This is a genomic window from Leucobacter sp. CX169, from assembly GCF_017161405.1.
In the GTDB taxonomy this organism is placed as follows: Bacteria; Actinomycetota; Actinomycetes; order Actinomycetales; family Microbacteriaceae; genus Cx-87.
In genome coordinates this window covers 2,580,335-2,695,677 of record NZ_CP071051.1, presented here as the reverse complement: position 1 = coordinate 2,695,677, position 115,343 = coordinate 2,580,335, and the positions used below count along the sequence as shown (strand labels likewise).

The 115,343-nt window shown below is 65.6% G+C and carries 99 protein-coding genes, 1 tRNA gene and 1 pseudogene (2 of these 101 running past the window's edge); 64 read left to right on the top strand and 37 right to left on the bottom strand.

Features of this window, described 5'->3' with window-relative positions:
* The 3 genes from gltB to JW030_RS12295 form a co-directional block, all read right to left on the bottom strand.
* Positions 1–4,545, bottom strand: the 5' portion of a protein-coding gene (gltB, locus tag JW030_RS12305; RefSeq protein WP_188045543.1) for a glutamate synthase large subunit. Its footprint begins 81 nt before the window's first position; 4,545 of the gene's 4,626 nt are visible here — the first part of the coding sequence; it begins with the start codon at positions 4,543–4,545; the stop codon falls past the left edge of the window.
* 346 nt (positions 4,546–4,891) lie between these two features.
* On the bottom strand, positions 4,892–5,557 hold the full coding sequence (locus JW030_RS12300) for a TrkA family potassium uptake protein (RefSeq protein WP_188045544.1): 666 nt from the start codon (positions 5,555–5,557) through the stop codon (positions 4,892–4,894).
* On the bottom strand, positions 5,550–6,932 hold the full coding sequence (locus JW030_RS12295) for a TrkH family potassium uptake protein (protein ID WP_223159897.1): 1,383 nt from the start codon (positions 6,930–6,932) through the stop codon (positions 5,550–5,552). Before JW030_RS12295 ends, JW030_RS12300 begins: the two co-directional genes overlap by 8 nt.
* Before the next feature lie 167 nt (positions 6,933–7,099).
* Here JW030_RS12295 and JW030_RS12290 point away from each other — a divergent pair, with 167 nt between their 5' ends.
* From JW030_RS12290 to JW030_RS12275, 4 genes are all read left to right on the top strand, one after another.
* Positions 7,100–7,573 (top strand): helix-turn-helix transcriptional regulator, encoded by a 474-nt coding sequence (locus JW030_RS12290; RefSeq protein WP_188045545.1) that lies wholly within the window; start codon positions 7,100–7,102, stop codon positions 7,571–7,573.
* A 123-nt stretch (positions 7,574–7,696) separates the two neighbouring features.
* Positions 7,697–7,795 carry a 30S ribosomal protein bS22 gene (locus JW030_RS12285; protein WP_003792170.1) on the top strand — a complete coding sequence of 33 codons (99 nt, stop codon included), beginning with the start codon at positions 7,697–7,699 and terminating at the stop codon, positions 7,793–7,795.
* A gap of 131 nt (positions 7,796–7,926) precedes the next feature.
* Positions 7,927–8,223, top strand: coding sequence for a glutaredoxin family protein (locus JW030_RS12280; protein ID WP_188045546.1), 297 nt, complete (start codon positions 7,927–7,929; stop codon positions 8,221–8,223).
* Complete coding sequence (locus JW030_RS12275) at positions 8,190–8,492, top strand: Dabb family protein (protein WP_188045547.1); 303 nt, start codon at positions 8,190–8,192, stop codon at positions 8,490–8,492. The genes JW030_RS12280 and JW030_RS12275 overlap by 34 nt, the downstream gene beginning before the upstream one ends.
* Here the strand turns inward: JW030_RS12275 and JW030_RS12270 are convergent.
* A complete protein-coding gene (locus tag JW030_RS12270; protein ID WP_188045548.1) occupies positions 8,482–9,060 on the bottom strand; it encodes a helix-turn-helix domain-containing protein in 579 nt (192 codons plus the stop codon). The two genes, JW030_RS12275 and JW030_RS12270, sit on opposite strands and share 11 nt — an antisense overlap.
* A gap of 68 nt (positions 9,061–9,128) precedes the next feature.
* Between JW030_RS12270 and JW030_RS12265 the strand changes: the two genes are divergently transcribed.
* The gene (locus tag JW030_RS12265) at positions 9,129–10,799 is read left to right on the top strand and encodes a bifunctional NAD(P)/FAD-dependent oxidoreductase/class I SAM-dependent methyltransferase (protein WP_188045549.1); all 1,671 of its coding nucleotides are present in this window, start codon (positions 9,129–9,131) and stop codon (positions 10,797–10,799) included.
* Between the two features lie 82 nt (positions 10,800–10,881).
* Here JW030_RS12265 and aspS read toward each other — a convergent pair whose 3' ends face one another.
* Complete coding sequence (aspS, locus tag JW030_RS12260; RefSeq protein ID WP_188045550.1) at positions 10,882–12,225, bottom strand: aspartate--tRNA(Asn) ligase; 1,344 nt, start codon at positions 12,223–12,225, stop codon at positions 10,882–10,884.
* Between the two features lie 322 nt (positions 12,226–12,547).
* Here aspS and JW030_RS12255 point away from each other — a divergent pair, with 322 nt between their 5' ends.
* Genes JW030_RS12255 through JW030_RS12240 form a run of 4 tightly spaced genes read left to right on the top strand, consistent with a single transcriptional unit; the run spans position 12,548 to position 16,218 of the window.
* Complete coding sequence (locus JW030_RS12255) at positions 12,548–13,192, top strand: histidine phosphatase family protein (protein ID WP_188045551.1); 645 nt, start codon at positions 12,548–12,550, stop codon at positions 13,190–13,192.
* Positions 13,189–13,812, top strand: a complete 624-nt coding sequence (locus tag JW030_RS12250) for a TlpA disulfide reductase family protein (RefSeq protein ID WP_188045552.1) — start codon at positions 13,189–13,191, stop codon at positions 13,810–13,812. Before JW030_RS12255 ends, JW030_RS12250 begins: the two co-directional genes overlap by 4 nt.
* Before the next feature lie 5 nt (positions 13,813–13,817).
* The gene (locus JW030_RS12245) at positions 13,818–14,582 is read left to right on the top strand and encodes a cytochrome c biogenesis CcdA family protein (RefSeq protein WP_370567029.1); all 765 of its coding nucleotides are present in this window, start codon (positions 13,818–13,820) and stop codon (positions 14,580–14,582) included.
* Positions 14,566–16,218, top strand: a complete 1,653-nt coding sequence (locus JW030_RS12240; protein ID WP_188045553.1) for a cytochrome c biogenesis protein ResB — start codon at positions 14,566–14,568, stop codon at positions 16,216–16,218. The genes JW030_RS12245 and JW030_RS12240 overlap by 17 nt, the downstream gene beginning before the upstream one ends.
* Positions 16,219–16,266: 48 nt before the next feature.
* Here the strand turns inward: JW030_RS12240 and JW030_RS12235 are convergent, their stop codons facing one another.
* Positions 16,267–16,908 carry a nucleoside triphosphate pyrophosphatase gene (locus tag JW030_RS12235; protein WP_188045679.1) on the bottom strand — a complete coding sequence of 214 codons (642 nt, stop codon included), beginning with the start codon at positions 16,906–16,908 and terminating at the stop codon, positions 16,267–16,269.
* Between the two features lie 89 nt (positions 16,909–16,997).
* On the opposite strand from JW030_RS12235, the gene JW030_RS12230 reads away from it, so the two are divergent.
* Positions 16,998–18,278 carry a class I SAM-dependent RNA methyltransferase gene (locus tag JW030_RS12230; protein WP_188045554.1) on the top strand — a complete coding sequence of 427 codons (1,281 nt, stop codon included), beginning with the start codon at positions 16,998–17,000 and terminating at the stop codon, positions 18,276–18,278.
* 201 nt (positions 18,279–18,479) lie between these two features.
* Here the strand turns inward: JW030_RS12230 and JW030_RS12225 are convergent, their stop codons facing one another.
* Positions 18,480–20,165: a PucR family transcriptional regulator gene (locus JW030_RS12225; RefSeq protein WP_188045555.1), complete on the bottom strand. Its 1,686-nt coding sequence runs from the start codon at positions 20,163–20,165 to the stop codon at positions 18,480–18,482.
* Positions 20,166–20,402: 237 nt separating this feature from the next.
* On the opposite strand from JW030_RS12225, the gene JW030_RS12220 reads away from it, so the two are divergent.
* From JW030_RS12220 to JW030_RS12210, 3 genes are all read left to right on the top strand, one after another.
* Positions 20,403–21,887, top strand: a complete 1,485-nt coding sequence (locus JW030_RS12220; RefSeq protein WP_188045556.1) for a CoA-acylating methylmalonate-semialdehyde dehydrogenase — start codon at positions 20,403–20,405, stop codon at positions 21,885–21,887.
* Between the two features lie 83 nt (positions 21,888–21,970).
* Positions 21,971–23,368: an aspartate aminotransferase family protein gene (locus JW030_RS12215; RefSeq protein WP_188045557.1), complete on the top strand. Its 1,398-nt coding sequence runs from the start codon at positions 21,971–21,973 to the stop codon at positions 23,366–23,368.
* Between the two features lie 175 nt (positions 23,369–23,543).
* Complete coding sequence (locus JW030_RS12210; RefSeq protein WP_188045558.1) at positions 23,544–23,969, top strand: GNAT family acetyltransferase; 426 nt, start codon at positions 23,544–23,546, stop codon at positions 23,967–23,969.
* 64 nt (positions 23,970–24,033) lie between these two features.
* Here the strand turns inward: JW030_RS12210 and JW030_RS12205 are convergent, their stop codons facing one another.
* The 5 genes from JW030_RS12205 to JW030_RS12185 all read right to left on the bottom strand — a co-directional run bounded on the left by JW030_RS12205 (position 24,034) and on the right by JW030_RS12185 (position 27,533).
* On the bottom strand, positions 24,034–25,260 hold the full coding sequence (locus JW030_RS12205; protein WP_188045559.1) for a C2 family cysteine protease: 1,227 nt from the start codon (positions 25,258–25,260) through the stop codon (positions 24,034–24,036).
* Positions 25,257–25,586 carry a hypothetical protein gene (locus tag JW030_RS12200; RefSeq protein ID WP_188045560.1) on the bottom strand — a complete coding sequence of 110 codons (330 nt, stop codon included), beginning with the start codon at positions 25,584–25,586 and terminating at the stop codon, positions 25,257–25,259. The genes JW030_RS12205 and JW030_RS12200 overlap by 4 nt, the downstream gene beginning before the upstream one ends.
* Positions 25,583–25,873 (bottom strand): hypothetical protein, encoded by a 291-nt coding sequence (locus tag JW030_RS12195; RefSeq protein ID WP_188045561.1) that lies wholly within the window; start codon positions 25,871–25,873, stop codon positions 25,583–25,585. Before JW030_RS12195 ends, JW030_RS12200 begins: the two co-directional genes overlap by 4 nt.
* Positions 25,870–26,166: a hypothetical protein gene (locus JW030_RS12190; protein WP_188045562.1), complete on the bottom strand. Its 297-nt coding sequence runs from the start codon at positions 26,164–26,166 to the stop codon at positions 25,870–25,872. The genes JW030_RS12195 and JW030_RS12190 overlap by 4 nt, the downstream gene beginning before the upstream one ends.
* A gap of 164 nt (positions 26,167–26,330) precedes the next feature.
* A complete protein-coding gene (locus tag JW030_RS12185; protein WP_188045563.1) occupies positions 26,331–27,533 on the bottom strand; it encodes a pyridoxal phosphate-dependent aminotransferase in 1,203 nt (400 codons plus the stop codon).
* 273 nt (positions 27,534–27,806) lie between these two features.
* Between JW030_RS12185 and JW030_RS12180 the strand changes: the two genes are divergently transcribed.
* The 14 genes from JW030_RS12180 to JW030_RS12115 all read left to right on the top strand — a co-directional run bounded on the left by JW030_RS12180 (position 27,807) and on the right by JW030_RS12115 (position 48,055).
* Positions 27,807–27,882, top strand: a tRNA-Trp gene (locus JW030_RS12180).
* A gap of 49 nt (positions 27,883–27,931) precedes the next feature.
* Positions 27,932–28,207, top strand: coding sequence for a preprotein translocase subunit SecE (gene secE, locus JW030_RS12175; RefSeq protein ID WP_241095458.1), 276 nt, complete (start codon positions 27,932–27,934; stop codon positions 28,205–28,207).
* Between the two features lie 70 nt (positions 28,208–28,277).
* A complete protein-coding gene (nusG, locus tag JW030_RS12170; protein ID WP_188045565.1) occupies positions 28,278–29,126 on the top strand; it encodes a transcription termination/antitermination protein NusG in 849 nt (282 codons plus the stop codon).
* A 102-nt stretch (positions 29,127–29,228) separates the two neighbouring features.
* Complete coding sequence (locus JW030_RS12165) at positions 29,229–30,941, top strand: long-chain-fatty-acid--CoA ligase (RefSeq protein ID WP_188045680.1); 1,713 nt, start codon at positions 29,229–29,231, stop codon at positions 30,939–30,941.
* 182 nt (positions 30,942–31,123) lie between these two features.
* Positions 31,124–31,552, top strand: coding sequence for a 50S ribosomal protein L11 (gene rplK / locus JW030_RS12160; protein WP_188045566.1), 429 nt, complete (start codon positions 31,124–31,126; stop codon positions 31,550–31,552).
* Positions 31,553–31,571: 19 nt separating this feature from the next.
* The gene (rplA, locus tag JW030_RS12155) at positions 31,572–32,261 is read left to right on the top strand and encodes a 50S ribosomal protein L1 (RefSeq protein WP_188045567.1); all 690 of its coding nucleotides are present in this window, start codon (positions 31,572–31,574) and stop codon (positions 32,259–32,261) included.
* A 194-nt stretch (positions 32,262–32,455) separates the two neighbouring features.
* Positions 32,456–33,985, top strand: a complete 1,530-nt coding sequence (locus JW030_RS12150) for a DUF5684 domain-containing protein (RefSeq protein ID WP_188045568.1) — start codon at positions 32,456–32,458, stop codon at positions 33,983–33,985.
* A gap of 92 nt (positions 33,986–34,077) precedes the next feature.
* On the top strand, positions 34,078–35,220 hold the full coding sequence (locus tag JW030_RS12145) for a serine/threonine-protein kinase (protein ID WP_188045569.1): 1,143 nt from the start codon (positions 34,078–34,080) through the stop codon (positions 35,218–35,220).
* A complete protein-coding gene (locus tag JW030_RS12140) occupies positions 35,217–41,279 on the top strand; it encodes an Ig-like domain-containing protein (protein WP_188045570.1) in 6,063 nt (2,020 codons plus the stop codon). The genes JW030_RS12145 and JW030_RS12140 overlap by 4 nt, the downstream gene beginning before the upstream one ends.
* Positions 41,280–41,333: 54 nt before the next feature.
* Positions 41,334–42,350 carry a MoxR family ATPase gene (locus JW030_RS12135; RefSeq protein ID WP_188045571.1) on the top strand — a complete coding sequence of 339 codons (1,017 nt, stop codon included), beginning with the start codon at positions 41,334–41,336 and terminating at the stop codon, positions 42,348–42,350.
* Positions 42,347–43,705 (top strand): DUF58 domain-containing protein, encoded by a 1,359-nt coding sequence (locus tag JW030_RS12130; RefSeq protein ID WP_188045572.1) that lies wholly within the window; start codon positions 42,347–42,349, stop codon positions 43,703–43,705. The genes JW030_RS12135 and JW030_RS12130 overlap by 4 nt, the downstream gene beginning before the upstream one ends.
* Positions 43,702–46,221 carry a transglutaminase domain-containing protein gene (locus tag JW030_RS12125; RefSeq protein ID WP_188045573.1) on the top strand — a complete coding sequence of 840 codons (2,520 nt, stop codon included), beginning with the start codon at positions 43,702–43,704 and terminating at the stop codon, positions 46,219–46,221. The genes JW030_RS12130 and JW030_RS12125 overlap by 4 nt, the downstream gene beginning before the upstream one ends.
* On the top strand, positions 46,221–47,033 hold the full coding sequence (locus tag JW030_RS12120) for a PP2C family serine/threonine-protein phosphatase (protein ID WP_188045574.1): 813 nt from the start codon (positions 46,221–46,223) through the stop codon (positions 47,031–47,033). The genes JW030_RS12125 and JW030_RS12120 overlap by 1 nt, the downstream gene beginning before the upstream one ends.
* Positions 47,030–48,055 (top strand): hypothetical protein, encoded by a 1,026-nt coding sequence (locus JW030_RS12115; RefSeq protein WP_188045575.1) that lies wholly within the window; start codon positions 47,030–47,032, stop codon positions 48,053–48,055. Before JW030_RS12120 ends, JW030_RS12115 begins: the two co-directional genes overlap by 4 nt.
* 206 nt (positions 48,056–48,261) lie before the next feature.
* Here the strand turns inward: JW030_RS12115 and JW030_RS12110 are convergent, their stop codons facing one another.
* From JW030_RS12110 to eccD, 3 genes are read right to left on the bottom strand one after another with little or no spacing between them, the layout of a single operon-like run.
* Complete coding sequence (locus JW030_RS12110; protein ID WP_188045576.1) at positions 48,262–49,551, bottom strand: S8 family serine peptidase; 1,290 nt, start codon at positions 49,549–49,551, stop codon at positions 48,262–48,264.
* The gene (eccB, locus tag JW030_RS12105; RefSeq protein WP_188045577.1) at positions 49,548–50,888 is read right to left on the bottom strand and encodes a type VII secretion protein EccB; all 1,341 of its coding nucleotides are present in this window, start codon (positions 50,886–50,888) and stop codon (positions 49,548–49,550) included. The genes JW030_RS12110 and eccB overlap by 4 nt, the downstream gene beginning before the upstream one ends.
* Before the next feature lie 3 nt (positions 50,889–50,891).
* A complete protein-coding gene (eccD, locus tag JW030_RS12100; protein ID WP_188045578.1) occupies positions 50,892–52,229 on the bottom strand; it encodes a type VII secretion integral membrane protein EccD in 1,338 nt (445 codons plus the stop codon).
* A 219-nt stretch (positions 52,230–52,448) separates the two neighbouring features.
* Between eccD and JW030_RS12095 the strand changes: the two genes are divergently transcribed.
* From JW030_RS12095 to JW030_RS12075, 5 genes are all read left to right on the top strand, one after another.
* Positions 52,449–52,763 carry a WXG100 family type VII secretion target gene (locus tag JW030_RS12095; RefSeq protein WP_188045579.1) on the top strand — a complete coding sequence of 105 codons (315 nt, stop codon included), beginning with the start codon at positions 52,449–52,451 and terminating at the stop codon, positions 52,761–52,763.
* Positions 52,764–52,806: 43 nt separating this feature from the next.
* On the top strand, positions 52,807–53,097 hold the full coding sequence (locus JW030_RS12090; protein ID WP_241095457.1) for a WXG100 family type VII secretion target: 291 nt from the start codon (positions 52,807–52,809) through the stop codon (positions 53,095–53,097).
* A 109-nt stretch (positions 53,098–53,206) separates the two neighbouring features.
* Entirely contained in the window at positions 53,207–54,550 is a 1,344-nt protein-coding gene (locus JW030_RS12085) for a hypothetical protein (RefSeq protein WP_188045580.1), read from the top strand.
* The gene (locus JW030_RS12080) at positions 54,547–55,950 is read left to right on the top strand and encodes an FHA domain-containing protein (protein WP_188045581.1); all 1,404 of its coding nucleotides are present in this window, start codon (positions 54,547–54,549) and stop codon (positions 55,948–55,950) included. Before JW030_RS12085 ends, JW030_RS12080 begins: the two co-directional genes overlap by 4 nt.
* 43 nt (positions 55,951–55,993) lie before the next feature.
* Entirely contained in the window at positions 55,994–57,379 is a 1,386-nt protein-coding gene (locus JW030_RS12075) for a S8/S53 family peptidase (RefSeq protein ID WP_188045582.1), read from the top strand.
* 129 nt (positions 57,380–57,508) lie between these two features.
* Here the strand turns inward: JW030_RS12075 and JW030_RS12070 are convergent, their stop codons facing one another.
* The gene (locus JW030_RS12070; protein ID WP_206348572.1) at positions 57,509–57,661 is read right to left on the bottom strand and encodes a hypothetical protein; all 153 of its coding nucleotides are present in this window, start codon (positions 57,659–57,661) and stop codon (positions 57,509–57,511) included.
* A 168-nt stretch (positions 57,662–57,829) separates the two neighbouring features.
* On the opposite strand from JW030_RS12070, the gene JW030_RS12065 reads away from it, so the two are divergent.
* From JW030_RS12065 to JW030_RS12055, 3 genes are all read left to right on the top strand, one after another.
* Positions 57,830–58,180 carry a hypothetical protein gene (locus JW030_RS12065; protein WP_188045583.1) on the top strand — a complete coding sequence of 117 codons (351 nt, stop codon included), beginning with the start codon at positions 57,830–57,832 and terminating at the stop codon, positions 58,178–58,180.
* 26 nt (positions 58,181–58,206) lie between these two features.
* Positions 58,207–59,631, top strand: coding sequence for a S8 family serine peptidase (locus tag JW030_RS12060; RefSeq protein WP_188045584.1), 1,425 nt, complete (start codon positions 58,207–58,209; stop codon positions 59,629–59,631).
* Between the two features lie 639 nt (positions 59,632–60,270).
* A complete protein-coding gene (locus JW030_RS12055; RefSeq protein WP_206348571.1) occupies positions 60,271–60,951 on the top strand; it encodes a hypothetical protein in 681 nt (226 codons plus the stop codon).
* Between the two features lie 171 nt (positions 60,952–61,122).
* On the opposite strand, the gene JW030_RS12050 is transcribed toward JW030_RS12055, so the two are convergent.
* The 8 genes from JW030_RS12050 to JW030_RS12015 all read right to left on the bottom strand — a co-directional run bounded on the left by JW030_RS12050 (position 61,123) and on the right by JW030_RS12015 (position 66,719).
* Positions 61,123–61,617: a hypothetical protein gene (locus tag JW030_RS12050; RefSeq protein ID WP_188045586.1), complete on the bottom strand. Its 495-nt coding sequence runs from the start codon at positions 61,615–61,617 to the stop codon at positions 61,123–61,125.
* A 119-nt stretch (positions 61,618–61,736) separates the two neighbouring features.
* A complete protein-coding gene (locus JW030_RS12045) occupies positions 61,737–62,030 on the bottom strand; it encodes a WXG100 family type VII secretion target (RefSeq protein WP_188045587.1) in 294 nt (97 codons plus the stop codon).
* Positions 62,031–62,039: 9 nt separating this feature from the next.
* A complete protein-coding gene (locus JW030_RS12040; RefSeq protein ID WP_188045588.1) occupies positions 62,040–62,444 on the bottom strand; it encodes a YbaB/EbfC family nucleoid-associated protein in 405 nt (134 codons plus the stop codon).
* A gap of 21 nt (positions 62,445–62,465) precedes the next feature.
* Positions 62,466–62,999 (bottom strand): hypothetical protein, encoded by a 534-nt coding sequence (locus tag JW030_RS12035; RefSeq protein ID WP_188045589.1) that lies wholly within the window; start codon positions 62,997–62,999, stop codon positions 62,466–62,468.
* Positions 62,965–64,506, bottom strand: coding sequence for a hypothetical protein (locus JW030_RS12030; protein ID WP_188045590.1), 1,542 nt, complete (start codon positions 64,504–64,506; stop codon positions 62,965–62,967). Before JW030_RS12030 ends, JW030_RS12035 begins: the two co-directional genes overlap by 35 nt.
* Positions 64,503–64,832, bottom strand: coding sequence for a hypothetical protein (locus JW030_RS12025; RefSeq protein ID WP_188045591.1), 330 nt, complete (start codon positions 64,830–64,832; stop codon positions 64,503–64,505). The genes JW030_RS12030 and JW030_RS12025 overlap by 4 nt, the downstream gene beginning before the upstream one ends.
* A gap of 76 nt (positions 64,833–64,908) precedes the next feature.
* Entirely contained in the window at positions 64,909–65,382 is a 474-nt protein-coding gene (locus JW030_RS12020) for a hypothetical protein (protein WP_188045592.1), read from the bottom strand.
* Positions 65,379–66,719 carry a hypothetical protein gene (locus JW030_RS12015; protein WP_188045593.1) on the bottom strand — a complete coding sequence of 447 codons (1,341 nt, stop codon included), beginning with the start codon at positions 66,717–66,719 and terminating at the stop codon, positions 65,379–65,381. The genes JW030_RS12020 and JW030_RS12015 overlap by 4 nt, the downstream gene beginning before the upstream one ends.
* Before the next feature lie 259 nt (positions 66,720–66,978).
* Here JW030_RS12015 and JW030_RS12010 point away from each other — a divergent pair, with 259 nt between their 5' ends.
* From JW030_RS12010 to JW030_RS11980, 7 genes are all read left to right on the top strand, one after another.
* Complete coding sequence (locus tag JW030_RS12010; RefSeq protein WP_206348570.1) at positions 66,979–67,467, top strand: hypothetical protein; 489 nt, start codon at positions 66,979–66,981, stop codon at positions 67,465–67,467.
* Positions 67,468–67,862: 395 nt separating this feature from the next.
* Positions 67,863–68,384, top strand: coding sequence for a hypothetical protein (locus JW030_RS12005; RefSeq protein ID WP_188045595.1), 522 nt, complete (start codon positions 67,863–67,865; stop codon positions 68,382–68,384).
* Positions 68,385–68,514: 130 nt separating this feature from the next.
* The gene (locus tag JW030_RS12000; RefSeq protein ID WP_188045596.1) at positions 68,515–68,967 is read left to right on the top strand and encodes a hypothetical protein; all 453 of its coding nucleotides are present in this window, start codon (positions 68,515–68,517) and stop codon (positions 68,965–68,967) included.
* A complete protein-coding gene (locus tag JW030_RS11995) occupies positions 68,955–69,497 on the top strand; it encodes a hypothetical protein (RefSeq protein WP_206348569.1) in 543 nt (180 codons plus the stop codon). The genes JW030_RS12000 and JW030_RS11995 overlap by 13 nt, the downstream gene beginning before the upstream one ends.
* A gap of 105 nt (positions 69,498–69,602) precedes the next feature.
* Complete coding sequence (gene eccCa / locus JW030_RS11990) at positions 69,603–73,586, top strand: type VII secretion protein EccCa (protein ID WP_188045598.1); 3,984 nt, start codon at positions 69,603–69,605, stop codon at positions 73,584–73,586.
* 96 nt (positions 73,587–73,682) lie between these two features.
* Positions 73,683–74,321, top strand: a complete 639-nt coding sequence (locus JW030_RS11985; RefSeq protein ID WP_188045599.1) for a hypothetical protein — start codon at positions 73,683–73,685, stop codon at positions 74,319–74,321.
* 3 nt (positions 74,322–74,324) lie between these two features.
* Positions 74,325–75,959 (top strand): flotillin family protein, encoded by a 1,635-nt coding sequence (locus JW030_RS11980; protein WP_188045600.1) that lies wholly within the window; start codon positions 74,325–74,327, stop codon positions 75,957–75,959.
* Between the two features lie 276 nt (positions 75,960–76,235).
* Here the strand turns inward: JW030_RS11980 and JW030_RS11975 are convergent, their stop codons facing one another.
* Together JW030_RS11975 and JW030_RS11970 are read right to left on the bottom strand one after the other, a co-directional pair.
* Positions 76,236–76,760: a MarR family winged helix-turn-helix transcriptional regulator gene (locus JW030_RS11975; RefSeq protein ID WP_188045601.1), complete on the bottom strand. Its 525-nt coding sequence runs from the start codon at positions 76,758–76,760 to the stop codon at positions 76,236–76,238.
* On the bottom strand, positions 76,753–78,471 hold the full coding sequence (locus JW030_RS11970) for a DHA2 family efflux MFS transporter permease subunit (protein ID WP_188045602.1): 1,719 nt from the start codon (positions 78,469–78,471) through the stop codon (positions 76,753–76,755). Before JW030_RS11970 ends, JW030_RS11975 begins: the two co-directional genes overlap by 8 nt.
* Positions 78,472–78,615: 144 nt before the next feature.
* Between JW030_RS11970 and JW030_RS11965 the strand changes: the two genes are divergently transcribed.
* The 5 genes from JW030_RS11965 to JW030_RS11945 all read left to right on the top strand — a co-directional run bounded on the left by JW030_RS11965 (position 78,616) and on the right by JW030_RS11945 (position 83,114).
* A complete protein-coding gene (locus JW030_RS11965; protein WP_256434431.1) occupies positions 78,616–79,749 on the top strand; it encodes a 5-(carboxyamino)imidazole ribonucleotide synthase in 1,134 nt (377 codons plus the stop codon).
* A 120-nt stretch (positions 79,750–79,869) separates the two neighbouring features.
* Positions 79,870–81,381, top strand: a complete 1,512-nt coding sequence (locus JW030_RS11960; protein ID WP_188045604.1) for an APC family permease — start codon at positions 79,870–79,872, stop codon at positions 81,379–81,381.
* Between the two features lie 251 nt (positions 81,382–81,632).
* A complete protein-coding gene (locus JW030_RS11955) occupies positions 81,633–82,076 on the top strand; it encodes a DUF1801 domain-containing protein (protein WP_188045605.1) in 444 nt (147 codons plus the stop codon).
* Positions 82,077–82,119: 43 nt separating this feature from the next.
* The gene (gene purE / locus JW030_RS11950) at positions 82,120–82,641 is read left to right on the top strand and encodes a 5-(carboxyamino)imidazole ribonucleotide mutase (protein ID WP_188045606.1); all 522 of its coding nucleotides are present in this window, start codon (positions 82,120–82,122) and stop codon (positions 82,639–82,641) included.
* Between the two features lie 11 nt (positions 82,642–82,652).
* Positions 82,653–83,114 (top strand): HNH endonuclease, encoded by a 462-nt coding sequence (locus tag JW030_RS11945; protein WP_188045607.1) that lies wholly within the window; start codon positions 82,653–82,655, stop codon positions 83,112–83,114.
* Here the strand turns inward: JW030_RS11945 and JW030_RS11940 are convergent.
* Positions 83,013–84,101, bottom strand: a complete 1,089-nt coding sequence (locus tag JW030_RS11940) for a glycosyltransferase (protein WP_188045608.1) — start codon at positions 84,099–84,101, stop codon at positions 83,013–83,015. The genes JW030_RS11945 and JW030_RS11940 overlap by 102 nt on opposite strands.
* 176 nt (positions 84,102–84,277) lie before the next feature.
* Here JW030_RS11940 and galE point away from each other — a divergent pair, with 176 nt between their 5' ends.
* From galE to JW030_RS11920, 4 genes are all read left to right on the top strand, one after another.
* Positions 84,278–85,291 (top strand): UDP-glucose 4-epimerase GalE, encoded by a 1,014-nt coding sequence (galE, locus tag JW030_RS11935; protein ID WP_188045609.1) that lies wholly within the window; start codon positions 84,278–84,280, stop codon positions 85,289–85,291.
* Entirely contained in the window at positions 85,288–86,679 is a 1,392-nt protein-coding gene (locus JW030_RS11930; RefSeq protein ID WP_241095456.1) for an LCP family protein, read from the top strand. Before galE ends, JW030_RS11930 begins: the two co-directional genes overlap by 4 nt.
* Positions 86,680–87,380: 701 nt before the next feature.
* The gene (locus JW030_RS11925; protein ID WP_188045611.1) at positions 87,381–87,698 is read left to right on the top strand and encodes a hypothetical protein; all 318 of its coding nucleotides are present in this window, start codon (positions 87,381–87,383) and stop codon (positions 87,696–87,698) included.
* 4 nt (positions 87,699–87,702) lie between these two features.
* Positions 87,703–88,365 carry a hypothetical protein gene (locus JW030_RS11920; protein ID WP_188045612.1) on the top strand — a complete coding sequence of 221 codons (663 nt, stop codon included), beginning with the start codon at positions 87,703–87,705 and terminating at the stop codon, positions 88,363–88,365.
* A 69-nt stretch (positions 88,366–88,434) separates the two neighbouring features.
* On the opposite strand, the gene JW030_RS11915 is transcribed toward JW030_RS11920, so the two are convergent.
* The 3 genes from JW030_RS11915 to JW030_RS11905 all read right to left on the bottom strand — a co-directional run bounded on the left by JW030_RS11915 (position 88,435) and on the right by JW030_RS11905 (position 91,824).
* Complete coding sequence (locus tag JW030_RS11915; protein ID WP_188045613.1) at positions 88,435–89,829, bottom strand: bifunctional dTDP-4-dehydrorhamnose 3,5-epimerase family protein/NAD(P)-dependent oxidoreductase; 1,395 nt, start codon at positions 89,827–89,829, stop codon at positions 88,435–88,437.
* 2 nt (positions 89,830–89,831) lie between these two features.
* The gene (gene rfbB, locus JW030_RS11910) at positions 89,832–90,833 is read right to left on the bottom strand and encodes a dTDP-glucose 4,6-dehydratase (protein WP_241095455.1); all 1,002 of its coding nucleotides are present in this window, start codon (positions 90,831–90,833) and stop codon (positions 89,832–89,834) included.
* Between the two features lie 97 nt (positions 90,834–90,930).
* A complete protein-coding gene (locus tag JW030_RS11905) occupies positions 90,931–91,824 on the bottom strand; it encodes a glycosyltransferase (RefSeq protein ID WP_188045615.1) in 894 nt (297 codons plus the stop codon).
* A gap of 94 nt (positions 91,825–91,918) precedes the next feature.
* Between JW030_RS11905 and rfbA the strand changes: the two genes are divergently transcribed.
* The 6 genes from rfbA to JW030_RS11875 all read left to right on the top strand — a co-directional run bounded on the left by rfbA (position 91,919) and on the right by JW030_RS11875 (position 98,132).
* Complete coding sequence (rfbA, locus tag JW030_RS11900; protein ID WP_188045616.1) at positions 91,919–92,776, top strand: glucose-1-phosphate thymidylyltransferase RfbA; 858 nt, start codon at positions 91,919–91,921, stop codon at positions 92,774–92,776.
* Between the two features lie 92 nt (positions 92,777–92,868).
* A complete protein-coding gene (locus tag JW030_RS11895) occupies positions 92,869–94,089 on the top strand; it encodes a glycosyltransferase family 1 protein (RefSeq protein ID WP_188045617.1) in 1,221 nt (406 codons plus the stop codon).
* Entirely contained in the window at positions 94,082–95,014 is a 933-nt protein-coding gene (locus tag JW030_RS11890; RefSeq protein WP_188045618.1) for an NAD-dependent epimerase/dehydratase family protein, read from the top strand. Before JW030_RS11895 ends, JW030_RS11890 begins: the two co-directional genes overlap by 8 nt.
* On the top strand, positions 95,005–96,048 hold the full coding sequence (locus JW030_RS11885; protein WP_188045619.1) for a glycosyltransferase family A protein: 1,044 nt from the start codon (positions 95,005–95,007) through the stop codon (positions 96,046–96,048). Before JW030_RS11890 ends, JW030_RS11885 begins: the two co-directional genes overlap by 10 nt.
* Complete coding sequence (locus JW030_RS11880) at positions 96,041–96,940, top strand: ABC transporter permease (protein WP_188045620.1); 900 nt, start codon at positions 96,041–96,043, stop codon at positions 96,938–96,940. Before JW030_RS11885 ends, JW030_RS11880 begins: the two co-directional genes overlap by 8 nt.
* Positions 96,941–96,944: 4 nt before the next feature.
* Complete coding sequence (locus JW030_RS11875; RefSeq protein WP_188045621.1) at positions 96,945–98,132, top strand: polysaccharide ABC transporter ATP-binding protein; 1,188 nt, start codon at positions 96,945–96,947, stop codon at positions 98,130–98,132.
* Between the two features lie 525 nt (positions 98,133–98,657).
* Here JW030_RS11875 and JW030_RS11870 read toward each other — a convergent pair.
* On the bottom strand, positions 98,658–100,205 hold the full coding sequence (locus tag JW030_RS11870; RefSeq protein ID WP_241095633.1) for a DUF2142 domain-containing protein: 1,548 nt from the start codon (positions 100,203–100,205) through the stop codon (positions 98,658–98,660).
* Positions 100,206–100,860: 655 nt separating this feature from the next.
* Here JW030_RS11870 and JW030_RS11865 point away from each other — a divergent pair.
* On the top strand, positions 100,861–103,116 hold the full coding sequence (locus JW030_RS11865; protein ID WP_206348568.1) for an LGFP repeat-containing protein: 2,256 nt from the start codon (positions 100,861–100,863) through the stop codon (positions 103,114–103,116).
* Between the two features lie 83 nt (positions 103,117–103,199).
* Here JW030_RS11865 and JW030_RS11860 read toward each other — a convergent pair.
* Positions 103,200–104,316, bottom strand: a pseudogene (locus JW030_RS11860) (IS3 family transposase).
* Here JW030_RS11860 and JW030_RS13610 point away from each other — a divergent pair.
* Complete coding sequence (locus JW030_RS13610) at positions 104,257–104,388, top strand: hypothetical protein (RefSeq protein ID WP_256434448.1); 132 nt, start codon at positions 104,257–104,259, stop codon at positions 104,386–104,388. The pseudogene JW030_RS11860 and the gene JW030_RS13610 sit on opposite strands and share 60 nt — an antisense overlap.
* Before the next feature lie 218 nt (positions 104,389–104,606).
* Here the strand turns inward: JW030_RS13610 and JW030_RS11855 are convergent, their stop codons facing one another.
* From JW030_RS11855 to JW030_RS11845, 3 genes are read right to left on the bottom strand one after another with little or no spacing between them, the layout of a single operon-like run.
* Positions 104,607–105,359 carry a DapH/DapD/GlmU-related protein gene (locus JW030_RS11855; protein ID WP_188045625.1) on the bottom strand — a complete coding sequence of 251 codons (753 nt, stop codon included), beginning with the start codon at positions 105,357–105,359 and terminating at the stop codon, positions 104,607–104,609.
* Positions 105,356–105,715, bottom strand: coding sequence for a DUF2304 domain-containing protein (locus tag JW030_RS11850; RefSeq protein WP_188045626.1), 360 nt, complete (start codon positions 105,713–105,715; stop codon positions 105,356–105,358). Before JW030_RS11850 ends, JW030_RS11855 begins: the two co-directional genes overlap by 4 nt.
* 7 nt (positions 105,716–105,722) lie before the next feature.
* Positions 105,723–106,427 carry a glycosyltransferase family 2 protein gene (locus JW030_RS11845; RefSeq protein ID WP_188045627.1) on the bottom strand — a complete coding sequence of 235 codons (705 nt, stop codon included), beginning with the start codon at positions 106,425–106,427 and terminating at the stop codon, positions 105,723–105,725.
* A gap of 177 nt (positions 106,428–106,604) precedes the next feature.
* Here JW030_RS11845 and JW030_RS11840 point away from each other — a divergent pair, with 177 nt between their 5' ends.
* From JW030_RS11840 to JW030_RS11825, 4 genes are all read left to right on the top strand, one after another.
* Positions 106,605–108,113: a DUF2142 domain-containing protein gene (locus JW030_RS11840; RefSeq protein WP_188045628.1), complete on the top strand. Its 1,509-nt coding sequence runs from the start codon at positions 106,605–106,607 to the stop codon at positions 108,111–108,113.
* Positions 108,110–109,087 (top strand): glycosyltransferase family 2 protein, encoded by a 978-nt coding sequence (locus JW030_RS11835; protein ID WP_188045629.1) that lies wholly within the window; start codon positions 108,110–108,112, stop codon positions 109,085–109,087. Before JW030_RS11840 ends, JW030_RS11835 begins: the two co-directional genes overlap by 4 nt.
* 92 nt (positions 109,088–109,179) lie before the next feature.
* Complete coding sequence (locus JW030_RS11830) at positions 109,180–110,289, top strand: DegT/DnrJ/EryC1/StrS aminotransferase family protein (protein WP_188045630.1); 1,110 nt, start codon at positions 109,180–109,182, stop codon at positions 110,287–110,289.
* Positions 110,290–110,324: 35 nt separating this feature from the next.
* Positions 110,325–112,121: an ABC transporter ATP-binding protein gene (locus tag JW030_RS11825; protein ID WP_188045631.1), complete on the top strand. Its 1,797-nt coding sequence runs from the start codon at positions 110,325–110,327 to the stop codon at positions 112,119–112,121.
* A 10-nt stretch (positions 112,122–112,131) separates the two neighbouring features.
* Here JW030_RS11825 and JW030_RS11820 read toward each other — a convergent pair whose 3' ends face one another.
* On the bottom strand, positions 112,132–113,217 hold the full coding sequence (locus JW030_RS11820) for a glycosyltransferase (protein ID WP_188045632.1): 1,086 nt from the start codon (positions 113,215–113,217) through the stop codon (positions 112,132–112,134).
* Positions 113,218–113,302: 85 nt separating this feature from the next.
* On the opposite strand from JW030_RS11820, the gene JW030_RS11815 reads away from it, so the two are divergent.
* Positions 113,303–114,433 (top strand): acyltransferase, encoded by a 1,131-nt coding sequence (locus JW030_RS11815; protein WP_241095453.1) that lies wholly within the window; start codon positions 113,303–113,305, stop codon positions 114,431–114,433.
* Here the strand turns inward: JW030_RS11815 and JW030_RS11810 are convergent.
* Positions 114,430–115,343, bottom strand: the 3' portion of a protein-coding gene (locus JW030_RS11810) for a hypothetical protein (protein ID WP_188045633.1). Its footprint extends 307 nt past the window's final position; only the last 914 of its 1,221 coding nucleotides appear in the window; its start codon lies beyond the right edge, outside the window; it ends in the stop codon at positions 114,430–114,432. The two genes, JW030_RS11815 and JW030_RS11810, sit on opposite strands and share 4 nt — an antisense overlap.

The window sequence follows — 115,343 nt, the reverse complement described above, 5'->3', positions numbered from 1 at the left end:
AATCTCGAGCACCCGAGAGAAGTCGCGCGGGATCAGGCGGGTGAAGCGGGCGAACACCCGCTCCGGGTCACGATCGATCGCGCCGAGCAGGTCCTCCGCCACGGCGGAGCCGGTCTGCTCGAGGTGCCGCTTCAACAGCGCTCGGATCTTCTCGCGGACGGCCAGTAGCGCGGGGGTGACGGGGGCGGACCCGCCGCCGAGCGGCTGCATGAGCAGCGCACCTGAGGCGAGCTCGGCCGCGTTCAGCGACGAGAGTGTGAGGTCGAGCACGACAGCCTCCCCGCCCGACATGCCGGCGCCGATGTTGCGCCCGGTGGGGCCGAGGATGAGGGCGAAGCCGCCCGTGAAGTACTCGAGCGCGTGGTCGCCGGTGCCCTCGACGACCGCGGTGGCGCCCGACCCGCGAACGAGGAACCGTTCGCCGACGACGCCGGCGATCCAGAACGAACCGCCCGTCGCCCCGTATCCGATGACGTTGCCGGCGATCACGTTGCCGGCCGCCCGGTGCCCCGATTGCGGGCTGGGCAGGATCGAGATCTCGCCGCCCGAGAGCCCCTTGCCGACGTAGTCGTTCGCGTCGCCGAAGAGCCGGAGGTGGATGCCCGCGGGCAGAAAGGCCCCGAGCGACTGCCCGGCCGACCCGGTGAGGGTGATGTCGATCGTCTCAGCGGGCAGACCTGCCGCGCCGAAGCGCTTCGTCACCTCGTGCCCGAGCATTGTGCCGACGGCGCGGTCGGTGTTGCGAATCGGGAGGTGGATGACCGCCGGTTCGCGGCGCTCGAGGGCATCCCGCGCCATTCCGAGCAGCTGCTGGTCGAAGTGCTCGGCGACCTCGTGCTCTTGCGCGCGGCCGAAGCGACGCGGCTCGCCCTCCGGGAACTCCGGTCCGCGCAGGATCGGCGTGAGGTCGAGCCCGTCAGCCTTCCAGTGCGAGATCGCGTCGTTCACGTCGAGCGCGTCGGTGTCGCCGACCGCCTCGTCGAGGGTGCGGTAGCCGAGCTCGGCGAGCAGTTCGCGCACCTCCTCGGCGAGGAACGTGAAGAAGTTGACGATGTGGTCGGCCTGGCCGGTGAACCGCGCCCGCAGGTCGGGGTTTTGTGTCGCGACGCCCACGGGGCAGGTGTCGAGGTGGCACACCCGCATCATGATGCAACCCGCCACCACGAGCGGGGCCGTCGCAAAGCCGAACTCCTCGGCGCCCAAAAGGGCCGCGATCATGACGTCACGCCCGGTCTTGAGCTGGCCGTCGACCTGCAGGACGACCCGCTCGCGCAGGCCGTTCAGCATGAGGGTCTGCTGCGCCTCCGCGAGGCCGAGCTCCCACGGGGATCCTGCGTGCTTGAGAGAGTTCATGGGGCTCGCGCCAGTACCGCCGTCGTGGCCCGAGATCAGCACGACGTCCGAGAGCGCTTTGGCGACGCCGGCGGCGACCGGCCCGACCCCGCTCTGGGAGACGAGCTTGGTGCTGATCCTGGCCCCAGGGTTTGCGCGCTTGAGGTCGAAAATCAGCTGCTTCAGGTCCTCGATCGAGTAGATGTCGTGGTGCGGCGGGGGCGAGATCAGCCCGACGCCCGGAGTGGCGTGCCGGGTCTCGGCGATCCAGGGGTACATCTTCCCCGGCGGCAGTTGGCCGCCCTCGCCGGGCTTGGCACCCTGGGCGAGCTTGATCTGGATCTCGTCCGCGTGGGTGAGGTACATGCTCGTGACGCCGAAGCGCCCCGAGGCGACCTGCTTGATCGCGCTGCGGCGCTCGGGATCGAGCAGGCGGTCCTCGCTCTCCCCGCCCTCGCCGGTGTTGGACTTGCCGCCCAGGCGGTTCATCGCGATCGCGATGGTCTGGTGCGCCTCCTGCGAGATGGAGCCGTAACTCATCGCGCCGGTAGCGAAGCGCCGCACGATGGCCGAGACGGGCTCGACCTGATCGAGCGGCACGGGCGGCCTGGTCGGCGCGAACTTGAGCAGGCCGCGCAGCGTCATGAGGCGCTCCTGCTGCTCGTTCACGCGCGCGGTGTACGCGCCGAAGATGTCGCGGCGGCCCGTGCGGGTGGCGTGCTGCAGCTTGTAGATCGTCTCGGGGTCGAAGAGGTGCTCCTCCTCGCCCCTGCGCCAGCGATATTCGCCGCCGGTGGTGAGTCGCCGGTGCGCGAGCGCCGCGACGTCGTCGGGGTAGGCGGCGCGGTGCCGTGCGGCGACCTCGCGCGCGATCACGTCGAGCCCGACGCCGCCGAGGCGCGAGGCGGTCCCGGTGAAGTAGCGGTCGACGACCTCGGGCGCGAGCCCCACGGCCTCGAACGTCTGTGCGCCGCAGTAGGACGCGACGATGGAGATGCCCATCTTGCTCATCACTTTGAGCATGCCCTTGCCCAGCGCCTTGATGAGGCGGGCGACGGCCTCGGCCTCGGTCACCCCGGTGATCGAGCCGTCGCGCACGAGCAGCTCGACGGTCTCCATCGCGAGGTAGGGGTTGACCGCGGCGGCGCCGTAGCCGATGAGGGCGGCGACGTGGTGTACCTCGCGCACGTCGCCGGCCTCGGCGATGAGGGCGACGCGCATGCGCTGCCCCGAGCGGATGAGGTGGTGGTGCACGGCCGAGACGGCGAGCAGGGACGGCACCGGGGCGAGGTCCTTGTTCGAGTCGCGGTCGGACAGGATGAGGAACTCGGCTCCCTGCTCGATCGCCGCGCTGGCCTCGCGGCACATCGCATCGAGCCGGTCCGAGAGCCCCTTCGCGTCGGAATCGACCGGGTACAGGCCCCGGATCGTGACCGATCGTTCCTGCAGCGGGTCTTCGCCGAAGTGCTGGACGCGGGCGAGGGAGTCGTTGTCGATGACCGGGAAGTCGAGGATGACCTGGCGGGCGTGGTCGGCGGACTGGGTGAGCAGGTTATTCTGCGGCCCCATGCCGGCGCGGAGGCTCGTCACCAGCTCTTCGCGCAGCGCGTCGAGCGGCGGGTTCGTGACCTGCGCGAACTGCTGCACGAAATAGTCGAAGATCAGGCGTGGGCGGTCCGAGAGCACCGCGATCGGGGTGTCGGTGCCCATCGCCGCGAGCGGCTCGAAGCCCTCGCGGGCCATCGGCGTGAGCAGCAGGCGCAGCTCCTCCTCCGTGTACCCGAAGGTGCGCTGGCGACGGGTGATCGACGCGGGCGGGTGCACGAGGTGCTCGCGCTCGGGCAGATCCGACAGCCGGATCCTGCCCTCTTCCAGCCAAGTGCCCCACGGGGCGGCCAGCGCGAGTTCCTGCTTGACCGTGTCGTCATCGCGCACCTCGCCGGTCGCGAGCGTGACCGCGAGCATGCGGCCGGGCTTGAGGCGCCCGCGCTGCACGACGCGTTCGGGCGCGAAATCGAGCACACCCGTCTCGCTCGCGATGACGAGCAGGCCGTCGTCGGTCACCTGGAAGCGTCCGGGGCGCAGGCCGTTGCGGTCGAGCAAGGCGACGAGTTCCTTGCCGTCGGTGGCGATCATGGCGGCGGGGCCGTCCCACGGCTCCATCAGCAGCGAGTGATACTCGAGGAAGTCGACGAGCTCGGGGGCGAGGCCGGTCTCGGACTCCCACGCCTCGGGCACCATCATGGCCAGCGCGTGCGGCAAGCTGCGGCCCGCCTGGACGAGCAGCTCAAGCACCTCGTCAAAGCTCGCCGAGTCGCTGCCGCCGGGCGAGCAGATCGGCAGGATCGGGCGCAGATCGCCGAGCAGCTCGGACTCGAGCTGTCCCTCGCGCGCGCTCATCCAGTTTCGGTTGCCGCGCACCGTGTTGATCTCGCCGTTGTGGGCCACCATGCGCAGCGGCTGGGCGAGGCTCCACGACGGGAAGGTATTGGTTGAGTAGCGCGAGTGCACGGTTGCGAAGCGGGACGTGAACCGCTCGTCCTGCAACTCGGGGTAGAAACTCGAGAGTTGCAGCGTCGTGACCATGCCCTTGTAGACGATCGTCCGGGCCGAAAGCGACGGCAGGTAGCAGCCGGTCTCGTGCTGGATGCGCTTGCGGAGGCGAAAGGCCCGGCGTTCGAGCTCGTCGGTGTCGAGGCGCTCGCCCGCGCGGGCCGTCAGGATGAGCTGCTCGATCGCGGGGCTCGCGGCCCGGGCGCTCTCGCCGAGCACCTCGGGGCGCACATCGACCGTGCGCCAGCCCAGCACGTCGAGGCCCTCTTCGGCGGCGATCGCGCCGATGCGGTACCGAGTCGCGCGGCGCTCGGTCGAGGCCTGCGGCAGGAAGGCGATGCCCGCGGCGTAGAGCCCGGGCGCCGGCAGGCGTACCCCCGGCAGCTGCTCGGCGAGCGACTCACGAATGAGCGTGTCGGGGATGTCGCTCAGGATCCCGGCGCCGTCGCCGGTGCCCTCGTCCGAGCCCACCGCGCCGCGGTGCTCGAGGTTCTCGAGCGCCTCGAGGGCGAGCGAGATGATCTCGTGGCTGGCCGTGCCGGTCAGCGCGACGACGGCGGCAAGCCCGCACGCGTCTCGCTCGTTCGCGGGATCGTACAGTCCGCTCGCCGCCGGAAACCCGGTGTGTGCGGTGTGCGGGGTCGCGTCGTAGGTGTTCATCGACGTCCTCTCAATCAGCGGGACGTCGGTGGCCCGTGAGAGAGCCAGCTGCGACGAGTGTCGCTGCGGCATCGTCGTCGCAGCGAAGCAGGGTGGCTCGGAGATCCGAATGTAACACCCAAATATTCGGTGAAAGTAATCCACCGAGGCGCTTCCTGCAGAGAAAGCGGCATTTTTTGCCAGAAACACGAATAATCTGCGGGCGACGGTCGATTATCCCGCACAGACAGACTGTCTGGAACGCCGGAAATTTCGAACAGTCCCGCGGCGACCCGGCAGGATCCGGCCCGTCGATCGGATCGGCCGGATCCTGCCGAGGGGTCGCTGGAGCGAGCGCGCGGGAAACCTAGCCGATCGTGGCGAACCGTTCCACCGCGGAGGACTTGCCCGAGACGATGATGAGGTCGTGCGCGGATACCACGGTGGTGGGCGTCGCGTAGGTGAAGTCCTCGCCGGGCGTCTTCACGCCGACGACCGTGACCCGGTGGCGGGTGCGGACGCCGCTGGCCTCCAGGGTGAGGCCTCGGATCGAGCGAGGCGGGTACATCTTCACGAGCACGAAGTCGTCGTCGAACTGGATGAAGTCGAGCATGTTGCCGCTCACGAGGTGGGCGACGCGTTCGCCGGCCTCGCGCTCGGGGTAAATGACGTGGTTCACGCCGATGCGCTCGAGGATCTTGCCGTGCGACTGCGAGATCGCCTTGGCCCAGATCTGCGGGATGCCGAGGTCGACCAGATTCGCGGCGACCAGCACGCTCGCCTCGATCGACGAACCCACCGCGACGACGGCAATCTGGAACTCCTCGGCGCCGACCTGGCGCAGCGCGTCCATCGAACGGGCGTCGGCCTGGACGGCGTGTGTCACGCGATCCGCCCATTTCTGCACGAGGGTCGCGTCGGTATCGACGACCAGTACCTCGCGGTCGAGCCGGTCGAGCTGGCCGGCCGTCGCGGCGCCGAAGCGGCCGAGGCCGATCACGAGGACGGGGGCGTCATTTCTAATGTCAACCAACGATCGGCCTTTCTTCGGGGAGACGGAACATGCGTGAGCGGCTGCTCGCGGCGATTGCCGCGGCAAGCGTGACCGTACCCACGCGGCCGGCCCACATGGTGGCGGCGAGGATGTACTTCACGGCATCGGGGCCCTCGGCGGACAAGCCCGTGGAGAGCCCACAGGTGCCAAACGCCGAGATCACCTCGAAGAGCACGATGTCGAGCGGTTTGCCGGTGATGTGCAGGATCGCGATCGTCGCGGACGCGACGATGGTCGAGCCCCAGATGACGACCGAGACGGCGACGCGCAGCACCTCGACGGGGATCTGGCGGCCAAACGCCTGCATGTCCTGGTAGCCGCGAGCCTCGGCGAACGCCGCGATGAACAGCACCGCGATCGTGGTCACCTTGATGCCGCCCGCGGTCGAGGCGGAGCCGCCGCCCACGAACATCAGCATGTCCATCACGAGCATGCTCGAACCGTTGAGGTCGAGCGGGTCGATCACGCCGAGGCCCCCCGAGCGGGTCATGACCGAGGCGTAGCCCGTTCCCAGAACGGTCTGCCAGAAACCCTGTTCGCCGTAGGTTGCGGGATTATTGAACTCGAGTCCGGCGATCAGGATCCACCCGGCGACGACGAGCAGCAGTGTCGTCACAAGGGTGAGCTTCGCGTGCAGCCCGAGCCGTCGATGCGTCTTCCAGCCGCCGCCCATGGCGTACCGGTACAGCGCAAAGATGACGGGGAAGCCGATGCTCCCGAGAAACACGCCGAGCGCGAGCACGATGAGCATGTAGGGGTCGGTCGCGAACTCGGTGAGGCCGGTGGGGAGCGGCACGAACCCCGTGTTGGTGAATGCCGAGGCGGCAAGGTAGAAGCCGTACCAGAGCGAGTGCAGGGGGTCGTAGCCGGCCGCCATGAGGCGGGGTGTGATCAGGAGCGTCAGGGCAGCCTCGATGGCGAGCAGGCTGATGGCCACCGCCGACAGCAGGCCGCCGATCTCGCCGAGCCCAATGGCCTGGCTCTCGCTCGCGCCGCGCCCGGTGCGCATGGGGTTGGAGTCGGTGGCGGCGAGCAGGCGCTGGCGCAGGCCCAGTCGACGGGTCACCGTGAGGCCGAGGATGCTGGCGAGCGTGAGCACGCCGATTCCGCCGATCTGGATGCCAACGAGGATCACGATGTCGCCGAAGAGCGACCAGTGAGCCGACATGTCGACGGTGGAAAGACCGGTGACGCAAATCGCCGAGACGGCGGTGAAGAGTGCGTCCACCAGCGGGGTCACGGTGCCGGACTTCGCCGACATCGGCAGCATGAGGATCGCGGTCCACAAGAAAATCAGGCTCGTAAAGACGAGGAGCGCGAAGCGCGGCGGAGAGGACTGGATGATCCGTGTCATCCAGGAGCGGCGCCCGAGAGTGCTACCGCTCTGGCGAAAATCGCCCCGCCGCGTGGCGTTGCTTACCCTCACTGACTCTGCTTCCTGAACGAAGTTCCGCGGTGACTCCTAGAAACTGGAGACTCGGCGGTTGTCATCGTACACACTTCGCGGGATACGCTGGGAGCATGCCAGACATTTTCGGGGTTATCGCCGACGCGACTAGGCGCGACATCCTGCAGATCCTTCTCGAGCGCCGCATGCGCGACGAGGAGATCAGCGTGTCTGAGATCGTGGCCCAAATGGAGACCAGTCAGCCGACCGTATCGAAGCACCTCAAAGTGCTGCGCGAAGCCGAGCTCGTGACGGTTCGTGAGGACGGGCAGCACCGCTACTACTCGCTGAACGCCGAGCCGCTCGAGATGATCGAGGACTTTGTGATTCCGTTCCTCTCGGCGGGCTTCGACACCGAGGTGACCGTCGAGTACGTCACCGAGTCTGGCGAGGTACTCGGAGGCGCCGGCGGATCGCTCGACGGCTTCGACGAAGCGGAGATCCTGTCTGACAGTGTCGCGGCCGCCGCCGAGAAGGTCGGCCGCGCCGCAGCCATCGCGGAGCATCAAGTGAAGGAACTTGTCGCCCGATTCCGCCTGCGCGGATAGCCGGAACGGCGCGGTTTTTACGCCGAGTTTGCCGGGCGGTTCGCGCTTCGTCGCAAGCGACGGTAGGATAAGTGTTTTGTGGGCCACGAACGACCGAGGTCCCGCTGACTTTGTGAGGTAATCGTGGGTTCTGTCATTAAGAAGCGCCGCAAGCGGATGGCGAAGAAGAAGCACCGGAAGCTGCTTCGGAAGACTCGCCACCAGCGTCGCAACAAGAAGTAGACGTAGCCTCAGAGCAACGTGACGGCACGGCGCCGAATCCCCTCGGGGGCTCGGTGTCGTGCCTTTCTTGTGCCCGGCGTGCGCGCCTGAGCGGACGCGTATCCGCCTGCGCCGACGCGTAGAATACGAGGATGCGCACGGTTCAGCTGACTCTCATCGGGAAGCCCGGGTGTCACCTCTGCGACGAAGCACGCGAGGCGATCGAACTCGTGCGCGCGGCCGAGGCGGACGTCTCGACGGAGTTCGTCGAGCTCGACATTCTGCAGGACGCGGCCCTGGCGACGAAGTATGCCGAGGAGATCCCTGTCGTGCTCGTGAACGGGCGTAAGCACAGCTTCTGGCGGGTCGATCCGGCACGCCTGACCACCGCAATTCGGAAAGCGAGCACGAAGAAATGGCCTTTCGCCACATCGTCAACTGGAAACTGAGTGGCGAGAGCGTCGCCGACCGTGACGCGCAAGCGGCCGAGATCGCCGCGGCGCTCGAGCCGCTCGCGACCCTCGTGCCCAGTGTCCGTGCGCTGAGCGTGCACCGCAATGAGCTCTTTCCTGGCGACAACTGGGACCTCACGCTGATCGTCGACTTCGACGACGCCGAGGGTCTCGCGCTGTACGCGACGCACCCGGATCACGTCGCGGCAGGTGCGGTCGTGAAGTCGCACGCGGTAGGCCGCGTCGCCACCGACTTTACGGTCTAGTTTCCCGTTCGGGAGAGGGGGCGCTCCCGTGCAGATGCAAGCGCTCGCCGACGGTGTTGAAGAGGCTGATGATCTCCGCGGGCTTTGCCCCCTCGGCCCGCATAGAGTGCGGCGTCGTGGTGGCGAACTCGGCGGCCTCGCCGCGTGCGAGCACGTGCTCCCGGTCTCCGAGCACCAGGCGCAGGCGCCCCGAGAGCACGTACAGCCACTCGTGACCCTCGTGGGTTTGTAGCGGGCGTTCTGGTGCGTCAGGGTGATACGTGATCTTGAAGGCCCGCACCTCAGACTCCTCCCGCGTGAGCGGGGCGATCGTGAGCCCGTCTCTCCGGATTGCCGGGCGATGCACGCGCGGGTCGAGCGCCGGCTGATCGAGGAGGTCGTCCACGCGGATGCCGAGCTGGCGCGTCAAGGGCAGGATCAGCTCGAGGCTCGCCTGACGCTTGCCCGACTCAAGTCGGGACAGCGTGCTCACCGACATGCTCGCTCGTCCCGCGAGTTCTTCGAGCGTCCAGCCGCGCTCCTGTCTCGCGGCGCGCAGCCTTGGCCCCAGTAGATCGAGTTCGTTCATCGCGAAATCTCCTTGCTGTTTCTGCAATCTCATTTGCGAGTATCGCATATCCGGCTAAAAATGGAACCATGACTCAGCAAACATGGGATGCCATCGTGATCGGGGGCGGCGCAGCAGGGCTCAGCGCCGCGCAGACGCTCGGACGTTCGTTGCGCAAGACGCTCGTGATCGACGCGGGCGACCCGCGCAACCGATTCACGGCGCACGTGCACAACGTGCTCGGCCTGGACGGAAAGACGCCCGAGGAACTCGGCGAGATCGGGCGAGCCGAGGCCGCGCGATACGGCGTCGAGTTCCGCTCGGGGCTCGTGCAAACGGTGACCGAAACGCCTGACGGCCTGCGGGTCACGCTTGAGGGCGAGGCGAGCGAGGCGCTCGACACCCGCGCGCTCATCGTGGCGACCGGCCTGACGGATGTGCTTCCTGACATCCCTGGCCTGGCGGAGCGCTGGGGGCAGAGTGTGCTGCACTGCCCGTACTGCCACGGCTGGGAGGCGCGCGGCGGCCGAATCGGCATCGTGACGACCTCGCCGATGGGGATGCATCAGGCCAAGCTGCTGCGGCAGTGGAGCGACGACGTGACGGTGTTTAGCGCCGGGCTTGGCGAGATCGACGCGGAGACCGCGCGCGGGTTCGCGGCGCGCGGCGTGACGCTCGTGACCGACCCGGTCGTGAGGATTGAGGGAGAAGGCACGCAGGTGTCGGCGGTCGTCACCGGGCGAGGAGGCGCTTACCCCGTCGATGCGGTGTTCGTCACGAGCGCGATGCAGCCCAGGGACGAGTTCCTGGCAGACTTCGGGTTGGAACGAAACGACCTGCCGTGGGGGAACTTTCTCGTGGTCGACGCGATGGGTCAGACGAGCGACCCGCGCATCTGGGCGGCTGGCAACGTCGTGCATGGCCCGGCGGTCGTGCCCGTTGCGATGGGCGCGGGTGTCATGGCCGCGGCCGCGGCAAACTTTGCGCTCGTGGAGGAGGACTACGCCCGGGCCGTCGCCGAGGAGGCCGCTCCCGCTCCCGCTCCGGCGCAGGCGCAGGGGCACGGGCACGGGCAAGGGCACAGACACGGTGAGATCGAGCAAGACCCAGTGGCGTTCTGGGAGAACCACTACGGCGGTGCCGGGCCGGTCTGGTCGGGCAAGGTCAACGCGACTCTCGCCGCGGTCGTGGCAGAGCTCGCCCCGGGACGCTCGCTCGACCTGGGCTCAGGCGAGGGCGGCGACGCGTTGTGGCTCGCCCAGCGTGGCTGGCAGGCGACCGGCGTCGATATCTCTGCCACCGCGGTGGCGCGCGCAAACGAGGCGGCAGCGGCGGCCGGGCTCTCGGAGAATCGCGCACGCTTCGTGGTCGCTGACCTGGCGACGCTCGGTGATCGGGAGCTCGCTGAGCTCGGGCTCACCGGCATGGACCTTGTCAGCGCAAGTTTCTTTCAGTCACCCGTCGAGCTGCCCCGCGCGACCATTCTGCGAGCCGCGGCACGCCTGGTCGCGCCGGGTGGGCATCTTGTGCTCGTTTCGCACGCCGCGGCGCCGTCGTGGGTCACCTTTGAGCCTGGCGCCGAGCCGGTCTTCCCGAGCCCCGAGAGCGAGCTTCGCGACCTCGGGATCGCGCCGGGCGGCGAGCATGCGCAGGAATGGGAGACGCTGCGCGCCGAAGTTGTGCAGCGCGAGATCCTCGACCCCGAGGGGCGACCGGCGACCATCGGCGACAGCCTCGTCGTCTTGCGCCGGATCGCCTAGTAGGCGGCGCAGGGCCTCGCAACACGACGAAGGGGGCAGGATCCGTCGCGCGGATCCTGCCCCCTTTTTTCGTGCGTGCAGCCTAGGGCAGCAGGCGCGTCGGGCCGCGGAAGAGGTACGTGACCTCGCGGATCGACGTCTGGTGCAAGAGCAGCATTAGGACGCGGTTCAGGCCCATGCCGAAGCCACCGTGCGGCGGGACGCCGTAGCGGAAGAAGTCCAGGTAGAACGCGAGTTCTTCCGGGTCCATCCCCTTTTCGATGGCCTGCGCCTCGAGCACCTCGATGCGGTGTTCGCGCTGCGCGCCGGTCGAGATCTCGGTGCCGTTGAAGAGCAGGTCGTAGCTCTTCGTGAGCTCCGGGTTCTCCTCGTTGCGCATGTGGTAGAACGGGCGAATCGAGGCGTCGTAGTCGGTGAGGAAGACGAACTCGTGGCCGTACTTTTCCTTGACGTAGGCCGAGATCTGGCGCTCACCCTCGGGGTCCATGTCGGCGTCGGTGCGGGGCACCTCGTAGCCGCGGTCCTTCACGATCTCCTTGGCCTCGGCCAGGGGAATGCGAGGGAACGGGCGCTCGGGGACGGTGACCTCGACCTTGAAGTGCTTCAGGATTGCCTCGCCGTGCTTTTCCTTAACCGCGGTGAGGCCGGCAACGATGAGCTCCTCGTGGAGCGCCATGACGTCCTCGTGCGAGTCGATCCAGCTGAGCTCGGTGTCGACCGAGGTGAACTCGGTCGCGTGTCGCGAAGTGAACGAGGGGTCGGCGCGGAACGCCGGGGCGATCTCGAAGATGCCGCCGAAGCCTGCGGCCTGCGCCATCTGCTTGAAGAACTGGGGGCTCTGCGCGAGGTACGCCTTCTCGCCGAAGTACTCGACCTCGAAGAGCTCGGCGCGCGACTCGGAGGCGCTGGCCATGAGCTTGGGGGTGTGGATCTCGATGAAGTCGCGCTCGACCCAAACCTGGCGCATCGCGTGCTCGAACGTAGTCTGCACGCGGAAGATGAGCTGCTGCTCGGGGCGACGCAGATCGAGGAAGCGCCAGTCGAGGCGCTTGTCGAGGCTTGAGTCGTCGGCGATCGGGGTCTCGGGAAGCGCCGCGGCGACCACCTCGATCGTTTCGATCTGCACCTCGACGCCGCCGAGCTTGACGCGCTCGTTGTGCTGCAGTTCGCCCGTCACCGTGATGAACGTGCCGTGCGTGAGTTCGGCGATCGTGGTGGTGCGTGCCAGCAGGATGTCGGAGCGCGGATTCTCGGGATCGGCCTCGCGCAGCACGCCACCGTTGACGAGCTGCACTGCGCCGGTCTCGTCGCGCAGGACGACAAACTGGACGTAGCGCTGGTCGCGCACCTTTTCGACCCAGCCGGAAACACGGACAACGCCGTCTTCGAGGGCGGGCAGATCCTTGATCTTCACTCGTTCAGTCACCCGCACAGTCTATCGGGCGTGGCGGGGTCGCAGGATCCTGCCATTCTGCGCGGGAAGCTCCGACGAGAAGTCTCAATCTGCGGCTTCCCGGCGATTGAAGCCGCAGATTGAGACGCCTCGGTGGGGGACCAGGGACAAGGGGGTCCAGGGGACCGGGGGGCCGGGGACAAGAGGACCGGGGACCGGGGACCCGGGGACCGGGGGACCACCGACGCACGCCCACACCGGGGCCGAGCAGGCCGAAGATGGCCGGGGCGGGCGGCCGAGGGTGAAGATGGGGCCACCCCCGAACTCCCAGCCACGCCGAACGTAGAATGGGCACGTGAGCGACAAACTCCTGCACCTGGTGCGCCACGGCGAGGTCTATAACCCCGACGGCGTACTGTACGGACGACTTCCCGAGTTCCGTCTGTCCGAGCGCGGCCATGCGATGGCCGAGGCCGCCGCGCTTGAACTCGCTGGCAGCGACCGCATCGTGCGCAAGCTCGCGGCGTCTCCGCTCGAGCGCACGCAGCAGTCGGCGCGGCCCATCGCGGGCGCACTCAGCCTCGAGATCGTGACCGATGCGCGCATCATCGAGCCCACGAACGCCTTTGAGGGGCTGAAGAATTCGGGCCCTGACGCCGCGTTCAAGAACCCGAAGCACTGGCTCAAGTTCATCAACCCGTTCCGTCCGAGCTGGGGAGAGCCTTACCGCTCGATCGCCTCGCGCATGCGTGACGCGATGAACGACGCGTGGGACGCAACCGACGGCGGCGACATCGTCTTCGTCACGCACCAGGCGCCCATCTGGGTGACCCACCTCGACGTCGCGGGCAAAGCGCTCTTCCACGACCCCCGCTCGCGCCGCTGCGAGCTTTCGAGCATCACGACCTTTGAACGCCGCGGCGAACGCTGGTTCGAGGTCGACTATCGCACTCCCGCCGCCGAATTGGTCGCCGGGGCGAAGGACGTTGGGGCGGTATGACCCAGCGCAGTACCCGCAGGCGCACCCTCGCGCTCGCCGCACTCCCGCTCGCGCTCGCCGCAGCGCTGACTGGCTGCTCGGGCGGCGGCGATACGCTCGCCCAGCAGTGGGCGGACGGCAGCGACAAAGGGTTCATCGCAGGCGACGGCACCACCACCTCGATCACCCCTGAGGCGCGCACCCAGCCCGTCGAGTTCACGGGCGAGGGAGAGCAGGGCGAAACCATCGTCTCTGCCGACTATGTGGGTACTGTCACGGTGGTGAACTTCTGGTACGCCGGCTGCGCGCCGTGCCGCGCCGAGGCCCCCGACTTGGCCGAGATCGACGCCGAGTACGCCGATGACGAGGTGCGCTTTCTCGGGGTGAACACGCGTGATCAGGCCGCTCAGGCGCTGCAGTTCGCGAAGGAGTTCGAGATCGAGTACCCCTCGATCATGGACTCGGTCGGCGACCGAGCCGTGCAGCGCGCGTTCGCGGGCCAGATCCCCCTCAACGCGGTGCCCACGACGCTCGTGCTCGACCGCGAGGGCCGCGTGGCCCACCGCGTGGTCGGCCAGATCGCGTCTGCCTCACAGCTGCGCACCCTCGTGAAGGAAACCCTGGCAGAGGACGCGGCGTAGCCCCAGTGGACATTCAGCAGACGGTGGCCGACGGGCAGATGCTCGTTGCCCTCGCGGTATCGCTTGCCGCGGGCCTGATCTCCTTCCTGTCCCCGTGCGTGCTCCCGCTCGTGCCGGGGTATCTCGCGTACGTCGGCGGCGTGGCCGGATCCGGCGTACGCACCGGCGACGAGAAGGCCGACGCGCGCCGCGATCGCCGCCGGGTCGTGACTGGCGTGCTGCTGTTCATCGCCGGCTTCTCGCTGGTTTTCGTGCTGATGATGGCGCTTGCGGGCACCGTCGGCGCCTGGCTCGTGCAGTGGGAGGGCGTCATCACCCGGGTGATGGGCGCGATCGTCATCGTCATGGGCCTCGTGTTTATGGGGCTCTTTGGCGGCTTCCAACGCACGAAAAAGTTGCACGTGAAACCAAAGGTCGGCCTGATTGGCGCGCCCGCGCTCGGCATTGTCTTCGCCATCGGCTGGACGCCCTGCCTCGGCCCCACACTCGCGACCATCATGACCCTCGGCCTGCAGACGCAGTCGACCGGGCGCGCAGTCGTGCTCGGCCTTGCCTACTGCGTCGGCCTCGGCCTCCCGTTCCTCGCGGCCGCGCTCGGCTTTGGCTGGATGACCCAGGCCACCGGATTCTTCAAGCGCAATATCCGCACTGTCAACCTGATCGGCGGTGCGATGATGGTTCTCATCGGTCTGCTGATGGTGACCGGACTCTGGAGCATCATCATGTTCGAACTGCAGGCGGTGATTGGCGGCTATGTCACGCCCCTCTGATTTTTACGACGGCTCGATGCCGGCCTCGCAGAACACGGCCTACAAGGTCGAGTCGCCCGAGCTGGGCGTTCGGGGTTACCTGCGCTGGTTCTGGCGACAGCTGACGAGCATGCGGGTCGCGTTGATTCTGCTGTTGCTGCTTGCGGTCGCGGCCATCCCAGGATCCCTGCTGCCGCAGCGCAGCGCCGACCCGAACGGCGTCATTGCCTATCAAACCAATGACCCGAAGGCGTTCGCGATTCTTGACGCCTTCCCCATCCAGGCGTTCGATGTCTACGGCTCGGTGTGGTTCTCGGCGATCTACCTGCTGCTGTTCATTTCGCTCATCGGCTGCGTGCTGCCCCGCATCGCGCACCACTGGAAGGCGCTGCGCGGGGCACCGCCTAAGACGCCGGCCCGCCTCCAGCGCATGGCCGGCTTCGCCGAGACGCGCATCTCAAACCCCGAGTCGACTCCCACCGAGCGCGAAGCGTTCGCGACCCAGGCAATCGACGCCGCGGCGAAGATCCTGCGCCGCCAGCGCTATCGCGTGCAGACGCAGCACACCGAGCGCCGCGGAGTCACTGAAGTCTCGGTGTCAGCCGAACGCGGGTACCTCCGCGAGACCGGCAACTTACTCTTCCACGTCGGCCTGGTCGGCGTGCTCGTGTTCGTCGGTGTCGGCGGCGCGCTCACCTTCCACGGCCAGCGCGTGATCGTCGAGGGCGAATCGATGGTCAACGCCATCATCGACTTCGACACGGTGAACCCGGGCCGCGGCTTTGACGAGGCGAGCCTCATTCCGTTCAGCCTCCGCCTCGACGACCTCGACGTCGTGTACGTCACGCCCGACGACGGCAACCTCGACGCGCTTGGCCAGGTGCGCGACTTCACCGCGTCGGTCACCCTGATCAAGCCGGACGGCACCGAGTCGTCCGAGCAGGTCAAGGTGAATCACCCGCTCCGCGTGTATGGCTCGCAGGTGTACCTGCTCGGCAACGGCTACGCGCCGAAGCTCACGGTGCGCGATGCGGAGGGCGAGGTCGTCTTCCAAGAGGCCGTGCCGTTCATCCCGCAAGACACGAACCTCACCTCGCTCGGCGTCATCAAGGTCCCGGACGGACTGGGCACGCAGCTCGGCCTGCGCGGGTTCTTCTACCCGACAAAGGCAGACCTCGAATCGGGCGCGTTCACCTCGAACTACCCCGACCTCGAGAACCCCGTGCTCACGATCGACGCGTTCGTCGGCGACCTCGGCATCGATGGGGGCGTGCCTCAGTCGGTGTACGCGCTCGACACCAGCAAGATGGAGCAGCTCACCGGCCGCGGCACCGACGTCAAGTCGCTGCAGCTGACGCCGGGGGAGACGGTCCAGCTGCCGAACGGCCTCGGCTCGGTCACACTCGAGTCGGTGCCGCGCTACGTCTCCTTCGACGTGATGCGCAACCCGGCCCAGGTCTGGATCCTAATCTTCGCGCTGATCGCGACCTTCGGCCTGCTGACCTCACTGTTCGTGCCGCGCCGCCGCATGTGGGTGAAGGCGGTCCCGAGCGAGGACGGCGTCGTGCTCGAGTACGCTGCGCTCGCCCGCGGCGACGACCCGACGCTGGCCCGCGCCGTGGCACAGCTGCGCGACGAGCACCGCGAAAAGCTCTAGGGCGTTCGGCGGCAGGGGCGTCCAGCGGCCCCGCCGCCGGCGTCGGGGCTAGGCCCCGCGATTCCAAAGCGCCGGGTACTCGTGCCCGAGCTCCCGCACCATGCGGCGGAGCGCGGGCAGCGACAGCCCGATCACGCAGCTCGGGGCGCCCTCGATCGATTCGATGAACGCGCCCGCCAAACCGTCGATCGCGAAGCCGCCCGCGAGCTCGAGCGGCTCGCCCGTTCCGACGTACGCGCTGAGCTCAGCGTCGGTGACGTCGGCGGCGAGGCGCACCGTCGCGGTGTCGACGGCGCCCACCGCGCGCTGCGTGGTTCCGGCACGGTGGTCGATCAACCAGTGCCCTGAGTGCAGCACGCCTGATCGGCCGCGGTGATCCTGCGCCCGTGCCAGCGCCACCTCGGGCAGGTGCGGCTTGCCCAGGATCGCGTCGTCCAGCAGGAACGCCGAGTCGCCGCCGAGCACGAGCCCGTTAATCTCGTGGCCGTGGCGCGCGACGACGTCCTCTGCCTTGACCCGGCCGAGGTACTCGACCATTTCGGGCGCGCTGAGGCGGCGGCCAAGCTCCGCTTCACGGGCCTCGACCGCGGCGCGTTCGTCGACCTCGGGTGAGAAGCAAATCGGCTCGATCCCGGCGGCGCGCAGCACCGCAAGCCGGGCGGGGGAGGTGGATGCGAGGACGAGTTGCAGAGTGCCGAGTTCCATGGGCCGAGTGTATCGAGCGGGCGAGGCGCACGCCGCGCACGCCTTCTCAGCCGCGGCCTGAGAGAATAGAGCACATGACCCAGAACGCAGCGCTCGCAATCGGCGACGAGATCGAACTTGAGATCACCAACCTCGCCCACGGCGGCGTGTGCGTGGCTCGCTATGAGGGCCGCGTGGTCTTCGTGGCCGACGCAATCCCCGGGGAGCGCGTGATGGCCCGCGTCACCGAGGCCCGTAAGAAGTCGTTCGTTCGCGCGAGCGTCACGCAGGTGCTCGAGGCGTCGCCCGATCGCCGCCCCCACGTCTGGCCCGAGGCCGACGTGTCGCGTGACCCCGACGATCGCGTCGGCGGCGCCGAGTTCGGTCACATCTCGCTGAAGAAGCAGCGCGAGCTCAAGGCGTTTGTGCTGCGTGACTCGATGTCCCGCATGGCGAAGATCGACATCGACGTCGCCGTCGAGGCAGCCCCCGGCGACCGCGATAACAACGGCCTCGGCTGGCGCACGCGCGTCCGCTTGAACGTCGACCCCGAGACCGGCATCGCCGGCCCCTTCGCCGCCCGCAGCCGCCGCGTCATCAAGACGAAGACGCTGCCGCTGGCTGACCCGCGCATCGTCGCGATCGCGCCGCTCGGCGAGCACATGCCGGACGTCGATTCGGTCGACCTCATCGCCCCGAGCGCCGATGACTCGCGCATGCTCATCACCTACACGGGCTCGCGCGAGCGCGCCGGCGAGAAAGACCTCATTCGCGAGTTCGTGGGCGAGCGCGGCTTCATGGTGCGCGCCGGCGGATTCTGGCAGGTGCACCGCGAGGCGCCCGAGGTGCTGTTCACGGCGATCCGCGACGCCGTCGCCGCGCTTGCGGAGGAGGGCCGCGTCGACGCGAACGCCGCAAACATGGACCTCTACGGCGGTGCCGGCCTCTTTGCCGCGGCCATGACCGAGGCCATGGGCGCGAACTTCAAGGTCACGAGCGTCGAGTCCGATGCCAATGCGACCGACGACGCCGCCGAGAACCTGGCCGAGCTCGTGGGCGCACGCGCCATCACCGAGCGCGTCGACCGTTATCTCGGCGGCCTGCTGCGCGAGGCGAACGCCGTCTCGCGCGAACGCATCCGCAACGCCACCGTCGTGCTCGACCCGCCGCGCTCGGGTGCGGGCGGAGAGGTCTGCCGCATGCTGGCCGAGCTCGCCCCGGCGAACCTCATCTACGTGGCGTGTGACCCGGTGGCGCTCGCGCGCGATGTGGCGACGTTCTCCGAGCTGGGCTACGAGCTGCAGTCGGTGCGCGGCTTCGACCTCTTCCCGCACACGCATCACGTCGAGGCGCTCGCGGTCCTGCGCCGCAAGTAGCTCTGGCTGTTCCGCACAGCGACCCCGCACCGATGGGTGCGGGGTCGCTGTGCGTCTGGAGTTCGCGTCGGCGCCGGCCCTTGCGCCCAAGAGTAGAAATGCGCAGAATCGGGCCGAAATCGTGAAATCGGTACTACTGAGCGCAGATCTACTCAGGAGTGAAAACGACGCGACCGGGTTGCGCGCCCGGCGGAACCTGCTCTACCGCTCCTTCGCCGCGATCAAGGCGACAGTGAGCGTCGCGATCGTGGTGCCGTCGGCGAGGTCGACCCCGAGCAGGTCCTCGATCAGGGCGAGCCGCTGGTAGAACACCGAGCGTGACAGCCGTGACTGCTGAGCCGCAAGTGAACGGTTCGTCGGGTGCTCGGTGTAGGCGGCCAGCACGCGGACGAGGTCGCCCGCGCGCGTGCGGTCGTAGTCGAGCACCGGGCCGAGGGTCTCGGTGACGAACTCCTGGAGTTCGGGGGAGCCAGAGAACCCGCGGACGAGGTAGGCGAGTGGCTGCCTCGCCGCCTGCTGCACCGTCACGCGTCCGATGCGAGCGGCGGCTTCGAGCCGCCCCGCCGCCCGCACGCGTTCGAGGGAGGTGACGAGCCCGCGAACGCCGCGATCCGGAATGCCGATCGCGAGGTGCGCGCGCCAGCCCGCGGGCACGGTCGTGGGCACGAGCATCTCGAGCTCGCGGGCCAGGCGGCTGGCTAGGGGAGGGGCCGCGCCCTGATCGGCGGCAGGATCAATGCGCGGGTCGCCGAGCGGGAACGAGAGCAGGGCGAGCAAGACCTGCCCGGATCCTGCCGAGTCAGCGCCGGCGTCTGACCCCTCGACGCCGTCGTCCGCGGCGATGATGGCCCGGCCCTCGGGCGCGATCGAGCGGCGCAGCGCGGTCTCGAGCACCGCGCGCTCGAGCGAGCCGTGCGAGCCGAAGTCGCCGGTGCCGCGCAGGGTGACCCCGACGAGCGTCCGATCCTCGACCGGCAGCCCGCCCGCCGCGAGCTGCACGGCGAGCTCGGTGTCGCGACGGTACCGTCCGGCGAGCAGCCGCTCGACAAGCTGCTTCGAGCTGAAGCGCACCCACTGGTCAGCGTCGGTGTCGGCGAGGCGTCCGAGGGCGAGCGCGAATGCGCCGAGTTCGAGCACGGTGCGGCGCCCCGCGGGGTGCGCCGGCCCGGGCAGGGCGGTCAGAGCGCCCCAACGCGTGCCGCGTGCCTCGACCGGCACCTGTTCCCATCCTTCGGGCAGCAGAACGCCGCCCGCCGGCCGGGGCGCCCAGGCTGCGAGCACCTCTTCGGGATCGTCGCCGAGCGACGGGCTCGACCACGCGATGACGTCGTGCGCCGAGTTCTCGAGCACGACGGGCGCGCCGATGGCCTCGGCGAGACGCTCAATGACGTAGTCGACGGGGCTGCGGTTGAGGCCGAGCTCCGTCAGCATGGCGTGCACGGTAGCGCGCGCCTGCAACGCCTCGCTCTGCCCGGCGAGGATGAGGCGGTGCACGCGCTGCGTGATCTGCACGAAGCGCACCTCGCGCGCGAGCACAATCAGGGGGACGCCACGCTCCTCGCACGCCTCGACGAGCAGGTCGGGGGCCGCGTCGAGGTGGCGGCTAATCTCGAGCACGATGGCGGCGACGCCAGCGTCGAGCAGACCCGCAAACAGTGCGGCACGAGCGGCAGGATCCTGTGGCCAACCCGCGCCCGTCGTCAGGATCAGCTCGCCACCGTCCAGCAGCGACGCGACGCCCTCGCCGGCGGCGACGTGAGCCCAACGCACGGGGGCATCGAGGCCGGCCCCGCCCGCGATCAGCGTCGGCTCGCCCGCGGCGAACTCGGGCAGCGCGAGCACCTCGCGCACCGTGGGGAGCGGGGCGTGCTTGTCCAGATCAATCATCGCAATTCCTCTGCTGCGTGCGGCGCGTGCGGCAGGATCCAGTGGCCAGACAGTCTGTCTGTCAATCGGAGAAAGTGCCGATGCTCTGACCGGCTCCGGGGCCGGTGTTCGCTGCAATACTAGCAACATCACCGGGATTCTGACTTCGTACACTTTGCGTGCGCGAAGGCATCCGGCAGCGGGAACCTCCCGCAAGAGTCACCATCAGTGAGTACAAGAGAGGGAGTGGATCGGCACATGGCACGTATCCCCCACGTCATCGGCGGCGAAAAGATTGACGCTGCAGAGCGCATCCAGCCCGTTTACAACCCGGCAACCGGCGAGCAGCAGCACGAGCTGGGCATCGCTTCGGTTGAGACCGTCGAGCTGGCCATCGCCGCGGCACACGCTGCCCTCCCGATGTGGCGCAACACGAGCCTGACGAAGCGCGCCGACGTCTTCTTCAACCTGCGCCAGCTGCTCAAGCAGCGCACCCCCGAGCTCGCCGCAATCGTGACGAGCGAGCACGGCAAGGTCCTCTCGGACGCTGCCGGCGAGATCGCCCGTGGCCTCGAGAACGTCGAGTTCGCATCGGGTCTACTGCACCTGCTCAAGGGCGAGCGCGACGAGAACGTATCGACCGGTATCGACGTGCACTCGATCAAGCAGCCGGTGGGCGTCGTCGCGGCGATCACCCCCTTCAACTTCCCCGTCATGGTGCCCCTGTGGATGATCGCCAGCGCGATCGCCTGCGGCAACACCGTCGTGCTCAAGCCCTCCGAGCGCGATCCCTCTGCCTCGGTCTTCCTGGCGGATCTGTTCCGCGAGGCTGGCCTGCCCGACGGCGTGCTGAACGTCGTGCACGGCGACAAGGTTGCCGTTGACACGCTGCTCACGCACAAGAACGTCAAGGCGATCAGCTTCGTCGGCTCGACCCCGATCGCTCGCTACATCTACGAGACCGCTGCGGCGAACGGCAAGCGCGTCCAGGCTCTCGGCGGCGCAAAGAACCACGCGATGGTCATGCCCGACGCAGACCTCGACAACACCGCCGACAACGTTGTTTCGGCAGCCTACGGCTCGGCCGGCGAGCGCTGCATGGCGATCTCGGTTGTCGTCGCCGTTGGTGGCGTGGGCGACGAGCTCGTCTCGAAGATCGTCGAGCGCGTCGAGAAGCTCGAGATCGGTGACGGCACCGACCCGAAGTCGGAGATGGGCCCGCTCATCACCGCTGAGGCGAAGGCTCGCGTCGAGTCCTACGTCGCTGGCGCCGAGGCCGAAGGTGGCGTTGTCGTCCTCGACGGCCGCGACAAGAAGTTCGAGGGCAACGGCTTCTTCACGGGTATCTCGCTGATCGACCACGTGAAGACCGACAGCAAGGTGTACCTGGACGAGATCTTCGGCCCGGTCCTCGCGGTCGTCCGCGTTGACACCTTCGAAGAGGGCCTCGAGCTCATCAACTCCCACCAGTTCGGCAACGGCACGGGCATCTTCACCCGGGACGGTGCCGTGGCGCGCAAGTTCGAGTACGAGGTTGAGGCCGGCATGGTCGGTATCAACGTGCCGATCCCCGTTCCGGTGGGATCGTTCTCGTTCGGTGGCTGGAAGGACTCGCTGTTCGGCGACACCCACATCTACGGTCCCGAGTCGATCAACTTCTACACGCGCAGCAAGGTCGTTACGACGCGCTGGCCGAAGCCTGACCAGTCGCGCGTCGACCTGGGCTTCCCCGCTAACAACTAACTACTGAGCAACTGTGGGCTGTGCGGCATTGATGCCGCACAGCCCGCGGGTGTCTCCCCATCAACTTGAAAGGACAGCTCGATATGGCTGACTACATCGACCTTTACGGCGCCGAGCAGACCTTCGGCGACAACGACGCGCAGCGCGAGGTGCGCGAGAACGACAAGCAGTACGTCTTCCACTCGTGGTCGGCGCAGGGCACGCTCAACACGCTGCCCATCGCCAAGGGTGAGGGCGTGCGATTCTGGGACTACGACGGCACCGAGTACCTCGACTTCTCGTCTCAGCTCGTCAACCTGAACCTCGGCCACCAGCACCCCGGCCTCGTCAAGGCGATCCAGGAGCAGGCCGGTCGCCTCGCGACCATCCAGCCCGCTCTCGGCAACGACGTGCGCGGCGAGCTCGCCAAGCGCATCGTGGAGAAGTCGTTCGAGGGCGCCCGCTCGGTGTTCTTCACCAACGGCGGCGCTGACGCCGTCGAGTACGCGGTCCGCATGGCCCGCCACCACACGGGCAAGCACAAGGTGCTTGCCCGCTACCGCTCGTACCACGGCTCAACCGGCACCGCGATTACCCTCACGGGTGAGCCGCGCCGCTGGGCGAACGGCACCCTCGACTCGGGTGTCGTGCACTTCACGGGCCCCTACCCGTACCGTTCGGCCTTCTACGCGGAGACCCCGGAGCAGGAGACCGAGCGCGCGCTCGCACACCTGCGCTCCACCATCGTGCTCGAGGGTGCCAGCACCATCGCCGCGATCATCCTCGAGTCGGTCACCGGCACCAACGGCATCCTGATCCCGACCCCGGGCTACCTCGAGGGCGTCCGCGCACTGTGCGACGAGTTCGGCATCCTGCTGATCTGCGACGAGGTCATGGCCGGCTTCGGCCGCACCGGCGAGTGGTTCGCGTTCCAGGGCTTTAACGTGGCTCCCGACCTCATCACCTTCGCGAAGGGCGTCAACTCGGGCTACGTGCCCCTCGGCGGCGTCGTGATCTCCGAGGCGATCCACAACACCTTCGACCAGAAGTCGTTCCCCGGCGGACTCACCTACTCGGGCCACCCGCTGGCCTGTGCTGCGGGCGTCGCGACCTTCGACATCTTCGAAGAGGAGCAGATCCTGGAGCGCGTGCGCGACCTGGGCGAGCGCGTCGTGCGCCCCCGCCTCGAGGCGATGGCTGAGAAGCACCCGTCGATCGGCGAGGTTCGCGGCAAGGGCCTGTTCTGGGCGCTCGAGCTCGTCGTAGACCGCGAGACCCGCGAGCCGCTGGTCCCGTTCAACGCCGCGGGCGAGGCTGCTGCCCCGTTCAACCGCGTCGTCGCGGCCTGCAAGGCTGCCGGCCTCTGGCCGTTCGCTGCGGGCAACCGCCTGCAGATCGCGCCTCCGCTGATCATCTCGGAAGAGGACCTCATCACGGGCCTCGACATCATCGACGCCGCGCTCGACGTGGCCGATGCTGAGGCTGCAGCGCTCCGCAAGTAGTCGCCGCTCCCGTTTTCGGGCCCGCTCCCATTTTGGGGCGGGCCCGTTTTCGTAGGGGCAGGATCCTGGTGTCCCCAGTTCTTCCCGATTGCCGCCCGTCGAGCGGCTTGGGCGCGCGGTCGCGCGGTCGCAGACGACCGAGCTCCGGCTAGCGCACAGCTGGCAGAATGTCCCCATGCAGATTCGCCAGTTTCAGCCCGCAGACACCGACGCCGTGGTCGCTTTGTGGCACGAGGCGCAGCTCACCCGTCCCTGGAACGACCCGGCGCGCGATATTGAGCGCAAGCTCGCCGAGCAGCCGGAGCTCTTCCTCGTCGCGGAAGACATCGCTGACCGCACGCTCATCGGCTCAGTGATGGCCGGCACCGACGGGCACCGCGGCTGGCTCTACTACCTCGCAGTCGCGGGCGTTGCCCGGCGCCGGGGCGTCGCGACCGCCCTCATCGCCGAGGCCGAGCGCCTGCTCGAGGCGCGCGGCTGCCCCAAGGTGATGCTCATGGTCCGGCGCGACAACACGGAGGTCACCGCGATGTACGAAGGCCTCGGCTACGACGAGGACGAGGTGCTCGTGCTTGGCAAGCGCCTGATCTCAGACCTCTAACTCTGCACCCTCAGGCAGGATCCTGCCCGGCGCAGCGCGCACTCGGCGCACCGGGCCCACCCGGCTATTCGGTGACGTTCGTCGACGCCGCCCGCCAGAATAGTTCCGTGGCGTCGTCGGCGCTGACGCGGAACTCGCCGCCACCGTCGGCGCTGTTGCCCGGTCCCCAGGGGTTGCGCACCCAGACGCTGCCGTCGGCGTCTATGCGGGAGACGGCATATGCGTGGCCCGTCACGATCTCGACCTCGCGGGTGCTCCCGTCCGGGGCTTCGACCGTGATCTGGTGTTCCCCGCCGCGCGGCGACGACAACACAACCTGGCCGCCGTCGTTCACGACCTCGCGCAGTTCCTCGAAGTCCGAAGATGACAGACCCGAGTAATCAGAAGTACTGATCTCGTCGACGTCCTTGCCGGTGATGTACTCCATCGCCTCGGAGGGGACGCCGCCGTCTAGGAAGCTGTATCCGTACTTCTCTCGCAGCGCGGACTCGTAGAGCGCCGCAATCGACGGCTTGTCGCCGCCGAAGATCAGCCACTGCCAGTCATTCTGCCGCGCGCCGTTGTCGAAGACGTGCTCGACAAAGACCTCCTCGGGTTCACCGTTGGAGTACAGCGTGACCCAGAACCCGCCCTTGTCCGCGTCCCAGCGTACGTTCTCGCGGATGAACTCGTCACCGCCGTCCGAGCTCAGCAGCGAGACGATCGAGCTCAGCATGAAGCAGTCGCCGATGCTGCCCTGCGACACATCCTCCGCGTCGAACGCGTCGTCGTCCATGATGCTCTCGGAGACCCGTTCGTCCGGGTCGTCCTCATCGTTGAACCACCCGAACGGGTCCCACCAGGGCCGGTCTGCCCGGTCCTCGCCGCTCGCCGCCCGCAGCTCGCCCGCCGCGATTGAAGCTGCCTCCTGCAGTCGGCCGAGCGCGCCAAACGCGGCGAGGCGAGATTGCACGAGATTGAGGGCCGCCGGGATATCGAGGGGGTTGCTGCGTACTGCCCGCGCCGAACGATCGAAGTCGGCCTGCGCATGCTCGTAGCTCGATTGCGCCTCGCGCTGCGCCGCCGCATACCGGCTCAGCGTGCCGCTGGCAGCGCGGAGCGCGTCCTCGAGACGCCGTGCGGGCGCGATGGTCTTCGTTGCCGAGGTGGTGAACGCATCGGCGGCCTCGCCCATCCACACCTCGGGCCGAGCTCGCTTCGCGAGGCCCTGAGCGTCCGCCGCCGCAGAGGAAGCCCGCAGGAGGTCGTCCGCCGCCGCCATTACGGCGCCCGGGTCGCCGAATCCGCTCACCACAGTCTCCACTTCAGCTGCACGCGTGCCCCGCCACCGTCGGCATCGGGGTTCACGCCGGAGTCGTCGATGCTGATGACCTCCACGACGCACATCGGGCCTACGCGCACGCGGTCCCCGGGAACCAGCGTGGCGTCTGAGGCGCCCAGCAAGCGCACGCCCTGATCGGAAGAGGTCACGCCAAGGGTGACCCCGCACACCCGGGGTTGCGTGCCAGCCGTCACGGTCTGCGAGATGCCGACGACGCCGAAGATGATGGCGCAGATCGCCGCACCAGCGATGATGAGGGCACCGACGATGATGCCGACCCTCCGGCCACGGCTCATGCGCTTGGCTCCGCGCCCTCGTGGACCTCGATCGCGGCCGCCGCCTTGGTGCCATCGGGGCTCAAGAAAATTTCGAGCACCCGCAGCGTCCCGCCCGCGGGAAGCGGAGCGGTCTCGCCCGCCGCGAGTTCGACCGTCTTCCGGCCGTCGGGGCCGGAAATGCCGAGCCGCGCGGCGAGTCCGCCGCCAGCGTCCGTCGTGCGCAACGTCGAACCGATGAACCCGATTGAGCAGGACTTGCCGAGGCGCTGGGCGCCCTGACGGAGGAGCTCGGGGGCGGCGCTCATTCGGGCCGTCCCTCGACGCGCTGCAGCTTAGCGATGATGTCCGACTCGACCTTGCTCATATCGTCATAGGTTTCGCGGACGCCAGTCTCGAGCTTCGACCAGCGCTCCTGGAGCTCGTCCGCCTTCTGGCGCATCGCCGACTCAAACGACACCACCGCTGCGCCCAATACGGCCGGCCCGAATGCGGCACTTCCTGGCATTTGGGGCACCGCGTCAGCAATCTTGCCGGCGGCATCCCGGAGGCGCCCGCGCAACATCTGCATGTCGTCGGTGTCGATAGCGATGGTCATCATCGTCCTCCCCAAAAAGCGATGCGGTGATCCCCACGATAGCGTGCGCTCCCGACACTTCGTGCGCTCGGTATTGCGCGCAGGATCCTGCCGGGCCAGGTGCCGGGAAAACGCAAACGGCCCGCCCAGCGCAATGCGCACTGGACGGGCCGTCTGGCGAACGAGAGCTACTCGGCGAACAGTGCCTGAATGCGCTGGATCCCCTCGAGCAACGCGTCGTCGGCGAGGGCGTAGCTGAAGCGCAGGTAGCCGGACGGTCCAAAGGCCTCGCCGGGAACCGCCGCGACCTCGACCTCGGAGAGGATGAGATCGGCGAGCTCGAGCGACGTCGTCGGCGTGACACCGCGGTAGGTCTTGCCGAGCGCCGCGGTGACGTCGACGTACGCGTAGAACGCGCCCTCGGGCGTCGGGCAGTTGAAGCCCGAAACCTTGTTCAGTTCGGCCACGATCACCTTGCGGCGGCGATCGAACGCGAGACGCATCTGCTCGATCGGCTCTTGCGAGCCGTTCAGGGCCGCGATCGCCGCGCGCTGCGCGATGTTGTTGACGTTCGAGGTGAGGTGAGACTGCAGGTTCGCAGCGCCCTTGATGATGTCGGACGGGCCGATCATCCAGCCGAGGCGCCAGCCGGTCATCGCGTACGTCTTGGCGACGCCGTTGACGAGAATGGTGCGGTCGGCGATGGCGGGGACGGCCTCGACGATCGAGATGGCGCGCACGCCGTCGTAGGTCAGATTCTGGTAGATCTCGTCGGAGATGACCCAGAGGCCCTTCTCGAGTGCCCACTCGCCGATGGCGCGGGTCTCTTCGGGGGAATACACAGCGCCGGTCGGGTTGGACGGCGAGACGAACAGCAGCACCTTCGTCTTCTCGGTGCGGGCGGCCTCAAGCTGATCGACCGTGACCTTGTAGCCCTGGTCGGCGCCGGCAAAGACCTCGACCGAGACGCCACCGGCCAGCTGGATCGCCTCGGGGTAGGTGGTCCAGTAGGGGCTGGGCAGCAGCACCTCATCGCCCGGGTCGATCAGTGCCTGGAATGACTGGTAGACGGCCTGTTTGCCGCCATTGGTCACGATGATCTGGCTGGGCGAGACCTCGAGACCCGAGTCACGCAGCGTCTTCGCGGCGATCGCCTCTCGCAGCTCGGGGAGGCCCACAGCCGCGGTGTAACGGAAATTCTTGGGATCATCGAGCGCGGCACGGGCGGCGTCAACGATGTGCGCCGGGGTCGCGAAGTTCGGCTCGCCAGCGGCATAGCTGATGACGAGACGGCCTTCGGCCTGGAGTGCCTTTGCTTTGCCGTCGACCTTGAGGGTCGCGGACTCGGCAATTGCGCCGATTTTCTGGGAGAGACGAGGGAGCTGGTTCACCCCTCTAGTCTAAGCCGCTTTGTATGCCGCAACTGGGTCGGCTTGCACGAACAAGGCCTGCCTGCCGGACGGTTTGTGGGGCACGCCTGCGGCAGGCAGCGCGCCCCGGCTCCGCCTTCCGCAAAGCCGCACGGCAGAGTTGGCCCAGTTAGACATGCGGCGAATCTTCCCGTAGACTCGTCCCGGTAGTTGATTTCTACCCAGACTTTTCTGTGTCATTTTCTCCATTTCTGGGGAAGCGGCGAAGAGGGCGAGGGCAGGGTTAGCTTCTGTAGGGTGGTGGCTCAATTGGTAGAGCAGCGGTCTCCAAAACCGCAGGTTGCAGGTTCGAGTCCTGTCCGCCCTGCCACTCCCCGGTGCAGGTACGTACAACCGGGGCCTTGAAAGGACAAATGCGCGTGAGTGGCAGTGAAATCGAGGAGACCGGCAACGGGCTTGTCGAGCAGGCCAAGACCGACCGTGCCGCGAAGAAGACGTGGTTCGGTCGCGTTGTTCTGTTCATCCAGCAGGTAATTGCGGAGCTCAAGAAGGTCACGACACCGACCCGCAAGGAGCTCATCAACTACACGCTCGTTGTGCTGGCCTTCGTGGTCATCATGATGGCGCTGGTGTGGGCGCTCGACCAGCTGTTCGGCTGGCTCGTCGTGTTCGTCTTCGGGGCGCCGCAGGTCTAACCGATCGGGCGGATGACCCCGCCCATCGCCACGACCCCGATCGATTCGTACAGAGAGCAAAGAGATTCACATGACCGAAGATATGAATTCCTCCGAGGCCGACCTTGACGCGGCGCTTGACGCGCTCGTACAGTCCACCGATGCGGATGCCGTCGACGCCGATTCGGCCGAGACTGATTCGGTTGAGACTGGCGCTGATTCGGTAGGCGCCGAGGCTGAAGCAAGCGCTGAGAGCGTAGTCACCGATGCGGTCGACGCTGAGATCGCGGTCGACGAGGCGCTGGCGGGCGAAGAGCCCGTCGAGGATCCCTACGCGAAGTTCAAGCGCGAACTGCGCATGGCTCCCGGCAAGTGGTACGTCGTGCACAGCTACGCCGGCTACGAGCGCAAGGTGAAGTCGAACCTCTGGAACCGTCGCGAGACGATGGGGGCGATCGAGGATATCTACGAGATCCAGGTCCCCATGGAAGAGGTCATGGAGGTCAAGAACGGCCAGCGCAAGATGGTCACGCGAGTCCGGATCCCCGGCTACGTGCTCGTCCGCATGGAGCTGAACGAGAACTCCTGGTCAGTCGTCCGCCACACCCCCGGTGTCACTGGCTTCGTGGGCAACGCCCACAACCCCGTGCCGCTGCGCTTTAGTGAGGCCTTCGAGATGCTGAAGAGCACCGTTGAGCTCGAGCCGAACGCCGCGGGTGGCAAGGCCGGCGTTGCTGGCGATGCCAAGGCGCAGGGCCCCGCCGAGATCGACTTCGAGGTCGGCGAGACCATCACCATCAAGTCCGGCTCCTTCGAGGGCCTGCCCGGCACGATCAGCGAGATCAACCCGGCGGCTGGCAAGCTCACCGTCCTCGTCTCGCTCTTCGAGCGTGAGACCCCGGTCGAGCTCAGCTTCGACCAGGTCTCGAAGATGGTCTAGCGACACACCAACGTTTCAATGGCCCGCCCGGTTCTCCGGGCGGGCCATTGGTGTATTCCGGGGACTTCTTCCCCCGCGCGTAGACTGCCGTAGGTGGAAGGGATCACCGTGAATCCGTACGAAGCACGACCATGGCTGGCGCACTACGCGGAGGGTGTGCCGCACGACATTGCTGAGCCCACCGAGACGCTCGTCGACATGATCGACGACGCGGTCGCTCGCTTCGGCCCGAAGGTGGCCCTCGAGTTCTTCCGGAATGAGACGAGCTATCGCGAGCTTGGCGAGCAGATCGCGCGGGCGGCTGGTGGCCTCAAGCGACTCGGGGTGCGCGCGGGGGACCGGGTCGCGCTCGTGCTGCCGAACGCGCCGCAGCATGTCGTCGCCTTCTACGCGGTGCTGCGTCTCGGCGCCATTGTGGTCGAGCACAACCCCTTGTACACCGCGCGCGAGCTGCGGCACCAGTTCGAGGACCACGGCGCGACCGTCGCCATCGTCTGGGATGCGGTGGCCGACACGGTCGCGGAGATGCCGAGCGATATCCGCCCCCGCCACGTCATCGCGGTGAACCTCACCCGCGCCCTCCCGTTCGGCAAGCGGCTCGCGCTGCGCCTGCCCATCGCAAAGGCCCGCGCCGCCCGCGATGCCCTCACCCAGCGCGTGACCGCCAAGGGTGTGCTTGATTGGGATCGGGTGACGGGCGGCCGGGCGCTGTCGAAGCGTCACCCTCGCCCGAAGATCGGCGATGTCGCCCTGCTCCAGTACACGAGCGGCACGACCGGATCCCCCAAGGGCGCGATCCTGACGCACCGGAACTTGCGCGCAAACGCCATGCAGGGTCGGGCCTGGGTGCCCGGTCTGCGCGAGGGCGAAGAGGTCTTTTACGGGATCCTGCCCCTGTTCCACGCCTACGGCATGACGCTTTGCCTGACGTTCGCGATGAGCATCGGTGCGCGTCTCGTGCTGTTCCCGAAGTTCGACACGGGCCTGGTCTTCGCTGCCGCGAAGCATTCCCCGCCGACGTTCCTTCCGGCGGTGCCCCCGATCTACGATCAGCTCGCGCGTCGCGCGGGGGAGGGTGCCGCAGATGCCTTGCGCGGCATACGTTTTGCAATCTCCGGTGCGATGAGCCTGCCGACCGCCACGGTCGACCGCTGGGAGAGTGTGACCGGCGGGCTGCTCGTCGAGGGGTACGGGATGACCGAGAGCGCGCCGATCGCGCTCGGCAACCCGATGGGCCCGTCGCGGCGCCCCGGCACCGTCGGGGTCCCGTTCCCGAGCACCGACATTCGTGTGGTTGATCCGGATCAGCCCGAGATCGACCGCCCGGCCGGCGAGGAGGGCGAGCTGCTCGTCCGTGGACCGCAGGTCTTCCAGGGCTATTGGCGGCTCCCGTCTGAGACTGCCGCGACGCTGCTGCCCGGCGGGTGGTTGCGCACGGGCGACATCGTGCGAGTCTCCGACGACGGGTTTGTAACCGTGGTCGACCGGATCAAGGAACTCATCATCACCGGCGGATTCAACGTGTCGCCCTCGGAAGTCGAAGACATGCTCATGCGTCACCCGGACGTCCGCGACGCCGCGGTCGTCGGGCTGCCGCGCGCCGCCGGCGGCGAAGAAGTCGTCGCCGCGGTGCAACTGCGGGACGGTGCGACCTTCGACCCGGCGGCGCTTCGCGAGTTCTGCCGCGATGGCCTGACTGCATACAAGGTGCCGCGCCGCATCAGTGTCGTCGACGAGCTCCCGCGCTCGCTCGTCGGCAAGGTGCTGCGCCGCTCGGTCCGCGACCTGTTGCTTGCGGAGCGCGCGGGAGGCTAGTCGGATCGCCAGGATCCTGCCCTGCAGTCACCCTCGCCGAACTGTTTGCGGGGTCGCGCTAGACGGGCTATGCTTATGTAGTTTGCGGCCGGACTCGTTTCGGCGGCAACAGCACCGCGTACTGGAACCGCCAGCTATGCGGGAGAACGAACGGCCACGTTCGCTCGAGGAGAGGAATCATTATGGCAAAGTCAAAGAAGGTCACGGGTCTGATTAAGCTTCAGATCCAGGCCGGCGCTGCAAACCCCGCACCGCCCGTTGGTCCGGCTCTCGGCCAGCACGGCGTGAACATCATGGAGTTCTGCAAGGCGTACAACGCAGCAACCGAGTCGCAGCGCGGCAACGTTGTCCCCGTTGAGATCACCGTCTATGAGGATCGTTCGTTCACGTTCATCCTGAAGACCCCGCCCGCAGCTGAGCTCATCAAGAAGGCTGCCGGCGTCCAGAAGGGCTCGGGCACCCCGCACACCGTCAAGGTTGCGAAGATTACCCGCGAGCAGGTTCGTCAGATCGCAGAGCAGAAGCGCGCCGATCTGAACTCGAACGACCTGGACGCTGCAGAGAAGATCATCGCGGGCACCGCCCGTTCGATGGGCATTACGGTCGAATAGGCGAGAGGCGAAAAAGATTATGGCTCAGAAGTCAAAGGCATACCGCGCCGCCGCCGAGAAGATCGAGGCTGGCAAGTTCTACACCCCGAGCGAAGCTGTCGCTCTCGCGAAGGAGACGGGCTCAGCGAAGTTCGACTCCACCGTCGAGGTCGCTCTCAAGCTCGGCGTTGACCCCCGCAAGGCGGACCAGATGGTTCGCGGCACGGTCAGCCTCCCCCACGGCACTGGCAAGACCGCCCGCGTCATCGTCTTCGCAGTCGGCGCAGCTGCTGAGGCAGCTATCGCTGCAGGCGCTGACGAGGTCGGCGGCGACGAGCTCATCGAGAAGGTGGCCGCTGGCTACACCGCTTTCGATTCGGCTGTCGCTACCCCCGACATGATGGGCAAGGTCGGTCGCCTCGGTAAGGTACTTGGTCCCCGTGGCCTCATGCCGAACCCGAAGACCGGCACCGTTACCCCGAACGCGGCTCAGGCCGTGATCGACATCAAGGGTGGCAAGATCGAGTTCCGCGTCGACAAGCACGCCAACGTTCACTTCATCGTGGGCAAGGCGTCGTTCTCGCAGGAGCAGCTCAACGACAACATCACGGCCGCCCTCGACGAGGTCATCCGTTTGAAGCCGTCGTCCTCGAAGGGCAAGTACGTCCTCAAGGGTGCAGTTTCGACCACGTTCGGCCCGGGCATCCCGCTCGAGGTGAACAGCTTCTAGTCGCTTCTCGACTGGAAAACGACCCCCGCTCGCCACGTGCGATCGGGGGTCGTTTGTTTTCAGTTCGAGCATTGCCACGCATGCTCGTAGGATAAAGGACAGTGCGGTCGCCCGCCCGACAGGGGCGGTCGAGCGAACCCGGGGGCGACGGGACACTGAGCAAAGGTGGATGCATGTACGCAGATGAGAGCAGCATGACGATATTTCTGGTGCTGTGGGGTGTCTGGGCCATAGTCGGCCTTGGCCTCTACCTCTGGTATCTCGCTGCGCTCTCGTCGCTCTTTCCTCGCATCGGCCTCCCCGGTGGCGAGGGCTGGATCCCGGTTTGGAACGAGTCTCGGATCCTGCAGCGGGGCGGCTTCTCGCCCTGGTTCGTGTTGCTCATGTTCGTGCCCGGCGTCTCGATCGTTTTCGTCGTATTGCGGGCGTTGGCGATCCATCGAATCCACACCGAGTTCGGCAAGGGCGCGGGCCTCACCGTGCTCGCTGTGCTCATCCCGCCACTCTGGGCGACCATGCTCGGCGGACAGCTGCGCGCCGAGGGCTATGGCGCCCCCGCCTACGCGCAGGCCGCGGCCCCTGCCGCCCCCGCCGCAGTACCCGGCGGGTACCTTCCACCGCAGCCCCCCGCCTCGTCGCAGCCAGTCGAGCCGTCCCCCTGGGCCGCCCCTCCGGCGGTTCCGATGCGTGACGAGGCGCCAGCGTATGGTGCTCCCGCTCAGTACTCAGCTCCAGTCCAGCCGGACCCGGGCTACCCCGCCGCGCCCGCTCCCGCGTACGAGGCTCCGACCTATCAGCACCCCGCGGCCGTGACGCCGGATCATCAGCCGCTCCCAGACTCGCCAGCGTTTGAGACGCTCGGCTTTGATTCCCTGATGGCGCAGGCCGCGCAGTCGGCCGGTGCCCCGCCAGCGGCTCCCGAGCAGGCGCCTGGCGCCCCGGCGTTCTCCGACCCCGCGCCCGACGCCCAGTGGGGCTTCGGGCGTGAGACCGAGGAGGCATACCAGCAGCTGTCGACCCAGGAGATCCAGCCGCTGTCCCTGCCCTTCTCCGCGGAGGCTCAGCCGGTCGAGCCGTTCACCTGGCCCGGCACCGTCGCTGATATGCCCCCGGCCCCGCGGTCGGCCGAGCCGTTCGCGGTGCCCGAGAGCGCCTGGGCTGCCCCGACTCCCGTGGCCGATCCCGCGCCGACGTCCGCTCCCGAACCCGTGCAGGATCCTGCCGCCGCGCCAGTCTCGCCCGCCGCGCCAGTCTCGCCCGCCACCCCGGTGGAGCTTCCCGAGGCAGGCGTACCCGTCGCGAGCGCCCCGCCCGCTGCCGCCCCTGCCGCTCAGGCCGAGGCCGGTCTCGAGGAGGAACTCGACCACACCGTCTTTGTGAGTCGCGCGCCGCGTGAGCGCTGGGTGCTCGAGCTGCCCGACGGATCCCTGCTGCCGTTGCCGAGCAACGACGTCATCGTGGGGCGCCGCCCGAGCTCGGCCGGCGAGTCGAGCGTGCTCGTCATTCCAGACTCGACGCGCACCCTGTCGAAGTCGCACGTCCGGCTACACGTGATTGACGGCGCTTGGGTCGTGACTGACCTCGGCTCGACGAACGGACTCGCCGTGATCGACGAGACCGGAGAAGAGCTGGTCGTCGCCTCGGGAGTCTCCGAGCCCGCCACCGAAGAGATGATGTTCGGCACGCTTCGCGTTCGCCTGCGCCTCGTGGCGCTTGACGGATAAGGCGAAGGACCGGAGCGAGTTGACCCGCATGGACTGCACTACGAGCACCGCTTTTAGCGTGCCGCGCGCCCAGACCCGGTCGGGGCGCGCGCATGGCTGACCGTCAGGAGAACCGTCGCCCGGTCATCCCCGGCTTCAGCTACGTCCGGCCCCTCGGCTCGGGGGGCTTCGCCCAGGTGTACCTGTACGAGCAGGACATGCCGCGCCGCGTCGTCGCCGTCAAGGTGCTCGACGGCATGGCCCACGCCGACGCCTCGCTCACCTCGCTGCGCGAGGTGTTTGAGGCCGAGGCGGACGTGATGGCGCGACTCAGCAGCCACCCGTCGATCGTTTCGATCTTCCAGGCGAGTATCTCCCTCGACGGGCTTCCGTACCTGGCGATGGAATACTGCCCCGAATCGATGGGGGCCCGCACGAAGGGCCGCCCGGCGCCGTTGCGCGACGTGCTCGACGCGGGGGTACGCATGGCTGGCGCACTCGAGACCGCCCACCGGGCCGGCGTGCTGCACCGAGACATCAAGCCCTCGAACGTGCTCGTGACGACGCTCGACCGCCCGGTACTCGCCGACTTCGGCATCGCCCAGGTCGCGGGCGAGCAAATCGGCGGCTCTGAGCAGCTCGCCATGTCGATCCCGTGGTCGGCGCCCGAGGTCGTGCAGATGACCAGCGGCGGCAGCGTCGCGAGCGAAGTGTGGTCGCTGGGCGCGACTCTGTACTCCTTCGCCGCGGGCCGTTCGCCGTTCGAACTTCCCGAGCGCGCGCAGAACACCCGAGCAAAGCTCTCCGACCGCATCTCGAAAGCCGTGTACCCGTCGATCCCCGGCGCGCAGGGGTACGCGCCGCTCGACGAGGTGCTGTCGGGCGCCCTGCGCAAGAACCCTGACGAACGCTTCGCGTCGATGGCTCAGTTTGGCGAGGCGCTCCAGGGGCTGCAGCGGAGCTATGGCTTTGATGTGACCCCCCTGGAGGTCGTCGCTGAAGCGTGGCTCCCGCGCGCAAGCGCGGTGCCCGCCGGGGTGCGCGGCCCCGTGGTGAGCACCGTCGCGGGCCGCATGACGCGCGCCGAGGCGCGCGCCGAGTTGCAGGCGCAGCGCCGCGGCACCGACGCGGACGGACTGATGCTCGACCGACAGACCTCGCCGATGCGTGCCGGCATGATCGGCGCGGGCATCGCGCTCGCCGGCGTCGTCGGCATCGGCGTGCTCGTGTGGGCCCTGGTCGGAGGCGCGGGATGAAGCCGGGAAAGAACCGTGCCGCCCGCTTCGCGCTCGGGAAGACCGCCCGCACCTGGATTGCGGGTGGGATCGCCCTGGCGCTCGTCTCCACCATCGCGGTGATCGCGAGCGGGTACGACGCCCGCGAAGCCCCCCGCGCCGAGCCCGGTGTGTGGGTGTCCCGCGATGCCGGGCAGTACGCACGGGTGAACACCGACACGGGTGAGCTCGACATCGTGCGCAAGGTACTCGAGCCGAGCGGCCTGGTGCAGGCCGGCGGCCGCGGCGTGCTTTTTTCGCACGGCAACGGGCGGGCATGGCCGATCGATCCTGCCAACCCCATTGATTTTGGCGACGATGCCCCGGTGGGCGACGCTGCGACAGACGAGGCCGCGGGGGCCGACGAGGCCACCCCGGCCTCGAACACCGAAGAGGCAGGATCCCTCGCGGTGCGCATGCCGGAGGGCACCCGTGACGTGTTCGCGGCTGGCCGGTTCGTCGCGGTGCGCACTGAAGCAGGCGAGGTCTTTGTCGGCGAGCTCGCGGACGGCGAGGACGCCGCAGCGGGCGAGAGCATTGGCGACGGATCCGTCTCCCAGGCGCAGGTGGCCGACCTCGAGAGCCGCCTGACGGCGCTCACACAGGTGGACCCGCTCGCGGACGTCAAGGCTGATGAGGCCGCCGAGAACGAGGCGCCGGGTGAGGAAGCCGTGGGGTACCTCGCGAACGCCATCGCAATCGCGGACGACGGCGAGCTCGTCATGTACTCCGCCGCCGAGGGCTCAATGCGACGCTTCAACGCGGCAACCGGCGAGTTCGTGGGCGGCGCGAAGGCGCTCCCGAACGCGGCGAAGAGCGCCGAGGCGCCGCAGCTTGCGCTCACCCCGGGCGGCTGGGCGATGCTCGACGCCGAGCGCGGTCGACTCTGGCGCGAGGGTGAGTCAGAGCTCACCCTTGAGTTCGAGGGCGTGGCCAAGCTGCAAGAGAGCAGCGACGATCGTGCGGGGCGCGCAAAATCGGTAGTCATCGCCGACGCCGCGGGTCTCTGGGAGGTGCGCGAGAGCGGTGCACCCCGACGCATTGCCGAGGCCGAGGGCACGCCGGTGCAGCCGATCGAGGTGGACGGCGAGATGTACGCCGCCTGGCTCGGCCAGAGCGGCGGCACCCTGTGGCGGGGCGAGGACACCGTCGCGCTGCAGTTCGATGATTCGATGCGGAACTCGGGCGAGCTTGATCCGGTGATCCGTTCAAACGGTGAGCGCGCGGTGCTCACCGAGGTGCAGACGGGCATGCTGTGGACGCTGCCCGACGGCGCAATGATCCCGCTTTCGCAGTGGAGCATCTCGGACCCGCCCAAGGAAGACCGCGGCACCGTAGTGGTGAACGAGGTCACCGAGCAGATCGCGCCGACGGCGATGGACGACGCGTTCGGCGTTCGCGCCGGGGAACCGGCTCCGCTCTCGATCCTCCTCAACGACTTCGATGCGAACAAGCGCGACGTCCTCACCGTGGTCCCCGAGTCCCTGGGCGAGACTCCGCTTCCCGAGGCATTCGGCGCCCTGCAGCTGTTGCCCGGCGGGCAACAGCTCGTGGTGCAGCCGGCCGAGGGCGCAAGCGGGACGGCGACGTTCCGCTACCGCGTGACGGACGGCACCCTGACTTCTGAACCGGCCACGGTGACGCTTACGGTCGTGGGCGACGAGACCAACACCGGCCCCGAGTGGTGCCCGGTCGAGGGCTGCCAGCGCGAGTGGCGCGTGCCCGCCATCGCCCCGGGCGGCACGCTGGTGTACCCCGTACTCGACGACTGGGTCGACCTCGAGGGTGACGTCATGATGCTCGCCTCTGTCGAGGTCGTGCGGTCGGAGGATCCGGTGCGCGCCATCGTGACCTCCGACGGGCGCCTCGCCGTGCGTCACACCGACGCGAACGCCGGCGCTGCCGAGGTGCCGCTGCGCATCACGGTGCGCGACGGCCGCGGCGAGGAGCGCCAGCGCGAGCTGCAGCTCTCGATTCAAGCCGACGCGACCGCCGAATTCGCCTCGACCGCCGCGAATGTGAAGGTCGGCGAGTCGGTCGTCCTCAACCCGATGTTGCGCCTTGCCGGCGGCTCTGGCTCGTTCGCGCTGGTCGACGCCACGGTGCAGAGCGGCAGCGACCAACTGCGCGTGACCCCGCAGACGGGATCCGGCACGGTCGAGCTCGAGGCGAGCGCCCCGGGCACCACCACGGTCTCGCTCGCGCTGAAAGACACCATGACGGGCAGCGAGATTACGGGACTGCTGCGTGTGACCGCGACCCCTGCGAACGAGTCGCTGGCGCTGCCGCCGCTACGCGCCTTCGTCCGGCCGCTCTCGGACTCGACGGTCGAGGTGCTCGACGCGATTCCCGGGGCCGGCACCCGCGCGCTCAGCGTCACAAACGCCACGGTCATCGATGGCGAGCTCCGCGCCGATGTGATCGAGCACTCGCGCGTGCGCGTCGCCGGCAACACTGCTGACGGCGGCCCGGGCCGGATCGGTGCCGTCGAGGTGACGGTCGCCGAGGGCAGCTCCGTCGGCCAGGGCCGACTCACGGTGTTCCAGGTGCCCGAGTCGGGCACGTCAGGCGCCATCGCGGTCGCCGACGCTGCGACCGTGCGGGCTGGATCGATCGTCGATATCCGCGTGCTCGATAACGACGTCTCGGCCCCTGGGGAGCGGCTGCTGCTGCACCCCGAAGTGAGCGGATCGGGCACCAAGGGTGAGCTCGCGTTCGCCTCCGGCAGCGTACTGCGCTACCTCGCGCCGCAGACTCCGGGCACCTATCGCCTGGGATACACGACCTACGGTGCGAGCTCCCCCGAGGCGAGCGACGTGGGCGCGGTGCTCGTCACCGTGCTGCCGAAGGGCTCGAACCGCGACCCACAGCCGCGCGTGCTGACGGCGCGAGTCGCGCCGGGCGAGCAGACCGAGGTGCGCGTGCCGCTCTCGGGCGTCGACCCCGACGGCGACCGGATCCGGCTCTCAGGGGTGGCGAGCCCGGAGGACGCACAACTCACGACCAGCTTGGCGCCGCAGGGTGCCGCAATCACCGTCGCGGCCTCGGTGGCGGCCAGCCCCGGCCTGCACGAGATCGAGTACACCGTGCGCGATGACGCCGGAGCTAAGGGTATGGGCAAGCTCCGCGTGATCGTCACGGACGCCTCCGCCGGCGCGGGTGCGCCCATCGCGGCCACCGACTACGTGCGCCTCGTCCCGGGCACGACCGATCCTGCCATCGTGCTGCCGCTCGAGAACGACATCGATCCTGCCCTCGGCAAGCTCAGCATCGTCTCGGTCGAACCGAACGTTGCGGGTGGCAAAGACAGCCCCGAGTACCAGCGCGTCGCCGAGCGCATCGACCTCTCGCAGATGAAGCAGGGCCGCGTCGCTCTGACCTCAGACGACACCCTGGGAACCGTCTCGTACCGCTACGTCGTCCGTTCGAGCGTGACCAAGAGCACGGCAGACGGCCTGATCGTGGTGCAGACCTCTGAGCGCGTGGGGGCCCAGGCGCCGACCGTGAGTGACACCGTGCTGAACGTGCGCGACCGGGGTCTGCTCTCGTCCACGGGTGTCGACGTGATCTCCGACAAGGTGCGCTGGTCGACCGGTGACGCATCGACGCTCACGCTCGCGCTCTGGGGCGCGAGCGCCGACAAATACCGAGTCGAGGGCGACCGCATCGTCGGGGAGTACAACCCCAAGGGCGACCTCGTGGTGTTTCGACTGAGCGGCACCGATGCCACCGGCAGCGAGGTGTCGACCTACGGGTTCCTCATCGTGCCGCCGCTTGACGAGCTTCGGCTCACGCTCAAGCAGGGTCTCAAACCACTCAGTGTCGACGAGGACAAGACGGTCGACGCGCGCCTGAGCGAGCTCGTTGACCTCGGACCGGGCGACCGGGCAGAGTTCCGCCAGGGGAACTTCTCGGTCGGCAGAGCGCAGGCGACGTGTGCGGCGAACTCGGCTGAGGCGCTGAAGTACTCGGCGGGCAAGGAAGCGCCGTGGAGCGATACCTGCCTCATTGACGTGCGGCTGGTGGGCCAGGATTCGTGGACTTCGCTTCCCGTCCCCGTGCTCATCGTTCCGAAGGCGCCGGCCGTGCAGCTCAACCAGCTGAGTCGCACGGTCGCGCCCGGCGAAACCGCGACGATCGAGCTCGCCGACATGGTGGACTGGCAGGGCGGCCGCGCGGGCGACCTCTCGAAGCTGCGGTTTGAGGTGAGCGGCGGCGGATCGCTGTTCGCCATCAAGCCCGGCGGGGCCAGCGTGACGGTCGATGCCCGCGCCGATGCGGTCCCCGGCAGCCAGGAGATTCTGTCGATCGCGGTGAGCGGCGCGGGCGAGTCTCGTGCGCCGCTGATGCTGCGCGTCGGCGAGGCGCCTCGAGATGTCCCGCGCGGCGGTACGGTCGCGCTTCGCTGCACCGTGGGAAGCAACTGCAGCACCACGGTCGTCGGCGTTGGCGGCGAGCACGACCCGTTTGCGGGCAAGGCGGGCGGTGGCCTGAAGCTCGAGTCGGTGCGCGGCGACAGCTGCCAGGTTGGCTCGTTCTCCCGCGTGGGCGACAGCGGCGTCGCGGTGAGCTGGCCGGGCGGCCGCATCACCGGCGGCACCTGCACCGTCAGCTTCACCGTGCGCGATGCGCAGGGCCGCACGGGCGAGGGGTCGATCGAGTTCGACGCGCAGGGCCTGCCCGAGGCGCCGGCGAGCATCTCGCAGTCCTCGTTCAGCGAGAACAGCGCCACCTTCGATGTCTCGCTGGGCGGCCAGCAGGCGCACCCGGCAGTGACCGGGGTGACTCTTTCGGGCGCCGGCTCAACGAGTTGCGAGCCGGTGGGTCCCGCGATGTACAAGTGCGTCGCCACGGGGCTCGAGAACGGATCAAAGGCCAGCTTCTCGGCTCGCGCAGTGAACGCCGTTGGCCAGTCAGCGCCATCGACCGCGGTCACGGCATGGGCGTACCGCCCGCCGAAGGCGCCGACGGTGACGGCTGTGCCGCTGGAGAACCCGGACAACACGGACCAGGGTCGCGGTGGCATCACGGTCACCGTGGCCGCGGGCTCGTCAGACACCAGCGCGTACAAGCTCACGATCGGTGGGACCGAGGTGGCGGCCCCAGGCGGCGCGGACTTCACCCAGGAATACGCAGGTCTACCGGTTGGCCAACTGACCGTTGCCGCGATCCCCATCACGAGCCTTGAGGTGCCCAATATCGGCGGCGGGGGTTCGCCGACCGGAAACCCGGGCACGGCGACGGTCCAGGTATTTGGGGCACCCCTGCTCACAGGCGCGACCCTCGTCAGTGTGCCGCCCACCAGCGGGCTCGCCGCGGCAGTGGGCGGGTCGAATCGTCCCGGTGAGAACCGGGTCTTGACCTACGGCATCGCACGTGGGGCGTTCGGGAACCCGAGCTGTGACAGCAGCAACCCGCAGTTCGACAGCCTGCAGGCACGATGGAGATACAGCGCGAAGGTGTGCATCGCGAGCCAGTACGGCAAGAGTGAGGCGGTATCGCCGAAGGTGCGCATCGGCGGTGATCTTGGCGCCCCGACGGTGAACTACACGATCTCTCAAGGGGCGACCTCGGATGGTGGGAACGGCTTCGTGTACCAGCAAGTTGGCGATCCGACGGTGTCCGGACAGGTGACCGGCTTCGCGCTCGTCTACAGCAACTCGGGGAGCGATGTCCTCAACGTTTCCGGCCAGGAGGACCTCGCCGAGATTCGCGTCAAGCAGTGTGCCGAGGACGATTGCTCAAGCGAGTCCGTGGTGGCCTGGAATAACGCCCCGCGCGTCGTTACGGTCAAGCCCAACGGCGTGTGCGTCACCCCGGACATGACGGGAAATCAGTTGCGCGCGGTCCTCGCCGTGAGCGGGCTGACGGTCGACAACGCCAACGTCGTGGTTGCGGCACCCCCGGCTGCCGGAGTAACAACGGTCAGCCTGACCGTGAGCTGGTCTGGATTGCAGGGACTGAACCTCACCCCTGTGACGCTGAACACCTGCTACACGCCGCCGGTCGCACCTCCCGTCACGCCACCCACCACCCCCTAAGCCCCGGCCCGCCCGCCCCATGACTTACCGACACTCAGCAGAGGACTCACGCGAATGAATGTTCAGAACACGCAGGCACCGCAGGCGGCGGCCCCCGCCCGTCCCGAGGCGCTCTCGCCCGACCAGGCGCAGTGGGTCGCGCAGGTCTTCGGCGCGACGGCGACCGCGATGGAGCAGGCCATCCACGGCAAGCGCCGCGTGCTCGAGCTCGTGCTCGCGAGCGTGCTCGCCGGCGGCCACGTGCTGCTCGAGGACGTGCCGGGCACGGGGAAGACGGCGCTCGCCCGCGCCCTCGCGCAGGTGGTGCAGGGCACCTCGTCGCGCATCCAGTTCACCCCCGATCTGCTGCCGGGTGACGTCACGGGCATCTCGATCTTCGACCAGAAGGCGGGCGCCTTCGAGTTCCACGCCGGCCCGATCTTCGCGAACGTTGTGCTTGCCGACGAGATCAACCGTGCGAGCCCGAAGACCCAGTCGGCGCTCCTCGAGGTCATGGAGGAGGGCCAGGTCACGGTCGACGGAGAGACCCACCTCGTGGGCTCGCCGTTCCTCGTCATCGCGACACAGAACCCGATCGAGCAGGCCGGCACCTACCGCCTGCCCGAGGCACAGCTCGACCGCTTCATGATCAAGACCTCCATCGGCTACCCCGACGAGGCCGCGATGATCCGGATCCTGCAGGGCGACCGCACGAGCCGCGTGCCGCTGCAGCCCGTCGTGACCACAAACATGATCACGCAGGCGCAGGACTTCGTCCGCAACGTCCACGTCAGCCCGCTCGTCGCCGACTACGCCGTGCGCCTGGTCGAGGCGACCCGCCGCGCGAGCGAGGTGCGCCTCGGCGCCAGCGTCCGTGGCACCCTCGCCCTCGTGCGCCTGGCCTCGGCCTGGGCCGCGGGCAACGGCCGCCACTACGTCACCCCCGACGACATCCGCGACCTCGCGCTTCCCGTGCTCGCTCACCGCCTCGTGCTCGAGCCCGAAGCGGAGTTCGACGGCGTCACGGCGACGCAGATCGTCGGCCAGATCCTGCTCGACGTCGCGATGCCGCAGGAGAACGGCGCGGCGTGAACATTGACACGTCCCGTGCCCCGATCTCGCAGACGGGCACCCGCAGTCGCACGTTCGGCACGACGTGGCTGAACGACACTGAGCGTACCCGCGCTCGGTCTCGCGGGCGACGGCTCAAGCGCTGGTGGCGCCGCAATCGCCGCCAGTTCAAGCGGACGTGGCGCCGGACCACGCAGACGATCACGCCGGTCGGCTGGTTCGTGTTCGCGGCGACGCTGCTCTCGGCGATCCTCGGCGGAACCCTCGGGTGGGTCGAGGCCTGGTTCGTCGCCATCGTCGGCGCTGTGCTGTTCATCATCGGACTCCCCTTCCTCATCGGCAGCCGGGCATATCTGATCAGGATCGCGCTCGACCGGCAACGAGTGGTGGCTGGCGGCGAGGTGCACCTCGGCATCGACGTCGAGAACGCGTCCGCGCGGCCGACGCTGCCGGCGACCGCCGAGCTTCCGGTGGGCGAGGCGCTGCGCGAGGTCCCGATTCCCTTCATTGGCCCGCATGGCAGGATCGCCGTGCCCGTCGCCATCCCCGCCCAGCACCGCGGCGTGATCGAGGTCGGCCCGGTGACGCTGTCGCGCCGCGATCCGCTCGGGCTGCTGCGCCGCGAGGTGACCTGGCGCGACAAGCATCGCGTGCACGTGCACCCCCAGACCGTCTTCCTGCCGCCGGGCTCTGCGGGCCTCGTGCGTGACCTCGACGGCGCCGCGAGTCGCCGCCTGACCGACTCGGACCTGTCGTTTCACGCCGTCCGCGACTACGTGCACGGCGATGCGATGCGCCATGTGCACTGGCGCTCGACCGCGAAGACGGGCGCGCTCATGGTGCGCCAGTACGAAGAGTCGCAGACCGCGCGCTCGGCGATCCTGTTCGACGCGAATCGCGCCGAGTACGTCAGCGACGAGGAGTTCGAGCTGGGCGTCAGCGTCGCGGCTTCCCTCGCGCTGCAGGCCGTCCGCGAGGGCCGCGAGCGCTTCGTCGCCTCGCAGTGGGCCCCCGGGCGCATGCGGCCCAGCATCGACGGGCTCGAAGAGCTTCCCTCGCAGACGCCGACCCAGGTGCTCGACGCCTGGGCCGAGCTCGAGGCTGCCGAAGAGGCGCGCTCCATCGAATGGCTCTCGCGCGGCCTCGCTGAGTCGCGCCGGCCGCTCTCCGTCGTCATGATCGTGACGGGCTCGGTCCCGGATCCGACCCGGCTTCGCCGCGCCGCGGTGTCGTTCACGGCGGACGTGACCGTCATCGTGATCCGCTGCGACCTGCTCGCCGACCCCGGGGCGAACCTGTTTGACGTGTGCACCCTCCTCACCGTGGGCGCGATCGGCGACCTGCCACAGATGATGCTGCGGAGTGGCAAGTCATGAGCCGGGCGACCGAACGAAACACTCGCCGTCGCCCCGTGTCGGCGCCGAAGCCGAGCGCGCTGGTCGGCGCGCTGCTGCTCGCTGTCGCCGCCATCATTCTGGGCGGCCTGGCCGCTGACCCGATCTATCAAAGCGAACGCCTCTGGCTCGTGCTCGGGGTCGCGGGCGCGGTCACCTTCGCGATCGTCGTCGCCGGCGCGCGCTGGCGCTGGGGTTCCCTGACGATCGCCGCGATCCTGCTGGCGTTCGTGTTCTTGGTCGTGCCGCTGGCTGTGCCCGATTCGCTCGGCGCGGGCCTCGGCGGCCTGGTGCGCGGGCTCGGCGACGGCCTCGCCGCGGTTGCGCTCGGCTGGAAGCAGTTGCTCACGCTGACGCTCCCCGTCGGCTCGTACCAGACGGTGCTCGTGCCGGCGCTCGTCACGATCATGGCGTCGGTGGGCGCGAGCACGGCGCTCGCGCTGCGTGGGGGTCGTCTCGCGCCCCTGGCCGCGCTGCCGCTGCTGCTGCCCGTTTTGTTCGGCACCATCTTCGGTTCTTCCTCGGTCAGCTCTCCCGTCAGGATCGGCGCGGTGACCGTCGTGGCCCCGCGCGAGCTCGCGCTGTGGCTCTGCGCGTTCGCGCTCGGGGCGGCCTGGGTGGCCTGGTCCGCTGGGGCGAAGCGTCGTGCCGCGTTGCGCCTGGGACGCGACCCCTCGGCCCCCGCCGGCTCCGCCCGCCGCGGCGTGGTCGTGCGCGCCGGGCTCGCGAGCGCTACCGTGGCCGTGGCGCTCGTGGGCGGCCTCGCAGTCGCTCCCGCCATCGGCGGTGACGCACGCACCGTGCCCCGAGACCGCATCGACCCCGAGCTTGTCGTGCGCGAGCAGACGAGCCCGCTGGCCTCGTACCGTTCGTGGAAGCGGGACGCGGCGTTTGACGCCCCGACGATCGCGGTCGAGAGCGACGGGAAGCTGCCGCACCGCCTGCGCTTCGCGGTGCTCGACACTTACGACGGCGTCGATTTCTCGGTCGGCGCCGGCGCGAGCGGTCGCTTCACCCGCTTCCCGAGCGGCGAGCGTTTGGCCGAGTCGAGCCGCGTGCGAGTCTCGGTCGAAGCCGGGTATCGCGGCATCTGGGTGCCGCTCGCGAGCCCGATCGGAGGCCCTCCAGCCTTCGCCGGGCAGCGTTCGGGCGAGCTCGCAGAGAGCTTCTACCTGAACCGCGAGACCGGTGGCGCGGTCGCCGTGCCGACCGCGGCCGGCCTGCGCGAGGGCGACGGCTATGCCGCCCACATGAACCTGGCCACCGACGCGAAGCTCTCTGACGACCCTGCGAGTGACGAGCCGTTGGTCGATCTCGAGACCATGCCCGAGCTGGCGCGCTGGCTCGAGATGCAGCAGTTGCCGGCGAACGGTGAGGGCGTGCGGACCGCCATCGAGCGCCTGCGCGAGCGCGGCTACCTCAGCCATTCCCTCACCGACGGCGAGGGCGAACGCGACTGGATCACCGCGCTCTCGGACGAGTACGGCACGCGGTTCGTGACGAGCCCGGGCGGGCACTCGATCGCCCGCCTCGAGATCCTGTTTGCGCAGCTCAGCGATCAACAGCGCGCGGCGGGCGAGCAGGCGACCGAGAGCATGCTCGTTGCGGGCATCGGCGACGACGAGCAGTTCGCGGCCGCGGCCGCCCTGGTTGCGCGCGCGATGGGCTTCGACTCGCGGGTCGTGCTCGGCATGCGCCTCGGCGGCGACACCGACGGGGTGCCCGGCATCCCCGCCTGCGCGGCCGAGTGCACGGGCCAGAACATGTCGGCCTGGGTCGAGGTGAGCGGCGCCGACGGCGTGTGGGCTCCGCTCGACGTGACCCCGCAGGTCGCAACCCCGCCGACCACACTTGAAGAGGGCGAGCAGCTTCCCGAGTACCCGACGACGCCCGAAACGCGCGACGCGTCTGAGAGCGACCCGCCGGTGGGCATGAGCGAGTCGGACAGCGCCGAGAGCGACGACAACCCGGAGAACTCATTGAGCGCGCTCTGGCCGGTGCTGCGCGTGATCGGACTGAGCCTCGGCGCGCTGGCGCTGCTCGCGCTGCTGCTGTTGTTCATCCCGTTCGTCAAGCGGCTGCGCATCAAGCGCCGCCGCGAGGCTGTTGTCCCCGAGGTCTGGGCGCTGGGCGCCTGGGACGAACTCCTCGACTTCTACGCCGACGCCGGGGTGCCGGTGCCCCGCGGGGGCAGCCGGCGCGACATCGCCGAGCAGCTCGCCATCCCCGGGGGCGAGTGGATCGCCTGGAACGTCGACCGCGCAGTGTTCTCGCGCGAGAGCATTCGGACGGAAGACGCCGAGCAGCTCTGGCAGGTCGTCGACGCGCGCATCGGCGAGCGTCGGGCCGAGATGAGCGCGTGGGCGCGGTTCCGGGCGGCGCACTCGCTCGCGTCGTTCGGCTTGCCGACGGTCGCTGAGCTGCGCCGCTCGTGGACGAAGTGGCGCGGAGATTCCGCGGCACGGCAAAGCGGCACCGCTGCAAGAGGAGAATCGTGATGCACCGGCTCGAACTGAGCTCGGCCATGCGCACTGACGCTGGTCAGAAGCGTGCCGTGAACGAGGACTCGGCGCTCGCGGCATCGCCCTGCTTCCTGGTCGCCGACGGTATGGGCGGCCACGAGGCCGGCGACCTCGCTAGCCAGGCCGCGATCGGGGCGTTCGCCGCCGCGATCCCTGCCGGGGCGCGGCCTAGCATCCGCGACGTGGCCGAGGCGCTGGACGCCGCCCGCAGCGCAGTTTCCCGCGTGGCCTCCGGCCGCCTGCAAGGCGCCGGGTGCACCCTCACCGGGGTGGTACTCGTCGAGCACGACGATGCGCCGCACTGGCTGGTGCTCAACATCGGGGACTCGCGCGTCTATCTGCACCGGGGTTCGGAGCTGCACCAGCTCACCCAGGATCACTCGCTGCGCGAGGAGATCCTGCTCGGTGGCGGGGTCGTGCAGGGCGATCTGCCCGGCCGTAACGTGATCACCCGCGCCCTCGGCTCGGCAGACACGACCGCCGACACCTGGCTGTTGCCGGTCGAGACCGGCGCCCGCCTGCTGATCTGTTCAGACGGGCTCACGACCGAGCTGGCCGACGCCGAGCTGCGCGCGACGCTGACCATGGGCGGGCAGGCCGAGGCCGTGGCCGAGGAGCTCGTGCGGCGCGCGAACGAGGCGGGCGGCCGCGATAACATCACCGTCGTCGTGGTCGACACGATCTCGGGTGGCCGCGCTTGGCACGTCGGCTCGGACACCTCGTCGCGCAGCGTCTCGTTGATCGACGACACCTTGACCGTGACGATGCCGCAAAGGAGGCCGCGATGAGCGCCGAGAACGGGTCGCTCTTCCCAGAGCCGGGCGCCGATGCGGCGGAGGGCGCGGAAGCCGCCGAAGCCCTCGATGAAACCATCGTGGTCGCGCAGCCCGTGGCTGACGACACCGTGGTGATTGCGCAGCCGGCCCTCGACGAGACGATCGTGGTCGCGCTTCCCGCGGCTGTCGAGGACGAGACCGTCGTGGTGGCGCAGCCCGTCGTGCAGGCGCTGCCCGTCGCACAGGATCAGCCCGATGCCGACGAGCAAGCCGCGATCGTGCAGGAATACGCCGCCGATGCGCAGCCAGCCGCCGACGATGCCACGATCTTTGTGGAGCAGTCGGGTGCGGTGGCGCAGCCGGGTGCTGTTGAGCACCCCGCCGTCGAAGACGCCACCATCGTCGTGTCGAAGCCAGCGGTTGAAGACGCGACGATCGTTCGCCCGCGCCGCGCTCGCCGGGCCGAGCCCGCAGCGGAACCCGTGTCGGAGCCCGCGCTCGTGCTTGTGCCCGAGCCCGAGCCAGCACCGTCACCCGAGCCCGCGGTGCCCCGGCTTCGTGCAGATCTCAAGCGACCCACCCCGCAGCCCGACCACGAGGCCACGATGATTTCGGTGCGCACGAGCAGCCGGGATCCTGCCCCGCCGGTCGAAGAACCCGATGCCGAGCTGTCGGACCGAGCGCTCGCGAAGCTGCTCTTCAAGCCGCCGCTCGACCCGCGCCGCCGGGTCAAGGAGTCGCCGTTCCCGCAGCTCGAGCACACGCTTCCCAAGCGCGGCGTGAGCCAGAGCATGCCGGTCGTCTATGGCGCGCGTTCCGAGGAGCTCGCGGCACAACCCGCAGGCAAGCTCGACCTCGAACAGCGCATCGGGGCGCCGCCCACGACGCTCGCGCCACCCCCTGTGCCGCGCGAGGGCTTGCCCTCGTCGGCGCAGCTCAACCGGAAGTTCCGGCTGCTGGCGCTGCTGGGCGGGGCCGGCGTTGTCGTTGTCGTGGCGACCGGCCTCTGGGGGATCGCGGCGCTCGCCTTCTGAGCCGCTACTCCGCTACCTCGGCAGCCACCTCGGCGCCTCGGCCCCTCCGCCACCTCGGCCGCTCCACCGCCTCTACCCCCTCAACCGAGGCGTCGCAATGTGCTGCTTCAACTCACGGGAAGCAGCATATTGCGACGTCTCGACGAAGGTTCTCGGCGGCGAGACGGGTCAGGCGCGAGGTTGCCGGACCATCGGGGCCCAGGCCCCTACTCGCTGCGTCGGCGCCGCAACCCTGCCGCGAGCGCGAGCACCAGGACGATCCCGCCCAGCCCAACGGCAACGGCGGTGATCGCGTTCGACTCGCTCGCCTCGGCGGCGCCGGGCTGCACGCGCACGGGCTGCACCGAGATCGCCGAGTTCCCGTTGCCCGCAAAGGGGCTCAGCGGGCCGCGCGTGCTGCGGTCCGGGCGCAGGTCGAGGGCAGCGGCCGGCCGAATGACGCCCCAGCCGATCTTGTCGTCCCGCTGGTCGGGGTTTGGCCGATCCGCCGAGGCCTGCAGCCGGTACGCCCAGCCCTCGGGACCCTCATCCGGGTACGCCTCGGCCAGCAGGGCCGCGGCGCCGGCGACGTAGCCGACGGCGAAGCTCGCCGCGGGCGCGTCGGCGGAATACACGCAGTCGCCCGCGCCGGTGGCCGTCGTCAGCACCTCCTGCGCGGGGGCGGCGACCTCGACGTGCTCGCCGTGAATCGAGTCCTGGGTTGGCAGTCCTTCAAGCGTCACCGCGGTCACCGAGAGCGCCTCGGGGTAGGCCGCGGGGTAGCGCGGGCTGTCCTCGGTGTTGGTCGTCGTGGCCCGGTTGCCCGCGCTCGCCACGACGAGCGCACCGCGCTCAGACGCATAGGCAGTGGCATCGCGCAGCGCCTGACTGTCGGCGTCGTCGCTCAACGCGACCGCGATGATCTTCGCCCCGAGATCGGCGCTGAGGCGGATCCCGTCGGCCATGCGCCCCGCCTCGGGCCCGAACCCTGCGTCCTTGCTCTGCTGGTCCTGGTCGCGCAAGACGCGAATCGAGATGATGTTCGCGTCGGGCGCGATTCCGGTTACGCCGGATCCGGGGGCCGGACGTGCCGCAATGATTCCGGCGATGGCGGTGCCGTGGCCCATCGGGTCGCCCAGGCCGTCGGGTCGCTCACCGTCGACGACGAGCGAGACGCTGCCGGGGGCGATGGCGTTGGCGAGCTGGGGGCGGGACGCATCCACGCCCGAGTCAACAACCGCGACGGTGACGCCGGCACCGGTTACCGGGAGCGTCCCCGGCACCGCATCGATGGCCTCGAGCACGGGTGGGGGGCCGGCGATGCGGGCCATGACACCCGGAGTGCAGGCGTCGTCGGCGGTGGCGGGAGCCGGCGAAAACGGCGACGTGGACGAAACCGGCAGCGGGGCCGCGACGAACGCGATGCCGGCCAGGGCCGCCCCGACGAACGTGAGCGCGAGCGTGGACCGCGACGTAAACGTGCGCGGCGACCCGAACGTTCCGCGGCCACTCCTCATTTCGCGGCCGTCGGCGAGGTGCCCGCCGCCTCGGGGGTCAGCTCGGGCCCGGCGGGCAGCAGGTGCAGCCAGCGGGCTGGCACGACGGCGACGTCGCCGCCGGTGTAGCCGAGCCGCTTCACCCCGGTGCCGACCGCGCCGGGAATTGCGTAGGAGGTGCCGGTCGAATCGATGAGCGTGAGCGTGCCCTTCGGGCCGCCGCGCACGAGGGCGCCCACGTTGTCGGGGAGGTGCACATTGACGCCGGTCTCGGCCGCCGCGGGGTCGACCGAAGCCTGTCCCGTGAAGGTCTGAGCCGCGAGCACCGTGCGCTGGTCCTTCTTGCTCCCGGCGAGGGTGGCACACGGCGACCCCGTCGCGGCCAGCGGGCTAAGGGTGTCGGTCGGCCAGTCGGTGCCGCCGGCGGGCTCCGTCGTCGGCAGATCGGCGATCTCGGAGGGGGTCAACTCGACGGGCACGCCCAGTCCGTCCGCGCCGTCGCCCAGCATGTAGAGGCGGTGTGCGAGGGGGTCGAGCGGGGCGAGCTCGCCCGAGGCGGTGAGCAGGTAGCGCTCGAGCTCGGGGCTGCCGGTCGGGTGAATGACGGTGCCGGCGGGCAGATCGACGCCCGCGACCTCGCCCGTGCCGCCGGTGATCGTCAAAGGTGCGAGGTCGGTACCGGTCGCGAACAGCGCGAGCCAGTCGCCGCGCACCTCGTGTGGCTGCACCGTGTCGAGGCCGACGGCGCGCAGGACGGCCGTCTCGCTGCCCTCAGGCACCGCGAAGCTCGTTCCGTCCGAGACGACGAAGGTCTCGCCGTCGCGCACGACGACGGTGCCGGCGCCGTCCGGCGCGGCGGTGCGGCGCTGCTCGCCGATCCAGAACTCGGTGGTCTCGGGGGCCGCGCAGGCCTGCCAGTGCGTGCCGTCGAGATCGGCCGCCTTGGGTAGCGTGTCGGGGCCGCCCAAGATGCCGATGGTGCCGCCGATAGGGATGCCGCTGAGCGAGGACTGGTCGACGCTGACGACCTTGAACTCGCCGGCCGGAATGAGCATGCGCGCGCTCACCGTGTTGATGACGGGGTGCAGCTCCCCATTGACGCTCAGGTACCGGGCGCCGGTATCGCGCGCGACGATGAGGCGGTTGTTCTCCCACCCGCCGGGCAGGCCGGGCTTGAGCAGCCCGACGAAGACGCCGGCCAAGATCACCATGGCGGTGAGGGCAATGCCGCCGAAGACCGCGCGCATCGGCTTCGCGGGCTCGAGCTCCTTGCCGCCGGGGGCGCCGCCGGTGAACGCGGAGAGCAGCCGGTTGCGGCTAAAGCTCTGCGCCTCGATCAGGTCTTTCTTTGATGCCACGGGTTACGCGAGCCCTGCCGTGATGACGCTGAGCGGCAAGAGCAGCGCGAGCGCGATCACCTCGATCGTGTCGCCGAGGGTGCTCAGTCGCAGGCGCACGCGGTCACTGAGCAGGGTGAGTCCGGTCACGACGCCGGTAGCCACGAGCAGGGCGGTGAGCAGGATCGGCGCCTCGTCCGGGTGCGACAGGATCGCCGCGAGGCCGCTGAGCGCCAGGATGGCGGTGCCGCCAGTGAGCAATACGAGCACCGAAGCGCGCCGGGCCGACTGGCGTGACTGGAACATGAGCGTCGCGCCGGCGAGCGTCGTCAGGATCGTGCCCGTCCAGCTGGCCGAGGCGACGAGCGGCGTCGCGAGCAGGACGGCGAGGGCGAATGCGACGCGCAGTGCGACGAGCATGCGATGCCCGGCGTCGACGCGGGCGGTGACCTTCGCCGGGTCGACGGGCGGCGGCGGGTCAAACATCTCGAGGTCGCTCATGGGGGAGACGACCGTGATCCTGGTACTGCTGAGCGTCAGCCAGGGCAGCGCGCCCGCGGCGAGGCCGGCGACCGCAACCATGATGGCGTACGGGCCGGCGGGGTCGATCTCGGTGAGGCCGACGATGCCGGCGGGTATGCCGATGGCGACGCCAAACGCGACGGGCAGGGTGAGGAGCTCGACCGGCTTCGTCGTCACGAGCATGGCGGCGCCGCCGACGAGAATGGCGCCGGCGCCCGCCGCAGCGAGCGGGAAGCCCCAGATCGAGTCAGCCGGCACCAGCAGGTACCCGCAGAGCGCGCCGAACGCGGCGGCCGCGAAGCCGAACGAGATTCCCGCGTCGTGGTGGCGAATGCGGCTGAGGGTCGCCGCGAGGGCGAGCAGCACCGCGGCGCCCGCGCCGGCGATGACGGCGGGCAGCAGGCTTCCGGGGGGCTGCATTCCGAGCAGGATCCCGCTGAGGGCCAGCAGCGTCAGGCTGATTGCGGTCGCCGTGCGGGCCGCATCTTCGGGGCGCCAGGCTCCGTGGTGCGCGGAGGTCGCGTCGATGACGGCCTCGACGACGTCGTCGTAGCGCTTGGGGACGGCGATGAGTCCGCCGCGGGCAAGCGTGAGGATCTCGCCCTGGTCGATCGACTGCACGATCGCGCCACGAGTGGGGTCGAGCTCTGCGCCGTCCGCACGGGTGAGCTTGTACCCGCCGTGCAAGAGCGTCGGGTCGAGTACGCCGAGGCCGCGCGCGATGCCGGGCAATACCTCGACGAGCGGCAGCCGGCCGGGGATCGCGAGGTCAATGCGGCGTTCTGCATGGACGACCGAGATGCGCACAATGGCGTCGAGGTCGGGCGCGGAACTGGTCACATTGTTCTCCCGTATGTATGGCTGCGCGGAGGGGTAAGACTCCCACCGATCCTAACGTGGCGCAAGAATTCTTGAGCGCGAGTAACGCCTGCGCTTGTCACAGACCTAGATGACTCGTAGGTTTAAGGGGTGAAAGGTTTTTACCCCCAAGGGTGAATTCTTGAACGTTCATTGATTTCGCGTGCTTTTCAGGGTACGCGCAAACTGAAGGAGGCCGAGTTGGCTGAAGTAATCTCCGCAGAAGAGGGTGCCCTACGCAAGGGGCAGCAGGCCGTCGCGGAAGCGAAGGCCGGCATCGATCAGCGCACCAAGAAGGTTCGCGGCGAGATCGAACAGCTGGGCGGCTTCTGGAAGGGCGCGGCGGCAGTCTCGTTCACGCAGCTCATGCAGCGTTGGGACGCCGAGACCGTCAACCTGAACAACGTGCTCATCGAGCTTGAGAACGCACTGCGCGGCACTGAGCAGGATCAGGCCGCCACCGAAGAGTCGCACCAGCAGGCCATCAGTGGCCTCGGCGCGATGATGGGCTCCTAGTAGTTTCCGTTCTTTAAGTATCGAACGAGTTAAGGATTTAGATATGCAGTCAATGTCAGTACAGACCGCACAGGTCAGCGCCCTCTCCGGCCAGATCCGCAGCGGCGCACAGGGTCTTCGCGCCGAGATCGAGCGCCTCGAGTCCGAGGTCGGCAAGCTTCGCGCCGCGTGGAGTGGCGAGTCGCAGGCGGCGTACGACACCGCGCAGCGCAAGTGGACGAAGTCGCTGACCGAGATGCAGATGCTCCTTGAGCGCATCGCCGGCAGCACCGAGGAAATCTCGCAGCAGTACAACCAGAGCGACTCGCGCAATGCGGGCCGCTTCTCGGCGTAAGTTTCACCAATGAAGGGCCCTCGGGATGCTCCCGTGGGCCCTTTTGGCGTCTCTGCGACAGCGATCTGCACGGGAGACCGGCGCGAACCACAGTCGGTAAGCTGAGACAGTGAACTCCGCCGCGACCCAGCTTCGGCGCATCGCGCTGCGCGCAGCCGGTAAACAGCACGACCTCGTCGTCCCGCGGGGCGACGCCCTCGCGCACGTGCTCGCGACCGCAGGCGTTCACCTCGGACCGCACGATCAGGTGCTCGGTCCAGACGGAACTGTGATCGATCCCGCGACCACCGCAGCCGTGCTGCGCGAGGGTGGCCTGTATTCGGTCACGCACTCCGCCCACGTCGCTGATCGTGCGCGTAGTCGCGCTGACCAGGCAGGAAGCGTGCGCACGCTGCCCTGGGTGCTCGTCGCGTGCGCGCTCGCCGCTGCCCTCGTCGCCGTTGCCGCGGGCGACGCGGCTTCGCGCTGGGTCGCCGCTGGCGTCATCGCGCTGGCCGCTGTGCTCACTACCCTTGCCTGGGCGCAGCAGGCGGCAAAGAACAATAACTTCCGCACCCTCGCGACGCCCCTGGCGCTCGGCGTGCTGGCCGGCGTGCTGAGCGTGCCCGCGGGCGTCGACGACGCGGCTTCGTTTGCGATCGCGATGGGTGCGGCCGGTGCGGCCACGCTCGCGGCCCTGCTCGCGGTCGCGACGAAGCACTCGCGCATTCGCGCCGGGGCGTCAGCGGTCGTCGTGATCGCGATGCTGGTGGCGGCGCTCGCGCTCGCGAGCCCCTCGCTGCGGTGGAGCCCGGCCCAGCTGGCCGTCGTGCTCGCCGCGGCCTCGGTGCTCGCGCTGCGCGCGCTGCCGAGCCTGCTGGTCAACGTCGATGAGGGCTACTTCATCGACTACGGCAAATTCATGGTGCTGCGTTGGACGGTACGGGGGCGCGTGCCCGAGTACATCCCGTTGGTCGAGGCGGACCGGGTGCGCCAGCTCGTCAGCAACGCGGAGGCGCGGCTGCGGGTCTCGACCCTATTACTCTCGCTGCTGGTGGCGATTGGCCTCCCCGCGGCGGCGATTCTGCTCGCAGGCGGCGACCTGCTCGTACAGATCTCGGCGATCGCCTTCCTGGTGCTTGCGCCGCTCGGCATGGTGCTGACCTCTCGGCGCACCGTTTCGTCTGAGCTGCGAAACCCGCCCAGGATCGCGGTGCTCGTCGGTCTCTTACTGTGTGCGGTGGGCATCGGCTCGGGGCTCATCGGCCTGACCGCATCGGTCGCAGCCGGAGCGCTGCTGTTCGCGGCGTGTGTGGCGGCCGTGCTCAGCGTTTCCGCCGCGCGCGGCAGCCGTTCGCTCGGCTGGTCGCGCACGGCCGATATTGTGGACAGCATGGCGGTCGCGCTCGTGCTCCCAGCCGGGTTCTTGGCCGCAGGAACCTTTGATCTGCTTCGAGGAGCGCTTGCCGGATGACCTACCCACCGCAGCAGCAGCCTCCGATGGCGCCGATGGCTCCGCCCATGGCACCCCGCGCCGGGGTGCCGCAGACCCCGCCCGCCCGCGCCGCCCGGCCGACGACCCCGACGTCCGCGCGTCTCGCCGCTGCGCTTGCGCGGTCCCGCGCCTGGGCCCGGCCGGCTGGCGCAGGCGCCCGCGTCGCCGCATTCACGACTGATCTGCTGGTCGTACTGCTCATCGCCGCGCTCACCTGGGTGTTCACGAAGAGCCTCCTCGTCGGCGTGGTCGTGCTGCTCGAGGCGGCCGTCATCTTGGCGGTGCTCGAGGCGCGCACCGGAGTGACGATCGGCAACCTGCTGCTGCGCATGCGCACGGTACGCGACGACGCCCCCTTCTCGCCGGGGGTGGCCCGCGGTGCGGTGCGCGCTCTGGTGCAGGGCGCCGGCAGCCTGGTTGGCTTCGTCGGCGGCATCGCGGTCGCCGCAACGAGCGCGGCCGATCCGATGCGGATGGGGCGCAGCGTCGCCGACCGCGCCGGCCGCACCCTCGTGGTGAAGGTGCCGAGCAACGCCGAGCGCCAGGCATGGGTGCAGGGTGCCGAGGCGTGGGCTGCCAGTGCGCAGGCGATGGGCGCGGCGCAGGCTCCGGCCGTCGCGCACCAGGCCAGTGCCGGGCAGCAGCCCGCGCAGCCGCAGCGCGTCGAGCCGTCGGTTGCGCCGATGCAGCACGTGGCGCCGGCCGCGCAGGTGCCGCAGCAGGTCCAGCCGCAGCAGCGTCCGCAAGCCCAGCCGCAGCCGCAGGCTCACGCGCAGCCGCAGCCGCAGCAGCGCCCCCAAGTTCAATCGCCCCCGCAGCCCGCGGCTCAGGCTCAGCAGCCGGCCGTTTCCATGGCCCAGGCGCCTGCAGGGCAGGCTGTCCCGCCGATCCTGCGCGCCCCGGCGCCCGCGCGCGGCCCAGCGACTGGCACGGTGCCGCCCGCAGCGGGCAACGCACACGCAATGCCCGCCGGAGTCGTGCCCGTGGACGCCCCGATTGCGACGCCGCCGCAGCCTGTGCGGCACGTCGAGGTGGGCGAGCAGCTGCTGCTGACCTTCGACACCGGGCAGCGCGCTCAGCTGTCCATCCCGGTGGCGGTGAACTTGGGGCGCAAGCCCGACCGCACCGAACAGGACGACCAGCTCGTGGTGGTGCAGGACTCGGAGGGCACGGTCTCGAAGACTCACTTGCGGCTCGACTACCGGGGCGACAGCGTCTGGCTGACGGACCTCGGGTCGACCAACGGCTCAGAGATCCTTGACGACACTGGCGAGGGTTCGCTGCTCGCAAAGGGGTCGCGCGTGCGGCTCGAAGACGGCTCGCGCGTGCGCATCGGCAACCGTAGCTTTACGGTCGCGACGGTGCGCGGCCAGGGCTAGGAGCCGAGAGATGCGGTCAAGACTTCGAATTGCGGCTGGCGCGATGCTGGTCGCGCTCCTTGTTGCCGCGCCTGCTGCGGCGTCGGCGCTCACCGTTCGCACCGAACTTTCGCCTGACGAGCGCGCGGCAGGTCTTTGGTACGCCGATCGGATGAAGTTTGATCAGATTCGTGAGCAAGGCCTCACGGGTAAGGGCGTGACGATCGCAGTTGTCGATGACGCCATTAACCTCGACGCAGCAGAGCTTCGCGGGGCAGATATCGAAGTCCGCGGTCAGTATTGTGAGAATGCCGATACAGGAGAGTCGCTTCCCGCGATTTCTGATGACCTGAACCGCAGCCACGGAACAAGTGTGGTGGCAATGCTCGTGGGAAACGGCGTGGCTGCCGATGGAGGACCCGGCACGCTGGGTATTGTGCCCGACGCCAAGATTCTCTTTTACTCCGCCGACTCGAAGCAGGTAAATAAGAACGGCGTCACTGTATGTGAAGCAGTCGACCCAGACACCGGTGAACTCCAGAAGGATTTCACTGCGTTGCCAGATGATCCGATGGAGGCTCCCATTACCGTTGGGTCCGCGTTTGCGGTGAGCCGGGCGGTGGAAGATGGTGCTGACATCGTAAGTATTTCCAGCGTAGCTTCGATTTGGGAAGGTCCCGTCTGGGCTCTGGCCGAGGCGCAGGCGTTGCGAGCCGGGGTGCCGATCGTGGCAGGAACTTCGAATCCGCGGATGGGCCGTTCAGTGGAGGAAGCTATGCCGTACGCGCTGAACGGCGTCGTTGCGGTCGGCGGTGTCGACAACGATGGGAATGTAATCCGAGGTCAGAACACGTACGGTACCGACATCGAGGATGCTCCCGGGTCAAAAAACCTGGCATTTGCTGCGCCAGGGTATGAGATTCTGGCCCCTGCAGGGAACGAGAGCTGGGGGCCGTCGCTCGCTAGTGGCACCTCGCTCGCCACGCCCCTCGTCGCTGGAGTGATCGCGCTGGGGATCGAGAAGTATCCGGGCACAAGCGCGTTTCAGGTCCTGCAAGCGATGATCCGAACGACGGGCGGCGAAGGTATTTCTGAGCCCGAGTGGAACGGGCCAACGTATGGCTACGGCATTGTGAAGCCCGTCGCAATGCTCGCTGTCGATCCGTCCCAATTCCCTGACGAGAACCCGCTGTTTGTGACGAGCCTGACCGACCCGAGGTGCGGGAGCAACGCGAGCACCTTTGACGAATGTGCGTGGGCGATAATGATGCCGCTTCCGGACGAAGTGTGGCCGCCCAATGCGGTTCCAGGCTCCGTGGACACTCCGTCTGAGGGAACCGGGATCAACGCTGTGCTGCTTCTAGCCGCCGTGTTCATACTGCTGCTCCTTATCGCTGCCGTTGTGACAATCGTGATCGTACGATCCATCAGCCGTAGAGCCTCCAGATAGCGGCAGGTGCGCCGGATGCACAGGCCTGAGCCTGACGAAGCAGGTTGCGATCCGGACCATTGTCGCGCGGCCGGACAGTATACGTAGGCGTGCCTACGAGCGCGGCTAGCCTAGCGGGTTGGGAGCTTGTTATTCCGTTGTTTTCTCAGCCGCCGTGAGTGATTTGTAGCTGGACTTGGCGAGTGCGATGCCATACACCGCGATGAGCGTGCCCACGATAACGAGTATCGCGATGAGTGCCCAGGCGGGGCGTGCGCGGCTCGGTCGATGAGATACATGCATGTGTTCAATTGAGCAACGACGAGGAGACGCTTTCCCTCCGGAGAGACTGGGCGATAGACACGGACAACTGGCTCATTCCGAATCGACTAGGTCGCGATCCGGCTCGCAGTTACGTAGAGTGGATTCAGACGTAGATATGCACACTGGGGAACTGTAAGGACAAGCAGTATGGCTGAAGGCAAGAATCTGAAGGCGACAAGCATCGCTGCCGATGCAATCGGCAGCGTGATTACCTATGACGCTGGAGCTCCTTCGAACACAGAGATGTCTCAAGTGAGCGGGGTGAAGGAGGGCCCAGCAGCAGAATATGCTTTGAAGCTGGCTTCGATTGGTGGCAACCTCGAAGCCCAGTTCACGAAGCGAATTGCTGCTATTCAGGCTGATTTGAAGAGTTCTAAGTTCTCGATTGAGCAGATGCAAAGTGTCGATGAGGACATCGCTGTCATGCTGCGAGGCCTAGATTCCGGATCGGCGTCCGCAGAGGGAAGCGCCAGTGATCCCCAAAAGCAATGGGGATGAGGCTCCCTCGGGTCTTGGCTGTATCCGTGCTTGGCGCAGCGCTATTGATGGGCACGCCGCTGGCAGCAGGCGCAGTCCCCAACCGGGCAGTGCTTTCAGGTGATGAGCGCGCAGCAGGCCTTTGGTATGCCGATCGGATGAAGTTTGATCAGATTCGCGAGCAGGGACTGACGGGCAAGGGCATGACGATTGCGGTCATTGATTCCGCAATCAACTTGGAGGCCCCAGAGCTCCAAGGGGCTGACATTGAGGTGCGCGGACAGTTTTGCAAGAACAAGGAAACGGGTGAAGAACCTCCTGCGGTCAGCACGGACCTTGCGCGAAGCCACGGAACGGACGTCGTCTCCATGCTTGTCGGTAATGGCGTCGCTGGTGATGGCGGTGTTGGCACAAGAGGTATCGTCCCTGAGGCAAAGATCCTCTTCTACGCTGTTGGCCTCCCGATGGAAGCCCAAGCAAAGGATGGATCTACTGCGTGTGAGGCCTACAACCCGGTTACCGGCACTTTTGAATCCGATGACCCAAGAGAATCGAGCGATACGGCGGAATGGCCAATACTCGACCCTGATGCACTGGCAGCGCGGCAAGCGGTCGAAGACGGTGTGGATGTAATTAGCATTTCGCGAGCGGCATCCGTATTTACGTCCGGCTGGGAACTGGCTCAGATACATGCGATGCGTGCGGGCGTCCCAATTGTCGCCTCAACCCCGAACCCCACGGGCGAAGAGACGTATGAACTCAAACTCCCCTTCGGCATGAACGGAGTTGTCGCCGTGGGCGGGGTCGATGTTGAAGGCAACGTGATTCGTGGACTCAACATGTTTGGCGAGGTCGCAGACGCAGAGGGGTCTTCCAACCTGGCCGTGAGTGGACCAGCATTTGAACTGCTGAGCCCCTCGGGTTCAGAGGGCTGGGGCCCATCCTTGGCCAGTGGCACTTCCATCGCCACGCCGTTGATTGCAGGAACTATCGCATTGGGATTGGAAAAGTATCCGGAAGCAACGGCTTTTCAAGTACTGCAATCGTTAATTCGCAATACGGGCAAGGTTGTCGACGCTGAGCCAGTTTGGTCGGGGCGAGAATACGGCTATGGCATTGTGAATCCCGTTTCAATGCTCGCAGTTGATCCGACACAGTATCCGGATGAGAACCCGCTCTTTGTGGTGAGCCTTGATGACCCCCGCTGCGGCGTTAACCCGGCAGATTACGACGATTGCGATTGGGCCCTCATGCTTCCAACGGCCAAGGATGTCTGGCCGAAAGAATCCGGTGGAGGGAATAGCGGCGCAGAGGCTGAGAATCCGTTTGGCAGCGGTATTTTGATGGCAACGATGGTGGCTGGCGCGGTAGTTCTCCTCGCAGCTGGTGTGACTGTGCCTCTTATAGTGGCGCGATCAAAGAAGAAGCGAAAGAACTTAGGCGAGCCAAGTGCAACAAGCGTTGGGAGATAGACGATGAACGAGACAAACCCGGAACGGATCTTGGAACAGCTTGCATTCGGCAACGATTGGAAGCTTGACAATATCTCAAGGCTGATTTCTGCGGTGGACAGCGTCCAACAGAAACTCCAGAACCTCACTGAGGCTCTTCCGAGCCAGTGGCAGGGGGAAGCGGCTGACCTTGCCATCGCACGATATCGTGTCCACAACACAAATCTTGGAAAGTACCGAGATGCCCTATTCAAGATTCAATCTCTGGTCACAGGCATGGGGGAATCCTTTTGCGCGGCCACTTGCGCGAATACCACCCGAGCAACTGAGGCGCAGCGGTTGTTGAGCTCCTTGCCGAGTGGAATTGTTCCAAGTTGGGTGCATGACAAAGTGAACCAGGGCGCCTCAGTAGAGGTCGCAGGTTTTGGGAAAGTTGACCTCAATAGTGGAACTGAGTGGCTCAGCAATGCGTTCTCGAAAGAGCGAGCTGAAGCGGCCGAGCGTGCTGTCAAAGAGATGCAAGGCATCATCGCTGCAGAAGCCAGCCTGCTCAAAGTTGAGCTTACATATGACCCCCTGCCAGTAAACTTGAACACGGGGGAGACTGAAGAGGTTCCCCCATTCGTTACCTCGGGAAGTGGCGGGCCCACTGCAGGATCCGTGTATCCCGGATTCCCGGGTGGAACGGGTGGACTGTACTCGCCGAATCTCTCCGGTGGTTCCGTCTGGCCTGACGGCTCTGGCGGCAACGGCGACGGCTCTGGCGGCGGCAGTGGCTCGGGAAACGGGCCCGGCAGCGGTTCCGGAGGCGGCGAAGGCTCCGGCGGCAACGGTTCCGGCGGATCCGGCTCGGGCTCCGGCGGCAACGGCGGCGGGTCCGGTACGCGCGGACCGAGCGTCGATAGCAACCTCGACGGGAGCGCCGGCGGTGGCGGGCTGCGCCCCGCACTCGGTGCGGCGGGCCTTGGCGCTGTCGGCCTTGCGGCTGGCGCGAAGATCGCTTCCGGGTCCGGCTCAGGCCTCAGCGGCCTAGGTGGCGCATTCGGCGGTGCCGGTGGTGCCGGCGGCGTGGGTGCTGGCGGTGGCGGGCTGCGCGGCGCGGCAGCGGCAGCGGGCAACGGCGGGGCAGGATCCGGTGCCGCGGGAGCGAACGCCGCAGCCGGCGCGGCCAAGGGCGGTCGCCCGGGCGGCATGATGATGGGCGGCGGCGGAGCCGGCGGGTCGAACGACAAGAAGGGGAAGCGCGTGGGCCTCGGCTACATCGCGCCGACCCTCGAGGACGAGGGCGACGGGGGCCCGGCGGCGAACGCTTCGCGTGGCGGCAGCCGCGGCGGGAACTAGCAAGACTCAGGCCGGGTGCTCAGCGATGTGACTCGCTGTGCACCCGGTCCTTTGATTCTGGGCCCTTGGGTCCGATGAGCAGCAGACTTTAGATGCGAGCCAGTGAAACCCCCGCAGCGGGGCGGCGGCTCGGCGGAGAAGGCCCCGAAGCCACGGCAGTCGAGACTTGGGTTAGTTGTCAGCGTTGGGTGCGCAGCGAACGTTCATCTCAATCGAACCGGGATACCGCTCGGCCTGACTGAGGTCGGGCTCCTCCGTGGTCGCTTGGCCGACTACATCGGCTATCGCTACCTCGCCATGCGCGGCGGTGACGTGGTAACTCGTCGAACCGTCATCGAGTGCCGTTGATTCGACGGTCGCATCCTCCGAGTAAAAGAGGACAAGCTCCTTGTCCTGCTCCCATACGGTCACTTGCCCCGGGGTTCCCTCGAATATTGAAACGCTGTTCACTGGCTCTTCGGGAAAGCTGAGGCCGCTTGCGCCCAGATGGTTGCAGCGAAGCGTCCCGGGGGTGAACGACAAAGTTTGGGAACCGTCCTCCCTCTCGTAGCTAATAATGACGGCGTCGGAGGTCGATGCGCACGCGCTCAGTGCGCCAAGGACCGCACACGCGGCGAGGGCGGCCTGCATGATCCCGGAAACTGTGAAGTCGAATTGGCTACCCATCAACCTGATCCTAGGCATGCACCACTATCGACGCAACGACCGACGCCCGACACTTCGCTCTCTGGCACCGGCGGTGGGAACGAGCAATGCTCGGCTTTTCAACCGGAGATTGCAGTGAGCTACTGCCCACCAAGAGCTCGCGCCGCGGCACGGTCTACCCGGCCGTAGACATTCGAGAGCTCGGTCACGGCCTCAGCGATCTGGATGAGACGGGTGCGGTGTGCGTCGAGCTTCGCGCGGGCGAGCGTTTGCTTGCGGTCGAACGCCACCTGGGCGTCCCCTTCCCACGCCAGGCGCAGCGCATCGGCGTCATCCTGCATCTTTTCAAGGACGTCCCAGATCTCGGTAGCGGCCTTGGTCAACGCCTCGGCGGAGGCGCGCATGGCTGAGGGCGTGGTTTCCAGGCGGTCCATGTGTTGCTCCTAGCGGAAGGTGATCTGGTCGGTCGCCGGCCCGGGGAAGGCAGCTTCGGCCTCGCGTTCAAGCTGCTCGACCAGAGGGGAAGCCTCGCCGAGGGCGTCGCTGCTCAAACGCACGGCCACCATTGCAGCAGCACGCTGGGCCTGAGCGATTGTGCTGGTGATGAGCTTTGACAGGTCCGCCGGCGCAATCGAGGCTGCGCTCTCCCCGAGTGTGACCGACAGCACGCGTCCACTCGGAGCGGCGACCACCGCCACCTCCCCACGCGGCGAACGAGCCGTCTCTGTAGCGTTCTCGATCTGGTCGGCCAGGTGATCAATGTTCTCTTTGCGGGCCTGGGCCTCGGCGACCTGTGCGGCGACCCGCTGCCGGGTTGCTTCGATCGAGTCTAAGTTGATGTCATTCATTGCTGTGTCCTTCGCCGCTGGCTAACTGCCGGTGTCTGTGAGGTACTGCCGAAGCAGCGAAATTTTGCCCCGGATCAGGTCGTCCGCGGAGTCCGAGAAGCCAAACTGCTTTCCGGTGCCCCACTCGGTGAGGAGCTCCTGGCGTGCCTTCGCGACGCTGAGGTCGGTGAAGACATCGCTGTCGACGTTGAACCCCCCACTCGCATCAGAAAAAGTGAGCTCGAGGGTGTCTGCGCCGGGCTGGTCGATGAGCGGAACGATCAAACTAATCGTGTCGCGCAACTCGGGAGCAGTGATCTGGTCGTGATCGAGGTATACGTGGACGCCCACGTTGCGCGACAACCCATCGGTGCCCGAACCGACAGCCACTTCGACCACGCCAAGGTCGCTGCCCTTGAGCGCTGCAGGAATAGTTCCGGTGTAGCTTCCCATCTCAGGGGCAAGCACACCGCAGCCCACGAGCGCGAGCACGCCGCCGAGCGCGATGCCGATCTTGCCGAGTCCGAATCGTTTCGGCCGCTTAGCGCTGTTCGCTTGAGAAGACCTGGTGGTCAATGACCTCACCGCCCATCCATGAGTAGTCGCCCTGCACGAGACCCGGATTTCCATTCACCGAGTCCACGTAGTTCGAATTGTTGTGGGTATCGGACGGGTTCATCGAGCCACCAGGGTTGGGCAGGACTATTCGTTCCACGTTCGGCGGGGTGCCGGGAGCACCGCCGAGGTCGAGCCGAGCCACAGGATCGGCCGCGTGCTGGAAGGATACGACGGGAATATGCGGCGGGACATTGAAGGTGTCGATCGGCGAGCCATTCGTGACCACGCCGATCGGCCGATAAGGCAGGTCCGGGTTGCTTGCGAGGTTCGCGGCCATGATGCCTCCCTGACTGAAGCCCGTGAAGACAACCGGATCGCCCGGCGCCATTCCAGATTCCTTCATGGCCTGCATGACCATGCGTTCGTACTGCGTGCGGATCGCCGGATTATCGAGCATGAGCGCCAGGTTGTTCTTGCCGTCGTTCATGGCGCCGTCCCCGAACATGTCGACCCACTCTTGAGTGGAAGGTAACGAGACGACCCAGTGTTCGCTGCCATCGGCGGCGCGGACGAGCTTGATGTCCACCGCGGTCTGGCCGCTGCCACCCATGCCGTCGCTGGTCCCGTTAGTCGAGACGAGGTCGGCGAATGAGTCGAGCTGTTGTACCTCGTGCGCGTCGTTCCAGGCTTTGAGCTGCTTCTTGAGGTCCTCGTTGGTGGGGTCTGCCAAGAGCTGGCGTCGAAGCTCATCGATGTCGTAGCGTTCGACGTCGCCGATGTCAGTCATCGCGTCGCGGAGGACCCCGCCACCGGCTGTTCCGAGCACTCCGCCGAGCAGTCCGCCGCCGAGTGCGCCGAGCAGGCCCCCGACGAGTGGCATCATCTGTGCGATGGCCTCTCTCAGCTTGACGAGTGCCTCATCGATCACCGGACCGAGCTTGCTCAACAGCACAATGAGACGTTCGAAAGCGTCGAGCATCTGATTGATGAGCCGCTGACCTGCAGTGATCAGCTCGGTCGCTGCCGACACGAGCCGCTTGAGCTGTTTGACCTTGTCAAAGGGGTTGAGCGTGAACTCGAATAGCGCACCGATGAAGTCCGAGAGCTGCTGCAGAAAATCCGTGATGAAGCTGCGCACCCCAGTGACGATGCTCAGTGAGAGCCGGGCTGCCGCCGCGATCGCGTCAGCCCACTCGGCCGCGTCGCGCGCAACCGGCGCAAGGTCGGTGTACCGAAGCTCGAGCGTGCGAGCGAAGCGGCCCTCCAACTCGCCGAGCCCGCGCTGCACAGACTCAAGCTCGTCGGCGACTCCCATCAGCGTGGCGGTGACCTGCTGCCAAGAGGCCGCGGTCCCTTCGACCTCCCCCGGATCGCCCAGCAGCTCGTCAAACCACTGCGGAAGTGGCTGCACATAGGTGAGCGCCCAGCCCACGATGCCGGGCGCAACGACTGGTCCTGTGCCGTACAGCTGCGGTGCGCCACCGGTCCAGCTGCCGCCGCGAATTGCTGTGCAGGTGTCGCTCATTCGGCACCCTCCGCGCTGAAGGATTTGAAGGACTGAGCAGAGGCGTCTTCGCACTCGGCGAAGGCCGTGCGTGCTGCGGCAACCCCTTCGGCCATGCGGCTAGACAGTTCCGAGGCCTCGGCAACGAGCTCACTGGTGCGCTGTGCGATCTGGTTCATCGCCGAGGCGAGCCCCGAGTTCATGAGGCCAAAAGATGTGTCCGCCAGGGTCGCCCGCGCTGGGCCTACACCGCGCGAAAGAGCCTGAGCCACATTCTTGAGGGTCTGTTGTTGTATGTCGAGCACAGAATCATCGATGACGATTCGTTCAGCGGCGGATTCAACCATAAATCAGGCACTCCCCAGTGGCTTTGTCGCAAATGCGTGTCGCGTTCAGCCTATCTTCGGGCAGTACCGGCAGACCTTACGGAACCAGTTCCGGTCCGACCCGGTCGATAAATCGCACCTTCGCTTCGCCCAGAAGTGGCTCGGCGCCAACGCAATACGTGATCGCCATGCGGTCCGCGTGTGACGATTCAATGTCTGGACTGAAGCGCAACTTGATCGGCACCAGTCTGGCCAGAAACTCTTCCTTGGTTGAGAATTGTCTCCCAGCATCAGCCGACTTCCATGCTTCGAAGAGCTGGCTCACGGCCGACGCGTCGTTGCGAAGGCCAGCACGAAGCACTTCGTCAATCGTGGGCTGCACTCGGTCGAGGTTTTCAAGAACCACATCGATAGTCTCGACAAGTTTGTAATCGAGCTTGCCGGGTTCGTCTATTTCCAAGGTCACCGGAACGGTGTGGTGCTGAATCTGCATCGTGCTCTCGAATGATCCGCCCCCCATGCCGCCGCGAAGCGCAATAGGTCCAAGTACTCGGCTCACGAGGTCGCTCACCAGGTCACCTCCGAAACCCCGAACTCAGCATCATGAATTTGCTTGACGGTGGCCGCCGCGTTTGCTTCGGTTTGAAAGAAGTCCGCAACCGTCGCATCGAAGAGTGCAGCCCCGCGAGCGTATTCTTCTGTCGAACGCGTGAGGCAACCGCTCAGGCGACTGAACAGCATTGAGGATCCGCTGAAGGTACCGTCGACAGAAATGCCAATCGAGGAAGGACGTGCTGAAGGGTTTGAGCCTGGTGCCACGCCAAGCTCGGACCCTGCTTCGGCCATGGAATCGTGAACGCGCGTCATATTCTGCTTGATCAAAGAGGTTGACGTCGGATCCATCACGATGGTGCCGTCGGCCAGTGGGTAGTCGGCGAGCCCAAAGTAGTCGAGATCGTAATCGGCTCGGTTCGAGTAGATTTCGTCGTCCATCTGGGAGAGCATCAGGTTGAGTTTCTCGTCCTGGTCCGTGATGGTGTCGCTCAGGCCTTCGAGCGCATTGCTGAGCGACTCCAGAATGCTGTCATAGCTACTGCCACTGACCGCAACAGAGCGGTCGATCCCTGCAAGGGCGACCGAGGCGGCGCCGCCGACGGAACCAAGCACGCCAGAAGCGGAGGCGGCCGCGGCGGCGATCGCCGTCACACCCGTCGCTGCGAGCGCCGCACCTGCGGTCACGACGGCGGCAACGCCAGAAGCCACCGCTCCGACAACCGCCAGTGTGGCTTTGTCATTGGCGACCGCGGTGTCATTCGCGACCTGAGCCCATGCACTCTCGGCTTGCGCACAGAGTCTTGCGACATCGTCACGTGCTGCTGGCCAGAGCGCCTCTTCGGCAGCATAGCTCGCCGCGAGAATCACGCAACCGTCGCCGATTCCATGGACGACCTTCAACAGTTGCGAGCAGTACTTATCGACGAACGGCGCAACGAACATCCCCTTCAAATTGCCAGACGCCACGCTTGCAACCTGGGCGCGGGAGTTCTCGAGGTCCGGGCTATTCTCTCGGGAGTTGCCCAGAACCCCACTCGCTTCATTCGCTGAGTTCTTGTAAGAAACGACCCCGGTACCGGCTGGCAACGAAAGCCACGGATCCACAACGCTGTCGACGGCAGCACGAACATTGTTCATGGCGTCTTCGCAGTTGACCCCATCGCCATAGCCGACGCTTTTCCCGCCGCCGATACCATTTGCATCTGGCCGGTGGTATTGGAATGGGGCCCAGCCCCACTTGGCGTACGTGTGATCGGCGCCGCCCGGCGGCGTGAAGCCTTGATCCGCCATCCAACAGTCGATCGCTGCTCGATACATCTTGCCCTTGAAAGCAGACAATTCTTCGTAGGTCATAGTCATTTCGTCTCCCACCTGTAGCCTCGCTACTGCAAGTCTTCGGTCGTCAATGTAGAAACCCCCGGGTTCATGCAAGAGACTAACTTAGACTCCAAGATCAACCACACGGAGTTCGCTGCATGAAGATTCGCACCTAGCCGAACCGTGTCTGCTCGAACGAATGTAAATGGCAAAGCTACGAGGGAAAATGTCTGAAGAGTTGCCTGACGCTAGTGATGCACGGTCAGTAAGTCCATGGTGGGGGGTCGCGGCCGTCGTGATCGCTGCGGTGCCGTTCGCGGTGTACCCGAGCCTGGTGCGGCTGCCGTTCGTCATCGTCGCCCTCGCGATGGGCGCGTGGGCCTTGGTCGCTGCGTTGAGAGCACGGTCACGGCCGACCCGCCGCCGCGCGTCTGCGGTCCTGGCAGTAGTTGCTCTTGTTGGCGCGGCTGTGATGGTAGTTGCCACCATCACAGGCATTGTTGCCGAGCGCGAACGGCCCCGCCTGGTTTCGATTGAGGCGGCGGGCGCCGACATTATGCAGGTCGACTTTGAGTCAGGTGCAGAGAGGTATTCCGAGACCTGGGGCTCGGGCGACCGGCAGTCTTTCGTTGCCTCAGGAACCGACACAACCGTGCACGTGACAGCAATGATTGGGCACGATGGACCCCTTACCTGCACAATTTACATTGACAACGAACCGGTGGTGAGTGAAAGCTCTTCTACCGACGAAGTCAGCTGCACCTACGTGTACCCGTGGCTGTAACACGGTCAACCCCTGGTAGTGGTGTGACGGATTCGCTCGAGCGCTGAGTTCGAGATCGTGCTGGCGGGTCGCCGCGATGCCGGTGGCTTGAATCTGTCGCCGCATGTTCGACGTGATCGTCACAAGGGTGATTGCTCCAGCGACACAGACAATCACAAGTGGCATTCCGGCCCAGAGCACTGCCGTGGAACGCGTCGCGATCGCTGCGACAATCATGACGAGCGCAACAGCCGATGTTACGGCCAGGCTGCCAATCGCCGTCGCTCGAGCGCGATTGCGGTAGGTCGAGACGACCATGTAATAGCCAGAGACGGTGAGGTGGTCGGCCCCTAAGGTAGTCAGCATAGAGAAGGCCACAAGATCTGGTTCGTGGCGGCGCAGAAATGGAGCTTGATGTGAACCCCGACCCCAATCTGTCTCGTGAGAAGCGGGTGCTGGAACTCTGCAGCGTCTTTTCGTGGGTGCTGCTCGCCCTCGCAGCCTTCGCGTTTGGCGGGTACCTCGTGTTCTCTGGCCTGTATGGCACGGCGGCCAGCGCAAGGGTGCCGATCATAATCGGGTACGTCGGCGTGCTTGCTGCCGCGACGCTGCAGGTCGTGTTTGCGGCCCAGGCGAGCAGACGGTTTCCGCTCGTGCGAGGTCTTCGGTTGAAGGCCATCGTTGGTGTCGCCGCACCGGGTGTCTTTGGATTCATTGTTGCGGCGGTGTCGTCGCTCGCCGTTCAACTGTTCACCGCAGAGCGGGACGCGATCGGAGCCAACCTGCTCTTTGGTGTCACGGTTCTGGTCTGTGCGCCTCTCGTCGGGTTCATGTTTGAGGCCGGGCGAAAACTCGCGCTCGCCGAGCAGAAGTTCGGGCCTGCGGGGGCGGTGCAGTTGTACGACTATCAGGCTGCGCTTGCGCAACAAGACCGTTGACAAGCTCGAGCTCGTTACCGGGAGAGGTTCGAGCGATGGAAAATCACCAAGCGGAACTCGGCGGCCAAGCAGGCAGCGTCGTGCTCCGCATCGGTGCCGGTCGCGGAACGGGCCAGATAAAGTTTCGATCATGAACAAGGCAACCGTGGCAGGTATCGCGCTGGGTGCAGCCCTCACCCTCGTCGGATGTGCGGCGCCGGCATCGACGGTGTCGATCACCTACGACGACGGCGCTGAACGAACCGTGACTGGGTCCTTCGACGAGTTCGATTGCACCGAGGTCAAGGCGAATGGCACCGCAATTGAGCCTCTCCACGCGTCGCTCTATGTGAACTTTGATTCAGATCGAAATGACCACCATGCGAGTGCCTCGGTGTACGACAAAGTCTTAGTTCAGTTCAACGCTGACGAGGTGAATACTGCGCGGGAAGGCGACCGGCTCAGTGTGACGGGTGAAGGAACTGTGCAGATCACGGAACGTGTCCCGGCGTCCGAGAATCCCGCGCCCGGCGAGGGCTTCGACGTTGACAACGCCCGCGAGACCACTGGAACGCTGAAGGCGGAACTGACGTGCACAAACTGAGACGCAGGCTTACCGAAACGGTCGCCGCCGCTGGACTTGGGCTCCTTCTGCTATCCGGATGCTCTTCGGTCCCCGCGGCTTCGCCGGACGCCCAAGAGGAGACGCCTCAGGCAACAGCAGCTCCCCTCGCCGAGCCCTCAATCGAGATCACCCACGAACTCGATGGCAAATCGACGACCGCGCGAGCAGCGCTTGGCACCTCCAGCTGTTCGTCACACATGTTCTCCGCGATGTCCGAGGACGGCCACGGTGCTTCCGCAATATTCTCCGTTACTGAGGCGGGAGAGTCTGGCCAGATCCAGGCAAGCATTGTCGGTGATTCCTTGCTGGTATTCCAAGGAAAGGGCGCTCCCGTATTCAGGACCGGCGCCGACCAAACCAAGCGCGCATCGGTCGTCGGCCTTTCTGGCACGGCAACAGTCGTCGAGATTCCAGCCGGTACTGCACCGGCCATCGGCGAAGTTGACCTCTCAACCGGCACCACGCTGCGCGCGACCCTCACCGCAACTCTCGCCTGCACCCCGGACTGACTGACTCTGGCGACGCCGACCCGAGCGGCTGAACGGTTTTCGCGGCCGCATTAGGATTGACCTACGTCAGCGCCGCACCAACGAGCGCGAGAGGGAGTCACATCGATGAGTAGTCGTCTTGCGCCACCTCGCGTGCCCTCGGGCAACGTCGCCGTTCAGGCGCCGCCCGAGATCGAGGCGGCAGACGGCGGCAGCAGCATGCTCACCTCGATGCTGCCCATGCTCGGCAGCGTCGGCGCCATCATCATGGTCTCGGTCAGCAACGCCGGCCCCACGGGCTGGCTGACCGGCGGCATGTTCCTCGTCTCGGCGCTCGGCTTCGTCTTCGTGAACGGCTGGCGCCAGCGCGCCCAGCGCCAGGCCACCATTCTCGGCAACCGCCGCGAGTACCTCGCGTACCTGACCGAGCTGCGACAGACCGTGCGCACCGCGGCCAAGGCCCAGCGCCGCGAGCGCAACTGGCGCTACCCCGCCCCCGAAACCCTGAGCTACCTCGTCGAGGACGGCACGCGCGTCTGGGAGCGCGACGTCTCGGACGACGACCACCTGACGGTCCGCATCGGCACGAGCGAGCAGCCGCTGTGCCTGCGCCTCGAGGCGCCCGAGCTGCCGCCCATCGCCCAGCTCGACCCGGTCGCGACGACCGCCGCGCACCGCTTCATCGCCACCCACGAGAACCAGCCCGAACTGCCGACGTTCCTGCGCCTCTCGAGCCACACGAGCGTGCAGATCGTCGGCGACGACCTCGAGCACATTCGCGGACTGGCCCGCAGCCTCGTCACCCACCTCGCGACGATGCAGAGCCCCGAAGAACTGCTGATCGTCGTGGCCGCGAGCCCCGACTCGCTGCCTCACTGGGAGTGGGCGAAGTGGCTGCCGCACGCGCAGTCGCCGCGCCTGCGCGACTCGCTCGGCCCCGCCCGCATGATCGGCTCGGACACGGCGACCCTGCTCGGCATGCTGCCCGCCAGCCTGCGTGAGCGCCCCCGCTTCGTACTGGGAGCCCCCGTCACCGCCCCGCACGTGCTCGTCATCGTGGACGGCGCGAAGGTCTCTCCCACCGATCCTGTGTTTGCGGGCGGCCTGCAGGGCGTGACCGTGCTCGACCTTCCGTCGAGCTGGGACGACAACGACGACCCCTCGGTCGTGCGCATCTCGCTCGGCGCCGGCACCGCGGAGGTCGCCGAGGGCTCTCGCCACCAGCAGACCATCACCCCGGATCACATGACCGTCGTCGAGGCCGAGGCCGTCGCCCGCCGCCTCGCGCCGCTGCACCGCGAGGTCGGCGGTAACGGCCCCGTCAGCCGCGCGAGCAACAAGCAGATGGAGCTCACCGAGCTGCTCGGCCTGCCCGACGTGCGCGACCTCGACTTCACACAGCAGTGGCGCTATCTGCCCGAGCGCGACCGCCTGCGCGTGCCGATCGGTCAAGACACGAACGGCGCCCCGCTGATCCTGGACTTGAAAGAGTCGGCTTCGCAGGGAATGGGCCCCCACGGCCTCATCATCGGCGCGACCGGCTCGGGCAAGTCCGAGGTGCTGCGCACCCTCGTGCTCTCTCTCGCCCTCACCCACTCGCCCGAGCAGCTGAACTTCGTGCTCGTCGACTTCAAGGGCGGTGCGACGTTCGCCGGCATGGCCGATATGCCCCACGTCTCGGCGATCATCACCAACCTCGGCGACGAGATCAGCCTCGTCGACCGCATGCAGGACGCCCTGCAGGGCGAGATGGTGCGCCGCCAGGAGCTGCTGCGCTCGGCCGGCAACTTCGTCAACGTCGGCGAATACGAGAAGGCCCGCCGCGGCGGCCGCACCGACCTCGCACCGCTGCCCGCGCTGCTGATCGTCGCCGACGAGTTCTCCGAGCTCTTGAGCGCGAAGCCCGAGTTCGTCGAGTCGTTCGTCGCCATCGGCCGCCTCGGCCGCTCGCTGCACGTCCACCTGCTGCTCGCGTCACAGCGCCTCGAAGAGTCGCGCCTCAAGGGCCTCGACACGCACCTCTCGTACCGGATCGGCCTGCGCACCTTCTCCGCCGCCGAGTCGCGCACCGTCATCGGCGTGCCTGACGCGTACCACCTGCCTCAAGAGCCCGGTGGCGGCCTGCTCAAGGTCGGCAGCGACGAAAACCTCACGCAGTTCCGCGCCGCCTACGTCTCGGGTCCGCCGCCCGCACGACGTGCAGTCACCGCAGGATCCGGCGCCTCCGGCGCACTCGCCGCCACCAGGATCACGCAGTTCACCGCGGCGCCGCAGGGCCTCACTGATCCTGAAGAAGAGGGCGCAGCAGCGTCGGCCGCCGCGGAACGTGGTGCCGCAGAGGCCGCCGCGCAGCAGCCGGAAGAGAAGCGCAGCGTCTTCGAGCTCGCCGTGTCAAGCATGTCTGGCCTCGGCCCCGCCGCCCACCAGGTGTGGCTGCCGCCGCTCGAGACGCCCGCGACCCTCGACCAGCTGCTCGGCGAGCTCAGCGTCAGCTACGACCTCGGACTGCACGCGCCGCGCTGGCGCGCGCACCGCCGCCTCACCGTGCCCATCGGCATGGTTGACGTCCCGGCGCAGCAGCGCCGCGACCTGCTCACCCTCGACCTCTCGGGTGCGGCCGGCCACGTCGCGATCGTCGGCGCTCCGCTCGCGGGCAAGAGCACGGCCGCGCGCACGCTCGTCGCCGCGCTCGCGCTGACGCACACCCCGCACGAGGTGCAGGTCTTCGCGATCGACTTCGGCGGCAGCTTTGCTGGTCTGCGCAACCTGCCGCACCTCGCGGGCCTCGCGACCCGCGGCGAGCCCGAGGTCATTCGCCGCACCGTCGCCGAGATCACCTCGCTGCTCAACGCGCGAGAGGCGTACTTCCGTGAGCAGGGCATCGACTCGATCGACACGTACCGCACCCGTCGCGCGCAGGGCGTCGTCGACGACGGCTACGGCGACTTTTTCCTCGTCGTCGACGGCTGGGCCACGATGCGGGCGGACTACGAGAGCCTCGAGGTTGCGGTGCAAGAGATCGCGGCCCGGGGCCTGAGCTTCGGCATTCACGTGATCATCACCGCGAACCGCTGGCTCGAGATTCGCCCCGCGATGAAGGACCTCATGGGCGGCAAGATCGAGCTGCGCCTCGGCGACGCCGGCGACTCCGAGATCGGCCGCAAGGCCGCCGGCAACGTCAGCTCCCTGCCCGGCCGCGGCCTTGACCCGAGCGGCCTGCAGATGCTCACCGCCCTGCCCCGCATCGACGGCGAAACCACGCCCGAGACCCTGGTCGACGGCGTCGACGACCTCGTCGAAAAGGTCATCAGCGCGTGGCAGCGCGAGCCCGGCCCCAAGCTGCGCCTCCTGCCCCAGGTGCTGCCGCTCGCCGAGCTGCAGGCACACCCCGCCGCCAACCCGAAGCAGCTGCTGCTCGGCCTTGACGAGGCAGAGCTCGCGCCCGTCGGCATTGACCCGACGCTCGAACAGCACCTCTTCCTCTACGGCGACTCCGGCTCGGGAAAGTCCTCGATGCTGCGCGGCCTCGTCCACGAGATCACGCGCCGCTACGAGCCAGGCCAGGCCCGCATCTTCATGCTCGACTACCGTCGCGCGCACCTCGGCGAGATCCCGGAAGACTACCTCGGCGCGTACGTGACGAGCGCGGAACAGGCGAGTGGCGCGATCGCGCAGCTTGTCGAGTTCTTCCGCGGACGCCTGCCCGGCCCGAACGTCACCGCCGCCGAGCTGCGCAACCGCAGCTGGTGGAAGGGGGCCGAGGGCTTCGTGCTGATCGACGACTACGACCTCGTCGCGAACCAGCAGGGCAACCCGGCGGCGCCCCTCGCGCAGCTGCTCGCGCAGGCGAGCGACGTCGGCCTGCACGTCATCGTCACGCGCCGCACGGGTGGGGCGTCGCGCGCGGCGTACGACCCGATCCTGCAGGGCATGACCGACCTCGGCGTCACCGGGATCCTGCTCAGCGGCAGCCCGGAAGAGGGCCAGCTGATCGCGAAGGTCAAGGCGATGCCGAGTGCGCCCGGTCGTGCGCAGGTCGTCTCGCGCGCTCGCGGGCACCAGATTGCGCAGCTCGCGTACGTGCCGACGGCGCACGAGAGCGGGCTCTGACCGCGTCCGGACCGGGGAGTATCGCCCCGGCCAGGCGTCGGCCCTGCCCGATAGACTCCTCATAGGCCACACAACCACCGGCGGGAGGAGCCCATCATGATGGACTGGATCCAGGGGCTGCTTAATGGCTCGGTCGTGTCGGGTGGTGTCTTCCTGCTGATCGGCATCGCCGGCGCCGTGCTGCTGCTTATTTCGCTGCTGCTCGACGGCATCTTTGAGGCCTTTGACTTCGGCGACGGGCCGCTGAGCCTCACCACCATCTCGGCATTCACTGCGATCTTCGGCTTCAGTGCCTTCGCGCTGGTCGGTGCCGGGGTCGCGCCCCCGCTCGCCGGCACGCTCGGCGCGGTCGCCGGCATGATCGGCGGCGGGCTCGCCTGGTGGCTGTCGCGCTTCGTGCGCAGCGCCGAGTCGTCGACCGCCGTGTCGAGCGGCGAGCTCGCGGGGCTCGAGGCCTCGGTCGTGCTCGCCATCCCCGGCGGCAGCCGCTTCGGCGAGATCGCCCTCACCCGCCACGGCGAGCGCGTCTCGCTGTCGGCGTGCGCCGAGCTGCCGCTCGAACGCGGCGCCCGCGTGCGCATCGTCGAGTCCCTGACGCCGACCTCGGTGCTGGTCGAGCCGCTGGTGGCCGCCCCGCTCGAACAGGATCCCGCCGCCGGCGCGGATCCTGCCGCCAGCGAGGCCGAGAGTGCCGACCCGGCCGACCCCACAGACCCCCACCCCGAAAGGAACTAATACATGTTCTTAGCGACTCCCTCGATCGTGGGTGTGTTCGGCGCGATTATCGCGATCGTGCTCATCGCGCTCGTCGTCATCAAGCGGTACCGCATCGCCAAGCCCGACGAGGCGATCATCGTCACGGGCGGCAAGGGCAAGCGGGTCACCGAACCCGACGGCTCGGTGTCGCACGACCTGTCGGGCCAGAAGGTCGTCACCGGCGGCGGCGTGTTCGTGGTGCCGTTCATTCAGAAGTCGTTCTCGATCTCACTGCGCTCGCGTCGCCTCGCGATCACGACTGAAGCACAGACCACCGACGGCATCACCATTCAGGCGCAGGCCGTCGCCGTCGTCAAGGTCGGTGGTACGCAGGAGATGATTCGCGCCGCCGCCCAGCGCTTCCTCTCGAACTCCGACGAGATCGACGAGTCGACGCAGGAGGTGCTGTCGGGTTCGCTGCGTTCCATCATCGGCGGCCTCACCGTGCTGCAGATCATTCGGGATCGCGCCGTCGTCGCGCAGAACGTGCTCGAGGCGGCCGAAGAGGCGCTGACGAAGCAGGGCCTCGTCGTCGATACGCTGCAGATCCAGGAGATCCGGGACGGCTCGGACTACATCGTGAACATCGGTCGCCCCGAGGCGGCCAAGGTGCGCCAGCAGGCCGACATCGCCGAGACCAACGCCTACCAGGCGTCGGAAGAGGCGAAGATCAACACCCAGAAGGTGCTGCTCGACCGCAACCGAGAGCTGAAGTTGCGCCAGGCCGAGATCCAGGCCGAGACCGACAAGGCCGCCGCGCAGGCAGAGGCCGCGTCGCCGCTTGAGGACGCGATCCAGCGCCAGGCCATCGTCGCGCAGGAGGAGATCACCGCCAAGCGCGAGGTCGCTCTGCGCACCGAAAAGCTCAACGCCGACGTCCGCGCCGTCGCCGAGGCCGAGGCCTTCCGCCTCGAGGCGCTTGCGAAGGCCGACGCGGCTGCGGCGATCTCCGCCGCCGAGGGTCGCGCGCAGGCCGTCGAGCGCGAGGGTCTCGCGAGCCGCTCGGCTCGTATCGCCAACGCCGAGGCCCTGGCGGCCGAGGGCGAGGCCGAGGCCCGTGCCATCCGCGCCAAGGGTGAGGCCGAGGCTGCCGCGATCGACGCACGCGGTCGCGCGCTCGAGACGCAGTCGGAAGCGGTGCTCGCACAGGAGCTCATCCATCTGCTGCCCGAGATTGCCGGCAAGTACGCCGAGGCAATCGGCGCGATCGACACCATGACCGTGGTTTCGGCCGACGGCACCTCGAAGGTGGCGGCCGACGCGATGGGCAACATCAAGGGCCTGCTCGACATGGCGCGCGACACGGTCGGCATTGATCTCGTCGGCATGCTGAACGGCGTCACCGCCGGCGCCGCGACGGGTGCGGCCGCTGGCCGTGCGTCGCGCGGCTCGGGCGCTGACTTCGCTGATGCGGGGGCGGGGGCTGCCCGCGAGCTGGCCGAGGCTTCGGGCTCGGTCGCGCGTGCGGCCGACTCGCTCGCCGACAGCGTCGGCACGGTGTCGAGCTCGGCGGCGACGTCTGCTTCGTCGCTGGGTTCCTCGGCGGCACGCCTGGGCGAGTCGGCGTCGTCGCTCGGCGATCACGCCGCTGACGCGGCGGGGGCTGCGGCAGAGTAGCACTCACTACGCAGCAGCGCCCCACCTCGGCTGAGGTGGGGCGATGCTGCGTTTGGGGGAGGATCCTGTGGTGCGTGCCCTGGGTAATTTGGTCGCCGCCGCGGCGGCACCGCCTTTCACCCGATAGTAGATTCGCCCCAGAACTCACCAAATCGCCCGAATTCGTACTATTCAACGCGGATCTACTATTGAGAGTGAAAGGCCGCGAGAGCCGCCGGGCGCCGGCTTGGGGCGCCGGCTTGGGGCGCCGGCTTGGGGCGCCGGGCGCCGCCGCGTTTACGAGGAAGCGGGATCCTGCGCCACATGCCCCGGCGTGCACCGGGCAGATGGCGAAGCCGAGTCCTCGAAGAAGTCGGCGCTGCCGTTGAACCGCCGCAGCAGGTCGCGCAGCTGCACGATGTCCTCGGCGCCCCAGTCAGCGAAGCGCTGGCGGTACTGCTCCGACATCTGGCTCCGCACCTCGTCGAGCCGCGTGCGCGCCAGCTCGGTGCCGGTAAGCAGCGTGACCCGGCGATCCTCGGCCGCGGCCTGCGCATCCACCAACTCGAGCTTGCGCAGCAGCGCTACCTGCCGGCTGATCATCGCTTTGTCCATGCGCAGCCGGTGCCCGATCTCGGTCGCCGTGATCGGACCCTTCTTGAGGATTACCTGCAGCACGAAGATCGATCCGCCCGACAGCTCGGGGTGCAGCTGCTCCGTGAACTCGGTCCACCGCGTGCGGATGAACGAGAACGTCTCGGAGAACTCGGCGATCACGTCGAGGATCGGGTCGTGCGGGTGGTCCCGCTCGGGCTTAGTCACGAGAGTCGACGTTACCCGAGTCTGTACGTGCGGCACGCGCCTGAACGGGAATTGATCCGGTCATCACGAACTCGCCATTCGCGGAAAGCCCGGTTTCGACGAGCGTCTGCTCGGCGGCTGCGACGCGCGACCGCTCCTTCTCGGCGAGCAATTGCGAGGTCGTCTTGTTGCCGAGGGGGATGTTCGGCAGGAAGATGATCGCGATCAGTGCGACGAGGGCGAGCGGCACGGCGGCCAGGAAGATGTCGCCGATCGCGTGCCCGTATGCCGCCTCGACCACCTCGCGGATGGGCAGGGGAAGCTCCGCAATCTTCGGGATGCCGCCGCCCTTGAGCGCCTCGACGCCCGCAAGCTGCGCGGGGGCAAGGTGCTTCAGGCCCGAGGCGATGAAGTCGATGACCTGCGTGCCGAGCATGGCGCCCAGCACGGACATCCCGGCGGTGCCGCCGATCGTGCGGAAGAAGGTGACGGACGAGCTAGCGACGCCGATCTCGGTGGGTGAGACGGTGTTCTGCACGATGAGCACGAGGTTCTGCATGCACATGCCGACGCCGGCGCCGAGCACGGCCATCGATACGCCCACGTACCAGAACGAGGTGTCGGAGCGCAGTTGGCCCATCAGCGCGAGGCCGATGCCCATCAGGATCGCACCCAGCACGACGTACCGCTTCCACTTCCCGGTGCGCGAGATGACCTGGCCGACGATGGTCGACGCGACCAGCAGGCCGAGCATCATCGGAATGGTGAGCAGGCCCGACTCGGTCGGGGTCTTGCCGCGGGCAAGCTGCATGTACTGTCCGAGGAAGATCGCGGTGCCGAACATGGCGACGCCGACCGCGAGGCTCGCGATGACGGCCATCGTGAAGGTGCGGTTCTTGAACAGGGTGAGCGGAATCATCGGCTCTTCGACGGTCAGTTCGACGAATACGGCGGCGATGAGCACGGCGACGCCGCCGCCCGCCATCGCGAGGGTCTGCCACGACCACCAGTCGAACTGGGTGCCCCCCAGGGTGGCCCAGATGAGCAGGCTCGAGAACCCGGCGGAGATGAGGACCGCGCCGAGGTAGTCGATCTTCACCTTGCGTTTGAGTGTCACGAGGTGCAGCGACTTCTGCAGGATGATGATGGCGACGATTGCGACCGGGACGGAGACGAAGAAGTTCCAGCGCCACCCGAACGCGTCGGTGATGACGCCGCCGAGCAGCGGCCCGCCGATTGTCGGGACGGCCATGACGGCGCCCATGACGCCCATGTACTTGCCGCGGTCGCGCGGGCTGATGATGTCGGCCATGACGATCTGGCCGAGGGCTGCGAGGCCGCCGCCGCCGAGGCCCTGGAGTACGCGGAAGCCGATGAGCCAGTTCGCGTCAGGGGCGAAGCCGGCGAGGATGGTGCCGAGGGTGAAGATGACGAGCGCGAGCTGCAGCAGGAGCTTCTTGCTGCTGAGGTCGGCGAGCTTGCCCCAGATGGGGGTCGAGATCGCGGTGGCGAGCATGGTCGCCGTGATCACCCAGGTGTAGGCCGCCTGGCCGCCGCCGAGGTCGGCGATGATGAGTGGCATAGACGAGCCGACGACCGTCGATGCGAGCATCGAAACGAAGATGCTGAGGAAGATGGCGGCGAGGGCGGCGTTCTTGGCGCGGCCGTGCAGCAGCCCGTCGTGTGCGGCGGGGGCCGCAGCGGCGGCGGTAGCGGGGGAGGTGCGTGGCATTCGGGTGTGGGATCCTTCGACGCGGCGTAATTCGTTGATAAACATCAACTATAAGGCAATTGGTTGATGAAAGTCAACTGATCCCGGATGCGGCAGAATAGTGGCAGGCGCCGCGATCCTGGCGGTCGCGCACGAGGGAGACACGTGACCACGAAGATCGGCGTAATCGGCGGCGGACAGCTTGCGCGAATGATGATCCCCCCGGCGATCAACCTCGGCTTAGGCATCAGCGTGCTCGCCGAGGTCGACGGCTCGAGCGCCGCCCGTGCGGCCGATGCGGTCGGCGACTACCGCGATCCTGAGACCGTCTATGCCTTCGCCGAGACCGTCGACGTGATCACCTTTGACCACGAGCACGTGCCGCAGGAGATCCTGCTCGAGCTCGAGCGACGCGGCGTCCCTGTGCACCCGCGGCCCGGCGCCCTGCAGTTTGCCCAGGACAAGATCTTGATGCGCGAGAAGCTCACCGAGCTCGGCGTCCCCGTGCCTGCGTGGGCCGCGGTCGCCGATGAGCAGGAGCTCGACGCGTTCCTCGCTGAGCGCGGCGGACGCGCGGTCGTGAAGACGGCCCGCGGTGGCTATGACGGCAAGGGCGTGCGCGTCGTTGCCTCGGCGGTCGAGGCCCGCGACTGGTTCACCGCGCTTGACGAGGACGGCCGGGGCGGCCAGCTGCTCGCCGAAGAGCTCGTCGATTTCACCCGCGAACTCTCGCAGCTCGTCGCCCGCCGACCGAGCGGCGAGGTGCGCGCCTGGCCCGTCGTCGAGACGGTGCAGCTGGACGGCGTGTGCTCGGAAGTGCTCGCGCCCGCACCCGTCGCGAACCCCGCAACCCTCGACGAAGCGGCCAGGATCGGCGCCATCGTCGCGGAGGGCGTCGGAGTGACTGGCGTGCTCGCGGTCGAAATGTTCGAGACGGCCGACGGCCGCGTGCTCGTGAACGAGCTCGCCATGCGCCCGCACAACTCGGGCCACTTCTCGATCGAGGGATCGGTCACCAGCCAGTTCGAGCAGCACCTGCGCGCGGTCGCCGACCTCCCGCTCGGCGACACCTCGATGACCGCGCCCGCCGCCGTCATGGTAAATGTGCTCGGCGGCCCCGCCGAGGGCACGATGGCGCTGCGCTATCCGTCCGCGCTCGCCGCACACCCGCGTGCGAAGGTCCACAGCTACGACAAGACGCCGCGGCCGGGCCGCAAGGTCGGGCACGTCACGGTGACTGGGCAGGATCTCGCCACGGTGCGGGCCGAGGCGAACGCGGCGGCCGACGCGTTCAAGTAGGTCCGGGAATGCGGGGCTGATCCGGCATTTCTGATGCGTGTTTCGCCCGAAGTGCCCCTATGCTGGCGCCACGGGCGGTAGTTCGGCCCGGGTCTGTATTGATCCGAAGGGAATGGGACAATGACGTCTCCACGCGAAACAGAGCACCTGGGTGACGCCGATCACCTCGCCGTGCTCGGCTATGAAGGCAAATTCGATCGCTCCATGAGTCTCTGGGCGAACTTCGCCCTGGGCTTCACCTATCTCTCGCCCCTCGTGGGCGTCTACTCGCTGTTCGCGGTCGCACTCGCGACGGGTGGCCCACCATCGATCTGGTGGATCGTCATCGTCGGCGCCGGCCAGCTCACCGTGTCGGTGGTGTTTGGCGAGGTGGTCTCGCAGTACCCGATTCACGGGGGCATCTACCCGTGGGCGCGGCGACTCTGGGGCAAGCGCTACGCATGGATGGCCGCCTGGGTGTACATCTGGGCCCTCATCGTGACGATCACCGCGGTGGCCGAGTTCGGTGCGGGCTTCGTCGCGAGCCTGCTCGGCATCGAGGTCACGCCGCTCGTCGGTCTGCTCACCTCGCTCGGCCTGCTACTGCTCGCGCTCGCGATCAACTTCACGGGCACGAAGTCACTCGCCAGGATCGCCCGCATTGGGCTGTTCGCCGAGCTCATCGGGGTGATCGGCGTCGGCCTGTACCTGCTGCTCTTCAAGCGCGAGCACCCCTTCTCGATCTTCTTCGACTCGATGGGCACCGCGGGCGACGGCTCGTACATCCCCGTCTTCTTCGCCTCAGCGATCGCCGGCCTCTTCCTGTTCTACGGGTTCGAGGCGTGCGGCGACGTGGCGGAAGAGGTGTCTGACCCGGCCCGCAGGATCCCGAAGGCCATGATGATGACCATTCTCGTGGGCATGGTGTCGGCCCTCTTCTCGTTTGGCGGCTACGTACTTGCGGCCCCCAACCTCGAGCAGATCGTCGCGGGCGAGGTGGGCGACCCGATCCCGGCGATCCTGGAGGCGAGCCTCGGGACGGTGGGGGCGAAGATCTTCCTCGTCGTCGCGATCATCGCCTTCATCTCGTGCGTGCTGAGCCTGCAGGCGGCCGCGAGCCGACTGCTCTACTCGTTCGCGCGGGACGGCATGCTGCCCGGCCACGTGTGGCTCGCGAAGGTGTCGGAGCGCACGAAGGTGCCCACCAACGCCCTCATCGTCGCCTGCACCGTGCCGGCCCTGATCTGCGTGCTGATTTTCCTGAACGACAGCATCCTGGTGCCGGTTACCGCGTTCGCGATCCTCGGCATCTACCTCTCGTTCCAGATGGTCGTGCTCGCCGCGCTCCGTCAACGGTTCAAGGGGTGGAAGCCCGCCGGACCGTTCAACCTCGGCACGCTCGGCTTTGTCATCAACGTCGTCGCGCTGGCGTATGGCATCTTCGCGATGTACCTGCTGGCGACCCCGGGCTCGAGCGGCGACTTCTTCGCCGACTACGTGGTGCTGATCGGGCTCTTCGTCGTGCTCGTGACCGGACTGATCTACCTGTTCGTCGCGCGCCCCGACCGGAAGTCGGACGCCCCCGGGGGCGACGCCATCGCGGTGGCCGACGAGATCCGCCGCCGGACGGGGCAGGTGCCGACGCACCGGTAGCGCTCTCTGGAAGTGCGGGGCCCGCGAGAGGTTGGCGCGGGCCCCGCTGGCCGGGCAGGGCCGAACGCCGCAGGTCTCTGCGCGATCACACTTCCCGGAGCCCGAAATGGGACGCACGGCCTCCGGGAAGTGAGATTGCTCCGGGAAGTGTGAGCGCGGCGCGGCGGGGCGGATCATGAATCGAGAAGCCACACGGCCCGAATGCTCGCTAGCGTGGAAGCACTCAAGTCACCACGGCGAAAGGGCAGATCATGGCGGGCACAACGAACGGATTCTCGGCGGAGGAACGTGCGGCGATGAAGGCGCGGGCGCAGGAGCTCAAGAACGAGGCCCGCACGGCGCGGGGCGCCGAGAAGGCGGCCGCGGAGGAGAAGGCGGTGCTCGAGAAGATTGCCGCCATGCAGTCGCCGGATCGCGAGCTCGCCGAGCGGGTACACGCGATCGTGGGCGAGGCCGCCCCCGAACTGGCGCCCAAGCTGTACTACGGGCAGCCGGGGTATGCGCGGGCGGGCAAGGTCGTCTGCTTCTTCCGCAGTGGGCTTGACGACAAGGAGCGGTACTCCACCTTCGGGTTCAGCGCGGCGGCGAATCTTGATGTCGCGGGTGGCATGTGGCCCACCTCGTACGCGCTGGCCGAGATGGACGCGGCGGCCGAGTCGGCCCTCGGCGAGCTGGTGAAGCGCGCGGTCGGTTGAGGATGACGCCAGCCCGCGCGGCCCCCGCCGCTACGATGGAGCCATGAGCGATCGCACCACGCAGAGTCCCCTTGTCGGCGTCATCATGGGGTCCGATTCGGACTGGAACGTGATGAGCGAGGCCGTCGCGGCCCTTCGCGAATTTGGCATCCCGCACGAGGTGCAGGTCGTGAGCGCGCACCGCACGCCCGAGAAGATGATGAGCTACGGCCGTGAGGCGGCGAGCCGCGGGCTGCGCGTCATCATCGCCGGCGCCGGCGGTGCCGCGCATCTGCCGGGCATGGTCGCCTCGCTGACGAGCCTCCCCGTGATCGGCGTGCCCGTGCCGCTGTCGCGCCTCGACGGTATGGACTCGCTGCTGTCGATCGTGCAGATGCCCGGCGGCATCCCGGTCGCGACCGTGTCGATCGGGGGCGCGAAGAACGCTGGGCTGCTGGCGGCCCGGATCCTGGGCTCGGGTGACCCTGAACTGACCGCGAAGCTGGACGCCTATGCGGCGGGCCTCGCCGAGATGGTCGAGACGAAGGACGCCGCTCTGCAGCTGCGGGTCGCGGAAGAGGCGTAGGCCGCAGGGCCATGGCTGTCTCGCAGAGCCGTCGCGCTCGCGCCCAGCGCCGGCGGACGAAGCGGGTCGCCGCGGCTGACAACGACCTGACGCTCGCGCAGTGGGACGACATTCTCTCGGCGTGGGGCGGGTGCGCCTATTGCGGTGCCCTCGACGACGCACTGCAGAAGGACTGCGTGCTGCCCATCTCGCGCGGTGGCCGGTACACGCTTGAGAATGTGGTGCCCGCGTGCAGGTCGTGCAACGCGAGCAAGTCCAACAGCGAGGTAACGTCGTGGATGCGCAGTCGGCGCCGGGACGAACCTCTGTTCCTGCGGCGCTGGGTGGAGGCGCTCGCGGTGTTGCGTGCCGCTGAGCAGGCTGCGGTTGACCTAGAGGTCGGCGTGCAGTTCCCAGAGGTGCCAGGCGGTGCTGCGCCAGGTGAAGGTGCGGCCGCGATCCTCGGCCAGGAGCGCGAGGCGACCGCGGGCTGACTCGTTTGAGCAGAGCTCGTTCAGCGTGCGCAGCAGGTCAGCAGCGTCGGTGAAGGCGACTCCGCCGTCGAGCGCGATTTCCGCGGTACCGGCGATGCTGGCGTGCAGGATCGGGACGCCCTGGGCGAGCGCGCCGTGCTCGACGTAGCCGGAGCCGACCGAGATCTGCGGCTGTACGAGCAGCAGCGCGCCGGAGATCGCGACGCCCACGTTGTCCTGCTCATCGACCGAGACGTAGTGCACGCGTCCGTCAAGCCGCGGGCGCGCGGGCGCCTCTTCGGCGCCTTTCGCCTCGGGAGGTGTGCCGAGGACGACGAGGTCGGGAAGTTCGGGGGAGGCCTCGAGGGCATCCAAGATCCAGTCGAGCCGGCAGTGCTCAGCCTGCGACGCCGAGGTCAGGATGTAGCGCTCGGGCAGGCCGAGGGCGGCGCGGCGCGCGTCGGCGTCTTTCGGGCGCAGGAAGCTCGAGGGTGCGGCGAGCGGTACGACCCGGATCGGGGCGTTCGACCCGTACACGCCGCGGAGCACCTCGGCGACCGCGTGGGTCGGCGTGATGATGAGGTCTGCGTGGCGCATCGCGCGGCGGGTGAACGCGCGCATGAGGCGCGCGGTCTGGCCGGGCATGCACTCGGGCGCTTCCCACGGGAGGGCGTGAGGGATAGTGATAGTCGACTGCGACTCGTCTTCGCGCGAGCGAAGCGGCGCCATTGCGGTGAGGGAGTGCACGAGTGCGCCATCGAGCGAGCGGGCTGCTGTGCCGCTTTGCCACATCACCGGGAGCGCGGAGGCCGGGAGCTGCATGCGGTGCACCGTCAGATTAGGGTGATTCAGCTCGGGGGGAGTCGACGTGCGACCCACCAGCATCTCGACGCCGCAACCGCGGGGAGTCGACCCGGCGAGGGCAAGCGCGAGATCTTGAACGGCAGTGAGGCTGGCGACCAGGTCCGCATCGGGAAACGGTTCACCGATGAGGGTCAGAGTTGCCATCACTCGCCCCTTTCGTTCCACAGATTCTGGACTGAATCTCAAGTCTATGGCCCGCCGAAGCGCGCCCGATGACTCTGAGCGGGATCATCGCGAATTGTGACCAAGTTCCCAGCGCGTCGGCAGCAATCGGCGGTTCCGCAGCAAGTCGCGCCCGTTGCAAGGTTAGCCTTGTCCTCATGCGTGTACTCCTCACTGGCGGCGCCGGCTACATCGGCTCGCACACCGCGCTCGTGCTGCTCGAGCGCGGGCATGACGTCGTTGTGCTCGACGACTATTCGAACGGCTCGCCTGAGGCGACCCGTCGTGTCGCCGAGCTCGCGGGTCGTGAAGTGACGTCAGTTCGGGCAGATCTCACTGACCTGGCGGCCGCGCGGGAGGCACTTACGGGCATCGACTTCGATGCGGTCGTGCACTTCGCTGGATTGAAGGCGGTGGGGGAGTCAGCCGCGCAGCCGTCTCGCTACTACCGGGTGAACCTCGACTCGACCATCACCCTGCTCGATCTCATGGAAGAGCGCGGAGTTGACACGCTCGTGTTTAGCTCATCTGCGACGGTCTACGGTGACCCGCAGACTCCGACCATTTCGGAGAGCCACGCGGTTGGGGTCGGACTGACCAACCCCTATGGCTGGTCGAAGTTCATGAACGAGCAGATAATTCGTGACGCTCAGATCGCCCGGCCAGAGCTGGCGGCGACTCTGCTGCGCTATTTCAACCCGGTGGGCGCTCACGCCTCAGGGAAGATCGGTGAAGATCCAAAGGGAACACCCAATAACCTTATGCCCTACGTGGCGCAGGTTGCCTCGGGTCGCCGCGAGCGCCTCGCGGTGTTTGGCAGCGACTACGACACTCCGGATGGCACCGGCGTGCGCGACTACATTCACGTGATGGATCTCGCAGAGGGACACGTCGCCGCACTCGAGCGCGCCGAGGCGGGGGTGCGCACCTACAACCTGGGCTCAGGCATCGGTTCAAGCGTGCTCCAGGCGGTTCGCGCGTTTGAACGCGCCTCGGGCCGTGAAATTCCGTTCGACCAGGTTGCGCGACGCCCGGGGGACGTGGCCGTCGTCATTGCAGATCCTGCGCTAGCGAATGCCGAGCTTGGCTGGCGCGCGACCCGCACGCTTGACGATGCCTGCAGAGATGCATGGACGTGGCAGTCAGCGAACCCCATGGGGTACGACGCGTGAGCGCGACGCTGGATCTCGAGCGCCCGCTGCGCCACCCTGATGCAGGCTCGGCGCCGCTTATGACGAAGCGGGCCCGCTGGCTCGTCGTGCTCGGGTTCTTCCTACCGGGCAGCGCGCAGGTGCTCGCCGGGAGCAAGAAGCTTGGGCGCTTTGGGCTCGGCATCACTTTCACCCTGATTGGCCTGCTCCTGCTCGCCGCCGTCGGCTTTTTCGTCGCGCGCACTTTCACCCTCACGATCGCGACCAACACCATCGTGCTCCTGCTGCTGCAGGGGCTGCTCATCGCCTACGCGATCTTTTGGCTCGTGCTCGGATTCAATACTTTGAAGCTTGCGCGCATCCCCCGTGTGGCGAAGAAGTGGCGGCTGCCGATCGCCATTCTTTCGATCCTGCTGACCGTCGTGCCCTCGGTGGGTGCCGTGTGGGCCTCGACCGCCGTCGGCGCGGGCCGCGCGGCGATCTCTTCCATTTTTGGCGGGGGAGCGCCCGCCGTTGCGCCGGTCGATGGTCGATATAACATCTTGCTGTTGGGCACCGACGCTGGTGCCGACCGCGAGGGCCTGCGCCCCGACAGCATCTCGCTGATCAGCGTCGATGCCGAGACGGGACAGTCTGTGGTGGTGGGTCTGCCCCGCGAGCTGCAGAACATGCCATTCCCCGAGACCTCTCCGATGTACGCGGCGCACCCGAGCGGGTTTGGCGCCGACTGGGGTTGCAACATCGGTCTGTGCTACCTCAATGGGGTTTACGCGGAGGCTGAGTTCTTCACGCCCGAGCTGTACCCGGACGCGACTTCGCGCGGCTCATCGCCCGGCATTGAAGCGACCAAGGACGCGGTGTCTGGTGCGACGGGCCTTGAGGTGCAGTTCTATGTACTGATCGATATGGAGGGTTTCGCGAAGCTCATCGATGCGCTGGGCGGCGTGCAGATCGACGTCAAGGAGCAGCTGCCCATCGGCGGCCAGATCGATGAGAACACGGGCGAACTTTACGGGGTTGTCGGCTGGATCGAGCCGGGCCTACAAACGATGGATGGGTTCACTGCCGAGTGGTACGCCCGTTCACGCTATGGCTCGGCGCGCGGCGACTATGACCGCATGGACCGCCAGCGTGAGCTGCAGGCTGCGATCTTGGCCCAGGCGAACCCGGCAAATGTGTTGATGCGCTTCCAAGAGCTCGCGGCGGCGGGAACGAACCTGGTCGAGACGGACATCCCGGAATCGATGCTGGGACGGTTCGTGGACCTGGCCTCGAAGGCAAAGAATCACACGCCGGTGAACGTGCAACTCACACCACCCGAGGTGGACCCGGAATACCCGGACTACGCCCAGATTCATCAGCTGGTGCTGAACGGGATTGCGGCGGCCTCACCGCCGCCGGCGGAATAGTGGCGCAGGTCCCAGTTCAACCTGACGCACAGGATGATCCATAGGCGGCTGTTCCTTGCGTGAACTATTCCAGAACGCTCGGTGACGGGTCGTTAGGCGGAGACGAACCAATACTCGTGAGTATCAACTTGGGGCAGACGACGCTTGGCGATGTGACAGCCGAGCGCAAGTCATATTTGCGCGTGGCTGTTTGAGTGATGGTCGTTGCCCGGTTGGCTGGGTCGGCGCGGTCCTCAGCGTGTCCGCGAACTGGATCCGGCGCACCTTCGGCCTCATCTCGGTTGACCAGATGCCCATGCACCTTCTCGGAGCGTGAGGTGCGGAGACGACCGGCGCGGAGAGCGGCTATATCAGCACGTTGGTGTGGCAGGCGCTGGTGATCCCGCTCGTAGTCGTGTTTCTTGGTGTTCCTGTTCGCGAGGGTGCTTCGACGTCGCAGGCCGCGTGACTATGCCGTTGCGCCAAAGTGCACCGTACTGGGTCGGACCCTTCGCGCTGGCGCGGATCGGGTCAAGCCTCGCCGCTGGGCTCCTGCCGTGTTCTCAAACGTTATGTCGGTCATGAGCTTCGCGGTATTCGTGCAGGTGGTAGGCCTGCCACAATGCACTCGCTCGATAACTACGAACCTCTTGATGGATAAGCGCTACTTGGTGCCCGAGGTTGACGCATAGGAACTCGCTATTTCGCAAGACACGGCAGAGATGCCCAAGAACCTTGTGGTCATTTTTATGGAGTCGATCGAAACGGCACTCGCTGATGACTCGCTCCCTGAAGAGAGCATGCTTGCTCAGATTGAGCAGGCTACTGCCGGCGGGGAGAGCATTCCGGCGCTCGAACAGTATCCGGGTGGCGGATGGACGAAGGCCGGCATCGTCGGGACTGAGCGTGGCTTTCCTTTGAGGGGAGCTGGTGTGGGTGAGAACGACATTAATGCAAATGAGATTGGCGCTGAAAATGATGCGTACCTGCCTGGGGGTCACTTGCTGGCGACGTACTCTCTTACGCTGCCACGGCTATGACGAATTGAAGGATTTTCAATACGGGGAGAAGTCGGGCGAGACAGAAGTCAGCCCTTGGGGTCTGTCCGATCGCGCATCTATGGAGCAGGCGAAGGATGAGGTGACCGGGCTCCATGATGCAGGCCAGCCGTTTGACCTGACGATGCTCACTCTCGATTTGCATGAGCCAGCGCACCTGTTTGACCACTGCCCGCTGGCCACGGAGGCCGAAATGACCTCCGTGGTTCGTAGCGCCATGGAGCAGGCAGCCGGCTTCGTGACGTATCTCGAAGAGACGGACTACCTAGAAGACGCCATCGTCGTCCTGACCGGAGATCTCCAGAATATGCTCGCAGAAGGTGGTGCTTTTTGGGACGAGCCGGCGGGGAATCCAGACCACTCCCTCTTCAACCGGCTATGTGGCCCGGACGGTGTGACGATCGCCCGACATCGCATCGATGAGCTGAGTACATACGGCACTACATTCGATCTTTCGGACTTGGGTCGAGCCGACAAGAACGCAGGCATCGGTGTGTCGGTGCAGCTCGCGTCGGTCGAACCCGCGACGGAAAGCGTGCTTGCTCTGACGAGTGATCGATGTATCGAGATGGTGGAATCCCGCTCAGCCAACCTTTACCGCACACTCTGGAACCCGACTGCCGGGCCGACCGTTGAGGTGCGCGGGTAATCTGCCGCTGGCGAAAAAACGCCACCCTGGCCGTACTGTGAGGTCTGACCGGGGTGGCGTTCTTCTGTTCTAGAGTGTTGAAACGTAGCTCGACAAAGCGGCCGATGCTTCGCGAGGAATGAAACCTGCGGCCTCGATCTTTCCGAGCGAGAGAGTGCTGTTCAAGGGGCGAGGCGCAACCTGCTTGCCGGCAAAGTACTCCGCTGTGCTGACCCCCCTGACGCGAGCAGGGTTGTGGCCAGACGCCGCATAGACAAGTCTTGCGACCTCGGCCCACGACATTGACGGGCCCTCGTTCGTCAGGTTGTAGACGCCAAACTCCGGGCGCGACCGAAGTAGGTGCGCGATGCCCGCCGCGATGTCCTCGGTGAAACTCAACCGGCCAATCTGATCATCGACGACGCTCGGGTCGATGCCTCGCTCGGCAAGCGAGTGCATGGTGCGAACGAAATTGTTCCCGTCGCCAATTACCCAGCTCGTTCGCACAATATAGTGGCGAGGGACTGTCGAGACAAGGGCATCGCCCGCGGCCTTAGTTTGGCCGTAGACGCCGAGCGGAGCGAATGCGTCCTCCTCGGTGTACATGTCCTGCGCACCATCAAACACATAGTCGCTCGAGACGTGCACGAGTGTGATGCCGTGTTCTGTAGCCGCCTTCGCCAGCCGGGCGACACCGGTCACGTTCGCCGCCCATGCCACAACGCGGCCGGAATCTGTCTCGGCGTCGTCGACCTTTGTGTAGGCGGCGGCGTTCACAATCGTGTCGTAGTCAGCGAACCGAATACCGGCGAAGGCATCGGGTGACGCGAGATTCACCCGCGAGCGATCAGCGAAATCGGCATTTGGAAGCAGCTCGCGTAGCGCGCGCCCAAGCTGACCATTTGCGCCGAGCACGAGAGTGCGTTTCGGTTTCATCGGGACAACGTCGCCGAGCTCGGGGTGCGCGAGGTCCTTTGCGGAACGCTCCGCATCGTCTAAGGGGATAGGCCAGGTGATTGCCGCGGTCGGGTCGGCCAGGTTGAGGAAGGTGTACTCGCTCTGTGCCTCCGCACTCCAGTGCGCGTTCACGAGGTACACGTAGGCAGTGTCGTTTTCGAGCGTCTGGTAAGAGTTACCGACGCCTCGAGGAACGAAGATGGCGGTCGAGGGGCCGAGCTCAGCTGTGAACACCTTGCCGAAAGTGTCGCCCTCGCGAAGGTCAACCCAAGCGCCGAAGATCTTTCCGGTGGCGACCGAGACGAATTTATCCCAGGGCTCGGCATGAATGCCACGGGTGGCGCCGGCCTTGTCGTTGAAAGAAATGTTGTTCTGCACCGGCCCGAAATCGGGCAATCCGAGCGCGACCATCTTCTCGCGCTGCCAGTTCTCTTTGAACCACCCGCGGTTGTCACCGTGAACGGGGAGGTCAAGCAGTACGAGTCCAGGGATAGTGGTCTCGCGCAGCGTGAGCGGTTTCGCGACCATACCTACTGCCCCTGCTCGCGGTACTTTGCCTCGGTCTCGGCCTTCTGCGGCTGCCACCAAGCCTCGTTCTCGCGGTACCACTCGATCGTCGCAGCAATTCCCTGCTCGAAGTCGGGGAACGACGGGGTCCAGCCGAGCTCGGTGCGCAACTTGGTTGAGTCGATCGCATAACGAAGGTCGTGGCCAGGGCGGTCGACAACGTGATCGTAGGCGTCTTGAGCCTGGCCCATCTTCTCGAGGATCAGCTCGAGTACATCCTTGTTGTTCTTCTCTCCGTCTGCGCCGATCAGGTAGGTCTCGCCTTTGCGGCCAGCCTCGACGATGCGGAGCACTGCAGACGAGTGATCGTCCGCGTGGATCCAATCGCGGACGTTCAGCCCCTCGCCGTATAGCTTGGGTCGCTCGCCGGTGAGTATGTTGGTGATTTGGCGAGGAATGAACTTCTCGACGTGCTGGCGTGGCCCATAGTTGTTCGAGCAGTTCGACAGGGTGGCGTTGATTCCGAACGAGCGCACCCATGCACGCACCAGCAGGTCAGAGCCTGCCTTCGTCGAGGAGTAGGGGCTTGACGGGTTGTAGGGCGTTGACTCGCTGAACCGGTTCGGATCGTCGAGCTCAAGGTCGCCATACACTTCGTCCGTCGAGATGTGGTGATAGCGCTTCTCGTGACGACGCACTGCCTCGAGCAGCGTGTAGGTGCCAACGATATTCGTGTCGAGGAACGGCTTCGGGTCGTGCAACGAGTTGTCGTTGTGGGACTCAGCCGCGTAATGCACCACGACGTCGGAGTCGGCGACCAGCTGGTCGACGAGAGCAGTATCGCAAATGTCGCCGTGGACGACGGCTACACGATCTGCGGGAAGCCCAGCAAGAGAAGCCTTGTTCCCAGCGTAGGTGAACTTGTCGAGTACTGTCACGACGTCGTCAGTGTTCGCGACGAGATAGTGCACGAAGTTGGATCCGATGAAACCGGCGCCCCCGGTCACGAGAATCTTGCGGGCCACGAGCGGTCCTCCTGAAGAAGTGGTTGAATGCCCCAGCCGGGCGGAAGTCCCTCTAATCCTATGGGCGAAGCCGTTGAAGCCGCTGAGTCGGGCCAGACTAGGCCGAAGTTTGATCGCGAGCCAGCGATTTGAGTTTGAGTATTCCTCGGATGCGAAGCCCCGCAACGATGGCATATCGGACCGGGGCTTGCCAGAATCCGGAGTATCGCTTCGACATGAATCTGATCGCGCTGCTCGTCATGGCCCGTTCAACAACGACGGCATGTTTCTTCGTTGAGTGCGCCCCAGAATGGTGGACGCTGATGGTGGGATCGAAGAGATTCGTGAATCCAGCGAGGCCGATCCGATAGCCAAGGTCGATGTCCTCGAAATGCATGAAGTAAGCCTCATCCCAGCCCCCGATGCGCTCAAACACCCCACGCTTGACCATGACGGCCGCGCCTGAAAGCGATCCCGTTGTCCTGAGCGTCGAGTAGTTATAAGCATCCTGGTAGCGGCGAGTCCACGGATTGCCCGCCCAAATTTTGCTAAACAGGGCATGCCCGACGCCCGTGCTCAGCGACGGAATGTTCCGCGCCGAGGGGTATACGCTTCCGTCGTCGTTGAGGAGGCGTGGGCCGATGCTGCCTGCGCTGTGGCTTGAAGCGAGCGTGTGCGCCAGCGGCCCAACTGCAGGCTCGAGGAAGCTGACGTCGGGGTTGCAAAAAAAATACGAGTCGAACGATTCTTTGAGCGCACGCACTCCGGCGTTCATGCCGGCACCATAGCCCGGGTTTGATTCCAATGGAACATAGATCGCCTCGAAGTCGGACGCGATCTCGCGTACGTTCTGATCATCAGGTTTGTTGTCGACAACGACCACGGTCTGTTCCGCGCCGTGGTGGGCGCGGAGCGTCTTCAGGAAGTCCCGCAGCACTTCGCCGGAACCGTAGCTCACGGTGATGACGGCGGAGCGCAGAGGTGGGAGGGGATCCTGTCCGGGGGCGAGCATAGGCTTCATTCTACTTTCCAGGAATCAGCGACGTCGGGGCTGGTCCAGGCCACGTTCGTTAGGATGAACGCTGAGACTTTGAAAGGACGTGCTCATGAAGGGCATTATTCTGGCCGGCGGCTCCGGTACCCGGCTCTGGCCGATCACCAAGGGCATTTCGAAGCAGCTCATGCCGATCTATGACAAGCCAATGGTCTATTACCCGTTGTCGACGCTCATGATGGCTGGTATTCGGGAAGTGCTCATCATCACTACCCCAGAGTACAACGAACAGTTCCGAGCACTTCTCGGGGATGGGTCTCAGCTCGGCATGGCAATCGAGTATGCCGTGCAGCCGTCACCGGATGGGTTGGCCCAGGCCTTCATCATCGGCGAAGACTTCATCGGCTCTGATCGGGTGGCGTTGGTGCTCGGGGATAACATTTTTCACGGCACCGGTCTCGGAACCAGCCTCAAGAGCCATGCGGAGGTCGACGGTGCGGTGGTATTCGCTTATCACGTGTCAAACCCGACAGCGTACGGTGTGGTGGAGTTTGACGAGCAGATGCGTGCAATTTCTATCGAGGAGAAGCCCGCCGAGCCCAAGAGCAACTATGCGGTTCCTGGACTCTATTTCTATGACAACGACGTGGTCAGCATTGCCAAGTCAATCGTTCCCAGCGCCCGCGGAGAGCTCGAAATCTCGAGCGTCAACGAGGAATACCTGAATTCGGGCCGACTCAATGTTCAGACGCTCGACCGGGGTACCGCGTGGCTGGACACGGGAACCTTTGAATCGATGATGCAGGCATCGGAGTACGTGCGCGTGATCGAGGACCGCCAAGGCTTCAAGATCGGTTGTATCGAGGAGATTGCCTGGCGAAATGGGTGGATCAGTAGCGAGCAATTGGCGTCGCTCGCCGCCCCATTGGAGAAGAGCGGCTACGGGAAGTACCTCAGCCAGCTCAGGTAATATCGTCAGTTCGTTCGAGATACGAGGCGGCTCCCATGCGGATCAGGCCTCAAGAATCGTAGATTAGCTCGCTGGAGCTGCAGAAGGTGCCAATGAACAAGCTGAAGCGCGGAATGTACTTCCTGAGAGAAGAGGGCCCTCGACGCACTTTGGCACGGGTCTTCACCTTCATGAGCAACCGGTTGCTGTCGATTGGCGCGGACGGCAAGATGATGGTCAGCCCGCATCAGGTACTTGCGGCGGACTGGACTGAGCCAACTGAGAGATTCACCTCCCAGAAAACGGAAGGGCCGTTCGAGCTTGCGTGGATAATGTCTCCCCCAGGGCGGGCGAGCGGGGGCCACCAGAATATCTTCCGGTTCATCCACTTCGCGGAACAGGCTGGACATCGCTGCAAAATCTATCTCTACTCGACCTCGAATAATGGGCCTTCGCTCGAGGAAACGAAACGGATGTTGGAAAAGTCTGATGCCTATCCAGAAATCTCCGCTTCGATTGAACCGTACGACGAAACGCGTGGCGTCGCCAAGTCAGTTGACGCCATCTTTGCGACTGGTTGGGAAACGGCATATCCCGTGTTTAACGACACCCATGTCGCGAAGCGATTTTATTTCGTCCAAGATTTCGAGCCGAGTTTTTATCCTGTTGGAACCCAGACGATGCTTGCGGAGAACACCTACCGCTTCGGCTTCCACGGCATAACGGCAGGCGGATGGCTTCCCGGGAAGCTCGGTGAAGACTACGGGATGGAATGTGACCACTTCGATTTTGCTGCGGAACCCGACAACTACTCGGTAACGAACACCGCAGAACGAGACGAACTTTTCTTTTATGCACGCCCAGTCACGGAGCGGCGTGCGTTCGAGTTTGGCCTGCTCGTGCTGCAGGAGTTCTCGCGTATGCGTCCTGACGTGACAATCAATTTTGCCGGCTGGGACCTCTCGAGCTTCGACATTCCGTTCCCTCATCAGAGCCATGGCGCGATGGCGTTGAGCGATCTCAATGGTCTCTACAACCGCTGCAGAGCGGGTCTCGTGCTCTCGCTCACCAACATGTCCCTCCTGCCCCTGGAACTTATTGCGGCGGGTGTGGTGCCGGTGGTGAATGACGGAGCGAACAACAGGCTGGTTTCGAACCATCCGGGGATTGAGTTCGTTGCGCCGACGCCTCACGCGATGGCACGCAGGCTGCTTGAGGTTTTCGAGCGCGCACAGGATCCGGTGGCGCTGGCCGCAGGCGCACCCACGCACACCTGGAACGATTCTGGGCAACAGTTCCTCTCCGCTCTCGAGAAGGCGATGCGCGTTGGCTGAGCATAAGCGGGCGGTCGTTGTAGGCGCGAATGGATTCATCGGCTCGCACCTCGTCGATAGCCTGGTGATGGCGGGTCATGAGGTGACCGCGTTCGATCGATTCAGCGCGGGGACGCGCCTCTATCGCGAAGAGGCGAGGCAGCTTCGCGGAGACTTCCTGAACACCGACGACTTGCGTGAGGCGGTCAAAGGGCAGCAGCTGCTCTTTCATTTTCTTTCGACCTCGACGCCGGCCACCGCGGAGCGAGATCCGTCCTTCGACTTGCGGACGAACGTCACGCAGAGCATCGAACTCATGAGGCTTGCCGTCGAAGCAGGAGTCGAGCACGTGTACTTCGCCTCGACCGGGGGCGCGATTTATGGCGAGTCAGGGCGCGACTCGTACTCGGAACTCGACCCAACTCTTCCAATCTCTCCGTATGCGATCGGGAAACTCTCCATTGAAAACTATCTTCGGTACTTTCGAACAAAATATGCGCTCGAGAGCACAACGTTTCGAATTTCGAATCCGTTCGGGCCGCGCCAGCACGTCAATCGAAAGCAGGGTTTGATCCCAATTGTTTTGCGGCAGATTGCGCTCGGCTTGCCGGTAACCCAGCTGGGAGACGGATCTATGGTTCGGGACTATATCTACGTCGAAGATCTGGTCGACATGATTGAGACTGTCGTGCATCAGGGGAGCTTGTCGAGCGTCTACAACCTCGGCAGCGGCGAGGGCCGCAGCGTCGCCTCAGTGCTGGCCACCATTCGTGAAGTCGTGGGACGCGACTTTGAGGTCGTCGAAGCGCCCAAGCCTGCAACTTTCGTCGATCGAATCACGCTCAACACCAACCGGTATATCGAAGAATTTTCGGCGCCCAAGTTCACCGACTTCGCTACCGGAGTCGACAAAACCTGGCAGGAAGTGCGCTCGCAATGTCGCTAGATCTATCACAGCCAACGCTTACGGTGGCGATCTTGACCTACAACGGGGAGGACTATCTCCGTCAGATTCTTGAATCGTTGCGGCGGCAGGAATACTCGCACACGATAGACGTTCTGGTTATCGATTCGGGCTCAACCGATGCCACCTTAGACATTGTGGCCGAGTTCGACGAGGCGAGGCTAGTGCGAATCCCCAATGACGAGTTCGGGCACGGGCGGACCCGGAACTTGGCAGCCCAGCTCGCGACAGGCGAGGTGATCGCGTATCTGACACACGACGCCGTGCCTGTGCACCCTCAGTGGGCCTCAGAAATGGTTGCCCCGTTCGCGTACTCGACCAAAATCGTCGCGGTAATGGGAAAGCAGATTCCCCGTAGCAACTGCTTCCCGCTCCTCAAGTATGAGATCAACGCTGTTTTTTCTGGCTTGGGCAGCGACCTGGGAGCGACCGTATATGAGCTCCACGATTCGGACAAGGAAGACGCGGGGCTCCAGGCGGCGAAGGCGTTCTACTCAGATGTGAACTCCGCTGCGCGGCGAGAGTTTCTTCTGAATACCATCCCTTACCGAGACGTCAGGTACGCAGAGGATCAGCTGTTCGGGCTGGATCTCCTCCAGGCGGGGTACCTCAAAGCCTATGCTCCGGGGGCCGCGGTCGAGCATTCAAATGACCTCACCCTTGCTGAGTACGGCCCGCGCATCTTTGATGAGACGGTCGCGCTTCGAGAGATTGGGCGCGATGTGTCCCCTGTGAGCGCAAAGACGCGGCTGAAGCTGACCGTTCGGGGTATCCTCGCGGACTCGCTCCGGATCGTGCAGGATTCCTCCTTTGGGCTGCGCCGCAAGCTCTACTGGTTGGTGATGAACCCAGCATTTCACTTGCGCAAATGGAAGTACCACAACCTCGGCGCTGTATCCGAACTTTCGAACTCGGGCGGCGCTTCGGCACACTCACTCGAGGCCCGAAGAAAGGCAGTTCCGAATCGCGGCAAGCAAGCGGGGGTAAAAAACGTGAGCGATAATTCCAATGACTGATGCGGGAAGGCGCCAGGGGCGCAGTGAAATCGTGGTGCTTGAGCACCATGCCGGATTCTTCACGGGTGTCGCGAGCTCCTGGCGAGATGTCTGGAATGCTCGGGGACTGCTGTTTGAACTGATCGCGAGTTCGATTCGTACGCGATACAAGAACAGCAAGCTTGGCGTCCTGTGGAGCTTTGCCCGGCCGCTGGTCCAGCTACTGATCTACTATTTCGCCATCGGACAGATTCTGGGCGTCGCCCGGGCCATCCCTGACTTCGCGATTTTCGTGTTTATCGGCTTGACCGTGTGGGCGCTTTTCGGGGAGCTAATCAACAGTATGACCACCTCGGTAGTGGACAACGCGGGCATCGTGAAGAAGGTGTACTTCCCACGAGAGCTGTTCCCACTCAGCACCGTCGGCACCTCGGTCTTCAACTTCCTGTTCCAGCTCGCCGTGCTCCTGCTCGCCGTGGCAGTGTTCGGGAGCGTGCGGTGGAGTTGGGATCTGCTGCTGATTCCACTCGCAATCCTCACCCTCATCGTGTTTTCGCTCGCGATCGGCCTTTTTCTTGCCGCCGTAAATGTTCGGCTGCGAGACGTTCAGCACCTCGTGGAGGTCTTGCTGTCGGTACTGTTCTGGGCGTCGCCGATCGTGTACTCGTTCAGCTTCGTGCAGAGCGCCCTGGGCAGCGGCCTTGCGATGAACTTGTACATGTCAAACCCGGTCACGCTCGTAGTTCTGGCGCTCCAGAAGGCTCTTTGGAGCGCGGGCTATGAAGCGGGACAGACGTGGGATGGCGACTTCGTGCTGCACTTGCTCATCACGTTGCTCGTGAGCTGCGTGTTGTTGTTCTTTACCCACCGCTATTTCCTCAAGATGCAGGGCAGTTTTGCCCAGGAGCTGTGAAATTTTGGAACCAACTACTGCAATCAAGGTTGAAAACGTCACAAAGCGTTTTCTTATTCAGCACGACCGTTCGCTCAAAGAGCGGCTCCTCCGGACCAACTCGCAGGCCAAGAAGGAAGAATTCCTCTCCCTTGATTCTGTGAGCACTGAGGTTCGCATGGGAGACACGGTTGGGCTGATCGGTCACAACGGCTCGGGCAAGAGCACACTGTTGAAAGTCATCGGCGGAATTCTCGAGCCCACGAGTGGACGGGTGCTTCGTCGTGGGCGGCTAGCCGCGCTACTTGAGCTCGGGGCGGGCTTCAACCAGGATCTGACCGGCCGAGAAAACATCTTTCTCAACGCGGCCATTCTCGGGCTCACTCGTGCCGAGACCAATAGGTACCTCGACTCGATTATCGCCTTCTCGGAACTCGAGGCTTTCATCGACACCCAAGTGAAGTTCTACAGTTCCGGAATGTACGTGAGGCTCGCGTTCGCGGTCGCGGTGCATGTGGACCCAGATGTGCTACTTGTAGATGAAGTTCTAGCCGTCGGAGACGAGCCATTCCAACGGAAGTGTTTGTCGAGAATTAGCGAATTCCAGGCCGAAGGGCGAACAATCGTTCTCGTTAGCCATTCGGCGGATCAGATTGCGAGTGTCTGTAATCGAGCCGTAGTCCTTGATTCGGGGAAGGCCGTTCATGACGGTGACGTGGGCATCGCGATTCGCGTGCTTCGGGATACTTTCGAGTTCCGCGAAGCAGTGCGCGCTGAAAAGGCAGGCAAGCTACCTGCTTCGCAGCCTCCAGTTGAAGTGCTTTCGCTGACAGTAGAGAATCTCGACCGGGATCAGCTGTCTGCCCTGGTGCATGTAGGGGATACTCTTCGGGTGAGGGTCGAAGTAGAGATCCACAAGGCTGGCCCGTGGATGTGCGGGATTAACTTCAGTACTCCTCTGGGGCATTCAGCGTATCGAGCGGATACAAATGTGCTCCCAGGACCGCTTCCAGAGCAGGCGGGTCGCCACCGAGTTGAATTCACGATCCCGGGCGTCAACTTTGGCTCGAGTCGCATCAAGTTGGATGCCGCGGTAGCTTCTCCTTCGGGGGAAGTGCACGACAAGTATGTAAGCAAATGGGATATCAACATGCCACCGGATCTGGTGGGGCAGGGGGATATGCAGTACCGAACGACGGTGGTAGTTGACTAACCCGACGAGCTCGGAGGGTTTATTGGTCTTCATCGACGGGACTGTAGAAGTGGCCTGAAGTCGCCTACTCCTATTGGCAACCTCGCCAGCCACGTCGTCGGCGCGCTCCTTGAGGGGGGCCAGGCGATTCTACATTCGCGTTTGTGAAGAGCCCGATTCTGCCTACATCCACACAGGGCGGGGGTTCATCGACCTCGCCACCGTCGTTGATTGCCGCTCAAAGAGAGAGACGGGCAGCTCCATAGCCGGTCACTTGCGCGCCGAGCTAGTCGCTGACGCCCTCAATCAAGCCGCGACGACGACCCAGATCGGGCTCGACTCGATCGGGTGCTCCGTTCGAGCAGCGCGGGGATACCTATCCGAGTTCGGGCCCTGGTGGCCAGTCATTGCCGGCACTCCGAGCTCGGCTATCGACGACACATCGAAGTCGACGCTGGTCATATGCTTCCAGCATTGGCAGCATATTAGAATTACTTGGTTCTGCTGTCCGAAATCACCGCAGCAGCCCACATTATTGGACGCGCCCTAACCGTGCAGTGGCCTCTGCCCTTTTCCGGACGAGGTGAAGGGCAGAGGCCCGTTCACTTCTTCCTTCACGCTATCGCTTCGTCCACCAGGCAGAGGCTTCTCGGCGGGACGAGTTCGGATCAAAATGTAGGCGCCAATCAATGCTAAGAAGAACGTCAAGCTCCCTGCGGCCCATGCTGCCATCGGAGACAAAGGGATTTGCCACCACCACTCCACGTTGGCGTTAAGGTTGAGCCCGGTGTAGTCAGTCCCGGTGATATATCGACGCATCGTCTTGAATAGGGCCAGTGAATTCGCAACCGAAACACCTACTATAAGAACCAAAGCCTGAATTGTGGTCAAGCCCAGGTCGTCGCGCTCGAATCCGTATAGTGCAATTCCAATTGAAATAAGCACCAACGGTAAGAGATATCTAGGCTGAACTTCTGTGCCGACCAAGACCTGGAGCCCATAAAGAACGTAGGATGGGATTGCAAACAATGCGAGCAGGAGAAGGCCGAGCGTCAATCCCTTGCGCCAATCCATCTTGCGAATTCCCATGTATGCAAGGGCCGAGAACGCGCCAATCATAACAATCGAGATTGTCTCAGGTAGCTCAACCTCGAACCATCCGATATCCCAAGTTCCCAAGCTGCCGGCCCAAAGTGATGGAATTAGTGTCAAGTTCTCTAGTAGGAAAGCCCACGTTGGGCCCGCCGTTTCTGTTGCTCCACCGCCGCCCGTCGCTTGAACTTGCGTGACGGTAGTAGCAGCGTAATCAGTCGACTGCCCAGTAGTTAGGAAGAACGCAATCCCAATAATTGCCACGATAACTGGAACGAACAATCGCCTGAGCCAGTCTCTAGTCGGCTGGAATGTCAGAATGCTGGCAGCGCCTGCCGCGATGACCATGAATATGCCCACGTCTCCGCGCGCGCCAGCTCCCATGATGGCAACAACTACCGCGAATGCTCCCAGTCCAAACTGTCGAATTTTGGAGGTGGCTACAAAGTAGCCGGCAAGGGCAATCCAAACTGTTAGGCCTGACAAAATCGCCCAACTACTGGGGTTTGTGCTCGGCACAATGAATATACCCAACGGAACAAGGCCGGCAGCAATAGTCCAGAGAAGTGGCCCTCGTTGCCCTGGCCGCAATAGCGTAAAAAGCAGTACCACTGCCCCTACGAAAATCGTAGAGTTCACTAGCCGCATTATCAGCGTAGAGGCTTCAATATTGTCACTTGCGAACAAGCCCATGACGCGATAATAGACAGGAGGATAGTTTTGTGCAAAGTCTCCTCGATCCGTAGAAACGTTCTCGCTCGATATAGTGCAATCTCCGCTTTGGGTGCTATCTTCCAAATAGCACCGCGGCCATTGCATCAACTCATGTGGAACGGTTCGTTCATTTTCTGACGAGCCAGGCGCACACAAGCCCTCTCGATCGCCCCAGGCGCACCAGATGCTCACTAGGTGGTAGTCATCATCGGGTGAGGACCCAACAGGTGAGGCGACCGCCCAGCTGCCGAGCCCGATAAAGGCGAAAACCGCAACAGCGCAAGCCATTGCCATGCGCTTCCATCGACTATTTCCCACCTGTGCTCAACTCTCTCGCGTATTCTTCACGAACAATGACCCTCTAACTCGTGCCCTCTGCGCTCAGGAAAGCTGTCGCGAACGACTAGAACACCACCATCGCTGTAGCTCCTCGATGCACCTTCTGACCCGCTACACTCAAAGTCTCGTGCCGGTCTAGCCTCAGCTTTTAGCTCCACGGGCCCCAGACGTATCTCGTCGACCTGCGCAGACGTCTATCCTTAGTCAACTCGATCGTAACGCAGGGCTCTGCAGCAGAGTGGACTCGGCCTAACCTCGAGTACAGCCTCCGATATGGGACATATGGATACTTCATGTGGAGAGGCCCGGCCTGGCTCCGGCGCTTCAAATGTTCTCGACAGAGCGGACCGGCCGGTGAGTTTGGCAATTTGCTCACGCAAGCTGCTGTCTGGCTCACCGGAAATCCCTCGTCTCTCCCGAGTCCACCGACATCTGTCCTAAACAGGGCCGGGGGAGCGCCCCCGGCCGCCGTGAGTTTTGGGCGACCTTGTTTCCTGACAGTTCTCGGAAATCACTTTTCCGTACCCTCAAGTGTATATTGAAGGTAGTTAGTGCGTGCGATTTCGAACGGGGACCACTATTGAGAAACGTGAAGAGTCGAGCCGTGCGGTTTGCGTCAGTAGCGACGGCAGGACTCCTCGCGCTGGGCTTTCTGGTGGCACCTGGAATCGCCAATGCAGCCCCAATCTCAGGGTTTAGCCCAGGAAATATCATTTCTGATTCTCTCTTTTACGACGGACAAGCTATGACCGCCGGCGAGGTGCAATCGTTTCTTGAGCAGAAAGTGCCTCGTTGCACGATTGGCGACCCGGGACGGGCTCCTGGGGCTGTCTACGGCAGCAACCAGGTCGCTGACACATGCCTTCGAAATTTCACTGTCTCAACTTTGAGTAAGCCCGCCAACGCATATTGCGGCGCCTACACCGGTGTCCCTGGCGAGAGCGCATCACAAATTATTTCGCGAGTTGGGCAGGTGTGCGGGATCAGCCAGAAGGTTCTTTTGGTCATGTTGGAGAAGGAACAATCGCTTATATCTGACAGTTGGCCGTTCAAGCGACAGCTCGATGTTGCGATGGGCTATGGTTGCCCTGATTCGGGCCCTGACTACAGCGCAAACTGCGACCCGGCACAGCTAGGATTCTTCAATCAGGTGTATCGTGCGGCCTGGCAGTTCAAGGTCTACAAGGCGCAGCCGGCGAGTTACCGCTATCGCGCATTCCAGACTAATACGATTCAGTGGCACCCAAACCCGAATTGCGGATCGTCGCAGGTGTACATTGAGAACTGGGCCACGGCGGCTTTGTATATTTATACTCCGTATCGTCCGAACCAGGCGGCGCTTGAAGCAGGCTGGGGTACTGGGGATTCCTGTTCCACGTATGGGAACCGCAACTTTTTCTCGTTCTACACATCTTGGTTTGGCAGCACGCAGGGAATCCAGGTCCATCCAGCATTGCAGCCGTTTCACGACGTAAATGGGGGCCTCTCTGGAGAGTATGGCCGACCGACTTCTTCAGCCGCTTACTCCGCGAATGGCCTTGTGTCGCAATCATTTACGGGGGGCATTCTTTACTGGAGCCCTGCAGATGGATTTGGCGCAGTCACAGGCGCAATTCGATCTTTGTATCTCATCGAAGGCGGGGTTCAGGGATACCTGGGGCAACCCCTGGGTACGGAAGTGAGGGCAAATAGTGTTTCGCGTCAAGAGTTTGTTGGTGGGACAGCGTATTGGACCGCAGCGTCAGGTGCTGCTGCAATTACTGGTGCAATCCGAGCTACGTACCTTGCAGAAGGTGGTCCGGCTAGCTATCTTGGTTATCCAATAGGTGTTGAGTATCGCCAGAATGGCGCATCGCAGCAACAGTTCCAAGGAGGCACTCTCTTTTGGATGAATCGTACTGGAACAACCATCGTTAATGGTGCAATTCATGCGCTTTACTTCGCTGAAGGCGGACCTACTGGCTACCTCGGATACCCACTCGCATCTGAGGTTCGAGCAAACGGGGCGTCACGGCAGGAATTTGAGGGTGGCACGGCCTACTGGACCAATGCCACGGGTGCCTCGGTAATTAATGGGGCGATTCGGGCGCTTTATGTGGCGGAGGGTGGACCAACCAGTTACCTCGGATACCCGGTCGGCCCGGAGGTTCGAGCAAACGGGGCGTCACGGCAGGAATTTGAGGGTGGCACGGCCTACTGGACCAATGCCACGGGTGCCTCGGTAATTAATGGGGCGATTCGGGCGCTTTATGTGGCGGAGGGTGGACCAACCAGTTACCTCGGATACCCGGTCGGCCCGGAGGTTCGAGCAAACGGGGCGTCACGGCAAGAATTTGAGGGTGGCACGGCCTACTGGACCAATGCCACGGGTGCCTCGGTAATTAATGGGGCGATTCGGGCGCTTTATGTGGCGGAGGGTGGACCAACCAGTTACCTCGGATACCCGGTCGGCCCGGAGGTTCGAGCAAACGGGGCGTCACGGCAAGAATTTGAGGGTGGCACGGCCTACTGGACCAATGCCACGGGTGCCTCGGTAATTAATGGGGCGATTCGGGCGCTTTATGTGGCGGAGGGTGGACCAACCAGTTACCTCGGATACCCGGTCGGCCCGGAGGTTCGAGCAAACGGGGCGTCACGGCAAGAATTTGAGGGTGGCACGGCCTACTGGACCAATGCCACGGGTGCCTCGGTAATTAATGGGGCGATTCGAGGGACCTACCTCGCGATGGGTGGACCCAAGAGCCAGCTTCGTTTCCCGATAGGCCCTGAGCGTCGCGTAGATGGCACAGCTACTCAGCTGTTTGAAGGAGGAACGTTAACCTGGACGCCTTTCGGTGGGGTGAAAGTCACCTTTAACTAGGTGATTCTCTGAGGAGTCTGCTGCGCGGTTAAGTCACAGGCTGACCTGACCTATAGTTTGGTTTCCATTTTCGGTCGCTAGCTTCAGGCGGATGTCAACTGTTTTGAGAGGGCGAGATCAAAGTCCGTGGGCGTTTGATAGCCCCACGATGAATGCCTTCGTTTGCGATTGTAGAACACCTCGATGTACTCGAATATCGCGTTGGCGAGCTCAACCCGAGTTCTCCATTTCTTTCGGTTGAGCAGCTCGATCTGCATCGCTGATCAGAACGATTCCATCATTGCGTTATCGAGTGCATCACCGACGGTTCCGAACGAAGGCAGAAGGCCTGCAGAACGAATCTTCTGCGTGAACGCCCACGAGGTGAACTTGACCCCGTGATCAGCGCGGACGATTCCCCCTGGGGCTGGTGTTCGCGCGCGGAGCGCCATGTCGAGGGCATTCGCCACAAGCGTTGAATCTTGCTTCGAATCGATCGCCCAACCGACGATCTTTCGGCTGCACGCGTCAAGCACCGCCGCGCAGAAAATCTTTCCTTCCCGCGTCGGATGCTCCGTGATATCCGTCACCCAGAGCTCATCCGGCGTGAGCCGGTGGAACTTGCGATGCACAAGGTCATCAGCAGTACCACCCCTTTCAACAGCTTCACCCGAGTCGGGCCAGGGAGCCCGTAGATGCCGCTCGTAGTCATCAGCACCGAGATCAGCCGAGCCGAACACGGGATCTCCATCCCGATAGTGAGCTCGGCATGAATGCGGCGGTATCCGTACCTTCCGCGCGAGGCCGTGTGGATTTCACGGATCAGACCCGTGAGCCACTGCCGACGCAACTGCGTGGAACTCGTGGGGCGTTTCCGGTACCGGTAGTAGCCCTGCCTGGAGACACCCAGGAGTCGGCAACAGGTCTCGACGGGTGCCCCGGTATCGACGAGACGATCGATCACCGGGTGCGCCCTTTTGGGTCGACGTGTTCCTCCTCTGCCAACCATTTCGAGGCCAATTTCACGATGTTGAGCTCTTGTTCGAGCTGCCTGATCCGGCCTCGTGCTGCCCGCAGCTCCGCGTCTTCGCCGGTAGATCTGCCGGGCCTGCGTCCGTTGTCGATACTGTCTTGCCGAAGCCAGGAATGCAGCGTGACCTCGTGGATGCCGAGATCGGCGGCGGTTTGCTTGATCTGTCGGCCCTCGCGGACGAGCGCTATCGCACGTTCGCGGAACTCTGGTGGGTAGGGGCGTGGCATGTGGGTGAGCCTTTCATGAAGGCCATCAACTAGCTACCTTGAGTGGAAACCAAACTATAGGTCAGGTCAGAGTGGAAACCAAACTGTAGGTCAGGTCAAGATGTGACCGAACCTTGCAGCAGACCCCAGGCGCAACGTCGACTAGCGGGCAGCGCCTTGTCGCAGAGCTCCAGAAGTTGTCTGCCAAGGTGTTGCTGGAAGGCGAAGGTTATGGCGCAGCGGCGAGATTCACTAAACAAATCTCTCTCGACTTATGCTGAATTGTGAGAGCCAATTTCCTTTGCGAGTCGTGCCACGCGCCGCTTCTCTCTCGAGCGCCATTCTGCAATCGCTACCGCAAGGCTATCGGTCCAATTCTCAAATGTGCCGTTTAGGAGGAGATCCCCCGCCTGATAAGCGAGCAGTAAGGCTTCCGCCTGTTCTTCTTGAACTCCAGCGCGGCTCAATCCGACCGAGTTTACCCCGTGGATTCTTACCGGTGAACCGTAAGCTTTGACAAAAGGCGGTAAATCCCTATTGAGCGGAGTTCCCATACCGACCATGCAGCCATTGGACACGAAGGTTCGTTGGTGTACAACCGCGTTCATGCCGATATTCACGCGGTCGCCAATCACGCAGTGGCCCCCGATGCTCACCCCCGCGCTCACTGTGCTGTCCTCGCCCACCAGTACATCATGCGCGAGATACACGCGGTTCAAGATCCACGAGCGGGCGCCGACCGTCGTCGCACGATAGCTGCCCTGGTGAATGACGGCGCCCTCGCGGATGACAGCCCCGTTACCAATGACGACCCCTGCATGCGCTAGATCACCAGTCCATGCGGCGTTCTGGGGCTGATCCGTCATTTCAGGGGGAGCGCCGAGCAGCGCACCGGCCCCGATATAGACATCATCTCCGATGACACATGGCCCAAGCAATACCGCGCCGGGACCGATGGTGACCCGTTCGCCGAGAACGACGCCGGGTCCGATGTAGGCCTGGCGGCTGATTTTCTGGTCAGTCATGAGTTCCCTCGATCGCTTCTGCCTTCGGTGAGTCGCGCCTCCATGAGGGCGACCGCGCGCGCGAGTTCGGTAACTTTCGCGTCTTGCCGTGCACGAGAGCGAATAGTCGCCCATACAAACAGCATTGCGCCGATGATTGCCACGTAGAGGAGAAGGTCGGTACCCCGGCCGATGCCCAGCAGATTCGCTACCCGGGTCAGCGCCTCGGGGAACACTATCGCGATTAACGCCACCGCCGCGAAGAGCGCAGCCAGGAGTCGCTTGATCGCGAGGGAGCGATCGCCCGAAAGTCGACGCAGCACGAGTACCGTTGCGAGCGCAACAATGATGATGAGAAGTAGCTGGAATACCGTCATGTTGCCTCTATCGGGTAATCAGTTCGATCAAGATATTGATGGAGTTCAAGAGGGACTGCCCCTTGGCCCGTGAATAGTCGGTATAGAGCACCTCGACTGGTTGCTCGGCGTAAGGAAGCCGGGTGCGGCCGAGCTGCATGATGATCTCGGTGCCGTGTGCCATGCGATCCTGCTTGAGCTTTACTTGGCGAAGCGCATCCTGGCGGATGGTTCGCAGGCCGTTGTGTGCGTCAGTGAGACGAGTCTTCGTCGTCCAATTGGTCACAAACACCGCGGTCTTCAGCACGACACGCTTCAATAAGCCGGGCTTCGTGCGGTCGTCAAGGAATCTTGAGCCGAACACGATCGCAAGATCCTCAGCTCGAGCACGATCGACCATGGCTGACGCGTCCTCGACACGGTGCTGGCCATCGGCGTCAAACGTGACGGCATACTGCGCATCTCGCTCAAGCGCATACTCAAATCCGGTCTGGAGCGAGGCGCCCTGTCCGAGATTAATGGGATGCGTCGCGACGCGCGCACCTGCCGCCCGAGCGATCACGCCGGAGCCGTCATGGGACCCGTCATCGATGCAAACGATATTGGGGAAAACGGTGAGGAGGCCGGCGATTACCTCGCCGATTACGGTGGCTTCGTTGTACAGGGGGATGATCACCCAGACATCTCGGTTCCCAGAGTCGACCGTTCCCGATCCGACTATCTCAAAGCTCATACGCCTAGTCTGACAGACGATGCCTCTTTTGCCTGTGGTCGGGTAAGCATCGGTGGCCCCAGATTCGCGCGGCTAGAATTCCAGGAGAGATGCATTCGAACGCGGGCGCCGACGTAATTGTTGTGCGGAACTGATCTGAATTGGCATTGCCGGGCGGCACGGGAGGAACGCACGTACATGGAGCGCAGTCGTTGGGTGCGGGTCGCACTCGTCGGAGTATTCGGTATTTTTGCATTTGTCGGACTCGGCAGTTGGGCTTTGGCTTCCCCCGTCGGTGCCGCGCCTGACGACGACTTCCACCTCGCAAGCATCTGGTGCGCCTGGGGAGAAGAAGCCGGTCAGTGCGAGGCGGGCGCCTCTGCAGGGGAGCGGGCAGTGCCTGCTGAAATCACCTACTCTGCCCTGTGCTTCGCGAAGCAGCCCGAGCAGAGCGCGGCTTGCGCGGTGTCCAACGACTCGAACGTCTCAACTGCGCGCGGCAACTTTGCAAACAGCTACCCGCCGATCTTCTACGCGACAATGGGCACCCTGGTCAGCGACGACGTCGCGACGTCGACAATCATGATGAGAATGTTGAACGCGTTGATCTTCGTGCTCACGTTCGCCACGCTATTTGTGCTGCTGCGCCCGGGACAGCGGGGGCCGCTGTTTTGGTCGGCGGTTGTCACCCTGATTCCGCTCGGCGTCTTCCTGATTCCCAGCGTCAATCCAAGTAGCTGGGCCATTCTCTCGGGCCTGGGCGTCTGGCTCGCGACATATGGGTACTTCACTGCGCAGAGCCGAGGTCGTCGAATCGCCCTCGCGGTGCTGGCGGTATTGCTGGGGGTCATGGGGGCCGGATCCCGTGGCGACGCGGCGGTGTATGTCGCGGTGGCGGCAGTCGTCGCGACGGTGCTCACATTCGAGAAGAGCCGCGAGTGGGCGTGGCGACTCGTCCTCCCGGGGATTCTCATCGTCATTGGCGCTTTTTTCTTCCTCAGCTCGAACCAAGCGACTGGCGCGGCAGCGGTTGGCGCAGCGCAAGACTTTGCCGAGCCAGGCGTCGTGGCCGGGGCGGCTGACTCGCCGTTCTCGCTGCTGGTGCAGAACATCTTGCTCTTGCCGTCATTGTGGGCGGGAAATCTCGGTACTTGGGGCTTGGGGTGGATCGATACCAAGCTGCCGGCCACGGTATTCATCGTGATGATTGGGGTCTTCTTCGCCGTGGTTTTCTGGGGCGTGCACGTGCTTGAGCGCCGCAAGGCGATTGCGCTCGCAATTGTCGCCTTTTCGCTCGCAGCGTTCCCGCTCTATGTGCTGCACGGCATGCAAGCTCGCGTCGGCGATGAGGTGCAGCCTCGGTATGTGCTGCCGCTGCTCGTCATGTTCGTCGGGGTTGCGCTCATGGGCATGAAACGGGACGATCTCGGGCTCGGCCGACTGCAGGGTGTCGCTATCGTGCTCGGGGTCTCGTTGGCGAATGCGCTTGCATTGCACACGAACATGCGACGTTACATAACTGGGGAAGACGTAGGCTCGCTGAACCTGAACCTCAACAAAGAGTGGTGGTGGTCCCTGCCGATCGAACCGATGACGGTTTGGGTCGCAGGAAGCGCATCCTTCGCGCTGTTCCTCCTCGGAATGTATGCTCTCCTCTTCTCAAACGCTGGCCGCAAGCTCATGCCGCAGGAGATTCGGCAACCGTGAGGATCTCAGTCGCGCTCGGCACCCATAATGGCGCCCAGTACGTCGCGGAACAGATCAGGTCGATCCTTGCGCAGACGCGGCCAGTAGACGAGATCGTGCTGTCCGATGATGCATCGCAGGATCGCACGGTCGCGATCGTAGAGGCTGCGGTGGCCGCCCAAGAAGCGGCGTTCGGGACGGCTCCGCAGCTCACAGTCCTGCGCAACGATGTCCCTTTGCGCGTCACGCAGAACTTCGCGCAGGCAATCGCACATTGCTCAGGTGAGCTGGTCGCTTTGTGCGATCAGGACGATGTGTGGCATCCGCAGCGAATTGAACGCCTGGCGGCTCAGTTCGACGACCCAGCCGTGTTGCTTGTGTTTAGCAACGCGCGTCAGGTCGACGAGCATGGCGCATATCTCGGTCACGAGCTTTTCGCGGCCCTAGGGATGAGCGCCTCCGAGCGTTCGCTGGTCGAGCAGGGTCGCGCATTCGAGCAGTTCTTGCGACGCAACCTCGCCACTGGCGCAACGGTCATGTTTCGCCGGTCAGTGGCCGAGCTCGCAGCTCCGTTTCCCGACTCCTGGTTGCACGACGAGTGGCTCGCCGTTGTCGCCGCAGCTCGTGATGGCGTTCGCATGCTGGACGAGTCGCTCACTGACTACCGCCAGCACGGCAACAACCAGGTCGGAATGAGCAAGATGACGATTGCGCGACGGCTTGGCATGTTCAGGCAGCCTCGGACAGAACGCAACCGTCGGCTGTACCTCCGGGCAGAAGCTCTCGCCTCCCGCATCGGCCGTATTGAGGGGGTCCCAGGGAACTACCGGGCAATGGCGCTTGAGAAGTTTGCCTTCGAGGAGGCGCGTCAGACCTACCCCGAATCTCGAGTACGGCGGTTGTCCCCGATTCTTGCACAGCTGCGCCTGGGGCGCTATCGCGCATATGGGACGGGGCTCAAGGACGCGGTGCGCAACCTGCTGCAGCCGGTTTGAGCCCGAGTAGTGTCCAGGCTGCGCTTCTTCTGGCAAGTAAGCTAATGCGCGAATCCGAATTATTCAGGAACGTAGTGAAAGCAGGTCAGCAAATGGGTGAATTCATCCCCGCGGCGAAGCCGATTATTGGCGACAAAGAGCGTGAAGCGGTCGACCGTGTCTTGCGTTCGGGAATGATCGCCCAAGGCCCCGAAGTTGCTGCGTTCGAGCAGGAATTCGCGGAGCACTTTGTGCAGGGGCGCGAGACCGTCGCGGTAAACTCTGGCACGAGCGGCCAGCACCTTGGCCTTCTCGCAGCGGGCGTCGGCGCGGGCGACGAAGTCATCGTCCCCTCTTTTACCTTCGCTGCCACTGGCAACTCGGTTGCCCTGACCGGCGCGACGCCGGTGTTTGCGGACATCGAACCGAACACGTTTACCCTTGACCCCGAGTCAGTGCGTGCATCGATCACCCCCCGCACCAAGGGCATCATGCCGGTGCACCTCTACGGCCACCCCTTCCTCGTCGACCAGATTGAAGCGATCGCGGCTGAACACGGGCTCGCGATCTACGAGGACGCGGCTCAGGCGCACGGCGCGAGCTGGAATGGTCGGCCGGTCGGTGCCATCGGCGACTTCGGAATGTTCAGCCTCTATCCGACGAAGAACATGACCTCGGGCGAGGGCGGAATGGTCACCTGCGCGACGAGCGAGATCGCCCGCAACGTCCGCCTCTTGCGTAACCAGGGCATGGAGACTCAGTACGCCAACGAGGTCATCGGCTTCAACGCGCGAATGACCGACGTCCACGCCGCAATCGGACGAGTCCAGCTGACAAAGGTCGACGCTTGGACCGCGCAGCGTCAGAGCAACGCCGCAACGCTCGACGCCGGGCTTGCCGGTGTGGCGGGGGTGACGACCCCCTACGTCGCAGCCGAGGCCGTGCACGTCTACCACCAGTACACGATTCGCGTCGACGCGGCCGAGCGCGACCGCATTCGCGACGCGCTCAAGGCTGAGCACAACGTTGGTTCCGGGGTCTACTATCCGATTCCGAACCACCGCCTGCCCTCGCTCGCCAAGTACGCCCCGGGTCTCGAGCTTCCCGAGACCGAGCGCGCTGCGAGCGAGGTGCTGTCGCTCCCGGTCCACCCGTCGGTCACTGCGGGCGATCTTGATCGCATAATTGCTGCCGTAACCGCGGTAGTGAAAGCGGGTGCGTAAGCGCCCTTTTCGCATCGCGAGAATGTGCTGACACTATGAAGTCCATCTGGAGAGTTCTCCGACAGCTCCTCCCGCTGCTGCCCCTGGGCGCCCAGCGGTACTTTGTCGGCTATATCGTGGCGACCAGCCTCATTACTCTGATCGACGCGGTTGCGATGGGCCTGCTTGCAGTGGTGATCGGGCCAGCGATCACCGGTGCTTCGATTAAGCTGCCGGTCGTCGGCGAGCTGCCGGCCGAGGCTGCGCCGGGATTTGTGCTCGTGGCGCTGCTTCTCATGATCTTGAAGTCGGTGCTGAACGTCGTGCTGCAGTGGTTCGCGACGCGTCGCTTTGCAAAGTACGAGCTCGAGATTGGCGACCGGCTCTTCCGGGCGTACATCAACTCCAGCTGGGAGGAGCGCTCCAAGCGTTCGATTGCCGAGATCACGAGAATCGCGGATGCGGGAATCGCAAACACGATGGCCGGCTTCGTGCTTCCCATCATGCGGATCCCGAGCTCGTTCTTCACGTTCGTGCTCGTATTGGGTGTTCTCGTCTTCGCAGATCCGGTGACGTCGGTAATCGCGCTCGTCTACCTGTCGGCAGTGACAATGATTGTGCACTTCGTGGTCACCAAACGGGCGCTCGAGGCAGGCCAGGTCAACCTGCACTACGGCTATCGCGTTGCCATCCTGATGACTGAGATGATCGAGGCGCTGAAAGAGCTCAGCCTCCGCAACCGCCTCGGCGAGGTTGCCGACATGGTGACCGAGAATCGCCGTCACGGTGCGCGCGCTCGCGCGAACGGATCCTTCCTTGGCATTCTGCCCGGATTTGCGTTCGAGGCGGCGTTGGTTGGCGGGATCCTGCTTATCGGAGGCGTCGCGTATTGGCAGGGAGGGATGGCCGGCGCTCTGGGCTCTGTCGCACTCTTCGCCACGACGGGCTTCCGACTGATTCCTGCGCTCACGGGCTTGCAAGGCGGCATCGTTCAGGCCACCGCGAGCACACCCGGTGCCCTCGACGTCATCGGGGATCTCGTCGCTGCGGAGCAGGACATGCGGACCTCGCAGGCTCCGGCGGATACCGCTGTGCTTTCCGATTCCCCGCGAAGCTTGCAGCTCACGGACGTTCGGTTTCGGTACCCGAAAGCGGAGGACGACGTCATCCGTGGGCTCTCCCTGGAGATTCCCTTGGGCAGTTCCATCGGCATCGTCGGCCCCTCAGGTGCGGGCAAGTCGACCCTCATTGACCTCTTGCTCGGCCTCAGCCAGCCCTCCTCGGGCGAGATTACGCTCGATGAAGAACCCCTGCAGTCGGTGCTGCGCCAATGGCGTGGTCGCGTCGGGTATGTCCCGCAGCGCGTCGCACTTTTCGATGGCACGATCGCGCAGAACGTCGCGCTGACGTGGGGCGGAGAGGTCGACCGTGATCGCGTGATTCACGCGCTCGAGCGCGCGCAGCTTGGCTCGTTGATCGGATCGCGTGCAGCTGGCATTGATGAACGCATCGGGGAGCGCGGCGTCTCGCTGTCGGGTGGTCAGCAGCAGCGTCTGGGCATCGCTCGTGCGCTCTACAGCGACCCGCTGGTACTGGTGCTCGACGAGGCGACCAGCTCGCTCGATACCAAGACCGAGGACGAGGTCACGAAGTCCATCCAGAGCCTGCTCGGAGAGGTGACGCTGATTTCAGTGGCTCACCGGTTGTCGACTATCAAGGATTACGATCGCGTCTGCTACCTCGACAACGGCGTAATTGTCGCGCAGGGCACCTTCAGCGAGGTCGCTAGGAAGCTCCCGGCATTCGGCGAGCAGGTCGCGCTCGCGGGCCTTGCCGGGATGTTGGACGACTAGAACTCGGGACTTAGTACCCGCGGTTCAAGATCCTGTAGCCCGCGAATAGCGTGCGAAAGGGCGCCTGGCGGTGCAGCGCGAACATCGGGTTGCTCGTGAGGAGCGTCGGCACCGAGAGGTAGAGATGGCGAGCATCGAGGCGGAGCGCGATGCTCTCGGGCGTACTTTCCAAGCTCTGCAGATCACTGAAGACCGCCCGGTCGGCGCGCGAGAGCAGTCGGGTCACCTTGGGGGCGATGCGTTCAAAGCGGTCGAGCAAGGCGAGGAGGTCGGCGCGGTTCTCGGCCAGGGCCTCGCCGCTCCGTGTGCGCGCAAGGACGGCGTCAAAGATGTGAATCCGAATGAGCTTTGCGGCGATCGCCGTGCGCTCGGGTTTGCTCGCCTGGGTGAACCAGGGGAGGCTTTCGAGCTCGTCCAAGAACGCGAAGTCCTCGGCTAACGGGCGTGGCGCTGAAGTGACCCGGTCTCCCGCATCGTCGTTGATTACGTAGGCGGGGCCATTCAGGTCGTAGGCGAGTCGCTTGCCCGTGAACCAGAGGGTCAGGGAGTAGTTGAGGTCTTCCCCGGAAGGGAGCCCGACAGACAGGCGAAGATCGCCGAACCGGCGGCGGTCGATGAGCCCCAAAGGGGCACTCCGGTACGCGAGGCGATCTTTGCGGCCGTCGAGCGCGCGGCTGCGTCGTCCCGCGCGCACCGGGGGATAGGGGTCGGTGCGTCCGGTTGCGAGCTGAATGCGAGCCAACACTGCTTCGGCTCCGGTTTCTTTTTGCAGCGCAAGCCAAGAATCGATCGCGCCCGGAGCGAGCTCGTCGTCCGATCCCATGAGGGAAACGAAGGGAGCAGTGGAATGCTCAAACCCAAAATTCATAGGGCCGGCGGGCGACGGAATGTTGTCGGTCAATGCGAGCAGGCGAACCCGGGGGTCGTCGGCGTAATCTCCGAGATTGGCGCGAATGACCTCTGGGTCGATGTTGTGAGCCACCACATTTACTCGAACGGCGGCGGCAGTGTTGTCGAGGACTGAACCGACCGCTCGAGCTATGGGCCTCGTCGAGGAATGTACGGCGATGGTCACATCGACGAGCAAGTCTGTCATCCCTCGATGCTACATTAGTGTTCTCTGGGGTGACCCGCCGCTCAAGTAGAATTGAGGACGCTGGACGAACTCCGATTGGACCTCTGTGACACCAAATACCTCTGCGACGCTCGCTCTTCCCACGCAGCGTCTCGATGCGTTGACGGGGCTGCGCTGGTGGGCGGCATTCATGGTGTTCCTGTACCACATTCAGGTCTTTGCGCCGCTGCCGGGCTCAATTGACGCGATCTTTGGTCAGGGCTACCTCGGCGTCACGTTCTTCTTCGTGCTCTCGGGATTTGTATTGACCTGGTCTATGCGCCCAGGCGTGCCGACATCGACCTTCTACTGGCGCCGCTTCGCGCGGATCTGGCCGGCGCACATGGTTGCCTTAGTGCTTGCAGTGTTGGTGTTCTACACTTGGGATCCGATTCCCGAGGGCAGCTTCCTGAAGCCCTTCGACCTCGGAATCTTGCTGCTCTCAGTCGTACTGCTGCAGGGCTGGTTCGCGAACCCGGCGATCCTGTTCTCGGGAAACCCTGCTGCCTGGACGCTCACGGTAGAGGCGCTCTTCTACGCGCTGTACCCCTGGATTTCTCGTGTGCTCACCCCGCTCGCAAAGCGAGGCGCTCTGGGTGTAGCCGGTCTCGCGATCGTGTGGGCGTTAGGGTATCGGGCAGGCATGGTGCTCTGGCCTGACTCCTGGCTAGCGCTGGTGCCGATGCCGATTACCCGGATTCCCGAGTTCCTCCTCGGTATGGCGCTCGCTTGGGCCATGCGTTCGGGTTGGCGTCCACGCCTCAACCCGGTTGTCGGAGTGGGATCGTTGGCTGTCACCGTAATGCTCGTCGTGGCGTCGACACGGTACCCCGTGTTTTCGCCGTTCGCGGATTTCGGCAACGAGGTGTTCACCGTGGCGGTCGGGCTTGCCATCGTCTCGCTTACTATGCGTGCGCTGAACGGGCGTCGCTCGATCTTCGAGCTCGGGCCCCAGATCAAGCTCGGCGAATGGTCATTCGCGTTCTACCTGGTGCACGCGACCATGATCTATCTGGCGCTTCGCATCTTCGGATACCAGGAACCTTCCTGGCGAAACCTGGGTTGGATGTTTGCGATCTTCGCGCTCGACCTCGTGCTGGCTTGGGCCCTGCATAGCTTCGTCGAGCGTCCGGTCGAGCGGCGCATGCGTAGGTGGAAAGACCAGAAGGATCTGCGCGCGCTAGCAGTGACGGCCTAGCGGCGGATCCAATTTTTGAGCAGAGACTGCGCGCTGCGTTGCCCAGTGTGGACTGTTGACACGTATTCGACGCCGGCTGCAGCGAGCGCCCGAACGCGAGGCTGATCCTGCACAAGCTCAGCGACAACCTGGCGAAGCGTGTCGGGGGTTGCCTCGACGATTGGCAAGGCGAGCCCCGTCTCGCGCTCAATATATGAGCGAACCGACGGGAGCACATGCCCGACAACGACGCGGCCAGCTGCCATTGCCTCGCATGCAGCAACGCCGTATGAGCCCGCTCGGAACTGGTCGACGACGATGTCTGACTGCGCAAACACCGTCGGCATCTCTGAAGCAGGGGTGCCCGTGATGAGACTGTAGGCAACGTCCCCGCTCGCAATGAGCGGGGCGAGCGCAGGCTCGATGTAGTGGCTGCCTTTCACCAGGGGGTTGCTCGAGACGTGCACGACTCGCACCGGACCCTCAGCGAAGACCGGTGCTGAGGTGGCGAATCGGGTCGTGTCGAGCACCACCGGGCACCAGAATGCCTCAGGCACGTCGGTGATCAGATCCGGAGTCGAGATGAAGACGGGGAGGCCTTGCCGGCGCAGGAGCGCGAGGTTCTTCCGGGCATCGGCGCGCAGGGTGTCGGTGCGTGGATCCTCCGGGTACATCGACCACGGTGTCAGTTCAGCATGGCGGTCCGGGTCGCGAATGTCCGTCCCATGGCAGATGAAGGCGACCGAGGCGCCTGCGAGCTGCAGGGCCGCCACTTCGTGTTCGAGGTCCCGGCCAAACTGCTTGCCGAACATCGAGCGTTCGGCTTCGACCAGAACGTGGGTGAACTGACGCGCGGCCTCCCACTCGGCGGCGGCCCACTCGGCCGAGCCGTTGACCGCGGCGATGGGAACGAGTGTGTCGGCGGGGAAAG

Bases quoted from the DNA above. Each gene is read 5' to 3' on its own strand.
- JW030_RS12120 (WP_188045574.1), top strand. From the start codon at position 46,221: ATGCACCGGCTCGAACTGAGCTCGGCCATGCGCACTGACGCTGGTCAG.
- rplA (WP_188045567.1), top strand. From the start codon at position 31,572: ATGGCTCAGAAGTCAAAGGCATACCGCGCCGCCGCCGAGAAGATCGAG.
- JW030_RS12145 (WP_188045569.1), top strand. From the start codon at position 34,078: ATGGCTGACCGTCAGGAGAACCGTCGCCCGGTCATCCCCGGCTTCAGC.
- JW030_RS11980 (WP_188045600.1), top strand. From the start codon at position 74,325: ATGTTCTTAGCGACTCCCTCGATCGTGGGTGTGTTCGGCGCGATTATC.
- JW030_RS11970 (WP_188045602.1), bottom strand. From the start codon at position 78,471: ATGCCACGCACCTCCCCCGCTACCGCCGCCGCTGCGGCCCCCGCCGCA.
- rfbA (WP_188045616.1), top strand. From the start codon at position 91,919: ATGAAGGGCATTATTCTGGCCGGCGGCTCCGGTACCCGGCTCTGGCCG.
- rplK (WP_188045566.1), top strand. From the start codon at position 31,124: ATGGCAAAGTCAAAGAAGGTCACGGGTCTGATTAAGCTTCAGATCCAG.
- JW030_RS12090 (WP_241095457.1), top strand. From the start codon at position 52,807: ATGCAGTCAATGTCAGTACAGACCGCACAGGTCAGCGCCCTCTCCGGC.
- JW030_RS11845 (WP_188045627.1), bottom strand. From the start codon at position 106,427: ATGAGCTTTGAGATAGTCGGATCGGGAACGGTCGACTCTGGGAACCGA.
- JW030_RS12075 (WP_188045582.1), top strand. From the start codon at position 55,994: ATGCTGGTCGCGCTCCTTGTTGCCGCGCCTGCTGCGGCGTCGGCGCTC.
- JW030_RS12265 (WP_188045549.1), top strand. From the start codon at position 9,129: ATGACTCAGCAAACATGGGATGCCATCGTGATCGGGGGCGGCGCAGCA.
- JW030_RS12225 (WP_188045555.1), bottom strand. From the start codon at position 20,165: ATGATTGATCTGGACAAGCACGCCCCGCTCCCCACGGTGCGCGAGGTG.
- JW030_RS11985 (WP_188045599.1), top strand. From the start codon at position 73,683: ATGATGGACTGGATCCAGGGGCTGCTTAATGGCTCGGTCGTGTCGGGT.
- JW030_RS11945 (WP_188045607.1), top strand. From the start codon at position 82,653: ATGGCTGTCTCGCAGAGCCGTCGCGCTCGCGCCCAGCGCCGGCGGACG.
- JW030_RS11850 (WP_188045626.1), bottom strand. From the start codon at position 105,715: ATGACGGTATTCCAGCTACTTCTCATCATCATTGTTGCGCTCGCAACG.
- JW030_RS11830 (WP_188045630.1), top strand. From the start codon at position 109,180: ATGGGTGAATTCATCCCCGCGGCGAAGCCGATTATTGGCGACAAAGAG.
- JW030_RS12250 (WP_188045552.1), top strand. From the start codon at position 13,189: ATGACCCAGCGCAGTACCCGCAGGCGCACCCTCGCGCTCGCCGCACTC.
- JW030_RS12040 (WP_188045588.1), bottom strand. From the start codon at position 62,444: ATGAATGACATCAACTTAGACTCGATCGAAGCAACCCGGCAGCGGGTC.
- JW030_RS12115 (WP_188045575.1), top strand. From the start codon at position 47,030: ATGAGCGCCGAGAACGGGTCGCTCTTCCCAGAGCCGGGCGCCGATGCG.
- JW030_RS11905 (WP_188045615.1), bottom strand. From the start codon at position 91,824: ATGCTCGCCCCCGGACAGGATCCCCTCCCACCTCTGCGCTCCGCCGTC.
- JW030_RS12050 (WP_188045586.1), bottom strand. From the start codon at position 61,617: ATGGGTAGCCAATTCGACTTCACAGTTTCCGGGATCATGCAGGCCGCC.
- JW030_RS11955 (WP_188045605.1), top strand. From the start codon at position 81,633: ATGGCGGGCACAACGAACGGATTCTCGGCGGAGGAACGTGCGGCGATG.
- JW030_RS11870 (WP_241095633.1), bottom strand. From the start codon at position 100,205: ATGGCTTGCGCTGTTGCGGTTTTCGCCTTTATCGGGCTCGGCAGCTGG.
- JW030_RS12295 (WP_223159897.1), bottom strand. From the start codon at position 6,932: ATGACACGGATCATCCAGTCCTCTCCGCCGCGCTTCGCGCTCCTCGTC.
- JW030_RS12140 (WP_188045570.1), top strand. From the start codon at position 35,217: ATGAAGCCGGGAAAGAACCGTGCCGCCCGCTTCGCGCTCGGGAAGACC.
- JW030_RS12220 (WP_188045556.1), top strand. From the start codon at position 20,403: ATGGCACGTATCCCCCACGTCATCGGCGGCGAAAAGATTGACGCTGCA.
- JW030_RS12030 (WP_188045590.1), bottom strand. From the start codon at position 64,506: ATGAGCGACACCTGCACAGCAATTCGCGGCGGCAGCTGGACCGGTGGC.
- JW030_RS12080 (WP_188045581.1), top strand. From the start codon at position 54,547: ATGACCTACCCACCGCAGCAGCAGCCTCCGATGGCGCCGATGGCTCCG.
- JW030_RS11960 (WP_188045604.1), top strand. From the start codon at position 79,870: ATGACGTCTCCACGCGAAACAGAGCACCTGGGTGACGCCGATCACCTC.
- JW030_RS12275 (WP_188045547.1), top strand. From the start codon at position 8,190: ATGGCCTTTCGCCACATCGTCAACTGGAAACTGAGTGGCGAGAGCGTC.
- JW030_RS12215 (WP_188045557.1), top strand. From the start codon at position 21,971: ATGGCTGACTACATCGACCTTTACGGCGCCGAGCAGACCTTCGGCGAC.
- nusG (WP_188045565.1), top strand. From the start codon at position 28,278: ATGACCGAAGATATGAATTCCTCCGAGGCCGACCTTGACGCGGCGCTT.
- JW030_RS11840 (WP_188045628.1), top strand. From the start codon at position 106,605: ATGGAGCGCAGTCGTTGGGTGCGGGTCGCACTCGTCGGAGTATTCGGT.
- JW030_RS11885 (WP_188045619.1), top strand. From the start codon at position 95,005: ATGTCGCTAGATCTATCACAGCCAACGCTTACGGTGGCGATCTTGACC.
- JW030_RS12290 (WP_188045545.1), top strand. From the start codon at position 7,100: ATGCCAGACATTTTCGGGGTTATCGCCGACGCGACTAGGCGCGACATC.
- JW030_RS12125 (WP_188045573.1), top strand. From the start codon at position 43,702: ATGAGCCGGGCGACCGAACGAAACACTCGCCGTCGCCCCGTGTCGGCG.
- JW030_RS12270 (WP_188045548.1), bottom strand. From the start codon at position 9,060: ATGAACGAACTCGATCTACTGGGGCCAAGGCTGCGCGCCGCGAGACAG.
- JW030_RS11895 (WP_188045617.1), top strand. From the start codon at position 92,869: ATGAACAAGCTGAAGCGCGGAATGTACTTCCTGAGAGAAGAGGGCCCT.
- purE (WP_188045606.1), top strand. From the start codon at position 82,120: ATGAGCGATCGCACCACGCAGAGTCCCCTTGTCGGCGTCATCATGGGG.
- JW030_RS12110 (WP_188045576.1), bottom strand. From the start codon at position 49,551: ATGAGGAGTGGCCGCGGAACGTTCGGGTCGCCGCGCACGTTTACGTCG.
- JW030_RS12195 (WP_188045561.1), bottom strand. From the start codon at position 25,873: ATGAGCGCCGCCCCCGAGCTCCTCCGTCAGGGCGCCCAGCGCCTCGGC.
- JW030_RS12190 (WP_188045562.1), bottom strand. From the start codon at position 26,166: ATGATGACCATCGCTATCGACACCGACGACATGCAGATGTTGCGCGGG.
- JW030_RS12000 (WP_188045596.1), top strand. From the start codon at position 68,515: ATGAACAAGGCAACCGTGGCAGGTATCGCGCTGGGTGCAGCCCTCACC.
- eccCa (WP_188045598.1), top strand. From the start codon at position 69,603: ATGAGTAGTCGTCTTGCGCCACCTCGCGTGCCCTCGGGCAACGTCGCC.
- JW030_RS12240 (WP_188045553.1), top strand. From the start codon at position 14,566: ATGTCACGCCCCTCTGATTTTTACGACGGCTCGATGCCGGCCTCGCAG.
- JW030_RS12280 (WP_188045546.1), top strand. From the start codon at position 7,927: ATGCGCACGGTTCAGCTGACTCTCATCGGGAAGCCCGGGTGTCACCTC.
- JW030_RS12065 (WP_188045583.1), top strand. From the start codon at position 57,830: ATGGCTGAAGGCAAGAATCTGAAGGCGACAAGCATCGCTGCCGATGCA.
- JW030_RS12015 (WP_188045593.1), bottom strand. From the start codon at position 66,719: ATGACCTACGAAGAATTGTCTGCTTTCAAGGGCAAGATGTATCGAGCA.
- JW030_RS12200 (WP_188045560.1), bottom strand. From the start codon at position 25,586: ATGAGCCGTGGCCGGAGGGTCGGCATCATCGTCGGTGCCCTCATCATC.
- JW030_RS12045 (WP_188045587.1), bottom strand. From the start codon at position 62,030: ATGGACCGCCTGGAAACCACGCCCTCAGCCATGCGCGCCTCCGCCGAG.
- galE (WP_188045609.1), top strand. From the start codon at position 84,278: ATGCGTGTACTCCTCACTGGCGGCGCCGGCTACATCGGCTCGCACACC.
- JW030_RS11880 (WP_188045620.1), top strand. From the start codon at position 96,041: ATGACTGATGCGGGAAGGCGCCAGGGGCGCAGTGAAATCGTGGTGCTT.
- JW030_RS12210 (WP_188045558.1), top strand. From the start codon at position 23,544: ATGCAGATTCGCCAGTTTCAGCCCGCAGACACCGACGCCGTGGTCGCT.
- JW030_RS11940 (WP_188045608.1), bottom strand. From the start codon at position 84,101: ATGGCAACTCTGACCCTCATCGGTGAACCGTTTCCCGATGCGGACCTG.
- JW030_RS11915 (WP_188045613.1), bottom strand. From the start codon at position 89,829: ATGGTCGCGAAACCGCTCACGCTGCGCGAGACCACTATCCCTGGACTC.
- JW030_RS12230 (WP_188045554.1), top strand. From the start codon at position 16,998: ATGACCCAGAACGCAGCGCTCGCAATCGGCGACGAGATCGAACTTGAG.
- JW030_RS12150 (WP_188045568.1), top strand. From the start codon at position 32,456: ATGACGATATTTCTGGTGCTGTGGGGTGTCTGGGCCATAGTCGGCCTT.
- JW030_RS11925 (WP_188045611.1), top strand. From the start codon at position 87,381: ATGCCCAAGAACCTTGTGGTCATTTTTATGGAGTCGATCGAAACGGCA.
- JW030_RS11855 (WP_188045625.1), bottom strand. From the start codon at position 105,359: ATGACTGACCAGAAAATCAGCCGCCAGGCCTACATCGGACCCGGCGTC.
- JW030_RS11825 (WP_188045631.1), top strand. From the start codon at position 110,325: ATGAAGTCCATCTGGAGAGTTCTCCGACAGCTCCTCCCGCTGCTGCCC.
- JW030_RS12135 (WP_188045571.1), top strand. From the start codon at position 41,334: ATGAATGTTCAGAACACGCAGGCACCGCAGGCGGCGGCCCCCGCCCGT.
- JW030_RS12025 (WP_188045591.1), bottom strand. From the start codon at position 64,832: ATGGTTGAATCCGCCGCTGAACGAATCGTCATCGATGATTCTGTGCTC.
- JW030_RS12070 (WP_206348572.1), bottom strand. From the start codon at position 57,661: ATGCATGTATCTCATCGACCGAGCCGCGCACGCCCCGCCTGGGCACTC.
- JW030_RS11820 (WP_188045632.1), bottom strand. From the start codon at position 113,217: ATGACAGACTTGCTCGTCGATGTGACCATCGCCGTACATTCCTCGACG.